The 110852-nt window shown below is 71.1% G+C and carries 106 protein-coding genes and 1 tRNA gene (1 of these 107 only partly in view); 69 read left to right on the forward strand and 38 right to left on the reverse strand.

Annotated elements, in window-relative coordinates; translation table 11 throughout:
• From JNB62_RS01440 to JNB62_RS01465, 6 genes are all read left to right on the forward strand, one after another.
• Positions 1 to 455: the 3' end of a LacI family DNA-binding transcriptional regulator gene (locus JNB62_RS01440; RefSeq protein ID WP_220299087.1), read on the forward strand. Its footprint begins 565 nt before the window's first position; 455 of the gene's 1020 nt are visible here — the last part of the coding sequence; the start codon falls outside the window, past its left edge; its stop codon occupies positions 453 to 455.
• A 185-nt stretch (positions 456 to 640) separates the two neighbouring features.
• Positions 641 to 1975: an ABC transporter substrate-binding protein gene (locus JNB62_RS01445; RefSeq protein ID WP_220299088.1), complete on the forward strand. Its 1335-nt coding sequence runs from the start codon at positions 641 to 643 to the stop codon at positions 1973 to 1975.
• A 68-nt stretch (positions 1976 to 2043) separates the two neighbouring features.
• Positions 2044 to 2985, forward strand: coding sequence for a carbohydrate ABC transporter permease (locus tag JNB62_RS01450; protein WP_220299089.1), 942 nt, complete (start codon positions 2044 to 2046; stop codon positions 2983 to 2985).
• Positions 2985 to 3938, forward strand: coding sequence for a carbohydrate ABC transporter permease (locus JNB62_RS01455; protein ID WP_220299090.1), 954 nt, complete (start codon positions 2985 to 2987; stop codon positions 3936 to 3938). The genes JNB62_RS01450 and JNB62_RS01455 overlap by 1 nt, the downstream gene beginning before the upstream one ends.
• Before the next feature lie 46 nt (positions 3939 to 3984).
• Complete coding sequence (gene arfA / locus JNB62_RS01460; RefSeq protein ID WP_220299091.1) at positions 3985 to 5496, forward strand: arabinosylfuranosidase ArfA; 1512 nt, start codon at positions 3985 to 3987, stop codon at positions 5494 to 5496.
• A complete protein-coding gene (locus JNB62_RS01465) occupies positions 5496 to 6527 on the forward strand; it encodes an arabinan endo-1,5-alpha-L-arabinosidase (RefSeq protein ID WP_220299092.1) in 1032 nt (343 codons plus the stop codon). Before arfA ends, JNB62_RS01465 begins: the two co-directional genes overlap by 1 nt.
• Positions 6528 to 6558: 31 nt before the next feature.
• On the opposite strand, the gene JNB62_RS01470 is transcribed toward JNB62_RS01465, so the two are convergent.
• Complete coding sequence (locus JNB62_RS01470) at positions 6559 to 6900, reverse strand: DUF7882 family protein (RefSeq protein ID WP_220299093.1); 342 nt, start codon at positions 6898 to 6900, stop codon at positions 6559 to 6561.
• Positions 6901 to 7069: 169 nt separating this feature from the next.
• Between JNB62_RS01470 and JNB62_RS01475 the strand changes: the two genes are divergently transcribed.
• Together JNB62_RS01475 and JNB62_RS01480 are read left to right on the forward strand one after the other, a co-directional pair.
• Complete coding sequence (locus JNB62_RS01475; RefSeq protein WP_220299094.1) at positions 7070 to 7291, forward strand: hypothetical protein; 222 nt, start codon at positions 7070 to 7072, stop codon at positions 7289 to 7291.
• Positions 7292 to 7326: 35 nt separating this feature from the next.
• A complete protein-coding gene (locus JNB62_RS01480) occupies positions 7327 to 7641 on the forward strand; it encodes a DUF7882 family protein (protein WP_220299095.1) in 315 nt (104 codons plus the stop codon).
• Between the two features lie 10 nt (positions 7642 to 7651).
• Here the strand turns inward: JNB62_RS01480 and JNB62_RS01485 are convergent, their stop codons facing one another.
• The 3 genes from JNB62_RS01485 to JNB62_RS01495 form a co-directional block, all read right to left on the reverse strand.
• Complete coding sequence (locus JNB62_RS01485; protein ID WP_220299096.1) at positions 7652 to 8209, reverse strand: FHA domain-containing protein; 558 nt, start codon at positions 8207 to 8209, stop codon at positions 7652 to 7654.
• Between the two features lie 82 nt (positions 8210 to 8291).
• Complete coding sequence (locus tag JNB62_RS01490) at positions 8292 to 8693, reverse strand: hypothetical protein (protein WP_220299097.1); 402 nt, start codon at positions 8691 to 8693, stop codon at positions 8292 to 8294.
• 4 nt (positions 8694 to 8697) lie between these two features.
• Positions 8698 to 9486 carry a CDP-alcohol phosphatidyltransferase family protein gene (locus JNB62_RS01495; protein WP_220299098.1) on the reverse strand — a complete coding sequence of 263 codons (789 nt, stop codon included), beginning with the start codon at positions 9484 to 9486 and terminating at the stop codon, positions 8698 to 8700.
• A 74-nt stretch (positions 9487 to 9560) separates the two neighbouring features.
• Between JNB62_RS01495 and JNB62_RS01500 the strand changes: the two genes are divergently transcribed.
• From JNB62_RS01500 to JNB62_RS01535, 8 genes are read left to right on the forward strand one after another with little or no spacing between them, the layout of a single operon-like run.
• Positions 9561 to 10553 carry a zinc-dependent alcohol dehydrogenase gene (locus JNB62_RS01500; protein WP_220299099.1) on the forward strand — a complete coding sequence of 331 codons (993 nt, stop codon included), beginning with the start codon at positions 9561 to 9563 and terminating at the stop codon, positions 10551 to 10553.
• On the forward strand, positions 10550 to 10945 hold the full coding sequence (locus JNB62_RS01505; protein WP_220299100.1) for a 6-pyruvoyl trahydropterin synthase family protein: 396 nt from the start codon (positions 10550 to 10552) through the stop codon (positions 10943 to 10945). Before JNB62_RS01500 ends, JNB62_RS01505 begins: the two co-directional genes overlap by 4 nt.
• Complete coding sequence (locus JNB62_RS01510; protein WP_220299101.1) at positions 10942 to 12012, forward strand: glycosyltransferase family 4 protein; 1071 nt, start codon at positions 10942 to 10944, stop codon at positions 12010 to 12012. The genes JNB62_RS01505 and JNB62_RS01510 overlap by 4 nt, the downstream gene beginning before the upstream one ends.
• Positions 12009 to 12824 carry an SAM-dependent methyltransferase gene (locus tag JNB62_RS01515; RefSeq protein ID WP_220299102.1) on the forward strand — a complete coding sequence of 272 codons (816 nt, stop codon included), beginning with the start codon at positions 12009 to 12011 and terminating at the stop codon, positions 12822 to 12824. Before JNB62_RS01510 ends, JNB62_RS01515 begins: the two co-directional genes overlap by 4 nt.
• Positions 12812 to 13873 carry a lysylphosphatidylglycerol synthase transmembrane domain-containing protein gene (locus tag JNB62_RS01520; RefSeq protein WP_220299103.1) on the forward strand — a complete coding sequence of 354 codons (1062 nt, stop codon included), beginning with the start codon at positions 12812 to 12814 and terminating at the stop codon, positions 13871 to 13873. Before JNB62_RS01515 ends, JNB62_RS01520 begins: the two co-directional genes overlap by 13 nt.
• Positions 13866 to 14612: a RibD family protein gene (locus JNB62_RS01525; RefSeq protein WP_220299104.1), complete on the forward strand. Its 747-nt coding sequence runs from the start codon at positions 13866 to 13868 to the stop codon at positions 14610 to 14612. The genes JNB62_RS01520 and JNB62_RS01525 overlap by 8 nt, the downstream gene beginning before the upstream one ends.
• The gene (locus JNB62_RS01530; RefSeq protein WP_220299105.1) at positions 14609 to 16300 is read left to right on the forward strand and encodes a CDP-alcohol phosphatidyltransferase; all 1692 of its coding nucleotides are present in this window, start codon (positions 14609 to 14611) and stop codon (positions 16298 to 16300) included. Before JNB62_RS01525 ends, JNB62_RS01530 begins: the two co-directional genes overlap by 4 nt.
• A 29-nt stretch (positions 16301 to 16329) precedes the next feature.
• Positions 16330 to 16824 (forward strand): GNAT family N-acetyltransferase, encoded by a 495-nt coding sequence (locus JNB62_RS01535; protein ID WP_220299106.1) that lies wholly within the window; start codon positions 16330 to 16332, stop codon positions 16822 to 16824.
• A gap of 33 nt (positions 16825 to 16857) precedes the next feature.
• Here the strand turns inward: JNB62_RS01535 and JNB62_RS19110 are convergent, their stop codons facing one another.
• Complete coding sequence (locus JNB62_RS19110) at positions 16858 to 18240, reverse strand: alpha/beta fold hydrolase (protein WP_223230853.1); 1383 nt, start codon at positions 18238 to 18240, stop codon at positions 16858 to 16860.
• A 354-nt stretch (positions 18241 to 18594) separates the two neighbouring features.
• On the opposite strand from JNB62_RS19110, the gene JNB62_RS01545 reads away from it, so the two are divergent.
• The 6 genes from JNB62_RS01545 (at position 18595) to JNB62_RS01570 (ending at position 24601) form a co-directional block, all read left to right on the forward strand.
• Positions 18595 to 20811 carry a heavy metal translocating P-type ATPase gene (locus JNB62_RS01545; RefSeq protein WP_223230877.1) on the forward strand — a complete coding sequence of 739 codons (2217 nt, stop codon included), beginning with the start codon at positions 18595 to 18597 and terminating at the stop codon, positions 20809 to 20811.
• An 86-nt stretch (positions 20812 to 20897) separates the two neighbouring features.
• Positions 20898 to 21755: a DUF2510 domain-containing protein gene (locus JNB62_RS01550; RefSeq protein WP_220299107.1), complete on the forward strand. Its 858-nt coding sequence runs from the start codon at positions 20898 to 20900 to the stop codon at positions 21753 to 21755.
• Positions 21752 to 22558 (forward strand): sulfite exporter TauE/SafE family protein, encoded by an 807-nt coding sequence (locus tag JNB62_RS01555; RefSeq protein WP_220299108.1) that lies wholly within the window; start codon positions 21752 to 21754, stop codon positions 22556 to 22558. Before JNB62_RS01550 ends, JNB62_RS01555 begins: the two co-directional genes overlap by 4 nt.
• 43 nt (positions 22559 to 22601) lie before the next feature.
• Positions 22602 to 23051 carry an FAS1-like dehydratase domain-containing protein gene (locus tag JNB62_RS01560; RefSeq protein WP_220299109.1) on the forward strand — a complete coding sequence of 150 codons (450 nt, stop codon included), beginning with the start codon at positions 22602 to 22604 and terminating at the stop codon, positions 23049 to 23051.
• Entirely contained in the window at positions 23048 to 23461 is a 414-nt protein-coding gene (locus JNB62_RS01565; protein WP_220299110.1) for a MaoC/PaaZ C-terminal domain-containing protein, read from the forward strand. Before JNB62_RS01560 ends, JNB62_RS01565 begins: the two co-directional genes overlap by 4 nt.
• A 3-nt stretch (positions 23462 to 23464) precedes the next feature.
• Positions 23465 to 24601: a UDP-N-acetylmuramate dehydrogenase gene (locus JNB62_RS01570; RefSeq protein ID WP_220299111.1), complete on the forward strand. Its 1137-nt coding sequence runs from the start codon at positions 23465 to 23467 to the stop codon at positions 24599 to 24601.
• A gap of 610 nt (positions 24602 to 25211) precedes the next feature.
• Here the strand turns inward: JNB62_RS01570 and JNB62_RS01575 are convergent.
• The 4 genes from JNB62_RS01575 to aceB form a co-directional block, all read right to left on the reverse strand.
• Entirely contained in the window at positions 25212 to 25739 is a 528-nt protein-coding gene (locus JNB62_RS01575) for an endonuclease domain-containing protein (protein ID WP_220299112.1), read from the reverse strand.
• Between the two features lie 714 nt (positions 25740 to 26453).
• On the reverse strand, positions 26454 to 27656 hold the full coding sequence (locus JNB62_RS01580; protein WP_220299113.1) for a pyridoxal phosphate-dependent aminotransferase: 1203 nt from the start codon (positions 27654 to 27656) through the stop codon (positions 26454 to 26456).
• A 136-nt stretch (positions 27657 to 27792) separates the two neighbouring features.
• Positions 27793 to 29388: an isocitrate lyase gene (locus tag JNB62_RS01585; protein ID WP_220299114.1), complete on the reverse strand. Its 1596-nt coding sequence runs from the start codon at positions 29386 to 29388 to the stop codon at positions 27793 to 27795.
• A gap of 117 nt (positions 29389 to 29505) precedes the next feature.
• The gene (aceB, locus tag JNB62_RS01590) at positions 29506 to 31170 is read right to left on the reverse strand and encodes a malate synthase A (RefSeq protein ID WP_374449926.1); all 1665 of its coding nucleotides are present in this window, start codon (positions 31168 to 31170) and stop codon (positions 29506 to 29508) included.
• A gap of 203 nt (positions 31171 to 31373) precedes the next feature.
• On the opposite strand from aceB, the gene JNB62_RS01595 reads away from it, so the two are divergent.
• Positions 31374 to 32852, forward strand: coding sequence for a helix-turn-helix transcriptional regulator (locus JNB62_RS01595; protein WP_222855608.1), 1479 nt, complete (start codon positions 31374 to 31376; stop codon positions 32850 to 32852).
• 339 nt (positions 32853 to 33191) lie between these two features.
• On the opposite strand, the gene JNB62_RS01600 is transcribed toward JNB62_RS01595, so the two are convergent.
• Positions 33192 to 34730: a PucR family transcriptional regulator gene (locus tag JNB62_RS01600; protein WP_220299115.1), complete on the reverse strand. Its 1539-nt coding sequence runs from the start codon at positions 34728 to 34730 to the stop codon at positions 33192 to 33194.
• A gap of 91 nt (positions 34731 to 34821) precedes the next feature.
• Between JNB62_RS01600 and gabT the strand changes: the two genes are divergently transcribed.
• The 5 genes from gabT to JNB62_RS01625 all read left to right on the forward strand — a co-directional run bounded on the left by gabT (position 34822) and on the right by JNB62_RS01625 (position 41516).
• Positions 34822 to 36207, forward strand: coding sequence for a 4-aminobutyrate--2-oxoglutarate transaminase (gene gabT, locus JNB62_RS01605; protein WP_220299116.1), 1386 nt, complete (start codon positions 34822 to 34824; stop codon positions 36205 to 36207).
• Positions 36208 to 36312: 105 nt separating this feature from the next.
• Positions 36313 to 37674, forward strand: coding sequence for a flavin monoamine oxidase family protein (locus tag JNB62_RS01610; protein ID WP_220299117.1), 1362 nt, complete (start codon positions 36313 to 36315; stop codon positions 37672 to 37674).
• Positions 37671 to 38552 carry a universal stress protein gene (locus JNB62_RS01615; RefSeq protein ID WP_220299118.1) on the forward strand — a complete coding sequence of 294 codons (882 nt, stop codon included), beginning with the start codon at positions 37671 to 37673 and terminating at the stop codon, positions 38550 to 38552. The genes JNB62_RS01610 and JNB62_RS01615 overlap by 4 nt, the downstream gene beginning before the upstream one ends.
• A complete protein-coding gene (locus tag JNB62_RS01620; protein WP_220299119.1) occupies positions 38549 to 40114 on the forward strand; it encodes an APC family permease in 1566 nt (521 codons plus the stop codon). The genes JNB62_RS01615 and JNB62_RS01620 overlap by 4 nt, the downstream gene beginning before the upstream one ends.
• 40 nt (positions 40115 to 40154) lie before the next feature.
• Positions 40155 to 41516, forward strand: a complete 1362-nt coding sequence (locus JNB62_RS01625) for an NAD-dependent succinate-semialdehyde dehydrogenase (RefSeq protein WP_220299120.1) — start codon at positions 40155 to 40157, stop codon at positions 41514 to 41516.
• Between the two features lie 139 nt (positions 41517 to 41655).
• Here JNB62_RS01625 and JNB62_RS01630 read toward each other — a convergent pair whose 3' ends face one another.
• Positions 41656 to 42270 (reverse strand): hypothetical protein, encoded by a 615-nt coding sequence (locus tag JNB62_RS01630; protein WP_220299121.1) that lies wholly within the window; start codon positions 42268 to 42270, stop codon positions 41656 to 41658.
• A 63-nt stretch (positions 42271 to 42333) separates the two neighbouring features.
• Between JNB62_RS01630 and JNB62_RS01635 the strand changes: the two genes are divergently transcribed.
• Positions 42334 to 42771, forward strand: coding sequence for a pyridoxamine 5'-phosphate oxidase family protein (locus JNB62_RS01635; protein WP_220299122.1), 438 nt, complete (start codon positions 42334 to 42336; stop codon positions 42769 to 42771).
• 19 nt (positions 42772 to 42790) lie between these two features.
• Here the strand turns inward: JNB62_RS01635 and JNB62_RS01640 are convergent, their stop codons facing one another.
• Positions 42791 to 43393 (reverse strand): TetR/AcrR family transcriptional regulator, encoded by a 603-nt coding sequence (locus JNB62_RS01640; protein ID WP_220299123.1) that lies wholly within the window; start codon positions 43391 to 43393, stop codon positions 42791 to 42793.
• 64 nt (positions 43394 to 43457) lie between these two features.
• Between JNB62_RS01640 and JNB62_RS01645 the strand changes: the two genes are divergently transcribed.
• From JNB62_RS01645 to JNB62_RS01675, 7 genes are all read left to right on the forward strand, one after another.
• On the forward strand, positions 43458 to 44546 hold the full coding sequence (locus JNB62_RS01645; RefSeq protein ID WP_220299124.1) for an FAD-dependent monooxygenase: 1089 nt from the start codon (positions 43458 to 43460) through the stop codon (positions 44544 to 44546).
• A gap of 154 nt (positions 44547 to 44700) precedes the next feature.
• A tRNA-Trp gene (locus JNB62_RS01650) sits at positions 44701 to 44773 on the forward strand.
• A gap of 87 nt (positions 44774 to 44860) precedes the next feature.
• The gene (gene secE / locus JNB62_RS01655; RefSeq protein ID WP_141896567.1) at positions 44861 to 45133 is read left to right on the forward strand and encodes a preprotein translocase subunit SecE; all 273 of its coding nucleotides are present in this window, start codon (positions 44861 to 44863) and stop codon (positions 45131 to 45133) included.
• 82 nt (positions 45134 to 45215) lie between these two features.
• Entirely contained in the window at positions 45216 to 46337 is a 1122-nt protein-coding gene (nusG, locus tag JNB62_RS01660; protein ID WP_220299125.1) for a transcription termination/antitermination protein NusG, read from the forward strand.
• A 102-nt stretch (positions 46338 to 46439) separates the two neighbouring features.
• Positions 46440 to 46871, forward strand: a complete 432-nt coding sequence (gene rplK, locus JNB62_RS01665; protein ID WP_018172800.1) for a 50S ribosomal protein L11 — start codon at positions 46440 to 46442, stop codon at positions 46869 to 46871.
• A 14-nt stretch (positions 46872 to 46885) separates the two neighbouring features.
• Positions 46886 to 47578, forward strand: coding sequence for a 50S ribosomal protein L1 (gene rplA / locus JNB62_RS01670; RefSeq protein WP_018172799.1), 693 nt, complete (start codon positions 46886 to 46888; stop codon positions 47576 to 47578).
• A 123-nt stretch (positions 47579 to 47701) separates the two neighbouring features.
• Positions 47702 to 48748 carry an NAD(P)H-dependent flavin oxidoreductase gene (locus JNB62_RS01675; RefSeq protein WP_220299126.1) on the forward strand — a complete coding sequence of 349 codons (1047 nt, stop codon included), beginning with the start codon at positions 47702 to 47704 and terminating at the stop codon, positions 48746 to 48748.
• 4 nt (positions 48749 to 48752) lie between these two features.
• On the opposite strand, the gene JNB62_RS01680 is transcribed toward JNB62_RS01675, so the two are convergent.
• On the reverse strand, positions 48753 to 49028 hold the full coding sequence (locus tag JNB62_RS01680; protein ID WP_220299127.1) for an acylphosphatase: 276 nt from the start codon (positions 49026 to 49028) through the stop codon (positions 48753 to 48755).
• Positions 49029 to 49073: 45 nt separating this feature from the next.
• Here JNB62_RS01680 and JNB62_RS01685 point away from each other — a divergent pair, with 45 nt between their 5' ends.
• Positions 49074 to 49466 carry an iron chaperone gene (locus JNB62_RS01685; RefSeq protein WP_220299128.1) on the forward strand — a complete coding sequence of 131 codons (393 nt, stop codon included), beginning with the start codon at positions 49074 to 49076 and terminating at the stop codon, positions 49464 to 49466.
• 4 nt (positions 49467 to 49470) lie between these two features.
• Here JNB62_RS01685 and JNB62_RS01690 read toward each other — a convergent pair whose 3' ends face one another.
• On the reverse strand, positions 49471 to 50124 hold the full coding sequence (locus JNB62_RS01690) for a LysE/ArgO family amino acid transporter (protein WP_220299129.1): 654 nt from the start codon (positions 50122 to 50124) through the stop codon (positions 49471 to 49473).
• Positions 50125 to 50192: 68 nt separating this feature from the next.
• On the opposite strand from JNB62_RS01690, the gene JNB62_RS01695 reads away from it, so the two are divergent.
• On the forward strand, positions 50193 to 51107 hold the full coding sequence (locus JNB62_RS01695; protein ID WP_374449942.1) for a LysR family transcriptional regulator ArgP: 915 nt from the start codon (positions 50193 to 50195) through the stop codon (positions 51105 to 51107).
• 83 nt (positions 51108 to 51190) lie between these two features.
• Here the strand turns inward: JNB62_RS01695 and JNB62_RS01700 are convergent, their stop codons facing one another.
• The 4 genes from JNB62_RS01700 to JNB62_RS01715 all read right to left on the reverse strand — a co-directional run bounded on the left by JNB62_RS01700 (position 51191) and on the right by JNB62_RS01715 (position 56135).
• The gene (locus JNB62_RS01700; RefSeq protein WP_220299130.1) at positions 51191 to 52216 is read right to left on the reverse strand and encodes an NADP-dependent oxidoreductase; all 1026 of its coding nucleotides are present in this window, start codon (positions 52214 to 52216) and stop codon (positions 51191 to 51193) included.
• 139 nt (positions 52217 to 52355) lie between these two features.
• The gene (locus tag JNB62_RS01705; protein ID WP_220299131.1) at positions 52356 to 53531 is read right to left on the reverse strand and encodes an ROK family transcriptional regulator; all 1176 of its coding nucleotides are present in this window, start codon (positions 53529 to 53531) and stop codon (positions 52356 to 52358) included.
• A gap of 67 nt (positions 53532 to 53598) precedes the next feature.
• A complete protein-coding gene (locus JNB62_RS01710; protein WP_220299132.1) occupies positions 53599 to 54663 on the reverse strand; it encodes an ABC transporter permease in 1065 nt (354 codons plus the stop codon).
• Positions 54660 to 56135, reverse strand: a complete 1476-nt coding sequence (locus JNB62_RS01715; RefSeq protein ID WP_220299206.1) for a sugar ABC transporter ATP-binding protein — start codon at positions 56133 to 56135, stop codon at positions 54660 to 54662. The genes JNB62_RS01710 and JNB62_RS01715 overlap by 4 nt, the downstream gene beginning before the upstream one ends.
• A gap of 301 nt (positions 56136 to 56436) precedes the next feature.
• On the opposite strand from JNB62_RS01715, the gene JNB62_RS01720 reads away from it, so the two are divergent.
• The 3 genes from JNB62_RS01720 (at position 56437) to JNB62_RS01730 (ending at position 59764) form a co-directional block, all read left to right on the forward strand.
• Complete coding sequence (locus tag JNB62_RS01720; RefSeq protein WP_220299133.1) at positions 56437 to 57483, forward strand: substrate-binding domain-containing protein; 1047 nt, start codon at positions 56437 to 56439, stop codon at positions 57481 to 57483.
• Positions 57484 to 57580: 97 nt separating this feature from the next.
• Positions 57581 to 58726 (forward strand): Gfo/Idh/MocA family protein, encoded by a 1146-nt coding sequence (locus JNB62_RS01725; RefSeq protein WP_220299207.1) that lies wholly within the window; start codon positions 57581 to 57583, stop codon positions 58724 to 58726.
• Positions 58727 to 58759: 33 nt separating this feature from the next.
• Positions 58760 to 59764 (forward strand): sugar phosphate isomerase/epimerase family protein, encoded by a 1005-nt coding sequence (locus tag JNB62_RS01730; protein WP_220299134.1) that lies wholly within the window; start codon positions 58760 to 58762, stop codon positions 59762 to 59764.
• 50 nt (positions 59765 to 59814) lie between these two features.
• Here JNB62_RS01730 and JNB62_RS01735 read toward each other — a convergent pair whose 3' ends face one another.
• The 3 genes from JNB62_RS01735 to JNB62_RS01745 all read right to left on the reverse strand — a co-directional run bounded on the left by JNB62_RS01735 (position 59815) and on the right by JNB62_RS01745 (position 62921).
• Positions 59815 to 60282, reverse strand: a complete 468-nt coding sequence (locus tag JNB62_RS01735) for a MarR family winged helix-turn-helix transcriptional regulator (RefSeq protein WP_220299135.1) — start codon at positions 60280 to 60282, stop codon at positions 59815 to 59817.
• A gap of 11 nt (positions 60283 to 60293) precedes the next feature.
• Complete coding sequence (locus tag JNB62_RS01740) at positions 60294 to 62033, reverse strand: MDR family MFS transporter (RefSeq protein ID WP_220299136.1); 1740 nt, start codon at positions 62031 to 62033, stop codon at positions 60294 to 60296.
• Between the two features lie 195 nt (positions 62034 to 62228).
• Positions 62229 to 62921, reverse strand: a complete 693-nt coding sequence (locus JNB62_RS01745) for a YqaJ viral recombinase family protein (RefSeq protein WP_220299208.1) — start codon at positions 62919 to 62921, stop codon at positions 62229 to 62231.
• A gap of 94 nt (positions 62922 to 63015) precedes the next feature.
• Between JNB62_RS01745 and JNB62_RS01750 the strand changes: the two genes are divergently transcribed.
• The 8 genes from JNB62_RS01750 to JNB62_RS01785 all read left to right on the forward strand — a co-directional run bounded on the left by JNB62_RS01750 (position 63016) and on the right by JNB62_RS01785 (position 72313).
• On the forward strand, positions 63016 to 64221 hold the full coding sequence (locus JNB62_RS01750) for a hypothetical protein (RefSeq protein WP_220299137.1): 1206 nt from the start codon (positions 63016 to 63018) through the stop codon (positions 64219 to 64221).
• A gap of 394 nt (positions 64222 to 64615) precedes the next feature.
• Positions 64616 to 65104, forward strand: a complete 489-nt coding sequence (gene rplJ, locus JNB62_RS01755) for a 50S ribosomal protein L10 (protein WP_191169867.1) — start codon at positions 64616 to 64618, stop codon at positions 65102 to 65104.
• Positions 65105 to 65155: 51 nt separating this feature from the next.
• Complete coding sequence (gene rplL, locus JNB62_RS01760) at positions 65156 to 65539, forward strand: 50S ribosomal protein L7/L12 (protein WP_220299138.1); 384 nt, start codon at positions 65156 to 65158, stop codon at positions 65537 to 65539.
• A gap of 288 nt (positions 65540 to 65827) precedes the next feature.
• On the forward strand, positions 65828 to 66754 hold the full coding sequence (locus tag JNB62_RS01765; protein WP_220299139.1) for a carbohydrate ABC transporter permease: 927 nt from the start codon (positions 65828 to 65830) through the stop codon (positions 66752 to 66754).
• Positions 66741 to 67661 carry a carbohydrate ABC transporter permease gene (locus JNB62_RS01770; RefSeq protein WP_220299140.1) on the forward strand — a complete coding sequence of 307 codons (921 nt, stop codon included), beginning with the start codon at positions 66741 to 66743 and terminating at the stop codon, positions 67659 to 67661. Before JNB62_RS01765 ends, JNB62_RS01770 begins: the two co-directional genes overlap by 14 nt.
• Before the next feature lie 105 nt (positions 67662 to 67766).
• The gene (locus tag JNB62_RS01775; protein ID WP_220299141.1) at positions 67767 to 69110 is read left to right on the forward strand and encodes an ABC transporter substrate-binding protein; all 1344 of its coding nucleotides are present in this window, start codon (positions 67767 to 67769) and stop codon (positions 69108 to 69110) included.
• 240 nt (positions 69111 to 69350) lie between these two features.
• On the forward strand, positions 69351 to 71207 hold the full coding sequence (locus JNB62_RS01780; protein ID WP_220299142.1) for a DUF6807 family protein: 1857 nt from the start codon (positions 69351 to 69353) through the stop codon (positions 71205 to 71207).
• Entirely contained in the window at positions 71204 to 72313 is a 1110-nt protein-coding gene (locus JNB62_RS01785) for a Gfo/Idh/MocA family protein (RefSeq protein WP_220299143.1), read from the forward strand. Before JNB62_RS01780 ends, JNB62_RS01785 begins: the two co-directional genes overlap by 4 nt.
• A 21-nt stretch (positions 72314 to 72334) precedes the next feature.
• On the opposite strand, the gene JNB62_RS01790 is transcribed toward JNB62_RS01785, so the two are convergent.
• Complete coding sequence (locus JNB62_RS01790) at positions 72335 to 73372, reverse strand: LacI family DNA-binding transcriptional regulator (RefSeq protein WP_220299144.1); 1038 nt, start codon at positions 73370 to 73372, stop codon at positions 72335 to 72337.
• 244 nt (positions 73373 to 73616) lie between these two features.
• Between JNB62_RS01790 and JNB62_RS01795 the strand changes: the two genes are divergently transcribed.
• The 4 genes from JNB62_RS01795 (at position 73617) to JNB62_RS01810 (ending at position 79880) form a co-directional block, all read left to right on the forward strand.
• Positions 73617 to 74960, forward strand: coding sequence for an ABC transporter substrate-binding protein (locus JNB62_RS01795; protein ID WP_220299145.1), 1344 nt, complete (start codon positions 73617 to 73619; stop codon positions 74958 to 74960).
• A gap of 95 nt (positions 74961 to 75055) precedes the next feature.
• Positions 75056 to 76396 carry a carbohydrate ABC transporter permease gene (locus JNB62_RS01800; RefSeq protein ID WP_220299146.1) on the forward strand — a complete coding sequence of 447 codons (1341 nt, stop codon included), beginning with the start codon at positions 75056 to 75058 and terminating at the stop codon, positions 76394 to 76396.
• A complete protein-coding gene (locus JNB62_RS01805) occupies positions 76396 to 77373 on the forward strand; it encodes a carbohydrate ABC transporter permease (protein WP_220299147.1) in 978 nt (325 codons plus the stop codon). Before JNB62_RS01800 ends, JNB62_RS01805 begins: the two co-directional genes overlap by 1 nt.
• Positions 77374 to 77462: 89 nt before the next feature.
• Entirely contained in the window at positions 77463 to 79880 is a 2418-nt protein-coding gene (locus tag JNB62_RS01810) for an HAD-IC family P-type ATPase (RefSeq protein ID WP_220299148.1), read from the forward strand.
• Here the strand turns inward: JNB62_RS01810 and JNB62_RS01815 are convergent, their stop codons facing one another.
• From JNB62_RS01815 to JNB62_RS01825, 3 genes are read right to left on the reverse strand one after another with little or no spacing between them, the layout of a single operon-like run.
• Positions 79881 to 80339 (reverse strand): hypothetical protein, encoded by a 459-nt coding sequence (locus JNB62_RS01815; protein WP_220299149.1) that lies wholly within the window; start codon positions 80337 to 80339, stop codon positions 79881 to 79883. It lies immediately after the preceding gene.
• A 22-nt stretch (positions 80340 to 80361) separates the two neighbouring features.
• Positions 80362 to 81039, reverse strand: a complete 678-nt coding sequence (locus JNB62_RS01820; protein WP_220299150.1) for a DUF305 domain-containing protein — start codon at positions 81037 to 81039, stop codon at positions 80362 to 80364.
• Positions 81040 to 81043: 4 nt separating this feature from the next.
• Complete coding sequence (locus JNB62_RS01825; RefSeq protein ID WP_220299151.1) at positions 81044 to 81760, reverse strand: DUF3105 domain-containing protein; 717 nt, start codon at positions 81758 to 81760, stop codon at positions 81044 to 81046.
• Between the two features lie 211 nt (positions 81761 to 81971).
• Here JNB62_RS01825 and JNB62_RS01830 point away from each other — a divergent pair, with 211 nt between their 5' ends.
• Positions 81972 to 83333, forward strand: coding sequence for a multidrug effflux MFS transporter (locus JNB62_RS01830; protein WP_220299152.1), 1362 nt, complete (start codon positions 81972 to 81974; stop codon positions 83331 to 83333).
• 9 nt (positions 83334 to 83342) lie between these two features.
• On the opposite strand, the gene JNB62_RS01835 is transcribed toward JNB62_RS01830, so the two are convergent.
• On the reverse strand, positions 83343 to 83843 hold the full coding sequence (locus JNB62_RS01835; RefSeq protein ID WP_220299153.1) for a nitroreductase family deazaflavin-dependent oxidoreductase: 501 nt from the start codon (positions 83841 to 83843) through the stop codon (positions 83343 to 83345).
• Between the two features lie 66 nt (positions 83844 to 83909).
• Between JNB62_RS01835 and JNB62_RS01840 the strand changes: the two genes are divergently transcribed.
• From JNB62_RS01840 to JNB62_RS01850, 3 genes are read left to right on the forward strand one after another with little or no spacing between them, the layout of a single operon-like run.
• Complete coding sequence (locus JNB62_RS01840; protein ID WP_220299154.1) at positions 83910 to 84590, forward strand: phosphatase PAP2 family protein; 681 nt, start codon at positions 83910 to 83912, stop codon at positions 84588 to 84590.
• Positions 84591 to 84594: 4 nt separating this feature from the next.
• Positions 84595 to 86619, forward strand: a complete 2025-nt coding sequence (locus JNB62_RS01845) for a helicase HerA-like domain-containing protein (RefSeq protein ID WP_223230854.1) — start codon at positions 84595 to 84597, stop codon at positions 86617 to 86619.
• Between the two features lie 45 nt (positions 86620 to 86664).
• On the forward strand, positions 86665 to 87342 hold the full coding sequence (locus JNB62_RS01850; protein ID WP_220299155.1) for a DUF305 domain-containing protein: 678 nt from the start codon (positions 86665 to 86667) through the stop codon (positions 87340 to 87342).
• Positions 87343 to 87350: 8 nt separating this feature from the next.
• Here the strand turns inward: JNB62_RS01850 and JNB62_RS01855 are convergent, their stop codons facing one another.
• Positions 87351 to 88070, reverse strand: coding sequence for an IclR family transcriptional regulator (locus tag JNB62_RS01855; RefSeq protein WP_220299156.1), 720 nt, complete (start codon positions 88068 to 88070; stop codon positions 87351 to 87353).
• 23 nt (positions 88071 to 88093) lie between these two features.
• The gene (locus JNB62_RS01860; protein WP_220299157.1) at positions 88094 to 89533 is read right to left on the reverse strand and encodes an APC family permease; all 1440 of its coding nucleotides are present in this window, start codon (positions 89531 to 89533) and stop codon (positions 88094 to 88096) included.
• A 250-nt stretch (positions 89534 to 89783) separates the two neighbouring features.
• Between JNB62_RS01860 and JNB62_RS01865 the strand changes: the two genes are divergently transcribed.
• The 7 genes from JNB62_RS01865 (at position 89784) to JNB62_RS01895 (ending at position 97325) form a co-directional block, all read left to right on the forward strand.
• Complete coding sequence (locus JNB62_RS01865; protein ID WP_220299158.1) at positions 89784 to 90629, forward strand: hypothetical protein; 846 nt, start codon at positions 89784 to 89786, stop codon at positions 90627 to 90629.
• A 17-nt stretch (positions 90630 to 90646) separates the two neighbouring features.
• A complete protein-coding gene (locus JNB62_RS01870; RefSeq protein ID WP_220299159.1) occupies positions 90647 to 92533 on the forward strand; it encodes a copper amine oxidase in 1887 nt (628 codons plus the stop codon).
• 93 nt (positions 92534 to 92626) lie between these two features.
• The gene (locus JNB62_RS01875) at positions 92627 to 93325 is read left to right on the forward strand and encodes a DUF305 domain-containing protein (RefSeq protein WP_220299160.1); all 699 of its coding nucleotides are present in this window, start codon (positions 92627 to 92629) and stop codon (positions 93323 to 93325) included.
• A complete protein-coding gene (gene lepB, locus JNB62_RS01880; RefSeq protein WP_220299161.1) occupies positions 93322 to 93906 on the forward strand; it encodes a signal peptidase I in 585 nt (194 codons plus the stop codon). The genes JNB62_RS01875 and lepB overlap by 4 nt, the downstream gene beginning before the upstream one ends.
• A 47-nt stretch (positions 93907 to 93953) precedes the next feature.
• Complete coding sequence (locus JNB62_RS01885) at positions 93954 to 96326, forward strand: FdhF/YdeP family oxidoreductase (RefSeq protein WP_220299162.1); 2373 nt, start codon at positions 93954 to 93956, stop codon at positions 96324 to 96326.
• A gap of 82 nt (positions 96327 to 96408) precedes the next feature.
• Complete coding sequence (locus JNB62_RS01890) at positions 96409 to 96888, forward strand: MogA/MoaB family molybdenum cofactor biosynthesis protein (RefSeq protein WP_220299163.1); 480 nt, start codon at positions 96409 to 96411, stop codon at positions 96886 to 96888.
• Positions 96888 to 97325 carry a molybdenum cofactor biosynthesis protein MoaE gene (locus JNB62_RS01895; protein ID WP_220299164.1) on the forward strand — a complete coding sequence of 146 codons (438 nt, stop codon included), beginning with the start codon at positions 96888 to 96890 and terminating at the stop codon, positions 97323 to 97325. Before JNB62_RS01890 ends, JNB62_RS01895 begins: the two co-directional genes overlap by 1 nt.
• Positions 97326 to 97336: 11 nt before the next feature.
• Here the strand turns inward: JNB62_RS01895 and JNB62_RS01900 are convergent, their stop codons facing one another.
• Genes JNB62_RS01900 through JNB62_RS01925 form a run of 6 tightly spaced genes read right to left on the reverse strand, consistent with a single transcriptional unit; the run spans position 97337 to position 101306 of the window.
• Positions 97337 to 97570, reverse strand: coding sequence for a MoaD/ThiS family protein (locus JNB62_RS01900; RefSeq protein ID WP_220299165.1), 234 nt, complete (start codon positions 97568 to 97570; stop codon positions 97337 to 97339).
• Complete coding sequence (locus JNB62_RS01905; RefSeq protein WP_220299166.1) at positions 97570 to 97839, reverse strand: DUF6457 domain-containing protein; 270 nt, start codon at positions 97837 to 97839, stop codon at positions 97570 to 97572. Before JNB62_RS01905 ends, JNB62_RS01900 begins: the two co-directional genes overlap by 1 nt.
• Entirely contained in the window at positions 97836 to 98462 is a 627-nt protein-coding gene (gene mobA / locus JNB62_RS01910; protein WP_220299167.1) for a molybdenum cofactor guanylyltransferase, read from the reverse strand. The genes JNB62_RS01905 and mobA overlap by 4 nt, the downstream gene beginning before the upstream one ends.
• A complete protein-coding gene (gene moaC / locus JNB62_RS01915; protein WP_220299168.1) occupies positions 98459 to 98968 on the reverse strand; it encodes a cyclic pyranopterin monophosphate synthase MoaC in 510 nt (169 codons plus the stop codon). The genes mobA and moaC overlap by 4 nt, the downstream gene beginning before the upstream one ends.
• Positions 98965 to 100206, reverse strand: a complete 1242-nt coding sequence (locus JNB62_RS01920) for a molybdopterin molybdotransferase MoeA (RefSeq protein ID WP_220299169.1) — start codon at positions 100204 to 100206, stop codon at positions 98965 to 98967. The genes moaC and JNB62_RS01920 overlap by 4 nt, the downstream gene beginning before the upstream one ends.
• A complete protein-coding gene (locus tag JNB62_RS01925; protein WP_220299170.1) occupies positions 100203 to 101306 on the reverse strand; it encodes a HesA/MoeB/ThiF family protein in 1104 nt (367 codons plus the stop codon). Before JNB62_RS01925 ends, JNB62_RS01920 begins: the two co-directional genes overlap by 4 nt.
• Positions 101307 to 101515: 209 nt before the next feature.
• On the opposite strand from JNB62_RS01925, the gene JNB62_RS01930 reads away from it, so the two are divergent.
• The 5 genes from JNB62_RS01930 to JNB62_RS01950 all read left to right on the forward strand — a co-directional run bounded on the left by JNB62_RS01930 (position 101516) and on the right by JNB62_RS01950 (position 105313).
• Complete coding sequence (locus JNB62_RS01930; protein ID WP_220299171.1) at positions 101516 to 101908, forward strand: TOBE domain-containing protein; 393 nt, start codon at positions 101516 to 101518, stop codon at positions 101906 to 101908.
• Position 101909: 1 nt separating this feature from the next.
• On the forward strand, positions 101910 to 102707 hold the full coding sequence (gene modA / locus JNB62_RS01935; protein ID WP_220299172.1) for a molybdate ABC transporter substrate-binding protein: 798 nt from the start codon (positions 101910 to 101912) through the stop codon (positions 102705 to 102707).
• A complete protein-coding gene (locus JNB62_RS01940; protein ID WP_223230855.1) occupies positions 102704 to 103522 on the forward strand; it encodes an ABC transporter permease in 819 nt (272 codons plus the stop codon). The genes modA and JNB62_RS01940 overlap by 4 nt, the downstream gene beginning before the upstream one ends.
• On the forward strand, positions 103498 to 104589 hold the full coding sequence (locus tag JNB62_RS01945) for a sulfate/molybdate ABC transporter ATP-binding protein (protein ID WP_308291697.1): 1092 nt from the start codon (positions 103498 to 103500) through the stop codon (positions 104587 to 104589). The genes JNB62_RS01940 and JNB62_RS01945 overlap by 25 nt, the downstream gene beginning before the upstream one ends.
• 112 nt (positions 104590 to 104701) lie before the next feature.
• A complete protein-coding gene (locus JNB62_RS01950; RefSeq protein WP_220299173.1) occupies positions 104702 to 105313 on the forward strand; it encodes a GNAT family N-acetyltransferase in 612 nt (203 codons plus the stop codon).
• A gap of 20 nt (positions 105314 to 105333) precedes the next feature.
• Here JNB62_RS01950 and JNB62_RS01955 read toward each other — a convergent pair whose 3' ends face one another.
• From JNB62_RS01955 to cydB, 4 genes are read right to left on the reverse strand one after another with little or no spacing between them, the layout of a single operon-like run.
• Positions 105334 to 106275, reverse strand: a complete 942-nt coding sequence (locus tag JNB62_RS01955) for a capsular polysaccharide synthesis protein (protein ID WP_220299174.1) — start codon at positions 106273 to 106275, stop codon at positions 105334 to 105336.
• 28 nt (positions 106276 to 106303) lie between these two features.
• Positions 106304 to 107986 (reverse strand): thiol reductant ABC exporter subunit CydC, encoded by a 1683-nt coding sequence (gene cydC, locus JNB62_RS01960; protein WP_220299175.1) that lies wholly within the window; start codon positions 107984 to 107986, stop codon positions 106304 to 106306.
• A complete protein-coding gene (gene cydD / locus JNB62_RS01965) occupies positions 107983 to 109680 on the reverse strand; it encodes a thiol reductant ABC exporter subunit CydD (protein WP_220299176.1) in 1698 nt (565 codons plus the stop codon). Before cydD ends, cydC begins: the two co-directional genes overlap by 4 nt.
• Positions 109681 to 109738: 58 nt before the next feature.
• Positions 109739 to 110773 (reverse strand): cytochrome d ubiquinol oxidase subunit II, encoded by a 1035-nt coding sequence (gene cydB, locus JNB62_RS01970; RefSeq protein WP_220299177.1) that lies wholly within the window; start codon positions 110771 to 110773, stop codon positions 109739 to 109741.
• Positions 110774 to 110852: the final 79 nt, after the last annotated feature.

Genomic DNA, 110852 nt, shown 5'->3' on the forward strand with positions numbered 1-110852 from the left:
TGATCGGCTCGGCCGGTCTGCGTCTGCGCGGGTATCGGGAAGCCCTCGAGCGAGCCGGCATCCCATACGACGAGGACATCGTCGCGTACACGACGCTGTGGCACCGCACGAACGGCGCAGTTGCCATGAGGGAGCTGCTCCGGAGCGGCGTGGAGTTCGACGCTGTCTTCGCTCTCAACGACACGCTTGCTCTGGGCGCCATGCGGGCTCTCGAGGAGGCGGGGCTGCACGTGCCGCGCGACGTCTCAGTCGTCGGCTGGGATGACCTCGACGAGGCGCAGTTCTCGATCCCGTCACTGACGACGGTCGATCCCGGGAGGTCGTGGATCGCGCGCACTGCAGTACAGACGCTGCTGAAGCGCATCGCCGAGCCTCAGTCGGGTCACGCCGTGCGCCTGCAGCTGGCGGACTTCCGCATCGTGGAGCGCGAGTCCGCGCCAGCGCGCATCGCCTGACGTTCTTCTCCGCCGAATCCCGAATCGGCACTTGACACAATGGCTCGACGTCCAGCAGTATGCCTCTGGAACGTTAATCTTTAACGTTCCATAACGCGAGGCTCAGTGTGGCGCCCCACACCAGAACTGCTCGCATCCACTCCGAAGACACCGGTGTCCGCACCGCGAGAGGAAGCACACAGCCAATGAAGTCGAAGGTTCTTGCCGGGCTCGGCGTCGTCGCCGTCGCCGCGGCAGCACTCACGGGATGCTCGTCCAGCAGCGACGCCGCGGCATCCTGCACGAACAAGATCGAGAAGCCCGACGCCACGCAGGTCACCGTGTGGGCGTGGTACCCCGCGTTCGAAGACGTCGTCGACCTCTTCAACACGACGCACGACGACGTCCAGATCTGCTGGACCAACGCCGGCCAGGGCAACGACGAGTACACCAAGTTCTCGACCGCCATCGAGTCGGGCAGCGGAGCGCCCGACGTGATCATGCTCGAGGCAGAGGTGCTCTCGAGCTTCTCGATCCGCGACGCACTCGTCGACCTGTCGGAGTATGGCGCGAACGACGTCAAGGCCGACTACACCGAGGGTGCGTGGAAGGACGTCTCGTCCGGCAGTGCCGTGTACGCGATTCCCGTCGACGGCGGGCCCATGGGCATGCTCTACCGCAAAGACATCCTCGACAAGTACGGCATCACGCCGCCCACCACGTGGGCCGAGTTCGCGGACGCGGCCCAGAAGCTGAAGGATGCCGGTGCCCCCGGTGTGCTCGCTGACTTCCCGCCGAACGGCCGCGCGTACACGCAAGCCCTCTTCGCGCAGTCCGGCGCTGTGCCGTTCACGTACGACAGTGCCAAGCCGACGGACATCGGCATCGACGTCAACGACCAGGGCTCGAAGGACGTCCTCTCGTACTGGCAGAACCTGACCGACAAGGGTCTCGTGGCTGTCGACGAAGCGTTCACCGCCGACTACAACACGATGCTCGTCGACGGCACCTACGCCATCTACGTCGCCGCCGCGTGGGGTCCCGGGTACCTGCAGGGCCTAGAAGGCACGGACGACAACGCCCAGTGGCGTGCCGCGCCCGTTCCTCAGTGGGACACCGCCAACCCGGTCCAGATCAACTGGGGCGGCTCCACTTTCGCCGTCACGAGCCAGGCGAAGGACAAGGAGGCCTCGGCCACTGTCGCCAAGGAGATCTTCGGCACGGAGGACGCGTGGAAGATCGGCATCGAGAAGGCGGCACTGTTCCCGCTGTGGAAGCCCATCCTCGAGTCGGACTACTTCGCCGACCTGGAGTACCCGTTCTTCGGCGGGCAGCAGATCAACAAGGAGGTCTTCCTCCCCGCGGCCGCCGGCTACTCGGGCTTCACGTTCAGCCCGTTCCAGAACTACGCCTACGACCAGCTCCAGCAGGAAGTGACCGCCGTCGTCGTCGACAAGGAGAAGGACGCCGGGCAGGCGCTCGACGACCTCCAGGCGACGCTCGAGAAGTACGCGAAGGACCAGGGCTTCACCCTCGAGTGAGCCATCGGGCCGGCTCCCGACCGGAGCCGGCCCGACCTGCAATCCGCCTCCAAAGGAAGGGATCCGCCATGGCGACCAACGTCGTCGATACGCCGGCCAGAGCTCGGCGCGGACAGAGCGCGCACCGCCGCAGCGCCATCCATCGCCGCCAGAACATCGGCTGGCTCTTCATCACGCCGTTCCTCGTCATCTTCGCGGTGTTCCTCGTGTTCCCGCTCGTCTACGCGTTCGGCATGAGCCTGTTCAGCTCGACGCTGGCGACCGGCACGAAGTTCGTCGGTGTCGGCAACTACCTCAAGGCTTTCACCGACCCCCTCTTCCTCGCGGGACTCGGCCGGGTCGCACTGTTCGCGATCGTGATGATCCCGCTGCAGATGATCGTCGCGCTCATCGCGGCGCTGACGCTCGACACGCTCGCGACGTGGTTGGCGAAGACGTCGCGGCTGTTCATCTTCGCGCCCTACGCCATCCCGGTCGTCATCGGCGCGCTCATGTGGAGCTTCCTGTACAGCCCCCGATTCGGACCGGCCGGAACCATCTTCGACCTGTTCGGTCTGCCGGCGCCCGACTTCCTGTCGTCCGGCACGATCTTCTTCAGCCTGGTCAACATCGTCACGTGGCAGTGGTCGGGGTACTACATGATCGTCATCTACGCGGCCCTGCGTGCGATCGACCCCTCGATCTACGAGGCGGCGCGCATCGATGGCGCCAACGGCATGCAGATCGCCACGCGCATCAAGGTGCCCATGATCTCGTCGTCGATGGTCATGGTGCTCACCTTCGCCCTGATCGGCACGCTGCAGTTCTTCACCGAGCCGACGGTGCTCCGCAGCGTCGCCTCCGGCGCCCTGCCCGCCGACTACACCCCGAACATGTACGCCTTCGCACTGGCGTTCAGCTACAGCCAGTTCAACTACGCCTCGACGATCGCCTTCTCGCTTGCCATCGTCGTGTTCATCGGATCGTTCGGGTTCCTCTTCCTGACCCGCAGACAGAGCGGACTCAAGTGATGGCCGTCCTCCCCGCATCGCCCCTCGACACGCGCACGGTGTCGACGACCGAGCGCGTGCACCTCAGCCGCGAAGACAAGCGGCGCGCGCGTGAGGAGCGTCGCCGCGCCGCCGGCGGCCGCCGCATCGGGTCCCACGTGCTGCTGATCGTCATGGCGATCTACTTCATCGTCCCCATCTGGTGGCTCTTCGTCGCCTCGACCAAGAGCACCGGAAGCCTCTTCTCGAGCCCCGCCTTCTGGTTCGACGACCCCTCCGCGTTCTTCACCAACATCGCCGGGCTCTTCGAACACCAGGGCGGGATCTATTGGCGCTGGCTCGCGAACTCGTTCCTGTATGCGTTCAGTGCGGGCATCGGTGCGACGATCGTCGCGGTGCTCGCGGGATACGGCTTCGCCAAGTACCGCTTCCGCGGTCGCGGCGTCATGTTCGGCATGATCCTCGGCTCGGTGATGGTTCCCCTCACGGCGCTGGTGATCCCCACGTTCATGCTGCTGAGCCAGTACGGTCTCATCAACACGCCATGGGCCGTCATCCTGCCGTCCCTGCTGAACCCGTTCGGCGTGTACCTCATGCGGGTGTACACGCAGGATGCCGTGCCGGACGAGCTGCTCGAGGCGTCGCGCATCGACGGCGCAGGGGAGTGGCGCACCTTCGCGACGATCGTCGTGCCGCTTCTGCGGCCCGCGATCATCACGGTGCTGCTCCTTTCGATCGTGGGCACGTGGAACAACTTCTTCCTGCCCTTGGCCGTGCTGACCAATCCGGATCTCCTTCCCGTCACAGTGGGTCTCAACCGCTGGCTGGCTCTCTCCAACGCCGGCGCCGGGGGCGAGCAGGTGTGGAACCTCATCACGACCGGCGCCTTCATCTCGGTGCTGCCGCTCCTGCTCTCGTTCCTCTTTCTGCAGCGCTACTGGCAGGGCGGGCTGACCGTCGGCAGCGTCCGCTAACCCATCTCGCTCCTTCCTCCGTTCCCCACGAACAGAAAGCACACCCATGCCTTCCGCACGTCTCACCGTCGACCCACATTTCTCGATCGGCCCCATCCGGCGGCGACTCTTCGGGGGGTTCGTCGAGCACCTGGGCCGCCACGTCTATGACGGCATCTACGAGCCCGGGCATCCGACGGCCGACGACCGCGGCTTCCGCAATGACGTCGTCGACCTGGTCAAGGAGCTCGGTGTCTCGACGATCCGCTATCCCGGTGGCAACTTCGTCTCGGGGTTCCGCTGGGAAGACTCGGTCGGCCCGCGGGAGGAGCGCCCGCGCCGCCTCGACCTCGCGTGGCACTCCACCGAGACCAATGAGGTCGGGCTGCACGAGTTCTCGCACTGGCTCGACAAGGTCGGCAGCGATCTCATGATGGCCGTCAATCTCGGCACGCGCGGCACGCTCGAGGCGCTCGACCTTCTCGAGTACTCCAACATCCGCGGCGGAACCGCCCTCAGCGAGCAGCGTCGCGCGAACGGACGCGAGGAGCCGTTCGCCGTGGAGATGTGGTGCCTGGGCAACGAAATGGACGGACCGTGGCAGCTCGGTCACCGCTCGGCCGACGACTACGGCAAGATCGCGTCGCAGACGGCGAAGGCCATGCGTCAGATCGACCCGTCGCTCAAGCTCGTGGTGTGCGGATCCTCGTCGGCCCACATGCCGACCTTCGGCGAGTGGGAGCGCGTCGTGCTCGGACACACGTACGACGATGTCGACTACATCTCGTGCCACGCCTACTACGAGGAGCGTGGCGGTGACCTGGGCAGCTTCCTGGCGTCGGCGGTCGACATGGACGGGTTCATCGAGACCGTCGTCGCCACGGCAGACCATGTCGGTGCGGTGCGAGGCTCGTCGAAGAAGATCGACATCTCGTTCGACGAGTGGAACGTCTGGTACATCGATCGCTTCCACGGCGTGGACAAGATCGAGGGAATCGACAATTGGCCCGTCGCCCCGCGCCTGCTCGAGGACGTGTACTCCGTCGCCGACGCGGTCGTGTTCGGGAATCTCATGATCTCGCTCCTCAAGCACGCCGACCGCGTGACCAGTGCATCGCTCGCGCAGCTCGTCAACGTCATCGCGCCGATCATGACCGAACCCGGTGGGCCGGCGTGGCGGCAGACGACGTTCTTCCCCTTCGCGATCACGTCACGCCTCGCGCAGGGAGAGGCGCTGCAGCTCAAGCTCGACTCGCCGACATACGAGACGAAGGCCTACGGCGATGTGCCCCTCGTCGACGCCGTCGCGACGTTCGACCGCCAGACGGGGCGCGCGGCCGTGTTCCTCGTGAACCGCAGTCAGGACGAGGCCGTGACGATCACGGTCGACGTCGCGGCGCTCGGCGAGGTCTCCGTGCTGGAGAGCCACACCCTGTGGGATGACGACGTGTACGCGAAGAACACGCTCGAGGACCGGGAGCGCGTCGCGCCCCGGCCGAACGACTCCGTCTCGGTCGACACGCGTGAGCTGACCGTGACGCTTCCCCGGGTGTCGTGGACGGCCATTGCGCTCGGCTGATGACACCTGATCGGGGGGTGTCGCGGGCTCGCCGCACGGCGCGGGCGCGCGGCATCCGTCGTCTGCTGTCGGCCGTCGTCTTCGCGCTCACGCTCGCCACCCCGCTCGTGGCGTGCGCGCCGACCGGCGCGTGGCAGCTCACGGGCGACCTCGCGACGCACGACCCCGCCCTCGCCAGGGACGGCGACAAGTGGTTCGTCTACTCGACGGGCAACGGCACGGTCGCCGAGGGAAACATCCAAGTGCGCTCGTCCACGGACGGACACACGTGGAGGTATGCCGGAGAGGTCTGGGACGAGAAGCCGGCATGGCTGCGCGAGGAGGTGAAGGGCGTCGACAACCTGTGGGCGCCTGAGCTCGTCGAGCACGACGGCACGTGGTACCTCTACTACTCGGCCTCGACCTTCGGGAAGAACACCTCCGTCATCGCCCTGGCGACCAACACGACGCTCGACCCCGGTGACCCCGATTACGAATGGGTCGATCAAGGTGCGGTCATCGCGTCGACCACCGCCGACGACTTCAACGCCATCGACCCGGGCGTCGCGACGGACGATGCCGGTACGCCGTGGATGACGTTCGGCTCCTTCTGGAGCGGCATCCGCATGGTCGAGCTGGCGTGGCCGAGCGGGCTGCGCGTCGACGATGAGGAACCGCTGCGGATCGCCGACCGCCAGTCGCCACCCAACGCCGTGGAGGCGCCGTATCTCGTCGAGCACGACGGCGACTGGTTCCTCTTCGTGTCGTTCGACCTCTGCTGCCGCGGTGCGGACAGCACCTATCGCATCGCGGTCGGCCGGGCCGATGTTCCCACCGGGCCGTATCTCGACCGGGAGGGCGTGCCGCTCCTTGCAGGGGGTGGCTCGATCCTCCTCGAGGGCGACGGGTCGCGGGTGGGTCCGGGCGGCCAATCGGTCGCCGACGGCGTGCTGGCCTTCCACTGGTATGACGCCGACATGGGCGGCCAGTTCCGGCTCGGACTCGCGCCGCTCGAATGGGATGCGGAGGGGTGGCCCGTCGCCTCCTGGTGATCTCTGCGGACGGGCCCAGGGCCGATGCGGCTCAGGGCACGCTCTCGGTTCCCGCGGGCTCGGTGCCGATGCCCTGGTCGGCGGGCTCCGGCACGATGTGCAGGCCCTCCGGGGTGTTAGCGACCACCGCGAGGGCCTCGAGCCATGTGCGGTTCAGGGCCGGGCGGCGGCTGCCGGAGAACTCGAAGACGAGGGACGACCCGGGGTGCACCCAGATCGTGGTGCGGCCGTCGCCGGTGGACGGATCGTTGCGCCACGACAGCGGGAATGACTCGGAGCGCCGGAGCTTGTCGCTGATCACGACGACGAGGTGGGCGAGCGTGCGGTCGTCCACCTCGAGGCGGACGGAGCTTTCGTAGATCAACCGACCCATCGAGGGTGCACCTCCACACGCGCTCGGTGACGGGCGGCCGGGCGCATCAACCAATGTACAGACAGACCTGCACATGGGCTGTCAAGGCCCTCGCCGTCGCCGGAGCGCGGTCCCTAGCGTGGTGTCGCGGGGGAGATCCGACGACATCGACGAGCATCGTGGGGACGACATGAGCGATCTCGACAACCAGGGCTCGCTGCCCTCGTACGTGGAGCGCGACGCAGGTCGCTCGCCACGGGCGAAGGACGTCCCGGCCGAGCCGGAGGACGAGGAGCGGACAGAGGCCGACGAAGAGGCGCGCGGTCACCGACGCGAGGACGAGCCGGCCGCCGCGACGCCGTTCGAACCCTCGGCCGACGACGCGGACGGCGACGCGCTGCAGAAGCCATGACCGCGCAGCAGCGGGGAGGGGGTAGCGTCCCTCGTATGGGAACGCTGTACTACGGAGCGCAGGACATGCCGATCCGCATCGAGGATCGCGCGCTGGCCCACCTCAAGGTGGTGATCGCGACCAAGCTCCGCAGGAACGAGAGCTTCACCCTCTCTTGGCGACACGGCGAAGACGAGCCGGGCGGTCGCTCGACCATCTGGCTGCATCCGTCGATCCCGCTCATGTTCGTGTTCGACGATGCGGAGCCTCCCGAGCTCAGCCGCGCCTACATCGAGAAGCTCGCGCACTCGGCCAACACGTCGGGCGGCATCCTCCTCGTCGACGAGGTGCTCCCCGACGACGAGAGCTGAGCGCGCAGCGTCAGGCCCGGTCGGGCTTGATGTCGCGCGCCTCCCCGGTGTCTCCCGGGCTCGGTGCGGACTCGGGCGCCTCGTCGGTGGGCACCGTGCCCTCGCCGCGCTCTGTGTAGTCGGGGCGTGGCGGCTGAACGGGCTGGTCTTCGAGCTCGCCGCCCTCGCGGCCGCCGAACGGACGGCCGTGATCGGCGTACTCGTCGCGCTCGAAGGTGAAGCGCCAGTCGCCGAAGCGGAACTGCGCGCCCGAGCGCAGCATGATCGCCTCGGCGCCGTCGAGCGACTTCTGCGGCTCCGGCGTGGTGTTCGTCTCGGCGTCACCGTAGGTCAGCAGCAGGAACTCATCGCGGTCGTCATGGCGGATCTCGGCGTGGACGGGCTGGGCGCCCGCGACGCGCAGGTCGGCGTCCCCTCCGGAGCCGATCGTGAAGCGTTCGCCATCCAGGGGGAACTCGAAGCGCTCGGCACCCGAGACGATGAGCCGTGGGTTGCCGGCGCCCCATTCGCTGTGAGTGGTGGTGGGGACGTAACCGCCCGTGTCGGCGGCATCCACTTCTTCGGACATGGCGTTCGCCTCCTTCGTCTGCCCCCACGCTACGGCGCGAGCAGCGAGGCGGCGCGGGGCTTGAAGTGTCGGGCGAGCGGTGCTATCTCGCCGCGACGGGCTTCTGTCGCAGCACCATGACCGTGGTCACCGCGAGCAGCACGATGCCGATCGACTCGACGATCACGGTCTCGGGCACGAGCATGAAGTCCCACGTCTCGGTGATGCCGAACAGTCCCACCGTGAGCGCGAGGATCAGGGCGCCCAGGGTCGCGATCAGGAACAGCAGGCTCAGCACGGTCGCCACCTGCAGCAGGCGCCCCCGCAGGAACAGCAGGCCGAGCGCCAGCACGAGCGCCCCGACGGCATTGAGCACGAACATCACGCCGAGGATGCCGCCGACACCGTTGAACACGAGATACAGATGGATGCCGCCTGCCGCGAGGAGTGCGAGCGCACTGAGGATCAGCATGACCCTGAGCGCCGTGGTGGTCTGGGGCGCCATCGTCCTACCTGCTTTCGTCTCGAGCCCGGCCGGGATCGTGTGCCGGAGCGTTCTCGGGTGACACGAGACGCGGGCCCGTACGGTTCATCCGGACGAGCCAGAGGACATCGCGGCCGAACGACTCGACGAGCAGCGCGAGGGCGGTCCCCACGAGGACGGTGTTGGCGACCGCGGGCAGCAGCTGCGAGGCGACCACGGCGAGAGCGATGCCGCAGGCCGCCGTCACGACCTTGCGCCAGTACCGGTACGGCAGCGGGCGGGCGAAGAACGGCAGCACCCACGCGGCGGCGACGAACGCGTACCGCATGAGCCCGATCGACAGCACCCACCAGCCCAGGAACCTCGCGTCGTAGATGCTGAGCACGAGCAGCAGGAACGCGTCGACCTCCATGTCGAAGCGCCCGCCGAGCTCGCTCACGCTCGCCGTGCGCCGGGCGACGTATCCGTCGACGCCGTCCAGAGCCAGCGCGAAGGCCGCGATCGTCACCAGCAGAGCGGTGCTGCCTCCGCCGCCGAACGCCGCGACGACGAGGGCCGTCACGACTCCGACCAGCGCCGAGCGCGTGGCGGTGACGGCGTTGGCGGCGCCGAACCGCACCGTGCCGCGCCGGCGCAGCCCGAGCGACAGGAGCGTCGTCGAGACGACGAGGTAGGCGACGCCGCCGGCCCACGCGAGGGGCGTCAGCGGCGCGACGAGTCCGACGACGACGAGCATCGCGAAGCCCGCGGCCGCCCACCACCACGGGCGCGACCAGGCGGCCGGCGGCTGTGGGAACGGCTGAACTTTCGGCATGGGCGCTCCGTGTTCCCTTCATGGTCGTCACGAATGACACGACACGGAAGCCCTTTTCGGTTCATGCTGGAGGGGTGGATGCCGCAACGGCGTGGTGGACCGTCGGCCCGGGCTGGGGTGAGTTCCGGTCCGAGCCGCTGCCGAACCCTGGTGAGGGGGAGGCGCGGGTGCGCACGCTGTGGACCGGGATCAGCCGGGGAACGGAGTCGCACATCGCCCGGGGATCGGTGCCGGCTTCGGAGCGCGAGCGCATGCGGGCGCCCTTCCAAGGCGGCGACTTCCCGTTCCCCGTGAAGTACGGGTACCTCAACGTGGGGATCGTCGAGGAGGGGCCGCCCGCGCTGCGGGATCGCACGGTGTTCTCGCTGTTCCCGCACCAGTCCGGTTTCGTCGCCCCGGTCGACGCGCTCGTGCCCGTCCCGGAGGCGGTGCCCGCTCGTCGCGCCGCACTCGCGGGGGCGGTCGAGACCGCCGTCAACGTGCTGTGGGATGCCGCACCGGCCGTCGGAGACCGGGTCGTGGTCGTCGGTGCCGGGATGATCGGCTGCGCCGTCGCGCGTCTGGCCGCCGGCATCCCGGGATCCGACGTCGTGGTCGTCGACGTGGATGCGTCGAAGCGGGCTGTGGTGGAGGGCCTCGGCGCGCGGTTCGCGCTCGCCCCGGGCGGGGTGTCGGCCGTCGACGTGCCCGTGGCGGACGTCGTGATCGAGGCGAGCGGCCACGGCGCGGGGCTGCAGCTCGCTCTGCATCTCGCGCCGACCGACGGCGAGGTCGTGGTGGCGAGCTGGTACGGAGGCCGCACCGTGCCGCTGGAGCTCGGCGGGGACTTCCACTCGCGCCGGCTGACCATCCGGTCGAGCCAGGTGGGGGCCGTGGCGACGAACCGGCGCTCGCGCCGCACGACCCGCGAGCGGCTGGCGCTGGCGCTGGAGCTGCTCGTGGACCCGGCGTTCGACCTGCTGCTGGGGGCGACGTCGTCGTGGCGGCGGCTGCCTGAAATCACGGCTGCGCTCGCCGACGGCACCGCGGGCGAGCTGTGCGAGACGATCGACTGGAGCACGACATGACGTTCACCCTCACCGTGCGCGACCACCTGATGATCGCCCACAGTCTGCGCGGCGAGGTCTTCGGTCCCGCGCAGCGCCTGCACGGCGCGACGTATGTCGTCGACGCCGCCTTCCGCGCCGACCGTCTCGACGAGCACGGTGTCGTCGTCGACATCGGGAAGGCGTCCGACGAGGTGCGGGCGATCGTCGCCGCCCTGTCGTATCGCAACCTCGACGATGAGCCCGACCTGGCGGACGTCAACACGACGACGGAGCGGCTGTGCCAGGTCATCGGCGATCGCCTGGCCGCGCGCGTGCGTGACGGCGCCTTCGGCGACGCGCGGCTGACGGGCCTTGCGATCACGCTGCACGAGTCGCACATCGCGTGGGCGTCGTACGAGGTGCGGCTGTGACGGCGCCGTCGACGGCGCAGCGCCCGGGCGGCCGGGCGCGCACGGGGCAGCGCGCCGTGACGTTCCTCGTGCCCGACGGCGTCGACGACCCGGCCCGCGTCAGCGGCGGCAACGTCTACGACCTGCAGGTGCGCGACCGCCTCGACGCCCACGGGTGGTCGGCGACGACCGTGGCGGTGAAGGATGCCGGCGGTGTGGCATCCCTCGTCCGGCAGCTGCCCGACGACACGGTCCTGCTCGTCGACGGACTGGTCGCGGCCTGGGTTCCGGAGGAGCTCGCGGCGGCGGCCGGACGCCTGCGGCTCGTCGTGCTGGCGCACATGGTGGTGGCCGCATTCGCCGACGCGACGCCTGCGGAGGTCGACGCGGAACGCCGGGCGCTGGCCGCAGCGCACCGCGTCGTGGTGCCGAGCGCGTGGACGGCGAGCGAGTTCGTGCGCCGTGGACTCGTGGATGCCGGTCGCCTGAGCGTCGCCGCGCCCGGGGTGGCGGCATCCCTTCTCGATCCGGTGGTGGCGCACTCGGCGGACGCCGACGGGCACCTGCTGTGCGTCGGCGTCGTGGCGCCGCACAAGGGGCACGACGTGCTGCTCGCGGCGCTCGCCGCCCTGAGCGACCTGGAGTGGACGTGCGCGATCGTCGGGTCGACAGAGGTCGCGCCGGGGTTCGCGTCGACGGTGCGGCGCGCCGCCGCCGCCCTCGGGCGCCGCGTGAGGCTCACGGGGGTGCTCGGACGCGAAGCGCTCGCCGAGGAGTACGAACGCGCCGGACTGCTCGTGGCCCCCTCGCGGGTCGAGAGCGCGGGCATGGCCATCGGCGAGGCGCGAGCACGCGGCATCCCCGTCGTCGCGGCCGACACCGGGGGCATCCCCGAGACCGTCGCCGGAGGGGGCGCGATCCTCGTGCCGGTCGAGGACGCGGCGGCGCTCGCCGAGGCACTGCGCGCGTGGCTGACCGACGCGGCGCTGCGGCGCCGCCTTCGCGGCGAGGCGCGAGCGGCGCGCGCGGCCCTCCCGTCGTGGGACGACACGGCAGCTGCCGTGGCTGGAGCTCTGGAGTCGGCATGAGCGTGATCTCGACGGCGACCCCGACGTGGCTCGCGTTGCGCGCCGGAGCCGACGATGCCGCCCGCTCGGTCGAGCTGGCGGCGGCGTTCGCGGCGCTGATGCCGCCAGGACCCGTCGAGCTGCACGACCTGGGGGCGGGCACCGGCGGCATGACGCGGTGGCTCGCGCCGCGGCTCGGCGGACCGCAGTCGTGGGTGCTGCACGATGGGGACGCGATCATCCTGGACCAGCTCGAGCTGCGGTCGGCCGTCGACGATGCCGGTCGACCGCTCGCTGTGCGCACGGTGGTCGGGCACCTCGACGCGCTGCCGCCCGAGGCGTTCCGCGGTGCGGCCGGCGTGACGGCATCCGCCCTGCTCGACGTGGTCACGCGCGACGAGGCCGCCCGCATCGTCGCGGCGTGCGTGCACGCGGGCGCGCCCGCGCTGTTCGCGCTGTCGGTCACCGGCGAGGTCGCGCTCGACCCTCCGGACGCCGCCGATGGCGTGATCGCCCGCGCGTTCAACGAGCACCAGCGCCGCGACGCCGACGGCCGGCGGATGCTGGGGCCGGACGCCGTCGCGGTGCTCACGGGGCTGTTCGCCGAGGCCGGCTGGCACGTGCGCCGCGAGGCCAGCGCGTGGCAGCTGGCCGCCGCCGACGCAGAGCTGATCGAGGAGTGGCTCGACGGATGGGTGGGCGCGGCCGTGGCGCAGCAGCCTGAGCTGGGCGTCGAGGCGTCCGGCTACCTCGACCGCCGACGCGCACAGCTGGCTGACGGCACGCTGCGCGTCGTCGTCCACCACGAGGATGCGCTGGCATGGCCGCGCTGACGGCCACCGCCTTGCCCGCCGCCCGCCGGGTGGCGGGGCGACCGGCCGTGCGCACCGTCGTGCGCGTGGCCGCGGGCCTCGCCGTCGTCGCCGCGACGGCCCTCATCGTCGGGGTCGGCCCCTTCCTCCACGGGGTCACGGCGATCACGCCGGCCGCCGTCATCGCGGCGATCGGCCTCATCGCCGTGTCCACCGCCGCGGCCGCCTGGCGCTGGCGGGTCGTCGCCACCGGCTTCGGCATGCCGCTGCCGTGGCACGAGGCGTTCGGCGCGTACTACCGCTCGCAGTTCCTCAATGCCGTGCTGCCCGGCGGTGTCGTGGGCGACGTGCATCGCGCGTACGCGCACGGCCGCCCGCACGAACGGGTCGGCGGGGCCGCGCGTGCCGTCGCCGCCGAGCGCGTGTTCGGGCAGGTCGTGCAGTTCACCCTGACGGTCGCTGTGCTGCTGCCCCTCGCGGCGCACCAGTCCGCGTGGGGAGCGGCCTTCGCGCCGGTCGCGTGGGGCGCGGGCGGGCTCGCCGCCCTGGCGGCGCTGGGCGTGGGCGTCGCCGCGGTGCTGCCGCGGCCGCGCCGTGCGCTGCGACGTGAGTTCGGGATGCTGCGGCCCCTGCTCGTGCGTCCCGCAGCCGTCACGGCGATCGTGCTGTCGTCGACAGTTGTCGTCGCCGCGCACGTGGCCCTGTTCGTCGTGGCCGCGCTCGCCACCGGCGTGGACGCCGACCCCGGCGGACTCCTGGCGGCCGGGCTCGTCGTGCTGGCGGCATCCGCTCTGCCGATCAATGTCGGCGGATGGGGTCCGCGCGAGGCGGCCGCCGGCGCCGCGTTCGCCCTCGCGGGGTTCGGCGGCGCAGCCGGCGTCGCCACCTCGACCGCCTTCGGCGTGCTCGCGCTGCTGGCGGTGGCGCCGGGAGCGCTGGTGCTGCTCGTGGGCCGTTCGCGCGACACCAGCCCAGCGCTGACTTGGCGTAGATGTACGCGACACGCGAGCGTGTCGCGTACATCTACGCCAAGTCATCCCTCGGAGGGGGGTGCTGGGGCGGGTGGATAGACGGCCTTACGTCACCCTCAGCTGTGCGATGTCGATCGACGGCTACCTCGACAGCGCCGCGCCGCAGCGCCTCGCGATGTCGAACGCCGCCGACCTCGATCGCGTCGACGACGTGCGCGCACACAGCGACGCCATCATGGTCGGCGCGTCGACGGTTCGTCGCGACGACCCGCGACTGCTGGTGCGCGACACCGCGCGGCGGGCCCGGCGCGTCTCGCTCGGGCGGGCCGAGTCGCCCGCGAAGGTCACGGTCACCGCATCGGGCGACCTGTCCGCCGACGCCGCGTTCTTCACGACCGGAGAGTCCGCGCGCCTCGTGTACTGCCCCGCCGATCGTGCGCCGGCGCTGCGCGCTCGGCTCGGCGGGCTGGCCACGGTGGTGGGACTCGGCACCGGCGATTGCGTCACGATGGCCGAGCTGCTGGACGACCTCGGCGAGCAGCGGGGCATCCGGCGGCTCATGGTCGAGGGCGGCGGGCGCGTGCTGACGCAGTTCCTCGAGGCCGATCTCGTCGACGAGCTGCATCTCGTGGTCGCGCCGTTCTTCGTCGGCGAGGCCGACGCCCCCCGCGCCGTCGGCCCCGGCCGCTTCCCGTGGACCCCGTCGCGGCGCGCGCATCTGTTCGACACCCGGCAGATCGGCGATGTCGTGCTGCTGCGCTACGCCCTCTCGGGCCGCTGCGACCTCGGCCGGGATGCCGCCGGCGCGACCTCGCCGGAGGACGCACCGGGACCGTGAGCACGTCCGCACCCCGAGAACCCGGACACCGCGGCCGCCGCGTCGCCACGGCTCTCGCGATCGCGCTTCTGGTGGCCCTGCCGGCGCTGCCGGGCCTCGTCGTGTCAGACGCCACGCCGCTGCTGCGCATCCCCGTCGAATCGCTCGTCGTCGTGCTGCTGCTGGCGATCGTGCCGTGGCGGATGCCGCGCCTGGTGCTCGCTGCGGCGTTCGGCCTGTTCGTCACGCTGGCCCTCGTGCTCGCGGGCATCGATCGCGGCTACGAGGCCGCGCTCGGCATCCACTTCGTCCCTCTGGACTGGCCGCAGCTCGCCGACGCGTACGGCGTCGTGTCGGATGCGGTCGGGGAACCGCTCGCGAACCTGCTGGTCGCGGCGATCGTGCTCCCGGTCGCCGCATGCGCCGCCGGCCTCGCGTGGGCATCCCTGCGCGTGGCGAGGATCGTCCGAGGCTCCGCCGACGGCCGCGCGGTGCTTGCCGGCACCGTCGCGGTATGGGTGGCGGCTGCCGTCGTGGCGCCACCGCTGCGGACGACCGACCCGGTCGCGGCCGCGGCATCCGTCAGCTCGGTCGGAACGGCCGTCGCGCGGACGGTGACCGCGCTGCAGCAGCAGGAGGCCGTCGCCCGCGACATCGCCGACGACGCGTTCGCCGACGTGCCGGCCGGCCGCCTGCTCGACTCGCTGCGCGGCAAGGATGTCGTGGTCGTCTTCGTCGAGAGCTACGGCCGCGTCGCCCTCGAGGGCGACGGCATTGCAGACGGCGTGGGCCGGGTGCTCGACGACGGGGCAGCGGCGCTCGCCGCCGAGGGCTATGCGGCGCGCAGCGCGTGGCTCACCTCGCCCACGTTCGGCGGACGCAGCTGGCTCGCGCACGCCACGCTGCAGTCGGGTGTGTGGGTCGACACGCAGACCGCGTACGAACAGGTGGTGGCGAGCGACCGCCTCACGCTCACCCGCGCCTTCGCCGACGCGGGCTGGCACACCGTCGCCGACGTCCCGTCGAACACGCGCGTGTGGGACGAGGGCAGGTCGTTCTACGGCTACGACGCGCAGCTCGGTGCGAACGACGTCGGGTACCGGGGCCCGCGGTTCGGCTACGCACGCGTCCCCGATCAGTACACGCTGAAGCACTTCGCCGACACGCAGCTCTCCGGCGTCCACGGCCCGGTCATGGCCGAGATCGACCTCGTCTCGTCGCACACGCCGTGGGCGCCGCTGCCGCAGCTCGTGCCGTGGGACGAGGTCGGCGACGGCTCGGTGTACGACGCGCAGCCGGCGCAGAGCCAGGATGCGAGCACTGTGTGGCAGAACCCGCGCACCGTCCAGCGGTACTACGGCCTGTCGGTCGAGTACTCGCTCGGCGCGCTCGTGTCGTTCCTGCAGAACGTCGACGACCCCGATCTCGTCGTGCTGGTGCTCGGCGACCACCAACCGGCATCGATCGTGAGCGGGCAGGTCCCCACGGCCTCTGCACTCGCCGATGACGCGTCGAGCGGAGCCTCGGGCCGCGTGGGCGCAACCTCGCACGACGTCCCCGCGACGGTCATCTCCCGCGATCCGGCGGTGTTCGCCGCGATCGCCGACTGGGGCTGGCAGGACGGTCTGCGGCCTGGCGAGGAGGCTCCGGTGTGGCGGATGGACGAGCTGCGCGACCGGTTCTTCGCCGCCTTCGCCGCGGAGCGCTGAACCGGCGCCGCGGCTGGCAGGATGTCGGGATGACGTTCACCCTCCGCGCGCCCGTTCCCGCCGACGCCGAGGAGCTCGCGGCGCTGCACGTGTCGACGTGGCAGGAGACGTACACCGAGCTGCTGCCGGACGGCTACTTCGATGACGCGTTCCTCGACGGCCGGCGCCGCATGTGGACCCGCATGCTCGAAGAGCCGCGCGACGACCTCATCGTCCGGGTCGCCGAGGAGGACGGCCGCATCATCGGGTTCGCGGTCTCGGGGCGGCCCATCGGCCCGCATGCCGACGAGGCGCCGCGCGATCGTCACCTGTGGTCGTTGTATGTTGCTGCCGCACACCACGGCGGCGGAGCCGGGCAGGCGCTGATCGACGCGGTGCTCGGCGACGGGCCCGCCATGCTGTGGGTCGCGAAGGAGAACCCGCGGGCGATCGCGTTCTACCGCCGCAACGGGTTCGAGTTCGACGGGCTCGAGGTGATCGACGAGGGGGCGCCCTCGATCACCGACGCGCGCATGGTGCGCTGACGCGACGCTGCTGACGCCCCGCGTCGCTCTTCGTCACCCCACCTCGTCGGTGTCGTCCGTCCACGCGGCGAGGTCGACGCCGTGGTTGTCGGGTGACGCGAGAGTCCACCACTCCGGCACGTGCGCGTCGTCGGCCAGCCGCCCGCCGGCCTCCAGCGCCGCCGCGACGTAGGCCTCGACGCGGTCGCGTGGCACCGACACGTCGATGTGCGTGCGTCCGCGGCCGGCCTTCGGCGGGTCCATCGTCTGGAACCAGAGGTGCGGGCTGCGCCGCAGCGGATCGACGGCGTCGTCGGCGCCGAGGGGCTCGTACCCCAGAGCGGCGGTCCAGAACGGCCGCACGTGCGCGTCGGGACTCTGCACGACCGCGATGCCGAGCACGCGCAGCACCGAGGGATCGGGGACGAGCTCCAGGCGGCGCGCGGCGGCCGAGACCGCCGCGGCCAGCTCGACGTCGGCGGCGCTCACCGAGCCGCTGCGGTGACTGAACGTCCTGACGAAGACCCCCTCGGGGCGCAGGTCGATGTCGGGGAAGTGTCCCTGCTCTTCGGCGATCGCCACGACCTCGGCCACCAGGCGAGCGCCGTCGCCGAGCGACTCGGTGCGGAAGAAGGCGTGCGCTCCGCCGTACAGCACGCGCCAGTCCTCGACGCCGTCGGCGGCGTGGAACGCGCGGGAGCTGATGAACTCGATCTCGGGCTCGATCGTGCCGTCGCCGATCGGCGGCTGCGCGAGGATGATGCGAACCAGCTGCTGCGGCCGCGTGAGCATCGGCCAGTGGCCGGTGGGCAGGTCGACGTACGTCACGTCGCGGAACCGTGTGAACTCCTGCACGGGCTCTTCGCCGGCATCGATCCAGCCCTTGAGATCGGCCGTCGAGTACTCGGTCGAGACCGCCGTGACCGGGATGTCGTAGCGCCGCTCGTCGTGGAGCTGCTGGATGCCGGTCACGACGCCCGCCGGCGACGGCACCGCGAATGCCGCGAACGCCCCCTTGCCGCCCTCGCCCAGGTCGCGAAGGTCGGCCTCGTCGAACTCGCCCCAGTCGGGCAGCGGAAGCTCGCCGCCCTCGGGCTCGAACCCGCGCAGCAGGGGAGTGCCGTGCGCGGCCGGGAACCCGCCCACGAGGATCAGACGCGCGACCCGGTCGGGCCGGGCGTCGGCGGCGGCATAGACGATGCCCGCGCTCGCCGAGTGACCGACGAGCACGACCTGCTCGCCCGGCGCGGCATCGATCGCCTCGACGACGGCTGCGACATGGTCGGCCAGCGAGATGGTCGAGCGGTCGGCATCCACCGATCCCATGCCCGGCAGCGTGACGGGAACCGGTCTGTGCCCGGCTTCTTCCAGCGCGGGGGCGACCTCGTACCAGGCCCACCCGCCCATCCACAGACCTGCGACCAGGATGATGTCCATTTCGGCTCCTCCGGCGAATCGGGGACAGCGCCAGTGTGGCCCAGGGTGCCGACATCCGGAACCGATTCGCCCGGGCGGGAATACCGAACGAGTCGTCCGCATTGCTCTTGATACCCCTAGGGGGTATAACGGAATCATCCCTTCGATGAGGAGAACCTCGTGACCGACCCGCACCTCGACCATCACGACCACGGCGCCGCTCCGGCGCCGCAGCCGGGCGACGCCGCTCACGATCATGCCGGGCACGACCACTCGTCGCACGCCCACCATGGCGGAGGGGATGCCGCCACCGCCGCGCACGCGACGAGCGCCGCCCACGCCGACCACGGCCACGCGCCGCACGACCACGCCGCCATGACGATGGCGGGCCACGGCGCCCATGCCGGTCACGGCGCCCACGCAGGCCACGACGCCCACGCAGGCCACGACGCCCACGCGGGTCACGGCGCCCACGCAAGCCACGACGCCCACGCAGGCCACGACGCCCACGCAGGCCACGACGCCCACGCCGGCCACGACGCCCACGCCGGCCACGGCGCGCACGCGGGTCACGGCGGTCACGCCGGTCACGGCGGTCACGCCGGTCACGGCGCCGACCATGTCGCCCGGTTCCGCCGGCTGTTCTGGATCAACCTGATCCTCGCCGTGCCGGTCGTCGCGTTCTCGGGCATGTTCGCGATGGTCCTCGGCTACTCGCTGCCCGATGCGCCGTGGGTGCGCTGGGTCTCGCCGGTGATCGGCACCGTCATGTACCTGTGGGGCGGCTGGCCGTTCCTCACCGGCGCCGTGTCGGAGCTCCGCGCCCGCAAGCCCGGCATGATGCTGCTGATCGGACTGGCCATCACCGTGGCGTTCTTCGCATCGTGGGGAGCGAGCCTCGGTCGGCTGCACCACGAGCTCGAGTTCTGGTGGGAGCTCGCGCTCCTCATCGTGATCATGCTGCTGGGCCACTGGATCGAGATGCGCTCGCTCGCCCAGACGACGTCCGCCCTGGACTCGCTGGCCGCGCTGCTGCCCGACGAGGCCGAGCGGGTGACGGGATCCGGCGTCGAGACCGTGAGCCCGGCCGACCTGCGCGTCGGCGATGTCGTGGTGGTCCGCCCCGGAGGCAGCGTTCCCGCCGACGGCCGCATCGTCGACGGCGGCGCCGACATGGACGAGTCCATGGTGACCGGCGAGTCCCGCACCGTCGCGCGTACCGTCGGCGACCACGTGACGGCGGGAACCGTCGCCACGGACTCCGGACTGCGCGTCGAGGTCACCGCGACCGGCGACGACACGACGCTCGCCGGCATCCGCCGACTCGTCGCCGACGCGCAGAACTCGACGTCGCGCGCGCAGCGTCTGGCCGACCGTGCCGCGGGCTGGCTGTTCTGGTTCGCGCTCGGCGCGGCAGCGATCACCGCCGTCGTCTGGAGCGCGATCGGGATGCCGGACGAAGCGGTCATCCGGACCATCACGGTGCTCGTGATCGCGTGCCCCCACGCTCTGGGCCTCGCGATCCCGCTCGTCGTGTCGATCGCCACCGAGCGCGCGGCCCGTGGGGGCGTCCTCGTGAAGGACCGCCTCGCGCTGGAGAGCATGCGCACGATCGGCGCCGTCCTGTTCGACAAGACCGGCACGCTCACCAAGGGCGAGCCGACCGTCGTCGACATCGCGGCGACCGCCGACATCGACGCCGACGCCGTGCTCGCGCTCGCCGCATCCGCCGAGGCCGACAGCGAGCACCCGCTCGCCCGCGCCATCGTGCGGGCGGCCGAGGAGCGCGGCCTCGCGATCGCGCCTGTGACCGGCTTCCAGTCCTCGCCGGCGGTCGGCGTCACCGCGACCGTGGCCGGCGCAACGGTGCGGGTGGGCGGACCGCGCCTGCTCGACGAGGTCGGCGGCTCCGATATCGCGGCCGCCGAGGTCTGGCGTGAGCAGGGGTCGATCGTGCTGCACGTGGTGCGCGACGGCGAGGTGGTCGGCGGGCTCGCGCTGGCCGACGAGATCCGTCCCGAGTCCCGTGAGGCGGTCGAGGCGCTCCACACGCTCGGCATCGAGGTCGTCATGATCACGGGGGATGCCGAGCCCGTCGCCCGTTCGGTCGCCGAAGCCCTCGGCATCCGGCGCGTCTTCGCCGGCGTCCGCCCCGAAGACAAGGCCGCGAAGGTCGCGGAGCTGCAGGCCGAGGGACTCAAGGTCGCGATGGTCGGCGACGGCGTGAACGACGCCCCGGCCCTCGCCCGCGCCGACGTCGGCATCGCGATCGGGGCCGGCACCGATGTCGCCATCGGATCGGCCGGTGTCATCCTCGCCTCCAGCGACCCGCGGTCGGTGCTGTCGGTGATCGAGCTGTCGCGCGCGAGCTACCGCAAGATGACGCAGAACCTGTGGTGGGCCGCCGGCTACAACCTCATCTCGGTGCCCCTCGCGGCCGGCGTCCTCGCCCCCATCGGGTTCGTGCTGCCGATGTCGGTCGGCGCGATCCTCATGTCGCTGTCCACGGTGGTCGTCGCGCTCAACGCCCAGCTGCTGCGCCGCCTCGACCTTTCGCCTGAGGCGAGCGTGCGCGCGGTGCTCGACCGCTGACGCTTCGGACGAGTGGATGCCGGCGGCCGCGGCCGCCGGCATCCACTCGTCTCTTCGCGGCGGCGCGCCGGAGATAGGGTTTGAGCATGACGACGACTCCTCCCGGCTGGTACGACGACGGTCACGGCGCGATGCGCTGGTGGGACGGCGTCCAGTGGACGGAGCATGTCGCCCAGCCCGACCCGGTGCCGTCTCCGGCGCCCAGCGAGGCCGAGATCGTCGCCGCCCAGCTCGGGTTCGAGCAGCCGGCCGCGGCACCCGCCGATACGGCGGCGGCCGCCTCCCTCGCGCAGCAGCAGCCTGTCGCGCAGCCGCCGTACGGCGCCGCCCAGGCCGGGACGCCGCAGTACGCGCCCGCGCACTACCCCGCGGCGGACCCCGCCTACGCACAGCCCCCGTACCCGGGCGCCGCGCCGGGAGGCGCGTTCGCGGCCGCCACCGAGCCGCGCTCCTCGTCCAAGCTCTGGATCGTGTGGGTCGTGCTCGGCGTCGTGCTGCTGGGCATCGTCATCGCCGTCGCGGTCGTGGTGCCGCTGCTGATCCTCAACGCGACCTCGGGCGGCACCGCCGCGCAGACCGAGGACGAGAAGGTCGCCGTCGGCGCCGTGCAGACGTACGACCACGCGTGGCAGACCGGGGACTGCGACGAGCTCCTCGCTGTGACCACCGAGGAGTTCCGCGCCGCGAGCCAGTACGTCGACTGCGAGACGTTCGAGAGCGACGCCGCGAACTTCGACGACACGTTCGACGACTACGAGCTCGCGATCACCGACGTCGTATCCGACGGCGACGAGATCGAGGTCACCACGAGGGAGACCTACACCCTCCTCGTCGACGAGAACGGCGACCCCGCCGACCCGTCGTCGGGAGCGACCGTCTACCACTACACGCTGGTGCCGGACGGCGCCGTGTGGGTGATCGACGACCTGTACTACGACGAATGAGCGCGCCCGGCACCCAGCGCCCGCCGCACGACACGCGCTTCTACCTCACCTGCATCGGGATCGGCCTCGCGGCCGGTGTGCTGTCGGGTCTGTTCGGCGTCGGCGGCGGCACCGTCATCGTCCCCTTCCTGGTCATGTTCCTGCACTTCGACCAGCGCCTCGCGGCGGGCACCTCGCTCGCCGCGATCGTGCCGACGGCGGCCGTCGGCGTCGTCTCGTACGCGGTGACCGGCTCCGTCGCCTGGATCCCCGCTCTGCTGCTGGCCGTCGGCGCGGTGTTCGGAGCGCAGATCGGCACGTGGCTGCTGCCGCGTCTGTCGCTCACGGTGCTGCGATGGGCGTTCGTCGGGTTCCTGATCGCCGTCATCGTGAGTCTCTTCCTCGTCATCCCGTCGCGGGACGCCGAGCTGGTGCTCACCTGGGGGAGCGGAGCCGCACTGGTCGTCGTCGGTCTCGGGACCGGCATCCTCTCGGGTCTCATCGGCGTCGGCGGGGGCATCATCGTCGTCCCGGTGCTCATGGTGCTGTTCGGCACCAGCGACCTGGTGGCCAAGGGAACGTCGCTGCTCATGATGATCCCGGCCGCGGTGTCGGGCACGTTCGGCAACATCCGGCGCGGCAACGTCGACCTCGTCGCGGCGGGCGTCGTCGGCGTCGCCGCGTGCACCACCACCGCCCTCGGCGCCTGGATTGCGACGCTCGTCGACCCGTTCGTGGGCAACGTGCTGTTCGCCATCTACCTCGCCTTCATCGCCGTGCAGATGGCCCTGCGCGCCTGGCGCGGCCGCCGGCGCCCGGCCTGACCGGGCCGCCGGGGCGTCGCAGCCTGCTCGGTAGGATGGCAGGGTGCCAGTGAACCCCGAGCTCGTCGGCCGCGACTTCCCGCCGACCGCCACCTACCTCGTGGGTCGCGAGAAGGTGCGCGAGTTCGCGCGCGCCGTCTTCGCCGACGACCCGCAGCACACCGACCCGGCCGCCGCGCAGGCCCTCGGCTACGCCGACGTCGTCGCGCCGCCGACCTTCGCGATCGTCGTGACCGACGCCACGCTGCAGCAGCTGCTGTCGGAGCCCGACTCGGGGATCGTGCTGCAGAACGTGCTGCACGCCGAGCAGAAGTTCCGCTACTCGCGGCCGATCGTCGCGGGCGACAAGCTCACCGCGAAGCTGTCGGTCACCGGCATCCGGGCGATGGGCGCCGCCGCCATGGTGACGAGCGAGTCCGAGATCACCGACGCCGCGGGCGCGCACGTCGTCACCACGACGTCGGTCCTGCTCGTGGGGGAGGGCGAGGCATGAGCGCGCTGACCGGTCTGACCGTCGGCGACGTCGTCGCCGAGCGCACCGTCCACCTGACCCGCGAGTCGCTCGTGCGCTACGCGGGGGCGTCCGGGGACTTCAACCCGATCCACTACCGCGACGACGTCGCCGCCGCCGTCGGACTGCCGGGCGTGCTCGCACACGGCATGCTCACGATGGGCCTCGCCGTCGGCACGATCGAGTCGTGGCTCGGCGACACCGGTCGCATCCTCGAGTACGGCGTGCGCTTCACCAAGCCCGTCGTGGTCGATCCCGAGACCGGCGCCGACGTCACTGTCGTCGCCAAGGTCGGCGCCGTCGACGACGAGTCGGCGCGCATCGACCTCACCGTCTCGTTCGAGGGCGCCACGGTGCTCGTCAAGGCCCAGGTGCGGGTGCGGACCGTCTGACGCATGCCTGAAGCGACCCCCATCCCGCTCTCGCGGCTCACGACGCTGCGCACCGGCGGCATCCCCGAGCGCATGATCGACGCGCACACCACCGACGAGCTCGTCGAGGCGCTGCGCGACGTGTGGGCGTCCGGCGACGAATGGCTCGTCCTCGGCGGCGGCTCCAACCTGTTCGTCGGAGACGCCCCGTTCGAGGGGACCGTCGTGCGGGTGCTGACCCAGGGCATCGAGAGGATGCCGTCGCCCATCCCCGGCCGCGCACGCCTCCGCGTGCAGGCCGGCCACGACTGGGATGCGGTCGTCGCCTACGCCGTCGCCGAGGGCCTCGGCGGAATCGAGGCCATGTCGGGCATTCCCGGAACCGTGGGCGCCGCCCCCGTGCAGAACATCGGCGCGTACGGTCAGGAGATCGTGCAGACGCTCAGCGAGGTGGAACTGCTCGACGAGTCGACCGGCGACGTGTCGCTGGTGCCGGCGCCGGAGCTCGGCCTGGGATTCCGCACGTCCGTGCTCAAGCACCACTACGGCTCGGTGCCGGCGCGGCGCGCGGTCATCCTGTCTGTCACGCTCGATCTTCCCGAGGTGGGGGTCGGTCCCCGCCGCATCGCCGGCGACCAGCTCCGCACGGCGCTGCGGCTCGGACCGGCCGACGAGGTGACGCTGGAGTGGGTGCGTGACCGCATCCTCGAGACCCGCCGCAGCAAGGGCATGGTGCTCGATCCGGACGACCCCGACACGTACAGCGCCGGGTCGTTCTTCCAGAACGCCGTCGTGTCGGCATCCTTCGCGCGCACGCTTCCCGACGAGTGCCCGCGCTGGCCCGTGCACCCCGACCTCGACCCGGTTCTCGTGATCCCGCTGGAGAACTTCGACGGCAACGTGCCGACGCCGGCGGCGGTGGAGTCCGACGTCAAGGTCAGCGCCGGCTGGCTCATCGAGCACGCCGGCGTCCGCAAGGGCTTCAAGCTTCCGCGCTCGCGCGCCGGCCTGTCGACCAAGCACGCCCTCGCGCTGACGAACCGCGGCAGCGCCACCGCCGCCGAGCTCGCCGAGCTGGCGCGATTCATCCAGGGCCGGGTGCAGTCCGAGTTCGGCCTGATCCTGCAGCCCGAGCCCGTGCTGGTGAACGTCGAGCTCTGACCCTCACGCCGTTCCTTCACGTGCTCGATCAGTACGTCACGCTGTGTGGGCGTGAGGTTCGCCAGTGCAGCGACCACGGCCGCCATCGTCAGTGGTCGTCCTATGGGGTTCCCCTTCGTCGGTCCTCAGAGTGACGACGAACAGCGCCCGGCGATCTCGACAGCGAGAACCGGATGCCTCGGCCCCAGGCATCCGGTTCGTCAACCTCGCCATCCCCCTGGCTAACGTGACGACTCGCCACGATCGTCGCGGTGTCCGTGCGGTTCTTGGCGACTCGCGTGGGTGTCGGGTACGTCGTTGCGAGGTCGCCGGGCGTTCGGTACTCGTGGTCTCGGCGGGTCGCCCCGTTCGGCGCGGTGTCCGTGCGGTTCTTGGCGACTCGCGTGGGTGTCGGGTACGTCGTTGCGAGGTCGCCGGGCGTTCGGTACTCGTGGTCTCGGTGAGTCGCCCCGTTCGGCGCGGTGTCCGTGCGGTTCTTGGCGACTCGCGTGGGTGTCGGGTACGTCGTTGCGAGGTCGCCGGGCGTTCGGTACTCGTGGTCTTGGCGGGTCGCCATGTTCGGCGCGGTGTCCGTGCGGTTCTTGGCGACTCGTGGGCTTGAGCCGTCGGCTTACGCCGCGAGAAGGCGGCGGATGCGTGCCGCCAGAGCGGCGAGATCGTCGAAGTCCCGCCGCGTCACGACCGTCACCCGATAGCCGAGGGACTCGAGCTCTGCGCGGCGCACCTCGTCGCGGCTCCACTGGTCAGGGTCTCGGTGGTAGTCGCCGTAGTACTCGACCACGAGCTTCTGCGCCCGATAGAAGATGTCGACACGTGCGACGAACCGCGTTCCGTCGTAGATCGGGATGTTGCAGTCGGGTCGTGGAAGCCCCGCAAGCTCGAGCGCGCAGCGCAGCTCCGACTCCCGCGGCGATTCGGATGCATCCGTGCACAGGTCGAGTGCGCGACGACGATTCTCGGCGCCCGGAGCGTGGGGCGAGGCGCCATGAACCGCGATCAGTTCATCCTTCGTGCAGTGACGCCGTCGTCGCGAGATGAGGTGGTCCGTCACCGCGACGAACGCGGGCAGGTCGAGGTCTGCGGAGAGGTCCAGCCACGTCCGCGCCGCGCTCGTCGACCGCACCCCGTGTCGCGTCACGACATCGGCGAGGCCGACGCGCAGAGAGCGTCCGCGAATTCCTCGACCGCGCAGCCGGTTGCGAGGATGCGTCACCGCGATAGTGGGTCGACCGAAAGCATCGCGCCGAACCTGCGGAGGCAGCGGGAGCCCGAGAATCGCGGCGGCGGTAGGGCCGCACGCGAAGGCGTGCGGAGGCACGGTCCGCATGAGCAGGCCGAGTCGGGCGACATCGTCGAGGTCACGGACGGCGCGCGCTCCGCGGAAGGGCTTGCGGAGCCTCCGACTTCGGAGTTGCTGCTCGTCCAGCCCGGCATCTCGCCCCTCTGCGAGCGTGAAGGCGGGAATGAGGGCCTGAGGCAGCGGAGGGTTCGGCATTTCTCGATCGTTCCTGCCGGCTGATCGGTGTGACGTCGCCTCGGCTCGATCTGTGGGCAACCTCCTCAGAGTGCCGCGTGGGGAGGAGCGTCTCTCCGCATCGCCTCTCCCGCGTCCGGACGGTTCGCCACGTTCTGCGCGCCGGCCGCGGCGTTCGTGGCGACTCGCCAAGATCGTGCGGGCGCGGGGCCGGCGACAAGCGCGGGCCGTCCGGACGGTTCGCCACGTTCTGCGCGCCCGCCGCCGCGTTCGTGGCGACTCGCCACGAACTACCGGAGCCCGGCCCGAAAACGCCGTCAGCGAAGAGAGACGTGGATGCCTCGGGCCGAGGCATCCACGTCTCTGAAGGTCGGAGCGTCAGGAGGCGAACAGGCGCTGCAGGCGCTGCACACCCTCCAGGAGTGCGTCGTCGCCGAGGGCGTACGACAGGCGCAGGTAGCCGGACGGGCCGAAGGCCTCACCGGGGACCACGGCGACCTCTGCCTTGTCGAGGATGAGGTCGGCGAGCTCGAGCGAGGTCGTCGGGGTGACGCCCGCCCACTCGCGGCCGAGGAGGCCCCGCACGTCGGGGTAGGCGTAGAACGCTCCGAGCGGAGTGGGAACCTCGACGCCGTCGATCTTCGACAGCTCGGCGACGATCGTGCGGCGACGGCGGTCGAAGGCCTGACGCATCTGCTCGACCTCGTCCTGCGGGCCGGTGAGGGCCGCGATCGCGGCACGCTGGGCCACGTTGTTGACGTTCGAGCACAGGTGGGACTGCAGGTTGCCGGCGATCTTGATGGCGTCCTTGGGGCCGAGCATCCAGCCCAGGCGCCATCCGGTCATGGCGTACGTCTTGGCGACGCCGTTGACGAGGATCGTCTGGTCGGCAGCGGCAGGCACGGCCTCGACGATCGAGACGGCCTTGGTCCCTTCGTAGACGAGGTTCTGGTAGATCTCGTCCGAGATGATCCAGATGCCGTGCTCGACGGCCCACTCGCCGATGGCCTTCGTCTCTTCGAGTGTGTACACCGAACCGGTCGGGTTCGAGGGCGACACGAAGACGAGCGCGACGGTGCGGTCGGTGCGTGCGGCCTCGAGCTGCTCGACGGTGACCTTGTAGTCCTGGTCGGCGCCGGCGAAGACCTCGACGGGCGTGCCGTCGGCGAGGGCGATCGCCTCGGGATAGGTCGTCCAGTACGGCGCCGGCAGCAGCACCTCGTCGCCCGGGTTCACGACGGTCTGGAAGGCCTGGTACACGGCCTGCTTGCCGCCGTTGGTGACGATGACCTGCGACGGGTCGATCTCGAGGCCCGAGTCGCGCAGCGTCTTGGCTGCGATCGCCTCGCGCAGCGCGGGAAGGCCGGCGGCCGGCGTGTAGCGGAAGTTCGCCGGGTTCTGCAGCGCCTCGGCTGCGGCATCCACGATGAACTGGGGTGTCGCGAAGTCGGGCTCGCCGGCCGCGTACGAGATGACGGGGCGGCCTGCGGCCTGCAGCGCCTTCGCCTTGGCATCGACCTTGAGGGTCGCGGACTCGGCGATGGCGGAGAGTTTGCGGGAGAGCGGTGCGCGTTCGGTCACGCCTCGAGCGTAGTCCGCGAGCGGCCGCGGGTCAGCCGCCGATCGGGCGGCGGTGGCCCGCGACGAACACGAAGAACAGTGGATGCCGCCACCCGGCCGGGTGGCGGCATCCACTGTCGCACTCGTGGCGCGTGACTCAGCCGAACTGGTTCATCGTGTTGTGCTGGCCTCCCGCCTTGAGGGCGGCCTCGCCGGCGAAGTACTCCTTGTGGTTGTCGCCGATGTCGCTGCCGGCCATGTTCTGGTGCTTGACCGTGGCGATGCCCTCGCGGATCTCGCGGCGCTGCACCCCCTTGACGTAGGCGAGCATGCCCTCGTCGCCGAAGTACCCCTTGGCGAGGTCATCCGTCGACAGGGCCGCCGTGTGGTACGTCGGCAGCGTGATGAGGTGGTGGAAGATGCCGGCGCGCGCGGAGCCGTCGCGCTGGAACGTGCGGATCTTCTCGTCGGCCAGGCGCGCCAGCTCGGTGTCGTCGTACGCGACGCTCATGAGGTCGCCGCGGTCGTACGCCGACACATCCGCGCCCTGCGCGGCGAGCTGGTCGTACGCCTGCTGGCGGAAGTTGAGCGTCCAGTTGAACGACGGGCTGTTGTTGTAGACGAGCTTGGCGTTCGGGATCTCGGCGCGGATGGCATCCACCATCCCGGCGATCTGCTCGACGTGCGGCTTCTCGGTCTCGATCCACAGCAGGTCGGCGCCGTTGCGCAGCGAGGTGATGCAGTCCAGCACCACGCGCGCCTCGCCGGTCCCGGGGCGGAACTGGTACAGGTTGCTGGGCAGGCGCTTCGGGCGCAGCAGCCTGCCGTCGCGCTTGATGACGACGTCGCCGTTGCCGAGATCGGCGTCCGAGATCTCTTCCGCGTCGAGGAACGAGTTGTACTGGTCGCCGAGATCGCCCGGCTCGCGCGTCACGGCGAGCTTCTGCGTGAGGCCGGCGCCGAGCGAGTCGGTGCGAGCCACGATGATGCCGTTGTCGATGCCGAGCTCGAGGAACGCGTAGCGGACGGCGTTGAGCTTGGCGATGAAGTCCTCGTGCGGGACCGTGACCTTGCCGTCCTGGTGGCCGCACTGCTTCTCGTCCGACACCTGGTTCTCGATCTGGATGGCGCAGGCGCCCGCCTCGATCATCTTCTTGGCGAGCAGGTACGTCGCCTCGGGGTTGCCGAAGCCCGCGTCGATGTCGGCGATGATCGGCACCACGTGGGTCTCGTGGTTGTCGATCTGCGACTGGATGAACTCGGCCGCGGTCTCGTCGCCTGCGGCGCGCGCGTCGTCGAGCTTCGTGAACAGCAGGTCGAGCTCACGCGCGTCGGCCTGGCGCAGGAACGTGTAGAGCTCCTCGATGAGCGCCGGCACCGCTGTCTTCTCGTGCATCGACTGGTCGGGGAGCGGCCCGAACTCCGAGCGCAGTGCGGCGACCATCCAGCCCGACAAGTAGAGGTACCGCTTGTTCGTGGACTTCAGGTGCTTCTTGATCGAGATGAGCTTCTGCTGCCCGATGAAGCCGTGCCACACGCCGAGCGACTGCGTGTAGACCGACGAGTCGGCGTCGTACTCCGCCATGTCGCGGCGCATGATGTCGGCCGTGTACTGCGCGATCTCGAGCCCCGTGCGGAACCGGTTCTGGGCGCGCATGCGGGCAACCGACTCGGGGTCGATGGCATCCCATGTCGATCCGTGCTGCTCTTTGAGCGCCCGGATGGCCTCGATGTCGTCGTTGTAGGTGGTCATGGTCGTCTCCTCCGGAGTGGGGTGTTCGTGTCCCGAAAAGTGGCCCTCATGTCCCGATCTCCACCGCGTGGGAGGTCCTTTGCGGCGGAAATCGGGACATGGATGACGGATGCCGCGTCACTCGGCCTGGGTCAGGTAGCGGTTGTAGGCGGGCAGCGTCAGGAACGCCGGGAACTCCTGACCCAGCGCGACCTCGCGGAAGATCTCGGCCGCGTCGTCGAACCGGTCGCCGTCGCGGCGCTCGGCCTCGCCGAGCACCTGCGAGATGAGGTCCTCGATGTAGTCGCGCGTGATCGGCGTGCCGTCGTCGGTCGTCTGGTCCTGGTGGATCCACTGCCACACCTGCGACCGCGAGATCTCGGCGGTCGCGGCATCCTCCATGAGGTTGTCGATCGCGACGGCGCCGAGCCCGCGCAGCCACGCCTCGAGGTACCGGATCGCGACCGACACGTTGGCGTGGACGCCGGCCGCCGTGATCGGACGCCCGATGTGCACGTCGATAAGATCGGCCGCGGTCACCGACACCTCGGGGCGCTGACGCTCGAGCTGGTTCGGGCGGTCGCCCAGCACGGCGTCGAACTCGGCGCGCGCGGTGGGGATCAGATCGGGGTGGGCCACCCACGTGCCGTCGAAGCCGTCGCCGGCCTCGCGCTTCTTGTCGGCGGCGACCTTCTCGAACGCGCGCGCCGTCACCTCGGAATCGCGGCGGTTCGGGATGAAGGCGCTCATGCCGCCGATCGCGAAGGCGCCGCGCCTGTGGCACGTCTGCACGAGCAGCTCGGTGTACGCCCGCATGAACGGCACCGTCATCGTCACCTCGCTGCGGTCGGGCAGCACGAACCGGGCGCCGCGGCCGCGGTAGTTCTTGATGATCGAGAAGATGTAGTCCCAGCGTCCGGCGTTCAGGCCCGCGACGTGGTCGCGCAGCTCGTAGAGGATCTCTTCCATCTCGAACGCGGCCGGCAGCGTCTCGATCAGCACGGTGGCGCGGATGGTGCCGTGCGGGATGCCGACGTACTGCTCGCTGAACGAGAACACGTCGTCCCACAGCTTCGCCTCTTCGCTGGACTCCAGCTTGGCGAGGTAGAAGTACGGGCCGCGGCCGTTCGCGATGAGGCGCTGCGCGTTGTGGAAGAAGTACAGCCCGAAGTCCACGAGCGACCCCGACGCGGCGAGCGTGCGGCCCGTTCGGTCGGTGAAGCGCAGGTGCGCCTCGGGCAGGTGCCAGCCGCGCGGTCGCATCACGATCGTGGGCGTCTCGGTCGCGGTGACCTCGTAGCGCTTGCCCTCGGGGCTCGTGTACTGCAGCTCGCCGCGGATGGCGTCGCGCAGTGACAGCTGGCCCTCGATGACGTTCTTCCAGGTCGGGCTGGTGGCGTCCTCCTGGTCGGCGAGCCACACCTTCGCGCCGGAGTTGAGCGCGTTGATCGTCATCTTGGGGTCGGTCGGGCCGGTGATCTCGACACGGCGGTCCTCGAGTCCGGGCCCGGCGCCGGCGACCTGCCAGTCGGCGTCCTCACGGATGTGGCGCGTGTCGTCGCGGAACTGCGGGTCGTGGCCGTTGCCGATCTCGAACCGGCGGCGCATGCGGTCGGCGAGCCGGTCGTGGCGCCGCGCGCCGAAGCGCTGGTGCAGCTCGATGAGGAACGTGATCGCCTCCGGCGTCAGGATCTCGTCGTAGCGGGGGCCGAGGCGGCCGGCGATCTCGAGCGTCGGCTGGTGGGTGTGGGTGGGGATCGGTCCGGTGCGGGTACGCATCGGGGCGGCGGTCGCAGGTGTCATGTCCCTGCCTTCCTGTGTGCGGGTGCGGTGTTGGGGGAGGGATGCCGCCACCCGGCGTGTGGGCCGGGTCCGGCATCCCGTGATCCGCGTTCTGGATCGATCGGTTGTGCGTGAGTCCACTATCCGGTGAAGATCCAGGCGTTGAACGACGAAAACCGCTGTGAACTTTTCTGAGATTTCTGTTTTCGTGACAGAATCGGCCCATGACGACGCTGACGACCACCGATCGCCGCGCAGAAGAACCCGACGATGGAGAGGTGGACCCCCTCACCATCGGCCGGCGCATCCGGCAGCTGCGCACCGACCGCGGTATGACGCTCGAAGAGCTCGCGACCGCCGTGGAACGCGCGCCCAGCCAGCTGTCGATGATCGAGAACGGCCGCCGCGAGCCGAAGCTCTCGCTACTGCGGGCGATCGCCCGAGCGCTGGGTTCGTCGATCGAGGCGATCCTCGAGTCCGAGCCGCTCGACGAGCGCGCGACGCTGGAGATCTCACTCGAGCGCGCGATGCGGGGGCAGACGTTCCAGGCGCTCGGGATCCCGCCGTTCCGCATCGGCAAGACGGTGCCGACGGAGGCCCTCAAGGCGATGATCGCGCTGCAGGGCGAGATCGAGCGGCTGCGCGACGAGCGTGCGGCGACGCCGGAAGAGGCGCGCCGCGCCAACGTGGCGCTGCGCAGGCTCATGCGCACGCAGAACAATTACTTCCCCGAACTCGAGGAGCAGGCCCGCCGCATCCTCGACGCCGTGGACCACCCCGGCGGGCCCCTCACCCAGCGCACGGCATCCGACATCGCCGCGCACCTGGGGTTCACGCTGCACTACGTGCCCGACCTGCCGCAGACGACGCGGTCGGTCGCCGACATCAAGAACGGGCGCCTCTACCTGTCGAGCCGCCTCACCGCGAAAGGCGACCCGCGCACGGCCGTGCTGCAGGCGCTGTCGAGCCGCATCCTCGGGCACCGCGAGCCCACGTCGTACGCGGACTTCCTGCGCCAGCGCGTCGAGACGAACTACCTGACGGGAGCCCTGCTGATCCCCGAGGCGCACGCCGTGCCGTTCCTGCAGGACGCCAAGAACGACCGCGCGATCTCGATCGAAGACCTCCGCGATGCCTACTCGGTCTCGTACGAGACCGCGGCGCACCGTTTCACGAACCTGGCCACCGTGCACCTGGGGCTGCCGGTGCACTTCCTCAAGGTGCACGAGTCGGGCGTCATCACGAAGGTCTACGAGAACGACGACGTCAACTTCCCGACCGACCGCCTCGGCTCGATCGAGGGGCAGATGTGCTGCCGCAAGTGGACCTCGCGCGTCGTGTTCGACGTCGACGACCACTTCAACCCGTACTACCAGTACACCGACACCGGAAACGGCACCTACTGGTGCACGGCCCGCGTCGAGATGTCGAGCGAGGGCGCCCACTCCGTGTCGGTCGGCGTGCGCTTCGACGACACCAAGTGGTTCCTCGGCCGTGACACCCCGAACCGCGGCGTCTCGAAGCACTCCGTCGAGGTGTGCTGCCGCCGCGCTCCCGCAGAGCTCGAGTCCGCGTGGCGGGAGCAGGCCTGGCCCAACGTCCGCACGCCGCGCACGCTGCTCGCGACGCTGCCGACCGGGTCCTTCCCCGGCGTCGACACGACCGACCTGTACGAGTTCCTCGAGGCCCACGCGCCGCGCTGAGCCACCGGTCGCTCTCGCGGCTCCGAAGATCGGAGATCGCCGGGCTTTCGGGATGCCGGCGGCCGTGGCATCCCGAAACCACGCAGCTGTCCGTACTCCGGAGCCGCGGCGGCGCGGGCTTCGTGCTCCTCCCTCCCTGGCGGCGTCCGAATATCGGACCATCCGCTCGTTTCCGGGGCGCCCGGGCGAAATGCTCCGGAAAACGCGTGATTCTCCGAATTCCGGAGCGCCGTCGGCGTCACGCCGCGCCGAGCTCGGCGAGCGCTTCCCCGGCCTCATCGAGGCGCTGCTGACCGACTGAGCTGCGCGCGAGGCGCCGCCACCGCCGACGAAGCGCGGTCAGGCGTCCAGCGCGCGCAGCGCGGCCCACAGCTCGGCGCGGGTCGCGAACGACGACAGGTCGCGGCCGAGCACGCGCTCGACCAGCGCCAGCCGCGTGCGCACGGTGTGGCGGTGCACGCCGAGCGCCTGGGCCGTGGCCTCGTGCGAGCAGTCCTCGTCGAGCCAGACCTGCAGCGTCTCGAGCAGGTGCGTGCCCTGCGCCGCGTCGTGGTCGTACAGCGGGGCGAGCTCAGCGCGGGCGAGCGAGCGCGCCTCGTCGGTGAACGCGGACAGCACCCCGGCACGCGACACGTCGGCGAACGCCGTGATCGCGCCGAACCCGCGGTCGCGCGCGACACGCGCCTGGCCCACGGCGGCCGCGAAGCCGTCGTAGCCGGCGGGGTCCGACAGGCCGATGCGCAGCTCGAACCGCGCGGCGAGGTCGCGCAGCGCCGAGAGCTCGCCGGCGGGAACGACGAGCACGAGGCCGTCGTCGGTGCGTCCGAAGAACAGCGCGCCGCGCCGCTCGTCGGCCCACAGCTCCAGCAGCTCGGCGATGCCGTCCACGCGTGCGGAGGCGGCATCCGTCAGTCCCACCGTGACCGGCGCCGGCGGGAGCGGACCCCACAGCTCCCGCGAAGTGCGCCGCGCGAGCGCCGGATCGCCGGCCAGCAGCGACTGCACGAGCCCTGCGCGCAGCGCGCTGCGCGCCCGCACGAGGCCCTGCTGCTGCTCCAGCGCGAGGCCCGCCATGGCGATGACCGACGTCACGACCACCCGTCCCTCCTGGTCGAGGTCGCCGGCCGCGATCGCGATCACACCGCGCAGGTGGCCGCCGCGGCCGAGCGTCTGCAGCGTGAACGGGGTGTCGCCGATGCGCAGCGACGAGCCGGCCCGTGCGCCGCGGTGCAGGACGGCCGTCACCTCGCGCTGCAGCGCGATCGCCGTCTCGGGATCGAGGCCGCCGACGGGATGCTCGCGCGCCGGCTCTCCGGCGGCGTCGAACATGCCCACCCACGTGTCGAGCTGCTTGGCGAGCTCGGCGACCGTGGCCCCGAGGCCGTCGGGGCGCAGGGCTGCGAGGGCGATCGCCCGCTGTGCAGCGAGTGCCCAGCTGCGCCGCGCGTACGCCTCTGCGGCGATCGCCTCGGCGTTGGCCCTGGCCACCGCGATGAAAGGTGTGCGGTACGGAACCTCGAACAGCGGCATCCGCTCGTCCCGGCACGCGTCGACGAGAGCAGGCGGGATGCCGTCACGCACGACCTCTGTGCCGAACCCGAGGCCGACCACCCCGCGGGCCGCCAGACGGTGCACGTACGCGCGGTACACGTCCGGCGCGTCAGCCGCGTCGGAGGATCCGTCGGGGAACTGCGTGCCCGTCGTCAGCAGCACGAGCCCTTCCGAGAGGAAGGGCGTCGGATCGGCGAGGTCGGAGCTGTGCACCCACCGGATCGCGCGGTCGAGGGCCGCCGCGTCGACGTCGTCGACCGCCAGCGAGAGCTGCAGGTCGCGACGTGCCAGCAGCGCGCGCAGCGTGGGGGCGTCGTCGGCGTCCATGACCCCGAGTGTACGGGTCGTACATCGCACCCGACAGAATGTACGCGGCGGCGGGTGCGGCCCGTGTGAGCGCCGACATACGCTCCCCAGCATGAGCAGCGCAGCCGACACCCTCATCGCCACGCCCCTGGGCGGACCCACCCTGCCGCAGGAGCGCCGCCTCGTCACCAGCATCCCCGGTCCTCGTTCGCAGGAACTGCTGGATCGCAAGGCCGACGCCGTCGCCGCGGGCGTCGGGCACACCGCGCCCGTGCACGCCGTGGCCGCGGGCGGCGGGGTCATCGTCGACGCCGACGGCAACTCGCTCATCGACCTCGGGTCGGGCATCGCGGTCACCACGATCGGCAACGCGCACCCCAAGGTCGTCAAGGCCGTGCAGGAGCAGGTCGCGCAGTTCACCCACACGTGCTTCATGATCTCGCCGTACGACTCGTACGTGACGGTCGCCGAGGCGCTCAACCGCATCACGCCGGGCGACCACGCGAAGAAGAGCGCGCTGTTCAACTCGGGCGCCGAGGCGGTCGAGAACGCCGTCAAGATCGCCCGCAAGTACACCGGCAAGCAGGCCGTCGTCGCGTTCGACCACGGCTACCATGGTCGCACCAACCTGACGATGGCCCTCACCGCCAAGGCGATGCCCTACAAGAGCGGCTTCGGCCCGTTCGCGTCGGAGATCTACCGCGCGCCGCTGTCGTACCCGTACCGCGACGGCCTCGACGGGGGACTGGCCGCCAAGAAGGCCATCTCGATGATCGAGAAGCAGGTCGGCGCCGACAACCTCGCCGCGGTCATCATCGAGCCCATCCAGGGCGAGGGCGGCTTCATCGTCCCGGCCGACGGGTTCCTCCCTGCGATCGTGGACTGGTGCCGCGCCAACGACGTGGTGTTCATCGCCGACGAGATCCAGACCGGCTTCGCGCGCACCGGACGCATGTTCGCCAGCGAGGTCTTCGGCATCGTGCCCGACCTCATCACGACGGCCAAGGGCATCGCGGGCGGTCTGCCGCTCGCGGCCGTGACGGGCCGCGCCGAGATCATGGATGCCTCGCACTCGGGCGGCCTGGGCGGCACCTACGGCGGCAACCCCATCGCGTGCGCGGCAGCCGTCGCGGCGATCGACGTGTTCGAGAACGACGGCATGATCGAGCGCGCCGGCGAGATCGAGACGATCCTGAAGGGCCGCCTGCAGCAGCTGCAGGCCGACGACCCCCGCGTGGGCGACGTCCGCGGCCACGGCGCGATGATCGCCGCCGAGTTCGTCGACCCGGCGACCGGGGAGCCGGATGCCGCGCTCACCGCCGCCGTCGCGAAGGCGTCCATCGCACAGGGCGTCGTCGTGCTCACGTGCGGCACCTACGGGAACGTGATCCGTTTCCTGCCGCCCCTCTCGATCACCGACGACCTGCTCCACGAGGGCCTGGACGTCGTCGCTGCCGCGCTGGCCTCGATCGAGCCGCAGCGCCAGGCCGACAACTGATCCGGGATGCCGCGACCGCCGCAGCGCGGCGGTCGCGGCATCCATCCGCCCACGCAGAATCCGCACGAGCGCGCCGGGCAGGCGCGCCCCGACAAAGGAGTCCGAATGACCGAGCTCACCCGCGACGTCGTGATCATCGGCGCCGGCGCCGCCGGAACCACCGCCGCCAACGAACTGAAGAAGGCCGGCCTGTCGGTCGTCGTGCTCGAGGCGCGCGACCGCGTGGGCGGACGCCTGTGGACCGACGTCATCGACGGTGCGATGCTCGAGATCGGCGGCCAGTGGGTCTCGCCCGACCAGGACGCCCTGAAGGAGACGATCGCCGAGCTCGGCCTGGAGACCTACAGCCGCTACCGCGAGGGCGACAGCGTCTACGTCGGCCCCGACGGGACGCTCCACCGCTTCACCGGCGAGATGTTCCCCGTGGCGCCCGAGACCGAGAAGGCGATCGCCGAGATCACCGAGCGCCTGGACGCGATGGTCGCCGAGATCGACCCCGACCGTCCGTGGGAGCATCCGAACGCCGCCGAGTGGGACGCCATCACGTGGGACGCCTGGCTGCGCTCGCAGACCGACGACGACGAGGCCGTGCGCAACCTCGCGTTCGCGACCGGCTCGGCGATGCTCACCAAGCCGACGCACGCGTTCTCGCTGCTGCAGTCGCTGCTGATGGCGGCGTCGGCCGGCTCGTACTCGAACCTCGTCGACGCGGACTTCATCCTCGACAGGCGCGTCGTGGGCGGACTGCAGCAGGTGCCGATCCTGCTTGCCGAGCGCCTCGGCGAGGACGTCCTGCTCGGCCACGCGGTGCGCACGCTCGAGTGGTCGGACGACGGCGTCGTCGCCCACGCGGACGGCGACCTGCGGGTCAACGCGCGCTACGCGATCCTGGCCCACGCGCCGGTGCTGTACGACCGGATCTCGTTCGTGCCGGCTCTGCCGCGCCGCCAGCACCAGCTGCACCAGCACCTGTCGATGGGCTTCGTCATCAAGGTGCACGCCGTGTACGACCGCCCGTTCTGGCGCGAGCAGGGGCTGTCGGGGACCGCCTTCAGCCCTTACGAGCTCTCGCACGAGGCGTACGACAACACCAACCACGGCGACGAGCGCGGCACCCTCGTCGGCTTCGTCAGCGACCAGAACGCCGACGACCTCTTCACGCTGTCGGCCGAGGAGCGCAAGGAGCGCATCCTCGAGTCGCTGTCGCACTACTACGGCCCCGAGGCCAAGAACCCGATCGTGTACTACGAGAGCGACTGGGGCTCTGAGGAGTGGACGCGCGGCGCCTACGCCGCGAGCTTCGACATGGGCGGCCTGCACCGCTACGGCGCCGACCTGCGCACCGCTGTCGGCCCCATCCATTTCGCGTGCAGCGACATGGCCGGTGCCGGCTACCAGCACGTCGACGGCGCCATCCGCATGGGCCGCTTCGCCGCGGCCAACGTCCTCGAAGCGGCACGACGGTGACCGCCCCGATCGTCGTCGGGTACACCGCCACCGACGCGGGAGCGGATGCCGTCGCCCTCGGCGCGCGCCTGGCCGCGGCCGTGGGCGCCGAGCTCGACCTCGTGCTCGTGCTGCCCGGTGAGGACCGCAGCGTCATCACGCCGCCCGATGCGAGCTACGACCGCTACCTGCAGGGTCAGGCCGAGACGTGGCTCGCCGAGGCGGCGGAGACGATTCCGGATGCCGTCACGTCGCGGTCGCACGTCCGGTTCGCCGACTCCTTCGCCGAAGGCCTGGTGGCCGCCGCGCACGAGCTTGCGGCATCCCTCATCGTCGTCGGGGCCGCCAACGGCGGACTGCGCGGCCGTCACCGCCTCGGGACGGTCGCAAACGAGCTGCTGCACTCGTCGGACGTCCCCGTGGCGCTCGCGCCGGAGGGGTCGCGTCGCATGGAGGCGACCGGCATCTCGCGGGTGACCGCGGCGATCGGCACCAGGCCGGGTGCCGAGGCGCTGCTCGACGCGAGCATCGCGCTCGCGGTCGCGTCCGGCGCCGAGCTGCGCCTGCTGTCGCTCGTGTCTGTCGACCTGCCCGCCAGCGTCGACACCGGCGTCATCCGCATCGCCGGCGCCGCCCACGCCGACGACGTGCTCGGCAAGGCGCTCGACGCCCTGCCCGACGGCGTCCAGGCCGACGTCGTCGTCGCCCGCGGCGACAGCATCGAGGACGCTGTCGCCCACCTCGGGTGGGAGCCCGGCGAGATCGCCGTCGTCGGCTCCAGCCGCCTGGCCCAGCCCCGGCGCCTGTTCCTCGGCTCGACCGCGGCGAAGATGCTGCACGAGCTTCCCGTACCGATGGTCGTCGTGCCCCGCACGCGCCAGGAAGGCGCGTCACGATGAGCGCTCACGACACCGGCGCCGCGGCGCCGCTCGCCCCCGCCACCGGCGCCGACGCCGGCGGCCTGTCGAAGAAGGGCCTCAGCGCCGGCGCCGTAGGCGTCCTCGGCGCCGTCGTCATCGGCATCTCGACGATCGCGCCGGCGTACACCCTGACCGCGTCGCTCGGCCCGACAGTCGCTGTCGTCGGCACGCAGGTGCCGGCGATCATCCTCGTCGGCTTCATCCCGATGCTGCTGACGGCGTTCGGCTACCGCGAGCTCAACCGCGCGATGCCCGACTCGGGGACGTCCTTCACGTGGGGCGTGCGCGCTTTCGGTCCGTGGATCGGCTGGATGACGGGCTGGGGCCTCATCGCCGCCACCGTCATCGTGCTGTCGAACCTCGCGGGCATCGCCGTGGAGTTCCTGTTCCTGCTGATCGCCCAGCTGACCGGCAACCCCGACATCGCCGAGCTGGCCTTCAACCCGATCATCAACGTGGTCGTGTGCCTGCTGTTCATGCTGGGCGCGACGCTCATCTCGTACCGCGACATGCAGACCACGCAGAAGTTCCAGTACGTGCTGGTCGGCTTCCAGGTCGTCGTGCTCGTGCTCTTCGCGGTCGTCGCGATCGTCAAGGCGGTCGACGGCGAGGCGCCCGACCCGACCGCGTTCTCGTGGTCGTGGTTCAACCCGTTCGAGGTGTCGTCGTTCAGCGCCTTCGCCGCCGGGCTGTCGCTGTCGATCTTCATCTTCTGGGGCTGGGACGTCGTCCTGACCATGAACGAAGAGACGAAGAACCCCGCCAAAACCCCGGGTCGCGCGGCCATGGTCACGGTCGTCGTCGTGGTCTCGCTGTACCTCCTGCTCTCGATCGGCCTCATCATGTTCGCCGGCGTCGGCTCGGAGGGCCTGGGCCTTGCCAACGAAGAGATCTCGGCCAACGTGTTCTTCGCGCTGTCCGACCCGATCCTCGGGCCGCTGGCCTTCCTGGTGTCGCTCGCGGTGCTGTCGAGCTCGGCCGCGTCGCTGCAGTCCACCGCCGTCGGTCCGGCGCGCACGCTCCTCGCGATGGGCCACTACGGTGCGCTCCCGCAGAAGTTCGCCAAGGTGAGCCCGCGGTTCTTCACCCCGGGCTACGCCACCGTCGTGTCGGCGATCGTCGCGTCGGTGTTCTACGCCGTCATGCGCATCGTCAGCGAGAACGTCCTGACCGACACGATCCTGTCGCTCGGCATGATGATCTGCTTCTACTACGGCCTGACGGCGTTCGCGTGCGTGTGGTACTTCCGCAAGCAGTGGTTCGACTCGGCGCGGAGCTTCTTCTTCACGTTCCTGTTCCCGCTGGTCGGCGGCGCGATCCTCGCGGTGCTGTTCGTCACGACCCTCATCGACTCGATGGACCCGGCCTACGGCAGCGGGTCGAGCATCGGCGGCGTCGGGCTCGTCTTCGTGCTCGGCGTCGGCATCATCGTCGTCGGCATCGTCATCATGATCTGGCAGGCGATCAAGCGTCCGGCGTTCTTCCGCGGTGAGACACTCGGTATCGACGCGCCCGAAAGCCTTCGACGCACCCGCCGCTGACCGGCAGACTGACCCCATCCCTTCGATCGGAGAAGCACCCATGAGCGACTACGCCGTCGTCAACCCGGCCACGGGCGAGACCCTGGCCACGTATCCGACCATCACCGACGAGGCCCTCGAAGCCGCGATCGCGGGGGCGGATGCCGCCTACCGCACGTGGCGGACGACCTCGGTCGACGAGCGCGCGGCCCGTATCCGCAAGGTGGCCGACCTGCATCGCGAGCGCCGCGACGAGCTCGCCGAGATCATCGTGCGCGAGATGGGCAAGCCGCTGCAGGCGGCACTGGGCGAGGTCGACTTCGCCGCCGACATCACGCAGTACTACGCCGACCACGCCGACCGCATCACCGGCGACCAGCCGCTGGAGATCGACGGCGAGGGCACCGCGGTGATCCGCCGCACGCCGCTGGGCGTGCTGCTGGGAATCATGCCGTGGAACTTCCCGTACTACCAGGTCGCCCGCTTCGCGGCGCCGAACCTGGTGGTGGGGAACACGATCCTGCTCAAGCACGCGCCGCAGTGCCCCGAGTCGGCCGCGGCCATCGAGAAGATCTACGCGGACGCCGGACTCGGCGCCGAATACACCAACATCTACGCGACGAACGATCAGGCGGCCACGGTGATCGCCGACCGCCGCGTGCAGGGCGTGTCGGTGACGGGGTCCGAGCGTGCGGGCGCCGCCGTCGCCGAGATCGCGGGGCGCAACCTCAAGAAGGTGGCGCTCGAGCTCGGCGGGTCCGACCCGTTCATCCTGCTGTCGACGGACGACCTCGACGCCACCGTCGAGGCTGCCGTCGCGGCGCGCCTCGACAACAACGGGCAGTCCTGCAACGCCGCCAAGCGCTTCATCGTGGTCGAGGGGCTGTACGACGCGTTCCTCGAGAAGTTCACGGCCGCCATGGCCGGTGCGAAGGTCGGCGACCCGTTCGCCGACGACACGGTCCTCGGTCCGCTCTCGTCGCTGACCGCGGCGGAGCGCCTCGCCGCGCAGGTCGACAACGCGGTCGCGCAGGGCGCGACGCTCGTGGCCGGCGGCGAGCGCGACGGCGCCTACTACCCGGGCACCGTGCTCACCGGCGTGACGAGCGACATGGACGCGTACCGCGAGGAGTTCTTCGGCCCCGTGGGCGTCGTCTACAAGGTCGCGGACGAGGACGAGGCGGTGGCCCTCGCGAACGACACGAGCTTCGGGCTCGGCTCGTACGTGTTCACGACCGACGAGGAGCAGGCCCAGCGCATCGCCGACAAGATCGACGCCGGCATGGTCTACGTCAACGTCGTGCTGGCCGACGAGCCCGCGCTGCCCTTCGGCGGCGTGAAGCGTTCCGGCACGGCCCGCGAGATGGGGTTCCTGGCCGCCGACGAGTTCGTCAACAAGAAGCTCATCCGCGTCGGCGCCTGACGCGGCCGCCCTCGGTCGCCGAGCGAGCGAGGTGCGAGCGAGACGAGACGCGGCGACGCACGGGAGCCCTCGTGCGACGCCGCGTTTCATCTTCGCGTGGGGGAGCGTGCTCCGCTCGACGACCGGGAGGTGAGGGTGTTCAGAGGCGGACGCGGGCCTCGATGAGCGCCTCGTCGGCCCACTGGACCTGCTGAGGAGTGCCCCATCGCACTGCGGCGTCGCGCGCCGCCTCGAACGCCGTGACCGCCTCGGCGATCCGCCCCGCGTCCAGGAGCCGCCACCCGGTGTTGTTGTGCAGGGCGACGCGCCAGCGCAGCGTGCGCGGGTCCTCGACCGCGTCGAGGGTCGCGTGGGCGGCATCCGTCCACGCGTCGGCCTGCTCGGCGTCGGCGATCGCGAGCATGTGCAGCGCGTCGACCCGCAGGAACACGAGGTCGGGTCGGGATGCCGCATCCACCGCCGCCGTGAAGTAGGGGATCGCCGCGTCGGGGGCGCCGGCAGAGTTGCGCACACGGCCCCGCTCGAGCGCCGCCCGCGCGGCCACCGCGTCGTCGTCGATCGGGACGGCGTCCAGTGCCGCGTCCGCCTCGGCGAAGCGCTCCTGCAGACCGAGGGCGCGTGCCACCTGGGTGTGCAGCTCGGCACGGACGCCGGCATCCCGCTCGCTCTCGGCGGCACGCCGAAGCCGCACCTCGGAGCCGGCGGGATCGGAGAAGTCCCACAGCTCGTCGAGCCGCGCCTGCGACAGAGTCATGCCGGAATGGTAGACCGTCACCCGGGGGTGTCGGGCAGAGCGGACACGGGCGAGGATGGGGGCATGACAGACACACAGGACCCCGTCGTCGCGCTCTCGGACGAGCAGTGCTGGGAGCGCCTGCGCCGGCAGGAGCTCGGGCGCCTCGTGACCCGCGTGGGCGACGTGCTCGACATCTTTCCCGTGAACTACGTCGTCGACGGCGAGAGCGTGCTGTTCCGCACCGCGCAGGGCAGCAAGCTCTTCGAGCTGACCGTGAACGACGAGGTGCTGTTCGAGGTCGACGACCACACCGACACCGACGCGTGGAGCGTGATCCTGCGTGGCCGCGCGCACCCGCTCGACCGCTCGGCGGACGTCGAGCGGGCCGACGGGCTGGGACTGCGGCCGTGGATCCCTACGCTCAAGTACACATATGTGCGGGTCGAGCCCACCGCCGTCTCGGGCCGGGCGTTCGAACGCACCCCGGAGCCTGACCGCTACGGCGCCCAACAGTACTGAGGCCTGCGGCCCGGGCGCGTCAGCCGCGCGGGGCGGTCCAGGGCGCCAGGGCGTCGCTGACCGCGTCGGCGAGCGCGCGCCGGCGTTCGTCCTCCGCAGCGTCGGCCAGCTCCCGCGAGACGACCCCGGCGGCCGCCGACGCCGCGCCTACGAACGCACCGACCAGGGCGGCTGCCTGAACGGCGGTGTACTGCTCGGGGTAGGCGCGGTGCAGGGCGGCACCGATGGACGCCTGCGCGTCGGCGAGGCGGCGCAGCGCGTGGCCGCGAACCGACGGCTCGCTCTCGATGAGCGCCGTGCGCAGCGCCGCGCGGTCGCCGAGCAGGTCGGTGGCCGCGATCTCGGCGCCGCGCAGCGCGCGCAGAAGCGCCGTGATCGGGTCCTCGTCGGTGCGCCGCTCGAGCGCCTCGACGGCAGCACGGACGCGCTCGTCGGCGTCGGGGAAGAGCAGGTCGTCCTTGGTGGGGAAGTACGTGAAGGCGGTGCGCGTCGACACACCCGCCTCGGCCGCGATGTCGGCGACAGTGGTCTCGGCGTATCCGCGCTCCTGGAACAGGCGATCGGCGGCCTCGACGAGCACTCGGCGCGTGCGCTCGCGCTTCTGTTCGCGAAGTCCGGTCATGCACGGCAGGGTAGCGCAAATCTGCAGATAGTGCAGAACTGCAGCCACTGCTAATCTGCAGTCCATGCAGAAATATCGGATCCTCATCGTCGGAGCCGGCATCGCGGGTGGGGCGGCGGGTGCCCTGCTCGGGCGGAGCGGGCACGACGTGACGCTCGTCGAGCGGAGCGCCGGCGTCCGCTCGAGCGGCAGCCCAGTCGACATCCGCGGCGGCGCGCTCGGCGTCGTGCGGGCCCTGGGTCTGGAGGCCGCCGCACGCGAGCGCGACACCGGAGCGCACGCGCTCGCGCTCCTGAAGCGCGACGGCCGGGCGTTCACCACGATCGGGATGCGGGCCGGTCCTGCCGACATCGAGATCGCCCGCGTCGACCTCGCCGCCATCCTCGCCGGCGCGGCGCGGGAGGTCGCCGATCTGCGGTTCGATGACACGTTCGAAGCGCTGAACCAGGACGCCGGCGGCGTCGACGTCCGCTTCGTCTCGGGCGCGCAGGTGCGGTACGACCTCGTGATCGGGGCCGACGGCCAGAACTCGGCGACCCGCCGGAGGCTCTGGGGAGCGGATGCCGCCGACCGGCGCGCGCCGGGACTGGCGATCGCTACGGCGCCATTGCCGCTGTCGATCGACGACCCCCGCATCGTCGAGATGTACAACGAGCCCGGCCTCTCGCTCACGGTGCATCCCGCCGGCGGTCGGCCCGGCGCCGCCTTCATCTTCCGTACCGACGCGTCACCGGCCGATCGCGGGGCGCAGGTCGCGCTGCTGCGTGACCTGTACGCGTCCATGGGATGGCGCGCAGCAGAGTTCCTCGCCGCGCTCGACGACGTGCCCGACCTCTACTTCGACCGCGTGCGCCGCGTGGCCGCGCGCTCGTGGGCCCGCGGGCGGGTGGGACTTCTCGGCGATGCGGCGTCGAGTCTGACGATCCTGGGCGAGGGGTCGAGCATGGCGCTCCTCGGCGCGCGGCAGCTCGATCAGTCGCTGCGCGACGCGCCAGACGCTCCGGCTGCGCTGGCCGCGTACGAGGCGCGCCACCGGCCCGTCGTCGAGCGGGCGCAGAGCGGAGCGGCGCTGGGTGCGGCTTTCCTGGTGCCGGCCGGAGCCGTGGGGCTCGGCATCCGCAACCTCGTCGCTCGGGCGATCCGACGCGTCTGAGGGGTGGCCCGGTTCGCGGGGCCCTCGGGCATGCCGTACACTGGATCATGCAGTTGAAGTCTGCATTCTTTCGCTGTGCCTGCCGGTCAGGAACAGCGCTCCCCGGTCGGACGACGGGGGAGGAGTGCGGGTTCGGCGAGACCCCCGGGTCTCTAGGGCGGTAGCTCAATTGGCAGAGCAGCGGTCTCCAAAACCGCAGGTTGCAGGTTCGATTCCTGTCCGCCCTGCGCTCAGCGCAACACCGGCCGGCCGGTGGTTGACAAACACAGTGTGCCGATCCGTGTCGGCTCACGGAAGGTAATCAGGTGGCATCGATGGTTCAGGACGAGCCGAAGGGCGAAGTCGTCCCCGCTGAGGGAACGACCGCGCCTCGCGAGAAGAAGCCCAACGTCTTCGCTCGCATCGCCCTGTTCATCCGTCAGGTCTTCGCCGAGCTCCGCAAGGTCGTCACGCCGACGCGCCAGGAGCTGCTGAAGTACACGGCGGTGGTGCTCGGCTTCGTCGTCGTGATGATGGCCCTCGTCTACGGCCTCGACGTGCTGTTCGTGTGGATCACGTCGAACGTCTTCGGAGTGCCCGGCGCCTGATCCCGAGCGCCCCGGCGCGAGCCAGGGGCATGACACGGGCGGACCGCAGGTCCGGCAGCGGACGGAACGGAAGAGAACTCACGTGACGGAAAGATATTCGGACGACGCGGATTGGGCGACGGCTGCCGAGCAGTCGTCCGAGGACGACGAGGCTCAGGAGGGCAACGTCCTCGCCGCTGAGGAGCGCTCGGTCGAGGCGGCCGAGCATCTCGCGATCCACGTGGTGGACGACGAGGACGACGACAGCTCCGACCTGGACGACATCGACATCGACGACCCGGAGGCTGACGCGATCGTGAACGACGCACTGAACCTGGACGAGGCGGCAGAGACCGAGGCCGCCGCCGAAGTGATCAACGACTCCATCGCCGAAGAGGTCGCCGAGCGCGAGGCCGAAGAGGCCTCGGAGGTCGCCCCCTACGACGGTCCCGACGTGAACGGCGACGAGGACGAGCCGGTCCTCGACGAGGACTTCGTGGCCGAGGTGGACGCCGCTGCCGCGGTCGTCGACGAGGTCGAGGCCGACGAAGAGGCCGGCGAGACCGGCCTCGACGAGACGGACCTCGACGAGACCGACGAGGACGAGGACCCGTACGAGGCGTTCCGCGCCGAGCTGCGCAGCCTCCCGGGCAAGTGGTACGTCATCCACTCCTACGCGGGTTTCGAGCGCAAGGTGAAGGCCAACATCGAGCAGCGCAAGTCGACGCTCGAGGTCGAGGAGGACATCTACCAGATCGAGGTCCCGATGGAGGACGTCGTCGAGATCAAGAACGGTCAGCGCAAGATGGTCACGCGCGTCCGGATCCCCGGCTACGTGCTCGTGCGCATGGAGCTCAACGAGGACACGTGGTCCGTCGTGCGTCACACGCCCGGCGTCACCGGCTTCGTCGGCAACGCGCACAACCCGACCCCGCTGCGCTTCGAAGAGGCCTTCAACATGCTGAAGAGCCTCGTCGAGGTCAAGGAGGTCGCCTCCGCGAAGGGCGGCGCCGCCAAGAAGGGCCAGCCTGCGGCCGCGCGCGTCATCGCCGAGGTCGACTTCGAGGTCGGCGAGACCATCACGATCAAGGAAGGGTCGTTCGCCGGCCTGCCCGGCACGATCAGCGAGATCAAGCCCGAGAGCGGCAAGCTCACGGTCCTCGTCTCGCTCTTCGAGCGCGAGACCCCGGTCGAGCTGTCGTTCGACCAGGTCACCAAGCTCTGACACAGACTTCCCGGGTATCGTCCCGGGGGAACCGCTGTCCGGAGATGCCGGACGTGCGGGAGAGCGGATGCGCCAGCATCCACTCGATGAAAGGAAACAAGAATGGCACCGAAGAAGAAGGTGACCGGCCTGATCAAGCTTCAGATCAACGCCGGTGCAGCCAACCCGGCGCCGCCGATCGGCCCCGCGCTCGGTCAGCATGGCGTCAACATCATGGAGTTCTGCAAGGCGTACAACGCCGCGACCGAGTCGCAGCGCGGCAACGTCATCCCCGTGGAGATCACCGTCTACGAGGACCGCAGCTTCACGTTCATCCTGAAGACCCCGCCGGCCGCTGAGCTCATCAAGAAGGCCGCGGGCGTCCAGAAGGGCTCGAAGACGCCTCACACGGTCAAGGTCGCCAAGCTCACCAAGGAGCAGGTGCGCCAGATCGCCGAGACGAAGATGCCCGACCTGAACGCGAACGACATCGAGGCCGCCTCGCTGATCATCGCCGGCACCGCCCGTTCCATGGGCATCACGGTCGAGGACTGAGGGGAATAACGACGATGGCTACCAAGTCCAAGGCCTTCCAGGCTGCTGCCGCCAAGATCGAGGCGGACAAGTTCTACACCCCGACCGAGGCTGTCGCCCTCGCGAAGGAGACCGGTTCGGCGAAGTTCGACTCGACCGTCGAGGTCGCGCTCAAGCTCTCGGTCGACCCCCGCAAGGCGGACCAGATGGTGCGCGGCACCGTCATCCTCCCGCACGGCACGGGCAAGACCGCCCGCGTCATCGTGTTCGCGACGGGTCCGGCCGCTGAGGCCGCGATCGCCGCGGGCGCGGACGAGGTCGGCGGCGCCGAGCTCATCGAGAAGGTCGCCGGCGGCTGGACCGCGTTCGACGCGGCCGTCTCGACGCCCGAGCTCATGGGCCAGGTCGGTCGTCTGGGTAAGGTGCTCGGCCCCCGCGGCCTCATGCCCAACCCCAAGACCGGCACCGTGACACCCAACCCGGCCAAGGCCGTGGAAGAGATCAAGGGCGGCAAGATCGAGTTCCGCGTCGACAAGCACGCCAACGTGCACTTCGTCGTCGGCAAGGCCTCGTTCTCGGCCGACCAGCTCGACGAGAACCTCAAGGCCGCGCTCGAAGAGATCGTGCGTCTGAAGCCGTCGAGCTCGAAGGGCCGTTACATCCAGAAGGGCGCCGTGTCGACCACGTTCGGCCCCGGCATCCCGCTGGACGTCAACGCGCTCGTCTGAGTTCGCAGCACACGCTGCACGAAGGCCCCCGCCGGTTCGCCGGCGGGGGCCTTCGTCGTCCCCGGCCTGCCCCGCGCGCGTCACACGGCCGCACGGCACGAGTCGCGGGAGTAGCGTCGAGGCATGGCAGGGGCGTTGCAGGAACTGTTCGGAATCGAGGCGCCGATCGTGCTCGGGCCCTTCGGCGGCTTGTCGTCGATCGAGCTCACCGCGACCGTGAGCGAGCAGGGCGGACTCGGCTCGTACGGTCTCTACGGCTACGACGCCGACCGCATCAGCGACACGATCGCGGCACTGCGCTCGGCCACCGGCAGGCCGTTCGCGGTGAACCTGTGGCTGCCCACGGGCGACGAGGTGGCACCCGGCGACGTCGACCTGGCACCGGCGCGGCAGGCGGTCGCGCCGCTGTACGAGGCGCTCGGGCTCGAGCCGCCGCAGCCGCCGCTGGAGTTCCTCCCCGACATCGCGTCGCAGCTGACGGCGGTGATGGATGCCGCACCCGCCGCGCTCAGCCTCGTCTACGGTGTTCCCGACCACCGGCTGGTCGACGCGGCCCACAGCCGCGGCATCCGCATCATCGGAACCGCCACCACGGTGGCCGAGGCGGTCGAGCTGGATGCCGCGGGAGTGGATGCCGTCGTCGCGACGGGCGCGGAGGCCGCCGGTCACCGCGTGTCGTTCCTGCAGCCCGCGGAGTCGTCGCTCGTCGGCACGTTCGCGCTCGTGCCCCAGGTGGTGGACGCCGTGCGCGTGCCTGTGATCGCAGCCGGCGGCATCGCCGATCGCCGCGGCGTCGCGGCGGCCTTCGCGCTGGGCGCCTCGGGCGTGCAGGTGGGCACGGCCTTCCTCCGCACGCGCCAGTCGGCGGCGACGGAGGCGCACCGGCAGGCCATCGCCGCGTCGGCCGACACCGGCACGGTGCTGACGCGGGCGATGAGCGGGCGCCTGGCGCGCGGCATCCCGAATCGCGCCATGCGCACGATCGAGACGTCGGGCGTGATCGCGCCGTTCCCGGCGCAGAACTGGCTCACCGGGCAGTTCCGGGCCGAGGCCACGCGCCGCGGCGACGGCGAACTGGTGTCGCTGTGGGCGGGACAGGCGGCCGGACTCGCGCCGAGCGACGACGCCGTCGAGGTATTCGCGGAGCTCGCGGCGGGGCTGCCGGCCTGACGCCTCACGCCGTCGGCAGCACCTCGAAGCCGCGCGCTCCCGTCGGCGAGGCCTCCGTCACGCGGGACGACGAGACCACGGCGCCCGGCGGCCCGTCGGCCATCCACGCGAGCACCTCGTCGACCTGGCCGGGCGTTCCTTCGATCTCGGCCTCCACGGAGCCGTCACGGCGATTGCGCACCCAGCCGGCGACACCGGCGTCGCGCGCGACCATGCGCATCGTGTACCGGTAGCCGACACCCTGCACCTCGCCGCCGACGATGACGTGCACGCGTCTCATGCGGCCATCTTGCCGCGCCACGTGCCCGCAGACCAGGATGCCGGTATGGGAACCGTCGACGAGTACCTCGAGAGCCTCGACCCCGCCGATCGCGCGGTCGTCTCGCACGTGTTCGACGTCGTGCGCGGCGCCGTGCCCGATGTCGAGCAGGGCAAGAGCTACGGCATGCCGGCGCTGCTCTACCGCGGCAAGGCGCTGATCTCGGTGATGCGCACGAAGAAGCACATCGGCGTGTACCCCTTCAGCGGGCGCGTGCCGGACGCCGTCGCGGCGGGACTGCCCGAGGGTGAGCGCGCGGCGTTCGAGCACGACGGTGTGGAATTCGAGAAGGGAACGATCCGGTTCCAGCCCGACGCACCGCTGCCCGACGACACCATCCGCGCCATCGTGGCCGCGCGGGTCGCCGAGATCGAGGATCCTTCGCTGCGCAAGGCCTGACGGCTCAGCCGGCGGTCGGCAGCACCAGCGAGACGCCCAGCGCGATCATGACGGCCGCGATCACCGCGTCGAGGATCCGCCAGGCGCGCGGCGTCGACAGCCACCGGCCGAGCAGCCGTGCGCCGAACGCGAGGCCGAAGAACCAGACCACGCTCGCCGTCATGGCCCCGAGGGCGAAGACCCAGCGGTCGGCGCCGTGCGTGTTCGCGACCGTGCCGAGCAGGAAGACGGTGTCGAGGTAGACGTGCGGGTTCAGCCACGTCAGCGCCAGGCACGTGAGCAGCACGGGCGCGAGGCGGGTCCGCGTCGCGACGCCGGAGGGACGGGTTGCGGATGCCGCCTCCGCCGGTTGCTCGCCGCCCAGTGCAGCGCCCGACGGCCGCCACGCGCGGCGGGCGGCCAGCAGGCCGTAGCCGACGAGGAACAGGGCGCCGGCCCAGCGCACGACCCCCACGAGCCACGGCACCGCCTGCAGCACGAGCCCGATGCCCGACACCCCGAGGGCGATGAGCACCGCGTCCGAGGCGGCGCAGACCGCCGCGACCGCCAGCACGTGCTCACGTCGCAGCCCCTGCCGCAGCACGAACAGGTTCTGCGCGCCGATGGCGATGATGAGCGAGAAGCCGAGGCCGAGGCCGGCGGCGAGAGGCGTGAGCACTCCTCGACGCTACGAGCCGCGGCATCCATCGTCCAGCTCATGATTCTTCAGTAGCATTAGCACCGCTTATGATGCGCATCCCGTTCGAGCTGGCAGAGACACTGGCCGTCGCCGTCGACGAGGGCACGCTCGACGCCGCCGCCCGGCGGCTGCATGTCACGCCGTCCGCGGTCAGCCAGCGCATCAAGTCGCTCGAAGAGCAGCTCGGGCGTCTGCTGCTGGTGCGGTCGAAGCCGGTGAGGGCCACGGAGGCCGGCACGGCGGTGATCCGGCTCGCGCGGCAGCTGGCGCTGCTCGAGCACGACGCCCTCGCAGAGCTCGGCGCCGACGCCGACGAGACGGTGCTCACGAGCGTGCCGCTGGCCGTGAACGCCGACTCACTGGCAACCTGGTTCCTCGAACCGCTCGCCCGGCTCGCGGTGCGGCATCCCGTCGTCTTCGACCTCCACCGCGACGACCAGGACTTCACGGCGGGCCTGCTGGAATCGGGCACCGTGATGGGCGCCGTCACATCGCGGGCGGCACCCGTGGCGGGCTGCCGCTCGTCGGTGCTCGGGGCGATGCGCTACGAGGCGGTCGCGACTCCCAGCTACGTCGAGCGTTGGCTGGACGGCGACCGCCGTGCGGCCCTCGGGCAGGCGCCGCTCGTGGACTTCGACCGGCGCGACGACCTGCAGAACGAGTGGCTCACCAGCCAGGGCGTCGATCCCGCCCTGCCGCCACGGCACTACGTGCCGGCGTCGAGCGACTTCGCCTCGGCTGTGCGGCTCGGACTCGGCTGGGCGATGCTTCCCCGCTTCCAGTCGCACGACGCGCTCGAGAGCGGCGAGCTCGTGCTGCTCGGCGGTCCGCCGTCGGACGTGGTGCTGCACTGGCAGCAGTGGAACCTGCGCTCGCCGCTGCTCGACGCGATCGCCGACGAGATCGTGGCCGAGGGACGCCGCGTGCTGGCGCCCGTCGCTGAATCGGTTCACTTGCGCTGAACGTACGGCGACACGCCGACGGCGCGTACATTCAGCGCAAGTGAACCGGGTCCTGCAGGTGCGGCTGGTCCGGGCGAAGCGCGTCAGCCGGCGGCGACCTGCAGCACGATCTTGCCGCGCGTGTGTCCGAGCTCGAGCTCGCGGTGCGCGGATGCCGCGTCGGCGAGGTCGAACACCCGGTCGATGTAGACCTGCACGGCGCCGGAGTCCAGCAGTCGGGCGATCGTCGCCAGCGCCCCGCCGTCGGGCACGACCTTGTACGACGTGGCGCGCACGCCGGCCTCGGCGGCCGCGTGGGCGTACCCGGGCCAGGACCCTGTCGGCACCACGACGTACAGCCCGCCCGGGCGCAGCACCTCGAGCGAGCGGGTGCCGGTGTCTCCGTGCACGTTTCCGACGAGGTCGATGACCACGTCGACGTCGGCCACGACCTCTTCGAACCGCGTCGTGGTGTGGTCGATCACGACAGCCGCGCCGAGCTCGCGCACCCACGAGGCGTTGCGGCCGGAGGCGGTCGCGGTCACGTGCGCGCCGAAGTACGCCGCGAACTGCACCGCGAAGTGGCCGACCCCGCCGCTGCCGGCATGGATCAGGATGCGCTGGCCCTCGTGCGCATGGGCGGTCTCGACCACGAGACCCCAGGCGGTCAGGGCGGCCAGCGGCACGCCGGCCGCCTCGACATGCGACAGCGCCGTGGGCTTGCGGGCGACCGACAGCGTCGGCACGACGACGTACTCGGCGTACGTGCCGCCGTTGCGCGGGAACGACGCCATGCCGAACACCGGCGTGCCCGGCGGGAGCGGATGCGCCTCGTACGGGCTCTTCACCACGACGCCGCTGAAGTCGAACCCGAGCGTCGCGGGGTACGCGCCGATCGCCCCCGAGAGTCCGGCGCCCGCGCGCGTCTTCGCGTCGATCGGGTTGATGCCCGCCGCGACGACGCGCACGAGCAGCTCGCTGAGCACCGGCGAGGGCACGGGAAGGGATGCCGCGCGCAGCGCGTCCGGTCCGCCCGGTGCCCGCACCACCATCGCCCGCATCTCAGCCGGCGGAGTGGCGACGGGCTCCAGCGGCGGCGCCGACGCCGATCGCAGCGACCTGATCCTCATCGCGGACTCCCTTCGCGGGCGTGCCGACGTCGGCACGGGACGTAACCCGGTGACCCCAGTCAACCGTGCGTTCGTCTCGCCCGTGTTACGCGGGCGCTACCTCTGCGCGAACGCCGGCCGCAGCGCGCGCCGGCGTCGGTCAGCGGAAGCCGCCGGCGAGAGCCTCCGGCGAGAGCACATGCTCGACCGCCAGCATGCTCGCCCCGATGACGGCCGCGCGGTCGGCCGTCGCGGACTGCACGATCGACAGATGCTCGGTGGCCAGCGGGATCGACCGCGAGTAGACGACCTCGCGCACGCCGGCGATGAGATGCTCGCCGACACGGGCCATCGATCCGCCGATGGCGATGACCGAGGGGTTCACGAGGCTCACGCACGTGGTGAGGACCTCGCCGATGTCGCGGCCGGCCTGGCGCACGGCCTGCACCGCCTCGATGTTGCCGCGCTCGACGAGGTCGACGACGTCGGAGCCGGTGTGGGCCTCGATGCCGGACTCCCGCAGCGTGCGGGCGATCGCCGGCCCCGAGGCGATCGCCTCGAGGCACCCGCGGTTGCCGCAGCGGCACGCGACGTCGGCGGCCCGGGCGACCTGCACGTGGCCGATGTCGCCGGCCACGCCCTGCGCACCGCGCTGCAGTGCTCCGCCCGAGATGAGCCCCGCGCCGATGCCGGTGGCGACCTTGACGAACATCAGATGCTCGACGCCGGGCCATGCCACAGACCGCTCGCCGAGCGCCATGATGTTCACGTCGTTGTCGACGAGCACCGGCACTTCGAGGTGCTGATTGAGCCAGCCGGGGATGTCGAACCGGTTCCATCCGGGCATGATCGGCGGATTGACCGGCTGTCCGGTCGAGTGCTCGACAGGACCGGGAACGCCGATGCCGATGGCGGCCACGTGCGAGCGGTCACGCCCGACGCGCTCGAGCAGCATCGTCGCGCCCTCGACCAGCCACGTGAGGACGGGGACCGGACCGAGCGCGATGTCGAGGGGCTCGGAGCGCTCGGCCAGGATGCTGCCGCTGAGGTCGGTCACGGCGACGGTCGCGTGCGAAGCGCCGACGTCCGCCGCGATGACGACCTTCGCCGCAGGGTTCAGCGCGAACTGAGACGGCGGGCGCCCACCGGTCGATGCCGCCTCGGCGACCGGCGTGATGAGCCCCATGCGCATCAGCTGGTCGACACGTGCGGCCACCGTGGACCGCGCCAGTCCGGTGGACTTCGCCAGTTCTGCCCGCGTGCGGGGCACACCGTCCCGCAGCAGCTGGAACAGCTCGTTCACGCCGGTCGAGGGGGTCGTCGTATCGCCGCTCATGTTAACCCCTCAGACTAGCTGCGGCCCGTCGATCTCCCGCGCCGGCCGGCGCGGGAGCGGGGGAGCGTCATGCGCCGCGACCGGTCGGCCTCGCGAAGCGCTGCTGCAGGAGCACGGCCACCACGATGATGACGCCCTTGACCACGGCCTGGATCGACGAGTTGAGGTTGTTCTGCACGAACACATTCGTGAGCGTCGTGAAGATCAGCACGCCGAATACGGTGCCGACGATCGTTCCGCGCCCGCCGGCGAGCAGGGTGCCGCCCACGACGACGGCGGCGATGGCATCGAGCTCGAGGAGGGTTCCGTGTGTCGACGTGCCGGCGGTGGTGCGCCCCAGGAACATCACGGCGGCGATGCCGGCGCACAGACCCGAGATCGCGTACAGCCACATCGTGTGCCGCTTGACGTTGATGCCCGCCAGACGCGCCGCTTCGCGGTTGCCGCCGATGGCGACGGTACGGCGTCCGAAGGTCGTGCGGTTGAGGACGACCCAGCCGAGCACGGCGACGATCGCGAAGATCCAGATGAGGATGTCGACCCCGATGAAGTCGAGGTTCATGAACTCGATGAAGTCGCGGTCCTTCACCTGCAGCGTGCGCCGTTCGGCCAGCACCTCGGCGAGGCCGCGGGCCGCGATCAGCATGGCGAGCGTCGCCATGAAGGCGACGACCTTGCCGTACGCGATGACGACGCCGTTGATGAGCCCGGCGGCGACGCCGACGAGCAGTGCGATCAGGATCATGAGGGACCAGTGGAGCTGATCGGCGAGGTCCTGGACGGCGGCGAGCGTCGCGACGACGGACGCCAGCCCCAGCACCGAGCCGACGGACAGGTCGATGCCGCCGGCGGTGATGATGAGGGTCATGCCGACAGCCACGACGCCGAGGATCGATGCCTGACGCAGGATGGTCAGGGTGTTGCTGATGCTCAGGAAGGTGTCGGGGGCCGTCACCGCCCCGACGATCACCAGCACGATCAGCGCGACCACCAGGCCCAGATTGCGCCCGACCGAGCCCGAGAGGACCCGCTGCATGCCGGTCTTCTGGTCGGTCCGGGGCGCTCCTGCGGGCGGAGGCGCGTCGGAGGCCGTGGGGACGACGTCGGCCCCGGGAGTCTGCTGCTCGCTCACGCGGCGGTTCCTTTCATGACGAGGTCGAGCACTCCGTGCTCGTCGATCTGGGAGGCGGGTCGGGTGTCGAGCAGGCGTCCGTCGGCGATGACGAGGACGGTGTCGGCGAGGCCGAGGACCTCTTCGATCTCGCTCGACACGATGACGATGGCGTTCCCCGCGGCGGCGAGGCGCCGGATCAGTGCGTAGATCTCGGCCCGCGCACCGACGTCGACACCTCGTGTGGGCTCGTCCAGCAGGAGCACCCGTGTGCCGTGGACGAGCCAGCGTGCCAGCAGGATCTTCTGCTGGTTGCCTCCCGACAGCGTGATCGTCTCGCGATCCGGGTCTGCCGGGCGCAGCTCCAGCGCATCGATCTGCTCCGCCGTGGCCTTGCGCTCCGCGCGCTCGTCCAGGAAGCCGGCCTTGGCGAACCGCGACATGGACGGCAGGGTGACGTTCACGAAGATGGGCTCGTCGAGCACCAGCCCCTGGCTCTTGCGCTCCTCCGGAGACAGCCCGACGCCGGCGCGCACGGCCGCGACGACCGAACCGCGGGGGAGCCGCGTGCCGCCGACGCGGACCGTGCCGGCGGTGGCGCGACGCGCGCCGTACACCGTCTCGAGGATCTCGGAGCGCCCCGATCCGACGAGACCGGCCAGGCCGACCACCTCGCCGGCGCGCACCGAGAACGAGACGTCCCGGAACGCCTCGGCCGCGGCGAGGCCCTCCACCTCCAGCACAACCGGCGCGTCGGCGGGGATCGGCACGGCGGGCGGGAACACGTTCTCGACCGACCGGCCGGTCATGAGGCGGATGAGCTCGGGTGTCGGGGTGTCGGCGACCGGCAGCCCGCTGGCCATCGACCTGCCGTCCTTCAGCACCGTGATCCGGTCGCCGATCTGGCGGATCTCTTCGAGCCGGTGGGTGATGTAGACGACGGCGATCCCTTCGGCGGTGAGCTCGCGGACCACGTGGAACAGGTTCTTGACCTCTTCGCCGTCGAGCACCGCCGACGGCTCGTCCATGATGATGAGCTTGATGTCGTGCGACAGGGCTCGCGCCATGCTCACGATCTGCTTTCCCGCCGCGCTCAGCTGACCCACCTCGGTATGGGGCGACATCCCGGCGTGACCGAGGCGCCTCAAGAGCTCCTTCGTGCGGCGGGCCGCCTCGGAGCGCTTCGTGAAGCCACCGCGTGACAGTTCGTGCCCGAGGAAGATGTTCTCGGCGATCGTGAGCCCGTCGACGACGTCGAGCTCCTGGTACATGGTCGCGATGCCGAGGTCGATGGCGGCCTCCGGAGTCGCGATCTCGACCGGTTCGCCGCGCCACGAGATGACGCCTTCGTCGGGTCGGTGCACGCCGGCCAGCGTCTTGATCAGCGTCGACTTGCCCGCGCCGTTCTGCCCCAGGATGCAGTGCACCTCCCCGGGGAGGATGTCGAGATCCACGCCCCGCAGGGCCGGCACGCCGGCGAACGACTTCGTCACGCCTCGGATGTCGAGTAATGCCGGAGGATGGTCATCTTTGATCACGCGATGAACATAACATGCCGAGACGCGCTGCCGCAGGCCCTCCTCGGAGGCCGGGTCTCGTCCCACGGAGCGCGCGTGGGGCTCCCTCCGCTGCGGATTCCCGGTGTCTGTGGACTTATGCCGGAGGAGCGACAAAAGCTGTCGGTGTGAACACCGCTTCTGCTACGGTGATGTTCGTCAGCGCGGACTCCTCGAGTGCGGGCATCCATCGCCAGGCGACGCGCTGTCACAGCTGCACCACATTCAAGGAGGAATCATGCGCTCACACCTGACAGCGCGCACACGACTGGTGCTGACAGGCACCGCCGTCGTGGCAGCGATCGGACTTCTCGCCGGATGCACCGGCTCCGGCGCAGACGAGGACGACATCGTCGATCAGGGCACCACGACCGAAGAGAATGCCGAGAGCGGCGACACCGTCGTCATCGGCTTCTCGGGGCCGGCCGCCGACCACGGCTGGCTCGGCGCCATCAACTCCGGCGCGCAGGCCGCCGCCGACAGCTTCGACGACGTCGAGCTGCGGGTGGCCGAGGGCACCGACGACCCGATCGCCCAGATCGCCGCCGTCGAGACGTTCGTCAACGACGGCGTCGACGCGATCGTTCTGCTGCCCTCGGACGGTGCCGCGCTCACCGAGGCGGCCATCGAGGCGATGGAGGCCGGCATCCCCGTCGTCAACGTCGACCGCGAGTTCTCGAGCCCGTTCGCCGCGCGGGCCACCGTGCTCGGCGACAACTACGGCATGGGCGTGAGCGCGGGGACGTACATCTGCGAGCAGCTCGATGGCAAGACCGACGCGGTCGTCGCCGAGATCGCCGGCATCGACTCGCTGCCGCTGACGCAGGACCGCTCGCAGGGCTTCGCTGACGCCCTCGAGGACTGCGGGCTTGAGGTGTCGGCCCGCGTCGCCGCCGACTTCACGGTCGCGGGCGGCGAGGAAGCGGCATCCCAGCTCCTCGCGGCCAACCCGAAGATCGACGCGATCTGGAACCACGACGACGACCAGGGTGTCGGCGTGCTCGCCGCGATCGACGCGGCCGGACGCGACGAGTTCTTCATGATGGGCGGTGCCGGAAGCCGCAGCGCCATGGAGGCCATCGAGGCAGACGACACCGTGCTCAAGGCGACGGTGATCTATCCGTCGACGCAGGCTGCTGACGGTGTGGCTCTCGCCCGCCTGATCGCGCAGGGCAAGACGATGGGCGACCTCATCACGCCCGGCATCCCGAACCGGATCGTGCTGGACGCGCCGGTCGTCACGAAGGAGAACGTCGACCAGTACATCGACCTGTCGTTCGAGTAGACCGACGTCGACCGCGGGGCGTCCGTTGCAGCGGACGCCCCGCGCCATCCCGTGACACAGAGAGGACACGGCGTTGACCGACACGCTGCGCGTCGCCATGATCGGCCACGGCTTCATGGGCGCCGCACATTCCCAGGGGTGGCGAGTCGCCCCGCGGTTCTTCGACCTGCCCCGTCGGCCCGAGATGGCCGTCGTCGTCGGCCGCAACCCGGACGCCGTCGAGGCCTCCGCCCGCAAATGGGGGTGGGAGGCGAGCGCCACCGACTGGCGTGAGGTCGTCGCGCGCGACGACATCGACGTCGTCGACATCGTGACGCCCGGCGACACGCACGCCGAGATCGCCGTCGCGGCGCTCGAGGCGGGCAAGCACGTGCTGTGCGAGAAGCCCCTCGCCAACACCGTCGATGAGGCCGAGGCGATGGACCGCGCCGCCGCGGCGGCGGCCGATCGCGGCATCCGCTCGATGGTCGGCTTCACGTACCGGCGCGTCCCTGCGGCCACGTTCGCGCGCGACCTGGTCGCCGCGGGACGCCTCGGTCAGATCCGCCAGGTGCGCGCCGAATACCTGCAGGACTGGCTGATGGATGCCGACGCCCCCCTCACGTGGCGCCTGGAGAAGGAGCACGCCGGGTCGGGTGCGCTCGGCGACATCGGCGCGCACGCCGTCGACCTCACGGAGTTCATCACGGGCGACCGCGTGGCCTCGGTGTCGGGCGTCATCGAGACCCTCGTCCACGAGCGGCCCCTGCTGGGCGAGGGGGTGGGCCTGTCGGGCACCGCGTCCGCCGAGCGCGGCCGGGTCACCGTCGACGACGTCGCACTCTTCACCGGCCGGCTGGAGTCCGGAGCGCTGGCCTCGTTCGAGGCGACGCGGTTCCGCACGGGCCGCAAGAACGCGCTGCGCATCGAGATCTCCGGCTCGAAGGGGGCACTGGCCTTCGACCTCGAACGGCTGAACGAGCTGGAGTTCTACGACGCGACCCTGCCCGCGCTGGAACAGGGGTTCCGGCGCATCCTGGTCACCGAGCACGACCATCCGTACCTGGCGCCCTGGTGGCCGCCCGGGCATATGCTCGGCTACGAGCACGGCTTCTCGCACCAGGTGCGTGACTTCGTCGCCGCGATCGACGAAGGCGTCGCCCCGCGTCCGTCGTTCGCCGACGGCCTGCACGTGCAGCGGGTGCTCGACGCGGTGGAGCGCAGCTCGGCCGCGGGAAGCGCCTGGACCTCCCTCGCCGGCTGAGCTCCGGCATCCCTTCGACGAAAGGTGCTCGCGATGACGCGACCGGTCACTCTGTTCACGGGCCAATGGGCCGACCTGCCCTTCGAGGAGGTGGCGCGGCTCGCGGGCGAATGGGGCTACGACGGGCTCGAGATCGCCTCGTGGGGCGACCACCTCGACGTCGCCCGCTGGGACGACGATGCGTACGTCCAGGGCCGGCTCGACATCCTCGAGCGCAACGGCCTCAAGGTCTTCACGATCTCGAACCACCTCGCGGGGCAGGCGGTGTGCGACGATCCGATCGACCAGCGCCACCGCGACATGCTGAACGACCGCGTGTGGGGCGATGGCGACCCCGAGGGCGTCCGTCAGCGCGCGGCCGAAGAGCTGAAGCTCACCGCGCGCATGGCGGCCCGGCTCGGCGCGAAGACGGTGACCGGCTTCACCGGTTCATCGATCTGGAAGGCCGTGGCGATGTTCCCGCCGGCGTCGGACGCCTTCATCGACGCCGGGTACCAGGACTTCGCCGACCGCTTCCACCCCATCCTCGACGTGTTCGACGAGGTCGGCGTGCGCTTCGCCCACGAGGTGCATCCCTCCGAGATCGCCTACGACTACTGGACCACGAAGCGCACGCTCGACGCGATCGGTCACCGTGAGGCCTTCGGGCTGAACTGGGATCCGTCGCACATGATCTGGCAGGACCTCGACCCGGTCGGCTTCCTGTGGGACTTCCAGGACCGCATCTACCACGTGCACTGCAAAGACACGAAGAAGCGGCTCAACGGGCGCAGCGGGCGCCTGTCGTCGCATCTGCCGTGGGCCGATCCGCGGCGCGGGTGGGACTTCATCTCGACCGGGCACGGCGACGTGCCGTGGGAGGACGCATTCCGCGTGCTCAACGCCATCGGCTACGACGGCCCGCTGTCGGTGGAGTGGGAGGACGCCGGCATGGACCGCCTGGTCGGGGCTCCCGAGGCGCTGGAGTTCGTGCGGCGACTGTCGACGTACCGGCCGTCGGCCGCCGCGTTCGACGCGGCGTTCTCGAACCAGGGCTGACGCCGGAGCACGTGATGTCGCGCTGAGCCGGTCGGTGCGCGCCGGCCGGCTCAGTCCGCGCGAGGGCGCTCGCCCGCCGTCAGGGCGTGCAGCAGCCGCGTGAGGTTGAGGATGTCGTGGACCGGCCATTCGTCCACGGCGTCCACCAGCAGGCTCTCCTGCGGAGCACGGGCGGCCGCGAGCTGCTCCAGCCCCAGGGGCGTCGCCGACAGCAGGCTCGACCGGCCGTCGGCAGGGTCGGGTGTGCGCTGCACAAGGCCCAGGGCCTCCAGTTCGCGCACCGTGCGGCTGATCTGGCCCTTGTCGGCCATCAGGGCCTCCGCGAGCGCAGAGAGGGTGATGCCCTCGCGGCGCACGATGGTCGTGAAGACCTTGTACGCGCCCGGCAGCATTCCCGGGCTCACGCGGCTCGCGTTCTCGGCGATGATCCGCCGGAACCGGTTGATCAGCTCGCCGAACTCCGCCTCGAGGGCGCGCACCGCCTCGGTGCGCGCCGCTCGAGTGTCGTCGGAGGTCATCGTGATCGACATTATCGTCGACGGGATGCCTCGTCCGCCGCGTCGGCGACGGTCTCGGCCGCACGGTCGGCGCCGGGTGCGGCATCCACCGTCCGGTCGGTGTCGGTCGGCGCCAGCGTCTCCATGGCCTCGGCAGTCGACACCGTGGCGAGGTCGGCCTCGCTGGCCTGCACGCGCTCGCTCGTCGTCATGCGTGTGAGCGGCTTGTTCGGGAGGAACAGGATCGCGATGAGGCTGATGACGGCCAGCGGCACGGCGATGAGGAACGAGTGGGCGATGGCCTGGGCGTAGATGTCCTCGACGATCACGCGGATCGCCTCGGGCAGCGACGACACCTGGGGGATGGTGCCCGACTGGAGCTGCTCGCCGATGGCGGCGCCCTTCTGGCCGAGGGTCATGAGCGCGGCGACGACGTCGTCCTTGCGGTCGGTGAAGAGGTTCGTCGCCGACGTCGCGAGGGCCGCGCCCATCACCGAGACGCCGATCGTGCCGCCGAGGCTGCGGAAGAACGTGACGCCCGAGCTCGCGACACCGATCTCGGTGGGCTTGGCGGTGTTCTGCACGATGAGCACGAGGTTCTGCATCGTCATGCCGACGCCCGCGCCCAGCAGGAACATGTACACCGACACGAGCACGAAGTTCGTGTCGTAGTGGATGGTCGACAGCAGGTACGAGCCGGCGATCAGCAGCACACCGCCGACGATGAGGTAGGGCTTCCAGTGCCCCGTGCGCGTCACGAGGCCGCCGATCACGATCGACGCCAGCAGCAGGCCGGCGATCATCGGGATCGTCAGCAGACCTGCCTCGGTCGGCGTCGCGCCGCGCGCCAGCTGCATGTACTGGCTGAGGAACACCGAGGTGCCGAACATGGCGATGCCGATCGAGATCGACGCGACGACCGCGAGGGTGAACGTGCGGTTCTTGAACATCGTGAGGGGCACGAGCGGCTCCTTCGAGCGCAGCTCGACGACCACGAACAGGATCGCCGCGACGAGCGCCCCGCCGACCATGAGGATGGTCTCGGTGCTCCACCAGTCGTAGTCCTTGCCGGCGTTGGTCACCCAGATGAGCAGAAGCGAGACCGCGACCGACAGCAGCACGATCCCGAAGTAGTCGATGCGCGCCTTCGTCTTGGGGCGCGGCGGAAGGTGCAGCGTACGCTGCTGGATGATGAGCGCCGCCACCGCGAACGGCAGCGCGATGAAGAAGTTCCAGCGCCAGTCGATCGTGTCGGTGATGAAGCCGCCGAGGAGCGGACCGCCGACGGTCGCGACGGCCATGACCGCGCCGAACAGGCCCATGTACCGGCCGCGCTCGCGCGGGCTGATGATGTCGGCCATGATGACCTGGCTGAGCGCCGCGAGACCGCCCGCGCCGATGCCCTGGACGGCGCGGAACGCGATCAGCGTGCCGGTGTCCTGCGAGAACCCGGCCGCGGCCGTGGCGAGCACGAAGATGACGATCGCGAGCTGGATGAGCAGCTTGCGGTTGAAGAGGTCGGCGAGCTTGCCCCAGATCGGGGTCGAGATCGCCGTGGTGAGCAGCGTCGCCGTGACGACCCAGGTGAAGGCTGCCTGGTCGCCGCCGAGGTCGTGGACGATGACGGGGAGCGAGGTCGACACGACGGTGGACGCGAGCATCGACACGAACATGCCGAGCAGCAGGCCGGTGAGGGCCTGGAGCACGTGACGGTGCCGGCGCTTCTCGTCGGCAGTGGCGACGGATGCCGTCGCCGGGGTGGACGTGGCCATAGGGCTCCTTCGTGACGAAGAGGGAAGGGGACTGCGGCGACGGTGGCGCAAGAAGTGCTTGACGAATGTCAACAGTTGAGAAACGTCAACGATACGCCCATGGTTGACATGTGTCAACCATCGCTTCGGACCTCATCGCAGAGGGGCGATGGGATGCCGGCGGCCGCGGTGTGCGGCCTGTCACATCGGGGCGGGTCAGTCGGCCAGCGCCAGGGCGCGGAACGGCTCGCGAGGGGGAGCGGGCGGCCGAGGCATCCCCTCGCCACGCTGGCGGGAGCGCATCGTGCGCTCGTACAGCTCGTCGATGAGCGCGGTGGCCAGGCGCACCAGCTTCGCGATCTCGGCCTCGTCGCGGTCGACCCACGCGCAGCGCGGCTCGTCGCCGACGGGAACGAAGCCGTCGTGCTGCTCCCACGCGACGAGCGTGCGCTCGGCGCCGAGGACGTGCTGCTGCCACCACACCTGGCGCAGGTAGGAGCGGGGGATGCTGCGCCACGCCTTGTTCGTCGTCTTGATCTCGGCGAGCGTCACGCGCCCGGCCGCGTCGACGGCGATCCCGTCGGGGGTGGCCAGGTGCCGCTTCTCGATGACCGCGTGGAAGAGCGCGGACGACGGCTGGATGCCGTGCGTCGCCGCGACCCAGCCCGCGATCTCGGGCTCGCGCGCGCGCCCGTGGGCGGTGTAGGCGTTGCCCGAGAACCCCGATCCCATGAGCTTGGCGTCGGCTGCCCGTGCGATGGCCTTGTCGCTCGTGAGGGTGGCGACGTCGGTGGCCGTGATGCCCCGCGAACGCGCTCGCACCCACGCGACCCGGTCGCGCGAGTCCGCGACGATGCGGGCCGCGAGCTCCGGAGCGTGCGCCGCGAACGCGGGCACGGGCGCGGGCATCGGGGTCACCTTTCGAGGCTACGCCGCCGCGGGGACATCCGCCGCCGCGACGCGCGCGCCCCGCGCGCCCCGCGCGGCCAGCGCCCCAGCCTTTGTGTCGACGACGTGCGTCCTCGCCGACCACGCATGCTCTCGACGTCAAAGACATGCGTGCTCGACGAGGACGTGCGTCGTCGGCGGGGAGTGGCGGGCCCACGCCTGCGGCGAGGCATCGGTTCTCCACAGGACGCGGGATTTCCCGCTCTGGGGCGAGGTCTCCACAGACGCCCGGATGGCGCTGATCGCTGGGGGTGCGGGATGCCAGTGTTCCGGGATGCCGCGCCACGTCAGTATCGAACAGGCCAAGGCGGTCGTGCTCACGCGTGAACGACTCGACCGGGAGCGTTGGAAGGATCGTGAGATCGCCGCCGCTCTGGCCGATGGCACGCTGCTCCGGCTGCAGCGAAATCGCTACGTGCTCGACGCGGACTGGGCCGACCTCTGGCCCGAATCCCGCCATCGTGTGGAGGTGGCTGCCGTGTGCGGCGAGATGGGCGACGGCGGGGGTGTCATTGCGAGGGAATCCGCCGCAGTGATCTGGGATCTTCCCCTCTACCGGCACACGCCTGGGGCCGTGCATGTCGTCGCCCCACGCGGCCAGCACAGTCACAGCCGCGTGGGCCTGCAGCGCCACACCGAGGCGCTGCCCGAGGCCGACACCACCGTGCGCGGCGACATCCGCGTCACGACGCTCGAGCGCACTGTGCTCGACGTAGCCCGCACGCTGCCGCTCGAAGCGGCCGTCGCCGCTGCGGACGCAGCGTTGCGCCAGATCGCGTTCATCGGCGGACAGTACGACATCGACGCAGCTGAGGCCTGGCGCGAGGGAATGCGGGCGCGTGCAGCGCGGGCGACGGGATCACGCGGCGTTCGGCAGGCGATCGCCGTGATCGAGTTCGCCGACGGACGGGCGGAATCGCCGATCGAGAGCGTCGGGCGCGTACAGCTGTGGAGACTCGGGTTTGTTCGGGTGCGACTTCAAGTGCCCGTCGCTGGTCCCAACGGCAAGGACTTGCACGTCGATCTTGAGATCGAGGACGTCGAGAGCTTCCTCGAGATCGACGGGCGCTCCAAGTATGAGGACGAGGCGCTCCGGTCTGGGCGAACCATCGAGCAGGTCGTCCTCGACGAGAAGCGTCGTGAGGACTGGATCCGCGGGACGACGCAGAAGCGGGTCGTCCGTGCTGAGGAGGCGCACGTCGCCACGGCGGACGCGCTCCGTCGTCGCCTGGCCGCCTTCGGCATCCGGTCACCCCGCTGACACTCTTCCGTCGCGATTGCCGCGGCGAGAACGTGCGTCCTCGCCGAGCACGCATGTCGTCCGCGTCGATAACGTGAGTGTTCGGCGAGGACGTGCGTCGTCGACACCGGTTCACCGGGGTGTGGAGGGTGAGGGCGGGGGCGCCGATTTGGCGCGCGGGCGGGAGTCACGTACCCTTGAGGGAGCCGAAGACCGCCGGTCATCGTCGTGCGTGCGAACGCACGGGATCGAAGCACTGCAACCGCAGGGGCCCGCGCAGGTGTCACGATGATTCTCTTGAAGCTCCGTGCGCTTGCGCCGGAGCTTTTTCCTTTGCCTGCCGAGAGCTGATGAGCGGATGCCTCCGGCCGGCGCCCCGCCATCGCGGAGCGTCTCATCCACACAAGGAGTGACCATGGCGCAGAAGGATGCATCGGTCGCCGAGCTCACGAAGAACTTCGAGAACTCGAACGCCGTCCTGCTTACCGAGTACCGCGGTCTGACGGTTGCCCAGCTCAAGCAGCTGCGCAACAGCATCCGTCAGGACGCGGAATACGCCGTGGTGAAGAACACGCTGACCAAGATCGCCGCGAACAACGCGGGGATCACGGCGCTGGACGAGGACCTCAAGGGCCCCTCGGCCATCGCGTTCGTGCACGGCGACTTCGTCGCCACCGCGAAGGCTCTGCGTGACTTCGCCAAGGCCAACCCGCTTCTCGTGATCAAGGGTGGCGTTTTCGAGGGCAACGCCCTCAGCGCCGACGAGGTCAACAAGTACGCCTCGCTGGAGAGCCGTGAGGTTCTGCTGGCGAAGGCCGCGGGCATGATGAAGGCGACGATGGGCAAGGCTGCCGCCACCATCGACGCGCTTCGCGAAAAGCTGGAGACCGCCGAGGCCGCGTGAGCGACCCGTACGTCTTCCCCACACAAACCCCATTTATCTAGGAGATACATCATGGCGAAGCTCACCACTGAGGAGCTGCTCGAGCAGTTCGCAGGCCTGACCCTTGTCGAGCTCAGCGAGTTCGTGAAGGCGTTCGAGGAGAAGTTCGAGGTCACCGCTGCTGCTCCCGTCGCCGTTGCCGGCGCCGGTGGCGCGGGTGCCGAGGCCGCTGCCGAGGAGGAGAAGGACTCGTTCGACGTCATCCTCGAGGCTGCCGGCGACAAGAAGATCCAGGTCATCAAGACGGTCCGCGAGCTCACCTCGCTGGGCCTGGGCGAGGCCAAGGCGCTCGTCGACGGCGCTCCGAGCCCCGTCCTCGAGGGCGCGAACAAGGAGACGGCCGACAAGGCCAAGGCCGCCCTCGAAGAGGCCGGCGCGACGGTTACCCTCAAGTAATCTCGTTCCTTCCACGAAAGCCCCGGGTGCTCTCACCCGGGGCTTTCGTCATGCCCGGGCGGTCCGTACACGAGTGACCACTGATCGACTTCAGTAAGCCCTATCTCGCACCGAAGGCCGGCTTGCACCCCTGATTTCCCGGAAAGTCTTGCGTTCCGGCATCCACTCTGGCAAGAATGAGAAAGCGCATTCCAGAAAGCGCATTCTCGACTCTTCGACGACGATGAATCCGGAGGACGCGGTGACGACGACGCACCGTCCCGACAGCGGGCCGCACGGAGCCGCGACATGAGCGCGCTCGGCGAGCTCACCCGTCTCAAAGGCGCCAAGGCGGTCGGCAAGAAGCAGAACAAGGCGGCGTACCTGTTCCTCACGCCGTGGTTCGTGGGCCTCGCCCTCGTGACGATCGGCCCGATGATCGCCTCGTTCGCGCTCTCATTCACTCGGTACAACCTGCTGAGCCCGCCGAAGTTCAACGGCTTCGACAACTACGTGCGGATGTGGGAGGACGAGCGCCTGCACACCGCGCTGCAGGTGACCTTCACCTACGTGTTCGTGTCGGTGCCGCTGCAGCTGGCGGTCGCGCTGTTCCTCGCGATCGTGCTGGACCGCGGACTGCGCGGACTGGCCTTCTACCGATCGGCGTTCTACCTGCCGTCGCTGCTCGGTGCCAGCGTGGCGATCGCGATGCTGTGGCGCCAGATCTTCGGCGTCGACGGGCTCATCAACCAGGTGCTCGCGTGGTTCGGCATCGAGGGGCAGGGGTGGATCTCGAGCCCCGACACGGCGCTCGGCACGCTCATGATCCTGAACGTGTGGACCTTCGGGTCGCCCATGGTCATCTTCCTCGCCGGCCTCCGCCAGATCCCGTCGATGTACTACGAGGCCGCCGCCGTCGACGGCGCGACGCGGCGCCAGCAGCTCTTCCGCATCACGATCCCGCTGCTCACGCCGATCATCTTCTTCAACGCCGTGCTGCAGCTGATCGGAACGTTCCAGTCGTTCACGCAGGCCTACATCGTCTCGGGCGGCACCGGCGGGCCGGTCGACTCCACGCTCTTCTACACGCTGTACCTGTACCAGCAGGGCTTCTCGAACTTCAACATGGGCTACGCCTCGGCGATGGCCTGGCTCCTGCTCATCATCACCGCACTGCTGACCGTGGTCGCGTTCTGGTCCTCCAAGTTCTGGGTGTTCTACGATGACGAAAATTGATCCCGAGCCCCTCGTGGCCCTTCCCACCGAGACGGTCGTCACGGGCCGTCCGCCGGCGCGGCGCCAGCCGAACCCGTTCCGCAAGCCGCTGACGAGCATCATCCGGCACGCGCTGCTGATCGCACTGGCCGCGCTCATGCTCTACCCGGTGATCTGGATGGTCGTGAGCTCACTGCGGCCGAACGACGAGATCTTCCGCGAGCCGGGGATCGTCTTCGACAGCTTCGAGATCTCCAACTACACCGACGGCTGGACGGCGCTGCAGTACCCCTTCAACGTCTACCTGTGGAACTCGGCCGTGATCGTCGCCGGCTGCATCGCCGGCAATCTCATCTCGTGCTCGATGGCCGCCTACGCGTTCGCCCGGCTGGAGTTCACGGCCAAGCGGCTGTGGTTCGGCATCATGCTTCTGAGCATCATGCTCCCGATCCACGTGATCATCGTGCCGCAGTACATCCTGTTCTCTCAGCTGGGCTGGGTGAACACGTTCCTGCCGCTGATCGTGCCGAAGCTGCTGGCCGTGGACGCGTTCTTCGTCTTCTTGATGGTGCAGTTCATCCGCGGCATCCCGAAGGAGCTGGATGAGGCCGCGCGCATCGACGGCGCCGGCCACCCGCGCATCTTTCTGCAGGTGATCCTGCCGCTCATGACGCCGGCGCTCGCCACCACCGCGATCTTCACCTTCATCTGGACGTGGAACGACTTCTTCTCGCAGCTGGTGTTCCTCACCAAGCCCGAGCTGTACACCGTTCCGCTCGCGCTGCGCTCGTTCGAAGACGCCCAGAGCGTCACCAACTACGCCCAGATGTTCGCCATGAGCGTCGTCTCGCTCGTACCCATCTTCCTGATCTTCCTGTTCGGCCAGAAGTTCCTCATCAAGGGAATCGCGACGACCGGGATCAAGTGACATCCAGAGGCACTGGATGCCGCACACGCAGTTCGCGGGCCGCACGGTCCGTCCTCATCACACCGCACCACCCACACACCGACTCCGGTCGAAAGGATGCAAGACATGCGACGCAATCGAACCGCAGCCCGCTGGGCGCAGTTCGCCGCGTTCGGCGCAGCGACGACGCTCGCGCTGACCGCGTGCGCGAGCGGGACCCCCGCCGAAGAGCCCGACACCGGTCCGACCCTGTCGGACGAACCGGTCACCCTCACCTTCACGTGGTGGGGCAACGACGTCCGCCACGAGATCACGCAGCAGCTGATCGACGCCTTCGAGGCCGAGCACGACAACATCACCATCGAGCCGCAGTACACGGACTGGGCCGGATACTGGGACAAGCTCGCGACCACGGTGGCCGCCGGCGATGCGCCGGACATCATCCAGATGGACGAGAAGCAACTGTCGACGTACGCGGCCAACGGTGTGCTGCTCGACCTCGGCAGCCTCGGCGATCTGCTGCCGACCGGGGACTTCCCCGACTCGGTGCTGGGCACCGGCGCCCTCGACGGCACGCAGTACGGCATCCCGGTCGGGATCAACACGTACACCTACATGGCCAACACCGACCTCCTCGACAGCCTCGGCATCGACCTGCCGGACGACGAGACCTGGTCGTGGGACGACCTCAACGAGATCGCCGAAGAGGTCACCGAGAAGAGCGGCGGCGCGGTCGTCGGCTCGCAATCGTGGGGCTTCGAGGACGGCGGTCTCAACAACTGGCTGCGCCAGCACGGCGAGTCGCTGTACGCCGAAGACGGCTCGCCCGAGGTCGCCGCGAGCGAGAAGACCCTCGCGGCGTGGTGGCAGAACCTGCTCGACGTCACGGAGGCGGGCGGCACGCCCGACCCGTCGGCGACGATCGAACGCGAGTCGGCCGGTCTCGCCGAGTCGTTCACCGCGACCAACCAGTCCGCGTTCGGCCCGTGGTGGTCGAACCAGGTGGCGGCGCTGCGGTCGGCGAGCGGCCAGACGCTCGTGCCGCTCATGGTGCCCACCACCGACGAAGGCGAGAGCGCGTCGGCGTACTACAAGCCGTCGATGTTCTGGTCGGCCTCGGCGAAGACCGAGCATCCGGCGGAAGTCGCGCTGTTCCTCGACTTCCTGGCGAACAGCGAGGAGGCGGCCGACCTGCTGCTCGCCGAGCGCGGCGTGCCGGCGAACGAGAAGATCCGCGAGTACATCACGCCCAAGCTCGGCGAGGTCGACCAGGAGGTCGTCGCGTTCCTCGACGAGATCGAGCCGCGCGTCGGCGACGCGCCGCCGGCGACCCCGCCCGGCGGTGGGGCGATCGAGACGATCATCGACCAGCACACTCAGAAGGTGCTGTTCGGAGAGCTGACGCCCGCCGATGCCGCGAAGAGCTTCATCAAGGAGCTGCAGCAGGCGCTGGACGACGCCGCCATCTAGCCGGCGAGCGGGCCGCGTCGTCCCCCCCCGCGGCGCGGCCCGTCGCCCCCGGACCGCACGGGACCGGACCGATGTGATGAGGAGTCCGGTCCCGGGCGGCACCGTCCTGGCGCCCTCCCGGAACGACGCGTGCCGCGGCGGAGCCGCTGCCGAAAGTCCCCGTGCGGCATCCACCATCCGGCGCGCATGCGCCGCACCGTGCTCGCGCACGCCCATGATTGACGAAAGAGAGGATCCGCGTTGACCGAGGTCACGTCGCGCCCCATCACGATGGCGCAGGTCGCACAGTACGCCGGTGTGTCACAGGCGTCGGTGTCGCGCGTCCTCAACGGGGTCGCCACGGTCGACCCCGCGATCGTCGCCAAGGTGAACCGTGCCGTCGCCGCGCTGAACTACTCGCCGAGCGAAGCGGCGCGCAGCCTGGTGCGGGGGAGCAGCCACACGATCGCGCTGCTCGTGCCGGATCTCGAGAACCCGCTGTTCCAGGGTGTGCTCAAGGGGCTGACCGTCGCCGCGGCGCGTGACGGCTACCGCGTGCTGGTGGCAGACAGCGCCGAGGCTGTCGGCGTGGAGGCCGAGATCGCGAGTGAGGCGCGCAGCAAGTGCGACGCGCTCGTGCTCGTCTCACCCCGCATGCCCGACGCCGAGCTGCGCGACCTCATCCAGCGCACCACCCCGGTCGTCGTGGTGAACCGGCGCGTCGACGACACACCGGCGGCGCAGTTGTCGGTGGACTACGCGACCGCTGTCAAGGAGCTCGGCATCCACCTGCGCGGGTTCGGCCATCGGCGCATCGCGTACGTCGCCGGCCCGCCGCTCAGCTACGCCAACGAGCTGCGCGCGCAGGGCCTCGGCGAGCTCGCGAGGGAGTACCCCGACCTGGAGTTCCTCACGATCCCGGCCGGGTCGAGCATGGAGTCCGGCTACGACGCCGCCGACGCGGTGCTCGAGACCGGGGCGACCGCCGCCATCGCCTTCAACGACCTCGTCGCCCTCGGTCTGATGTCGCGGCTGCGCGAGGTCGGCGTGGAGGTGCCTGAACAACTGTCCATCGTCGGGATCGACGACATCCCGCAGTCCCGTTTCGCCGCCCCGCCGCTCACGACCATGTCGGTCCCGCGGATCGAGATCGGGCGGCAGGCCTGGAATCGCATGCGTCAAGCTCTGGACGGCGAGGACGCCGGCCACCCCCTGTTCTATCGTCCGGTCCTCGTGCCCCGTCGCAGCTCGGGCCCCGCCTCGCACGCCAGCGGCTGGGTCGGTCCCGCCCGCCCCGTGCTGCGGCTCGGGTCGACGGTCGTCGCCCAGTACGAAGAGGGCACGAGCGTCGACTCGGTGCTGTCGCCCCGGCCGTACCTCGACGCGGTCATCTCGCGCACCGGCACGCCGCTGACGGTCACCGAGCCGACCGACCACCCGCACCACCTGGGCGTCAGCCTCGCGATCGCAGACGTCAACGGCACGTCGTACTGGGGCGGGCGCACGTACGTGCGCGGCGAGGGCTCGATCATGGTGCCCAACCACGGCCGGCAGCGCCGCGACCGCCTGCACATCGACGGGCACGTGCTCGACGAGCGGCTCAGCTGGGTCGACGAGAACGGCACGACGCAGCTCGTCGAAGTGCGCGAGTTGCGTTCGGCCGAGCTCGAGAACGGCTGGGCGCTGCGCTGGCGCAGCCACCTCAAGGCGACGCTGGATGCCATCACCTTCGGCTCGCCCGCCACCAACGGCCGCGAGGGCGCGGGGTACGGCGGCATCTTCTGGCGCTTCGCCCCCGAGATCGCCCGCGTGTTCAGTCCCGCCGGCGACACCGAGCGCGAGGTCCACGGGGCGGCGACGGAGTGGCTGGCATTCACGTTCCCCGACCGCGGCACGACGGTCGTGCTGACGCAGGGGACCGAGCGGATGCCGTGGTTCGTACGGTTCGCCGAGTATCTGGGCGCGGGGCCCTCCGTCGCGTGGGACGAGCCGCGCACGATCCCCGAGGGCGGCGAGCTCGACCTCGAGCTGACGGCCTACGTGCTCGACGACGAGCTCGCGGACGCCTCCGCGGTGGAGGCCGCGCTGCCGCGGCTGCGCGCCGAGGCGGGCCTGTGACCGGCCGCCTGCGGGTCGGGATCGCCGGCGTTCACGGCCACGGGCGCTCGCACGTCGACGCGACGCTCGCCCGCGCGAAGGATCTCGAGCTCGTCGCGGTCGCCGATCCCCGCGGGGGCGGAGATGTGCCCGGCACCACTCGCGTCTTCGCGGACGCGGCGGCGATGCTCACGGAGGTCGAGCTCGACATCGCGATCCTCAGCACGCCCATCCCCACCCACACCGAGCTCGCCGCTCTGGGCCTCTCGCGGGGTGCGCACGTACTGCTCGAGAAGCCGCCCGTGCCATCGGTCGCCGATCATCGCAGGCTGCTGCGAGAAGTGGATGCCGCATCCCGGGCGGTGCAGGTCGGGTTCCAGTCGCTGGGCAGCGCCGGGGTGCCGGCCGCTGCAGAGGTCGCGGCATCCGGCACCATCGGCGAGGTGCTGCACTTCGGCGCCGTCGGGCTGTGGTCGCGGTCGGAGGAGTACTGGCGCCGCGCGCCGTGGGCGGGCCATCGCGTGATCGACGGACGCCTCGTCGCCGACGGTGTCGTGACCAACCCGCTGGCACATGCCGTGGCGACCGCGTTCGCCATCGCTGGTGCCACCGAGCCGGAGGACGTCGCCGAGGTGGACGCCGACCTGCGCCGCGCGAACGACATGGACACCGACGACACCTCGTCGCTCGTGGTGCGGCTGCGCGACGGCTCACGCCTGGCGGCCGGCCTCGCCGTGACGGCCACCGAACGTCACGAGCCGTACGTCCTGGTGCGCGGCACGCGCGGTCACCTCGTCTACCACTACACGCTCGACACGCTCCACATCTTCCGCGACGGGCGGGCGCTGCCGCGCACCTTCGAGTTCGCGCGGGTCGCGCTGCTGGACGACCTCGTGGCCCACATCAGGCAAGGGTCCGCCCTCGTGGCGCCCCTGTCGCGGACCGGCGCCTTCACGCGCGTGCTCGAGGCGGTGGTCACCGGACCGGCGCCGACGGCGCTGGACCCACGACTGGTGCGGGTGGCGGCATCCGAAGGCGAGACGTTCCGCACCGTCGAGGGCGTCGAGGACGCATGCGAGGCGGTGGCCTGGCAGGGGCGGACGTTCAGCGAGCTGGGCCTTCTCTGACCGACGGGGATCCGGCGGCGGTCAGCGACCGACCCCGATGATCGCCGACGCGTCGTCGTCGATCGCGGCGGTGGAGTTGCGCATCACGAGCGGAGACGGCTCGTACAGCCGGTGGATCGGCGTGTCGGGGTCGTCGATCTGACGCAGCAGCAGCTCGGCGGCCGCGCGGCCCTGCTGGTGCGGCCGCTGCTGCAGGGTGGTGAGCGAGAACATGTCGGCGTACGCGTGGTCGTCGATGCCGATCACGCTCAGTCGCTCGGGCACCCGGATGCCCAGCCGGCGCGCCGCGATGATCGCGCCGACCGCGACCTCGTCGCACACGCCGACGATCCCCGTCGGCCGCGTGCGACGGTCGCCGAGCAGCTCAACGGCCGCGCGGTAGCCGCCCGGCATGGCCACCTCGGACTGGACGTGACGGATGGATGCCTCGAGCCCGGCATCCCTCATCGCGGCGACGTAACCGTCGAACCGCAGCCCGTCGCCGAAGCTCGTGCGGTGGCCGTCGGGGTCGCCGCCGAGGAAGACGATGTCGCGGTGGCCGAGGCCGATCAGATGGTCGGTCGCGATGCGGGCCGCCGCCTCGTCGTCGATCGACACGGCGTTGGTGCCCACGTCGTACCCGCCGACGCTCACGACCGGCTTGCCGAAGGCCACGAGCCGCTCCATCTCGCGCGCGCTCGGCTCGATGCCGATCGCGATGAGCCCGTCGAACCTCTTGCGCGCGAGGAAGTGCTCGAACATCTCGCGGCGGGCTGCGGACTCGGGTGGCGCTCCGTAGAGCGCCAGGTCGTAGCGGCGCTGCAGCAGCGCGTCCTGGACGCCCTCCAGCACCTGTGCGAAGAACCAGCGGTCCAGCGACGGCATGACCACGCCGACCGTCTGCGTGCGGCCCGTCACCAGGCTGACCGCGCTCGTCGTGGGGACGTAGCCGAGGGCGGTCGCGGCATCCCTCACCCTCTCGCGCGTCGCCTGCGACACGTACCCGCCGCCGGTCAGCGCGCGCGAGGCCGTCGACTTCGACACGCCTGCCGCACGCGCCACGTCGGCGATGCCCGCCATCGGGTCCTCCTTGTACATCGGCGACGACCGCGTCGCGCGAGAATGTGGAACCGGTTCCGCGGGCAATCATGCCCGCATCGCCGGATCGATGCCACCCCGCACCGTCGGTTTACCGACTTGTGACTCACGGTCATTGTGCGCGTCCGGTGGCATCCCCTACCGTGAACATGGAATCGGTTCCCGATCTCGCACGTGCGGGGGGCGCTGAAGTGCCGCCCGCGGACTCGAAGAGGAGGCAGACACCATGACTGCACTGCGATCCCGCCGTCGACACGGCTTCATCGCACTGGGCTTGACCGCCGTCGCAGCGCTCGCGCTCGCCGGCTGCGCGGAGGGCGGCGACGGGGGTGACGCCGACGACGGCTCGCTGGAGGGCGAGGAGGTCCAGATCTCGGGCGGCATCACCGGCACCGAGGCGGATGCGCTCCAGAAGTCGTTCGACGCGTTCACCGAAGAGACCGGCATCAAGGTCGTGTACACCGGCGACAAGGGCTTCGAGGGCAACATCGTGACGAAAGTCGACGGTGGATCGGCCCCCGACATCGCGATCGTCCCGCAGCCGGGCCTCTTCCGCTCGCTCGTCGACACCGGCCAGGTGGTCGAGGCGAGCGACGAGGTCGAGGCGAACGTCGACAAGTACTGGTCATCTGCCTGGAAGGACATCGGCACCGTCGACGACGTGTTCTACGCCGCACCGATGCTGGCCAACCTCAAGGGCTACATCTACTACTCGCCCAAGAGCTTCCAGGAGTGGGGCGTCGAGATCCCTGAGACGTGGCAGGAGCTGCTGGATCTGACCAAGACGATCCAGGAGAAGACGGGCCAGCCGCCGTGGTGCGCCGGGTTCTCGTCCGAGGCCGCATCGGGGTGGCCCGGCACGGACTGGGTCGAAGACCTCGTGCTGCGTCAGTCCGGGGCGGACGTGTACGACAGCTGGGCGGAGGGCGACACCCCGTTCACCGACCCGGCCATCGAGTCGGCGTTCGACGAGGTCGCCAAGGTGCTGCTCGACCCGAAGTACGTCAACGCCGGCTTCGGCGACGTGCAGAGCATCAACTCCACCGCGTTCGGCGACCCGATCGCCGCGGCTGTCGCGAACGGCACGTGCGCGCTGACGCACCAGGCCTCGTTCCTCACCGCGAACTTCCTCGCGGTGCAGACGGCCGACGGAGCGACGCCCGACGTGGCCGAGGACGGCGACGTCTACGCGTTCCTGATGCCGGGCTTCGAGGGCGAGCCGTTCTCGGTCTCGGGTGGTGGCGAGCTCGTCACGGTGTTCTCGGACGACGCCGCCACGCAGAAGGTGGCGGAGTACATGTCGACGCCCGAGTGGGCGGACGCGCGCGTCTCGCTCGGCGGTGCGATCTCGGCCAACACCGGCGCCGACCCGTCGCTCGCGTCGAGCAAGTTCCTCACCGATGCGATGACCGTCCTTCAGGACCCCGACACGGTGTTCCGCTTCGACGCGTCCGACCTGATGCCGGCCACGGTCGGTTCGGGCTCCTTCTGGCGCGGCATGGTCGACTGGATCGACGGCAAGCCGACGCCGCAGGTGCTGGAAGACATCCAGGCAGGTTACGAGAACTGATGCAGGTCGTCTCGGCGCCGGTCCGCGCGCTCGCCGCGCGGACCGGCCGCCGAGGTGACGGCTGATCCGTCGAGGACGACGGAGGAAGGCGGACCATGTCCCAGACCACAGCCTCGGTGGAACAGGCAGACGCGAAACCCCCGCAGGATCCGGCGAAGCGCAAGCCGCCGTCACGCACGACCACACGCGTCGTCGTCGCGGTCGGCTTCATCCTGATCGCGGCGCTCGTGATCTTCCTGTTCCTCAGTCCGCCCGACCCTGACGCACGTCCGACGTCGCTGGGGTTCTCGTTCAACTCGTTCTTCCAGTGGATCGGCAACCTGGGCCCGATCGTCCAGATCCCGATCGTCCTGCTCGTCTTCGGCGTGGTCGTCGCGATCCTCCTGGTGCTGATCGAATACGCGCCGCGCAAAGGCACCGGGTACTTCTGGCTGCGGCTGATCTCGAGCTTCGCCATCCCGTTCATCGCCCTGATGATGCTGCGGCCGTACCAGAACGCCGTGCTCTACGTCGTGCCGATCGCCCTCATCGCGGGCGGCCTGCTCTTCTACGCCGACTACCGCGCGCGGGAAGGCGCCGGGTACCTGTACCAGCTGACGCTGTTCCTGGCGCCGGCTGCCATCCTCATCCTCGTCGGCCTCATCTACCCGACCATCTCGACCGTCATCCAGTCGTTCTTCGACAAGACCGGCGAGAACTTCGTCGGCATGGACAACTACGTGTGGGCGTTCACCAACCCCCAGGGGTTCTGGTCGATCATCAACACGCTGATCTGGGCGATCTTCGCACCGATCTTCTCGACGATCGTGGGGCTCGCGTACGCGGCCTTCATGGAGCGTGCGCGCGGAGATCGGATCCTCAAGATCCTCGTCTTCATCCCGTTCGCGATCGCGCCGGTCAGCATCAGCCTCATCTGGAAGTTCGTCTACGACTACCGGCAGGGCAACCAGATCGGCATCCTCAACGCCATCGTGGTGGCGTTCGGCGGCGAGCCGGTCCGCTGGCTCGACACCTGGCCGCTCGTGAACACGTTCTGCCTGCTCTTCGCATTCGTGTGGGCGCAGACCGGTTTCGCGATGGTCGTGCTGTCGGCGGCGATCAAGGCCGTGCCGGCGGAGCAGATGGAGGCTGCGCAGCTCGACGGCACCAACGCGTGGCAGCGGTTCATCAACGTCACCGTCCCCGGCATCCGCACCGCCATCGTCATCGTGCTCACCACGATCACGATCTCGGCGCTGAAGCTGTACGACATCGTCGCCGTGATGACGGGCGGCCGCTCGAACTCCACGGTGCTCGGGTTCGAGATGGTCAACCAGCAGCAGCGCTTCCAGAGCTATGGTCATGCGGCGGCGCTCGCCGTGCTGATCTTCGTGTTCGTCACGCCGCTGATCATCTACAACGTCAGACAGCTGCGCCTGCAGCGGGAGGTGCGATGATGACCGCCGTCGACGAGAAGGCCAGCCCGCAGTTCGACAAGTCGGCCGCGCGCAGGGTCGCGCGTGAGACGCGTCGCAACGAGGCGCAGGCTCAGAAGCGGATGACCTCGCCCGTGGCGACGGTGATCGCCATCGCGATCGCGTTCCTGTGGACGATCCCGACGCTGGGACTGCTGATCACGTCGTTCCGCCCCGGTGCGGACTCGGCGAGCACGGGATGGTGGACGGTCTTCACGAATCCCGACTTCACCCTCGGCAACTACCAGGACGCGCTGACCTCGGGCGGCACGGCGCTGACCCTCGGCCAGTCGTTCCTGAACTCTCTCGCGATCACCATCCCGGTGACCATCTTCGCCCTCGCGATCGCGTCGCTGGCCGCGTACGCGTTCGCGTGGATGGACTTCAAGGGACGCGGCGTGCTGTTCGTCGCGGTCTTCGCGCTGCAGATCGTGCCGATCCAGATGGCGCTGGTGCCGCTGCTCAGCCTGTTCTCGCGCGGCCTCGAGATCGGCGACGTCGCGGTGTTCCCGGGACTGGAGATGCGCGATGTCGACCACAGCTTCGCCACGATGTGGATCGCGCACGTCATCTTCGCGCTGCCGCTGGCGATCTTCCTGCTGTACAACTTCATCGCCGAGATCCCGTCCGACGTGATCGAGGCGGCGCGCGTGGACGGCGCGGGCCACGGGCAGATCTTCTTCCGGATCATCCTGCCGCTGGCGACGCCGGCGCTCGCGTCGTTCGCGATCCTCGAGTTCGTGTGGGTGTGGAACGACCTGCTGGTGGCGACGATCTTCGCACCGACGTCGTCGCTGCCGATGACACAGACGCTCAACTCGCTGTCGGGCTCGTGGGGCGACCGCTGGTACCTGGTGTCGGCGGGTGCGTTCCTCGTCCTGATCGTGCCGATGATCGTGTTCCTCGCGCTGCAGCGCTTCTTCGTGCGCGGCCTGATGGCGGGCGCGACGAAGGGCTGACGAGCTCGTGAGTGGATGCCTCGGCCCGGCGTACGACGCCGGGCCGAGGCATCCACTGCTCGAGGCGGGCCGCTCGCTAACCTGATCGCATGGACGCCTCCGCCGACGCCCCCGCGGCACCCGGCCTCGATCCGGGGCTGAGCGCCACGGACGTCGCCGAGCGCGTCGCGGCCGGGCGCACGAACGCCCACACGGCCGACACGAGCCGGAGCGTCTGGAACATCGTGCGGGCGAATGTCTTCACGCTGTTCAACGGCATCGTGTTCGCGTGCTTCTTCGTGCTGTTCCTGCTGGGCCGGTGGCAGGACGCGCTGTTCGGCATCGCGGCCTTCGCGAACTCGATCATCGGGTGCGTGCAGGAGTTCCGCGCCAAGGCGGCGCTCGACCGTCTCGCGCTGCTGAACGCGCCGCGCGCACGCGTGCGGCGCGAGAGGGACGAGGCCGAGCTCGCACCCGCGGAGGTCGTGATCGACGACGTCCTCGTGCTGCGCGCGGGCGACCAAGTGCCCGCCGATGCCGACGTCATCGAGAGCCGCGGCCTGCAGATCGACGAGTCCATGCTGACCGGCGAGTCCGACGCGGTCGACAAGGTGCCCGGCGACGAGGCGCTCTCGGGCTCGATCGTGGTCGCAGGCGAGGGCGCGGCACGGGTGACGCGAGTGGGAGCGGAGTCGTACGCGAACCGGTTCGCGGGCGAGGCCAAGCGCTTCTCGCTGGTGGCGTCCGAGGTGCGCAGCTCGGTCAACCGCGTGCTGAAGTGGATGAGCTGGATCATCGGCCCGGTCGGCCTGCTCGTGTGCAACGCGCAGATGATGGTGTTCGGCGGGTGGGCGGCCGCCTTCGAGAGCGGTGACTGGGTGCAGGCGATCGTGAACTCGATCGCCGCCATCACCGCGATGATCCCCCTCGGCCTCGTGCTGATGACCTCCATCGCGTTCGCCGTCGGCGCCGCCAAGCTGGCCTCGAAGCAGGTGCTCGTCAACGAGCTGCCCGCCGTCGAGGGTCTGGCGCGCGTGGACGTCATCTGCCTCGACAAGACGGGCACGCTGACGGCGGGCGAGATCGCCTTCGACTCGCTGCACACGCTGGGCGCCGGGAACGGTCATGAGGCCGCGCTGGGATGGTTCGGCGCCGCGCCGGATGCCAACGCCACGGCCCGCTGCCTGCGCGAGCCCTTCCCGGTGGCGCAGCCGCTGACGGCCGCGGCGTACATCCCCTTCTCGTCCGCCCGAAAGTGGAGCGCCGTCTCGTTCGCCGACGGCCCCGCGGGCTCGTGGGTGCTGGGCGCGCCCGAGATGGTGTTCGGGGATGCCGCGACCGACCCGTCCGGCGAGCTCGGGCGCGTGGTCACCGAGCTCGCGTCGACAGGGCGCCGCACGCTGGTCCTCGCACACGCCGGAGCCGCCCTCACCCCCGCGGACGTCGACGGCGAGCGTCTGCCCGACGATGTCCGTGCCGTCGCCGTCGTGACGTTCCAGGAGCGGATCCGGCCGGATGCCGCCCAGACCCTGGAGTACTTCGCAGCGCAGGGTGTCGGCATCCGCGTCATCTCTGGTGACAACCCGCGCACGGTCGCCGCGATCGCCCGCAGTGTCGGCGTCGACGTCGCGGAGGGCTTCGACGCGCGCCGGCTGCCCGACGACGACGCAGAGCTCGGCGAAGTGCTCGAGCGCAACCTCGTGTTCGGGCGCGTGACGCCGGAGCAGAAGAAGCGCATGGTGGTCGCACTGCAGCAGCGCGGCCACACGGTCGCGATGACGGGCGACGGGGTGAACGACGCCCTCGCCATCAAGACGGCCGACCTCGGCATCGCGATGAACTCCGGCGCCGCCGCCACGAAGGCGGTCGCGCGCATCGTGCTGCTCGACGGCCGCTTCTCGCACCTGCCCGAGGTCGTCGCCGAGGGGCGGCAGGTCATCGCCAACATCGAGCGCGTCTCGATGCTGTTCTTCACCAAGACGGCCTACGCGACAGGGCTCGCCGTGCTCTTCGGCGTGCTCGTGCTGCCGTTCCCGTTCCTGCCGCGCCAGCTGTCGATCACCGACGGCCTCACCATCGGCATCCCGGCGTTCTTCCTCGCGCTCCTGCCGAACACGCAGCGGTACGTCCCGGGCTTCCTGCGCCGCTCGCTCAGCTTCGCCATCCCGGCAGGAGCCGTCATCGCGATCTCGCTCACCCTGTACACCCTCGCGGCGACGGCCATCGGCATCGGCCAGCCCGAGCTGCGCACCGGGTCGACGATCATCCTCGCGATCGTGGGGATCTGGGTGCTGACCGTGCTCTCACGCCCCATCACGCGCCTGAAGGGCCTGATCATCGGCGCGATGTTCATCGGACTGGTCGGCGTCTTCACCATTCCGCTGGCGACCGAGTTCTTCCAGCTCGTCGATCCCGGCGAGGAGGCGGCGTGGCTCATCGTGCTGGTGACGGCGCTCACGATCGGAGCGATCGAGATCGTGCGGTTCTTCCACCGTCGCTTCGTCGCGCGGACGCTCGCGGCGGCGTGATCAGCCCGCGGCGGCGGTCCCGTCCGGAGGAGCGTCGACGGTCGAGCGTGCGAAGTGCCGCGATCCCGGCGGCGCCCACAGTGCCACGAGGATGAGCACCTCGATGATGACATCGAGCATCGAGCCCCAGTCCCAGCCGTCGGTCGTGGCGATCGTGAGCACGCTCAGCACGAGCAGGACTCCGAGGTAGACCGTCGCGAAGATGCGCGAGAGGCGGCTGCCACGGGCGAGCCCCGAGGCCATGCCGATCAGCAGCAGCCCGAACAGGATGATGGCGGCGCCCAGCAGCGACACGCGCAGCACCTCGGCCTCGGCGACGTCGTAGCGGCTCAGCAGCACCAGTACGCCGAGCGCCACGTTGGCGAACGCGCTGAGATACACGAGGACGACCGCGATCGTGACGATCACGGGGCGGCGCCGGCGGGCTCCCACATCGGGCACGGACGGGTCGGCGGTCACGCGACCACTGTAACGACCCGCTTCAGCCGGAGCACCCCAGGCGCTGCTGGATCGACGTCATCGCGTCGATCTCGGCCGTCTGCCCCGTCTTCATCGCCTGCGCGACCTCCCGCGCACGGGGGTCGCTGCCGAGTTCGAGCAGCGCGTCGGCCATCGGGATGGCGCCCTCGTGGTGACGGATCATCAGCGTGAGGAACTGGCAGTCCGCCGCCGTGCCGGTCGCCGCCTGCAGCGCGGCGATCTCGTCTGCCGACGCCATGCCCATGGCCGCGCGCGCCTCCTCGTCGGTCATCGGTGCGGACGACGCCTGACCGTGCTCGTGACCCGAGCCGCCGGCATCCATCCACTGCATCAGCGGGCCGCCGGCCTGGGGGAGACCCCACTGCACGAGCCAGTCGAACATCTCGCCCCGCTGCGCGGCCTGCGACGTGGCGATGTCGTACGAGAGCGCGCGCAGCTCTTCGTCGTCGGTCTTGCGGTAGATCTCCATCGCCAGCTCGATCGCCTGCGCGTGATGCGCCTGCATGTCGCGCGAGAACCCGGCTTCGGCCGAGTCCGTGCCGGGCGTCGCCGCGGCGCCCTGCGTGCCGAACATCGTGAACCGGCCGACGGCGAAGCCGAGCGCGCCGATGAGCACGAGCGACACGGCGATGACGATCCACCGCTGCGTGCGTCCGGTCGAGGGCGCCGCGTCGGTCATGGCGTCACTTCTTGCCGGGCGCGTCGAGTCCGCCGGTGCACAGTGCGTTCGGCTCGGGCGCGTTGGTGGAGTGCCAGTACGCCGTGATGAACTCCTTCAGGCGAGGGTCGTCGGCGGCATCGACCTTCAGCTGCGCGTTCCACGCGCTGATGGCGATCGGGGTGTCCATGCCTTCGTACGGCGACATCGTGGCGAAGGTCGACGGCATGAGCGCCTCGAGCGTCGCGATGTCATCGGCCGACACCTGCGCCGGGTCGTACGTGATCCAGACCGCGCCGTGCTCGAGGTCGTGGACGGCGTTCTCATTGGGCACCGGCTGCGTGTAGATGCCGCAGTTCAGCCAGATCGCGTTGTGGTCGCCGCCGGCGGGAGGCGTCTGCGGGTAGTCGACGGCGCCGTCGACGTGGGTCGCGGTGTTGTCGAACGTCTCGACGCCCTCGATGCCGCTGCCGTCGCCGTCGCCGCGCGCGTAGGTGGGTGCCGGGGCGGGGGCGAAGACGAAGGATGCCACGATCGCGGCGACCACGGCGACCGCCGCCGTCGCGCCGACGATCCACCACACGAGCTTGCTGCGGCGGCGCTTCGCCAGCTGCTTCTGGTACTCGGCGAGCTTCTCCTGACGCTTCTGCTCGCGCTGCTGCTTGACGCTGAGGTTGATCTGGGCCTGAGTGGCCGGGTTGCCGCTCGTACGCTTCTCGGCGGGGGTCGGGGTCGGGGTCATGGGCTCGATCTCGGCTCGGCCGCCGGGCGCGGGGCCCGCGGTGTCGGGTGCTGGACTGCCCTCATCCTATGCGGCCGAATGCAAGCGGGGGCTGGGAAGCCGCCGACAGGCCGGTCTTGCGGGCGGTTGCCGGGAATCCGCTATCCTGGGTTCTCGAATCGATTCGACCTTCCTGTCGCCTGATTCCCGCGCCCCGAAACGAAATACGCCGTTGCTCGATACCGCCTCCGTTCCCGTCCAGAAGCCCGAAGACCGACCCGCCGAGCCCCGGCCGACGCCCCGCCCCGACACGAGCACCGGCGCCATCCGCACTCTGGGCAGCAACCCGGCCACCGCGCCGATCGTGCTGCATCCGGGCGACTCGATCACGCATCGCCGCCGCGTCCTGTACATCGTGCTGCTCGGTGCGCTCACGGCGCTCGGGCCGTTCACGATCGACCTCTACCTGCCCGCCTTCCCCGTGCTGGAGGAGGACTTCCAGACCACGGCCGCGCTCATCCAGCTGACACTCACGGGCACCATGATCGGCTTCGCCCTCGGTCAGCTGGTCGTCGGGCCGCTGAGCGACAAGGTCGGACGCCGCATCCCGCTGCTCAGCGTCACCGCGCTGCACGTGCTCGCGAGCACGGCGGCCGCCCTCGCGCCGACGCTCGAGCTCCTGTCGGTCGCGCGCGTGCTGCAGGGCGCCGGCGCCGCTGCCGGCGGCGTCGTCGCGGCGGCGATCGTGCGAGACCTGTTCGGCGGCCGCCGCCTCGTCGTGATGCTGTCACGCCTCGCGCTGGTCTCGGGCGTCGCGCCCGTGCTCGCGCCGCTCGTCGGCTCGGCGCTGCTGGCGGTCATGCCGTGGCGTGGCATCTTCGTCGTACTCGCCGTGTACGGCGCGATCATGCTCGTGTCGGCCATCATCTTCCTGCCCGAGACGCTGCCCAAGGCGCGCCGCCGCGAGCGCGGCGCGACGACGGTCTGGCAGCGCTACCGCAGCGTGTTCAGCGACCGCGTCTTCATCGGCGTGCTGATCATCGGCGGCATGACGTTCTCGGGCATGTTCTCGTACCTGTCGAGCTCGTCCTTCCTGTTCCAGCAGACGTACGGCTTCGACGCGCAGCAGTACGGCATCCTGTTCGCCGTCAACTCGCTGGGCGTCGTCGTGGGCGTGCAGACCGCGTCGCGCCTGGCCGCGCGGTTCGGCCCGCAGTGGGTCATGGCGTGGTCGACGGCGGTGCTCGTGCTCGCGGCATCCGCCATCGTCGTCACCGACCAGCTGGGCTTCGGCCTGTGGGGCACGATCGTGCCGCTGTGGATCTTCATCGCCGCGTGTGGCTTCACGTTCCCGTGCGTGCAGGTGCTGGCCCTCGACCGCCACGGCAAGGCCGCGGGGACTGCGCAGTCGATCGTCGGCGCGACGAACTTCGGCGTGGCGGGCCTCGTGTCGCCGCTCGTGGGCTGGATCGCTCGGGATGCCGGCATCACGGCCACCACGATGGCCTCGGTCATGGTGGGCTGCGCCGTCGTGGGCGTGCTGTCGCTGTGGCTCATCGTGCGTCCCCGCACGGTGGAGCGCCTCGCGCCCTGACGCGTCGGGTCAGTCCCCGGAGGGACGCACCGGCTGCAGCCGGAACAGCCGCACCGTGCGGCCGGACTCGCGCTCGTAGTTGCGGTACCCCGGCCACTGCGCCTCGATCCGCGCCCACACGGCGTCGCGCTCGGCGTCGGGCACCACGGTCGCGTGCACCGGCAGACGGCGCCCCCGCACCGTGATCGCCGCGTCGGGGTGCGCGAGCAGGTTGGCTGTCCAGGCGGGATGCCGCGCCCCGGCGAAGTTCGTTCCGGCGACGATCGCACGCCCCCGGCCGTCGGGCGTGTACATCAGCGGCACGTCCCGCGGCTCGCCCGAGCGCGCCCCGACGGTGTGCAGGATCAGCGAGGGGACGAGGAGCGCGCTCACCTGCACGCGGCCGCCCGACAGCCACGCGACCGCACGCTCGACCGGGGGCAGCAGCACGGGTCCGAGGAATCGCCGGAACACGCGGGTGCGGGTCAGCGGCGCGATCAGCGTGCGCAGCACATCGACGACAGCGGTCATACCGACATCCTGACCGGTCGCTGTCAAGCCGGGCGGATGCCGCACCCGGACAGGCAGAATGGGGCGATGACGGACGTGCGACGCCGAGAGGCAAGCCCCCGGGTGGCGACGACCGTCGTGGTCCGGCTGGTCGTGGGCGGAGCGCTCACCCTCCTCTCGGTCGCGCTGGGATGGTGGATCCTCACCCGCGGTGTGGAGCCGTTCCCCGTCGATGACTGGTGGAACACCCTCCTCGCCGAGTGGTGGCATCCTGCCCTCGCCGGATTCTCGCGTGTCATGAACTGGGTCGGCGGCGGCTGGTTCGGCGTGCTCGCGGTGCCCATCGCCGCAGCCATCGGCCTCGTGCTGCTCAAGCGGCCGTGGGCGGCCGCGTACTTCCTCGCGGCCGAGGCGGTGTCGGCCGGCTTCGTCCAGGTGCTCAAGCACGCGTTCGGACGCGTGCGCCCCGAAGACATCCTCGTCATCTCGGACTACGGCTCGTACCCGTCCGGCCATGTCGCCAACGCGGCCACGATCGCCGTCGCCGCGTTCGTCATCTTCCCGCGCGCGTGGGTGGCCGTCGTGGGGGCGGTCTGGGTCGTGCTGATGGCCTTCAGCCGCACCTATCTGCATGCGCACTGGCTGTCCGACACCCTCGGCGGCGCCCTCATCGGCGCCGGTGCGGCCCTGCTCGTCGCCGCGGCTTTCGCCGTCCCGCTGGACCGTGAGCGAAGGAATGACTCGTCCCGGAACGCCTGGCTAGGCTGAGCGCATGTCAGCCGCGCCCGAAACGCCTGCGTCCGAGTCCACCGCCACCGACCCGTCCGTCGCGGCCGCCGAGGCGGAGCTGGCACGGCTCCGTGCCGAGGCAGAGGCCGCCGAGGCTCAGCTCAAGGCGGCGCAGGCGAAAGCCGCGCTGGCGGCCGCCGAGGCCGAGGCGGCGAAGGCCCGGGCCGGCGGCCCTTCGACAGGCTCGGGGACCGGAGCTCGGGCTGCCGAGCAGGAGACCCCGGCTGCCGAGCGGGAGGCGCCGGCTGCCGAGCCGGCGGCCGCTGAGCCTGTCGAAGCGCCCTTGCCGGCGGCTGCTGAGCCCGTCGAAGCGCCCGCGCCGCCGGCATCCCCCGCCCCTCCTGCCGAGCCGGCCGACGGCGCGCCGCTCGACGCCGACGAGGTGGCCGCGATCGTGAAGGGGTACACCTTCGAGGCGACGACGCTCGACCTCGGTGCCCTCGTCAACGGCGAGCCGGTGCCCGAGGCGCAGATCCGCATCCCGCTCGGCATGATGAACCGCCACGGCCTCGTGGCGGGCGCGACCGGCACCGGCAAGACCCGCACGCTGCAGGGGCTGGCCGAGCAGCTCGCGGCGAAGGGCGTGCCGGTGTTCGCCGCCGACATCAAGGGCGACCTGTCGGGCGTCGCGACACCGGGGGAGTCGAACGAGAAGCTGCTCGCGCGGACGCGCGCCATCGGCCAGGACTGGAAGCCCGAGGCGTCGGTCACCGAGTACTTCGCGCTCGGCGGCGTCGGCAAGGGCGTCCCGGTACGTGCGACTGTGTCGGGCTTCGGGCCGCTGCTGCTGAGCAAGGTGCTCGGCCTCAACGCCACGCAGGAGTCGAGCCTCGGCCTCGTGTTCCACTACGCCGACGCCAACGGCCTGGCGCTCGTCGACCTGTCGGATCTGCGGGCCGTGCTCACGCACCTCACGAGCGACGAGGGCAAGGCCGAGCTGAAGGAGCTCGGCGGCCTGTCTGCGGCGACGGCCGGCGTCATCCTGCGCGAGCTCATCACCTTCGCGGATGCCGGTGCCGACGTGTTCTTCGGCGAGCCCGAGTTCGCGGTCACGGACTTTCTGCGAACCGCTCCCGACGGCCGGGGCTTCATCAGCCTGCTCGAGGTGCCCGGTGTGATCGACAAGCCGGCGCTGTTCTCGACGTTCCTGATGTACCTGCTCGCCGAGCTGTTCGAGATCCTCCCCGAGGTGGGGGATGCCGACAAGCCGAAGCTCGTGTTCTTCTTCGACGAGGCGCACCTGCTGTTCAAGGACGCGTCGAAGGACTTCCTGGCGGCGATCACGCAGACGGTGCGGCTCATCCGCTCGAAGGGCGTCGGCGTGTTCTTCGTCACCCAGACGCCGAAGGACGTGCCGTCGGACGTGCTCGCGCAGCTCGGGTCGCGCGTGCAGCACGCGCTGCGGGCGTTCACGCCCGACGACGCCAAGGCGCTGCGCGCCACCGTCGGCACCTACCCGAAGTCGGGTTACGACCTGGAGCGCGTGCTGCAGGAGCTCGGCACCGGTGAGGCGATCGTCACCGTCATGAGCGAGAAGGGCGCCCCGACGCCCGTCGCGTGGACCCGGCTGCGCGCGCCGCAGGGGCTCATGTCGCCGACCCCGGACCCCGCCATCGAGGCCGCCGTGAAGGCGTCGCCGCTGCTGGCCAAGTACGGGACGCCGATCGACCGCGAATCGGCGCGCGAGATCCTCGCGGCCAAGATGAAGGCGGCCGACGACGCCGCGGCCGCCGAAGAGGCGGCCCTCGCCAAAGCGAAGGCCGACGCCGAGTACGCCAAGCAGAAGGCGGCCATCGACAAGCAGCAGGCCGCCGCCGACAAGGCCGCCGCCGCGGCCGAGAAGAAGGCGCAGCAGGAGTATGAGCGTCTGCTCAAGAAGACCGCGGGCACCACGCGCACGTCGCGCAGCTCGCAGAAGTCGCCCATCGAGCAGATCCTGAACTCCAAGTCGACGCAGACTATCCTCGGGGGAGTGATCCGCGGGATCTTCGGCACCGGCAGACGGTGAGTCCGCGAAGGCCCCGGATCGACCCCGGATCCGGAAGGCCTTCGCGTGCGCAGACCGAAGACCGTCGCCGTGCTCGCGGCGGCGATCGTGGCCGCCGTCGCCGGTGCGACGCTCGCGGTGCTCGGCGTCCCGCTGGGCGAGTCGTCGCCGGCGAAGGCCGTGCCCAGCGCACGACCGTCGCCGGACGGGCCGGGCGCGACGGCATCCAGTCCGTCCGCCGCGATCGACGACACGGTGACCGCCGACGACTACTGCTACGTCGAGGCGATGATCTACTACCGCGTCAAGGAGGAGGAGCTCGCGCAGACGCTGCTGCGCAAGGACGGCCTCTCGCCGGCGGCCGAGGCGTTCGCGAAGCGCGTGGTCGGCGACGACGTCGCCGAGCTCGACGACCTGCGGGAGTGGTACGTGTCGTGGGCGCCGGCGCGCCCGCTCGACCCGCCCACGGGGGGCCCCTGCGCCGGGCACGGCTCGGACCACGCGCAGATGCCGGGCATGCCGTCATGGTCGAGCGAGCAGGCGCTCGTCGACGCCGCGCCGCCCGATGCCGAGCGCCGCTATGCCGAGATCGTCCGCGCCCAGAACGCCGGCATGGTCGCTGTCGTGTCGCTGATCCTCGACGGCGATCCGCACCCTGATGTGCGCGCCTCGGCGGAGGCCGTGCTCGAGCGCGAGCAGGCCGACGGCCCGCTCATCGACGAGATCCTGCGCCAGACGCCGTAGCGGGCTCGTCACCACCCGCTGAGGGATCCCAGCGGGGCGAGCGCGCGCGCCGCCTCGCGCAGCGCGCCCACGTGCCGCGCGGCGACCGACAGGCCGGCGATCGAGGTCGACAGTGCCACGGCGCCCACCGGGCGGGCGTCGTCGTCGTGGATCGGCACGGCGAGGCACCCCCGGTCGGACCTCAGCAGCGCGACCTGCTCGGTGTAGCCGCGGACGGCGTACGCCTCGTGGATCGGGCGCAGGTCGGCGGCCGACACCTCCGTCCGCCAGGCCGGAGCGTGCGGCATCCGCCTGTCGGGATGTGCGACGAGCCACAGGTGCCCGATGGCTGATCGTGTCGGGTCGGCCAGCAGCGCGTCGCGGTCCGACAGCGGGCGTCCGGCATCCTCGTCGATCACCAGGAGCCCCGCGCGGTGGAAGGCGAACAGGTGGACCGCCTCACCTGTCTGGGCGCGCAGCCGGTCCACGACCTCGGCGTGGGGCGGGCGCGTGCGGGCGCCGACCACGGCAGCGAGCTCCAGGACCCGCGTGCCGAGGAGGAACCCCGAGAAGTCCGAGCGCCGCACCAGGTACTCGTCGCGCACGAGCGAGTTGACGACCCGGTACACCGTCGCGCGGGGCGCGCCGACCGCGCGGGCGATGTCGGCAGCGGACGCGCCGCGGTCGTCGCGCGCGACCTGCTCGAGGATCTCGAGCGCCAGTCCCAGGCCCTTCTCGGGCAGTCGCATGTCGCCCACGATGCCCGCTCCGCTCACGACCGTGCCGGCCCGTCGAGGCAGTCCGCATCGGTCGGCCAGTCGTGCACGCCGATGCGTGCGCCCACGCCGGGATGACGGGCGATGCGCGCACAGCCGGCGGCGACGACGGCGGCGAGGATGCCGGTCGCCCACAGCAGCCCCGGCAGGTTGTCGCGCACGGTGGCGGCCAGATAGAAGCACAGGATGCACAGCAGACCGGCCAACGGCACGATGCACAGCACGGCCCCGCGCACGGTCAGCTCGCCGATCCGCCGGAGGAACGCCGGCGCCGCGGCGCACACCAGTGCATACGCGAGCACGAATCCGAGGATCGACGCCGGCGAGGTGACGACGCGCATGTCTTGGCGGCTGCCGCCCCACGCCAGCACCGCCACCGGCACCGCGGTGACCGCGGCGGCGAGCATCGCGCCGGCCGCCGCGGGCACACCGCGTCGTGACACGCGGCCGAAGGCCGCGGGGAGCAGCCCTTCGCGACTCATCGCGAAGGCGATCCTCGTCGCCGCGTTGGTCATCGCGAGCGCGCACGCGAGGAACGAGAGCGCGACGATCAGGTCGGTCAGGCGCGAGAGCCCGGTGACGGCTGAGAGGGATGCCGCACCCGGGCGGTCCGCGACGATGGACAGCTGCGCCGCCGTCCCCACGAGCATGACGACACCGGTCGCGCCGACGCTCACCATGATCGCCCGAGGAACCGCGGCGAACGGGCGCCGCGTCTCGGGACCGAGTGCCGCACCGCTCTCGAAGCCGACGAAGCCGATCAGCGCGAAGGCGACGCCGGTGATGATGGCGTCGAGCGAGAAGTCGGTCGCGCGCGGGACGAGCAGCGCGACGTCCCACCGTGTGAGGCTGAGCGCGGCGATCGACAGTCCCAGCACCGTCACGACGGCGATCGCCTCGAGCACGAACAGGATGCGCGTCGACATGCGCAGCCCGCGCGCCACGACCACCGCGATGACCGCTCCGAAGCCCACGACGAGCGTCATCACGAGCCACGGTGGAGCCTCTTGTCCGCTCAGCAGGCTCGCGATGCGCGCCGAGCCCGATGAGAGGGTGTTGACGGCGACCGCCAGGTAGCCGATGCCGAGCGCGGCGCCGGCCAGCAGCCCGGCGTGCGGTCCGAGCCCGCGGGCGGCGAACGTGTACAGCGAGCCGGTGCTGGCGATGCGGCGCGCGAACATGCCGATCACGAGCGCGACCCCGACCACGAGGGTGATCGTGATGGCGATGTCGAGGAACGCGAACGAGCCGCTGCGGGCATAGGCGGCCGCGGGATGCACCAGGAGGACGCCCGCGGGGGCGGTGGCGGCGACCGACTGCGCGACGACGTCGACGGTGCGCGCGTGCCGGCGACGGAGGCCGGCGAAGGGCGAGCGGGCGCCGAGGTCGCTGCGCGGACGTGCCCGCTCGATCGCGTCGGCGAGTGCGGTGCTCATGCATCCTCCTCGCTGTCGGCGCTGTCGTCCTGCGACTGGCCGCGACGCTACACGCGCAGCGTTGCGCGGAACGTCGGTGCATGTTTCGCCTGTGTGTCGTGGTGCGAGACGCGTGCGCGCACACCGCGTCCGGTCGTCTCACGAGGATTTCGCTCGGCGTTCGCGACCACACACGGAGGCGAAATCGCGCCGGCGAAGAATCGCCCCGGACGCGGGTGCGAGCCGCGTCCTCGTCAGCGAAAGGACTCCCGTGACCGAACAACAGCTCACGCCGCAGGGGGACTCGCCGCCCCCTTCGCCGCGGCACCCCTCCACAAGAGCGCGCCTGCTCGCCCCCCGTGCGCTCGGCATCGGCTCCGCGGTCGCCGCCGCCGCGGCCGTCGTCGCCCTCGTGTTCGCGACGCAGACAGCCGTCCAGGCGACGTCGTCGCCCGAGACGACGGCATCCACTCCCATCGCCGCCGACAGCAGCGACGAGGACGCTCCCGAGAAGGCGGCGGACGTTCCGAAGCCGGCGACGGTCGCGGCCGCGTACGACGGGCTGACAGGAGCCGAGGTCGAGTACGTGCGCTTCGTCGGCGCTCAGGATGCCGCCTTCGCAGCCGGCAGGGACGTCTTCGGCGAACCCGGACTGCAGTTCCTCTCGACCGACGTCGCCGACCCCCAGGCGTACGCCGACGGGCACCGCCGTCTGCTGTCGCTCTACTACGACTACGCCACCAACGAGACGGTCAGCATGATCGTCGACGTCACCACCGGGACCGTCGAGGCCGTCGAGCGGGCGTCGGGCACGCAGCCCGCGCCGACCGACGCCGAGACCTCGTTGGCGTGGGAGCTGCTGCTGGACTCGGAGTCGGCTCAGCCGGTCATCGACGAGTTCGCATCGCTCACGGGCGGCTCGGTCCTCACGCCGACGTCCGCCGAGGTCCTTCTCACCGCGCATTCCTTCACGACGGATGCCGGAACCTTCGGCGCCGAGTCCTGCGGCGTCGACCGCTGCGTGCAGCTGCTCGCGCAGGTCGACGGCGGCGCCTTCCTCACCACCAGCACGTACGTCGTGAACCTCTCGACGCGTGCCGTCCTGTCCATCTCATGATCACGGAGACCCTCCCGATGAAACGAACCTCCCTCCGCCGGCTCCTCGGCGCAGGCACCGCGATGGCCCTGCTCGCGGGCGGCCTCGTGCTGTCCGCGCCCGTGGCCGCCTCGGCGCAGACCGTCACCGAGGCGTCCTGCTCCGGCGACTCGCTCGTCTCGAAGACGCTCGAAGCCGGCTCGAGCTGGCAGATGTGCTGGCGTCTCGACACCTACCGCGGCCTCGTGCTCGACAAGGTGGCGTACCAGCCGCGCGACGACGCCGCGCCGATCCTCGTGCTGGACTCGATCGCCCTCGCGCAGCTCAATGTGCCGTACGACACGGGCGCCACCGAGTACAACGACGTCACCACCTATCAGGTCGGCGGTCGCCGGCTGCAGGCGATCGCCGCCGTCGACTGCCCCGTCGGCGAGGTGCGCACCGCATGGGTCGACGCCACGCGCGGCGACATCCCGGCCGTCTGCATCGGCGAGGAGGACTCGGGTCTCGCGTACCGCTCGAACATCACGAACGACGCGCTGTACGCCGCGCAGGGCACCGACCTCGTGCTGCACACCGTGTCGCGCATCGGCTGGTACGAGTATCAGACCGAGTACCGCTTCCACGACGACGGCGAGATCTCGGTGCGTCTGGGCGCCACCGGCGACCTGTCGCCCAACGACTACGTCAACGTCGTGAACCAGGGCTGGCCGATCGCGCCGGGCCAGGAGGACTTCGCCGTCAACCACTACCACTCGGCGTTCTGGCGCGTGGACTTCGGCATCGACTCGGGTGCCAACCAGGTGGTCGAGAAATTCGCGACCACCCCCACGGGCGAGTACGGCACCACGGGCGACACCGGCCACACCGCGATCCTGGAGACCCAGCTCACTCAGATCAGAACCGAGACGAAGACCCTCGGGTCCAACCGCGAGGCGTACCGGGTCGTGAACCCCGACAGCCTCAACGCGGACGGTCACGCCCGGTCGTACGAGATCATCGTGCCGCGCGACCAGGCGTACAACCTCAACCCCGAGACCGACTTCGACATCGCCTTCACGTCGGCCAAGTCGGACGAGATCCACGCCAGCCACAACCTGATCCCGTCGAAGGCAGGTCAGATGGTCACCGACTACATCGCCGACGGCGAGACGCTCGACGACCCGGTGGCGTGGGTGAACGTCGGATTCCACCACATCAACCGCGACGAGGACCAGAGCCCCATGCCGATCCACTGGCAGGGCTTCACGCTCTATCCGCGTGACTTCGCCGCACAGAACCCCAACATCCCCGAGGGCCGCAAGTGGGTCAACGGAGACATGCGCGGGGTGCCGAACCCGAACATCACCCCGACGCCCACCGCGTCGCCCACGCCGACGCCCACGACCGAGCCGACGGGGGAGCCGACTCCGACGGCGACGCCGACGACGCCCGGTAACGGCAACGGGAACGGGAACGGGAACGGCAACGGAGGCGGCAACGGGAACGGGAACGGCACGACGCCCACCGCTGCGGTGACGTTCGGCCAGTCCGAGGTCGCTCCCGGAGCATCGCTGACGGCATCGGCGTCCGGCTTCGCGCCGGGCGAGACCGTGAGCGCCGTCATGCACTCCGACCCCGTCGACGTCGGCACCTTCGTCGCCGACGCCGAGGGCGACGTGGACGTCCAGTTCCTCGTGCCGTCGGACACGCCGGCCGGCGAGCACACGCTCGTGCTCACCGGGCAGACGTCGTCGGCCGTCGCGCAGGGCACGTTCACGGTGGCCTCCGCGTCGCCGTCCGCGATCCTCGGGGCCCTCGCCTCGACGGGGACGGACGCCAACCGCTGGGCGCTGTCGGGGCTCGTGCTCCTCGTCGCCGGAGCGGGTCTTGCGGGCGCATCGTGGTATCTGCGCCGTCAGCGGAGCGCCACGGCGCACGCCTGACCGTCCAGGGGGCGGCGCGCCACCCGTGCGTCGCCCCCTGGCGCATTCACACCGGGACCGCGAGACGCGGCATCCTCTCGGAAGGGACTCCCCATGCGCAGTCGCATCGCCCGACTCGGCGTCGTGCTGGCCCTGTCGACAGCGGCGCTCGGCGTGGCCGTGGCCGCGCTCGGCCTGACGACACCTCCGCCGTCGCAGCCGCAGGCGTCGGGCGTGCGGATGGATGCCGCGGCCGCGGGCTTTCCGACGGCCGAGGACCACTGCTACATCGAGGGCATGATCCCGCACCACGAGCAGGCGCTCGAGCTCAGCGGCCTCGTGCTCGACGCCGCGGGCGTCCGGGAGCGCACGCGGGCGCTGGCGGAGTTCATCGTCGCCGACCAGACCGCTGAGATCGAGACGATGCGCGCATGGCAGTCCGCCTGGCAGCAGGCCGTGCAGTCCGGGACGACGGCCGTCGGGCACGGCGGAGCCCACGCGGGCGGCCACGCAGAGGATGCGGGCGCGGCATCGCCGGCGACACCCACCGCGTGCGGCGATCACCCGCATGCGCAGATGAAGGGGATGGCGAGTCCGGCCCAGGTGGCGGCGCTGGATGCCGCCGAGGGAGCGGCGGCCGACCGGATGTTCCTCGAGTTGATGATCGCGCACCACGACGGCGCGCTCGAGATGGCGGAGGCGGCGGTGCGCGGCGGGTCCAACGCCTACGTGCGCACCTCCGCGAAGCACGTGCTCGTCGAGCAGGCACGCGAGATCACGGCGATGAGCGCGCTGCTCGCCGAGGCGCCGTGAGCAGCGCGGTGGCCACGGCTCTGCGTTCGGCGGCTGGAGGCGCCCCGGCGGTGCGACCGTCGGCGCCGCGCCGACGGCGCGCGGTCGCCGCGGCGGCGGCCGTCGTGATCCCCGCCGTCGCGGCTGCCCTCGCGCTCGCGGCCTTCGGTGTGGCGACCGTGCGCAACGACTCGATGGCGCCGACGCTCCGAGGCGGCGACCATCTGGTGTTCGATCGCTGGACCACCCCCGTCCGGGGTGACGTCGTGCTCCTCGTCGACCGCGAAGGATGGTCGGGCACCGCCGGAGCCACGCTCGTGAAGCGCGTCGTGGGCGTCGCCGGCGACGTCGTGGTGTGCTGCGAGGCGGGCAGCGGCCGGCTCCTCGTCAACGGCGTGCCCTCCGACGAGGCCTACGCGGGCGACAGCCGCCCCGGCGGCGACATCCCGTTCCGGGTCGAGGTGCCCGAAGGCGCCGTCTGGGTCATGGGCGACAACCGTGCCGCGTCCGCAGACTCGCGGCTCTCGCTGTCCGAACCGGGCCACGGCGCCGTGCCGCTGGAGGATCTGCGGGGAACGGCGAGGCTGTGGTGGAGCGGCTGAACCGCGATCCGTGCGCATCACGCGCGCGCCGCGGCTAGCCTTTCGATATGGCGACGAAGCCCCCGGCAGCCGACATCGACGAATCCCGCGTGCACGTGACGCGACCCAAGCAGGTCGCGGTGGGCGTGCCCGCCGTGCTGCACGCGCTGCAGATCGCCAACGAGCAGATGGGGGTCAGCCGGTCGGTGCAGACGCTGCTGCGCGTCAACCAGAAGGAAGGGTTCGACTGCCCGGGCTGCGCGTGGCCGGAGGAGGACAAGCGGCACATCGCCGAGTTCTGCGAGAACGGCGCCAAGGCCGTGGCCGAGGAGGCGACGCTGCGCCGCGTCGGCCCGGAGTTCTTCGCGGCGCACTCGATCGACGAGCTGCGGGCCCATGACGACTGGTGGCTCGGCCAGCAGGGCCGCCTGACTCAGCCGATGCTGCGCGAAGCGGGGGCGACGCATTACCGCCCGATCTCGTGGGACGACGCGCTGACACTCGTCGCCGACGAGCTGCGCGCCCTCGACGATCCGGACGAGGCGGTGTTCTACACGTCGGGGCGGACGTCGAACGAGGCGGCGTTCCTCTACCAGCTTCTCGTGCGGGGGATCGGCACGAACAACCTCCCCGACTGCTCGAACATGTGCCACGAGTCATCGGGCTCGGCCCTCACCGAGACGATCGGCATCGGGAAGGGCACCGTGTCGATCGACGACATCCACGAGGCCGACCTGATCATCGTCGCGGGCCAGAATCCGGGCACGAACCACCCGCGCATGCTGTCGGCGCTCGAGAAGGCCAAGCAGCGCGGGGCGACGATCATCGCCGTGAACCCGCTGCCCGAGGCCGGACTGATGCGCTTCGAGAACCCGCAGACGGTGCGCGGCGTCGTGCTCGGCGGCACTCCGCTCGCCGACGGCTTCGTGCAGATCCGCCTCGGCGGCGACCAGGCGCTGTTCCAGGCGATCGGCAAACATTTGCTCGAGGCCGAGGACGCGTCGACAGGCTCGGCGACCGGGGAGCGGGTGCTCGACCACGATTTCATCGCCGCGCACACCAGCGGCTTCGAGGCGTACCGCGATGCGATGAGGGATGCCTCGTGGCCCGAGCTCGTCGCCGCGACCGGCATCCCCGAAGACGCCCTGCGGCGCGTCGGCGAAGCCGTTCGCACCTCGAAGGCGACGATCGTGTGCTGGGCGATGGGGCTGACGCAGCACAAGCACTCCGTCGCGACGCTGCGCGACGTCGTCAACGTCCTGCTGCTGCGCGGCGACATCGGACGCCCCGGTGCCGGCGTGTGCCCGGTGCGTGGCCACTCCAATGTGCAGGGCGATCGCACCGTGGGCATCTACGAGAAGCCGTCGGAGGCGTTCCTCGCGGCGCTGGACCGCGAGTTCGCGTTCACCGCCCCTCGCGCGCACGGCTTCGACACCGTCGAGGCCATCCGCGCCATGCGCGACGGACGGGTGAGGGTCTTCGTCGGCATGGGCGGCAACTTCGTGTCGGCCACACCCGACACGGCGGTCGTCGAAGCGGGCATGGCGAACGTCGGACTCACGGTGCACGTGTCGACCAAGCTCAACCGCTCGCACGTCGTGACCGGGCGTCGGGCCCTGATCCTGCCGACGCTCGGCCGTACCGACCGCGACCGCCGCACGGCGCCCGACGGCACGGCGCGCGAGCAGCGCGTCACCGTCGAGGACTCGATGGGCGCCGTCCACGCCTCGCGCGGTCGGCTCGCGCCGCCCTCCGAAGACCTGCTCAGCGAGGTGGCGATCGTCGCACGGCTGTGCGCGCTCGTGTTCCGCGAGCGCGACGACCAGGCGCGGCCTCCCGGTGACGCCCCGCACGCCGACTGGGCGGCGCTCGAGGGGGACTACGCCCTCATCCGCCGGCACATCGAGCGTGTGATCCCGGGGTTCGACGACTACGAGCAGCGCATCGACAAGGGGCGGACGCTGCACCTTCCCAACGGTCCTCGCGACGCCCGCAGTTTCGCGACGCCGGACGGGCGCGCCCGGTTCACCGTCAACCCGCTCGAGTACCCGGTGATCCCGCCCGGGCGCCTGCTGCTGCAGACCCTCCGGTCGCACGACCAGTACAACACCACGATCTACGGCAAGGACGACCGGTATCGCGGCATCCACGGCGGGCGGCGCGTGGTGCTCGTGAACGCGCTCGACATCGAGGCGCTCGGCTTCGCCGAGGGCGAGGTCGTCGACCTGGTGTCGGAGTGGACGCGCCCCGACGGCGCGGTCGAGGAGCGTCGTGCCCCCGGATTCCGCATCGTGGCGTACTCCACTCCGCGAGGCAACGCCGCCGCCTACTACCCCGAGACCAACGTGCTCGTGCCGCTGGATTCGGTGGCCGACGTGTCGGGAACGCCGACGTCGAAGTCCGTGATCGTGCGGCTGGAGCGCCGCAGCGACGCCGGGTAGCGGCATCGACTCTTCCCGCGGTGGTGGTCGCGGAGGTGTGCCCGGTCGCCCGCCCCGTGCCGGCACCTTCTAGGCTGGGCACATGACCCGAGCCGCCGTCGTCACCGTGTCGGACCGGGCGGCCCACGGCGTCCGCGAGGACGCCAGCGGCCCCGTCGCGGTCGCCGCCCTGCGCGAGGCCGGCTTCTCGTGCGACGACGCCGTGGTCGTCCCCGACGGCGCCGACAGTGTCGAACGGGCCCTCACCGCACTGGTGGTCGCCGGCGTGCGGCTCGTGATCACGACGGGCGGCACCGGCGTGGCGCCGCGCGACCAGACCCCCGAGGGCACGGCACGGGTCGTGACGCGCGAGGTCCCCGGCATCGCCGAGGAGCTCCGCCGACGCGGCGCCGCCGAGAAGCCGGCGGGCATGCTCACCCGAGGCATCGCGGGTGTCGTCGATCCGCACGGCGTGCTGGTGGTGAACCTTCCCGGTTCGCCCGCCGCCGTGACCTCGGGCATGCCGGTGGTGCTGTCGGTCGCGCGCCATGTGATCGACCAGCTGGGAGGAGGGGACCACTGATGTCTGCCACCGGCGCCGTGCGCCTCGCGGCGATCAGCGCCGAGCCGCTCGACCTCGACGCGCACCTGCGCGCGGTGGACGACCCGCGGATGGGCGCCGTCACGACGTTCGTCGGGCGCGTGCGCGACCACGACCCGGATGCCGCCACCGCCGTCGTCGCCCTCGAGTACTCCGCGCACCCCGACGCCGAGGCGACGCTGGCGCAGCTCGCGACGACCGCCGCGGCGGACACGGGGGCGCTGGTCGCGGTCTCGCACCGGGTGGGCACCCTCGCCGTCGGCGACGCGGCCGTCGTGATCGCCGTCGCGTCGGCGCACCGCGCAGAGGCGTTCGAGGTGTGCCGCACGCTCATCGAGACGATCAAGACCGGCCTGCCGGTGTGGAAGCGTCAGCTCGAGACCGACGGCACCGCCACCTGGCTCGGCCTCGGCGGCTGACCGGCGCGGGCTCAGCCGCCGGCGAACGGCGGCAGCACGTCGACCAGGTCGTCGGCGCCCAGGGGCGTGTCGTCGTCGACGCGTGAGCCGCCGACGAGCACGGCACAGCGGGGGAGGATGCCGCCCAGACCCGGGTGGGCCGACGTGACGGCCGCGCGCAGCGCGCCGAGGGTGGTCTCGGAGCGGCGCTCGGTGTCGAGGCCGGCGGCCTCCTGTGCGGCGGCGAAGTAGCGGACGACGGCCACTACTGGTCCCAGCCCTCGGCGAGGTCGGCCACCTCGCGCAGCGCGGCGATGACCTGTGCCGGATCGGTGCCGGCGCGGCCGGCGGCGAGCCCGGCCGCGAAGGCACCGAGCGGGGCGGCGGGACGCGCGACGTTGTTCGCCACGACCTTCGTGAGGTCGAGCACGGCCGCGACAGGGACGTCCTCGGGCGACAGTCCCAGACGCTCGCGCAGGGCGGCGGCCCAGTCGTCGAGGGCCTCGGGCGGAAGGGTGCGGGGCTGCTCGCTCATGACGGCTCCTCGGTGTGCGGGCGGTGCGCGTCGGCCCGGGCGCGGGCCTCCTCCAGATCCTGCCACGTGTCGACGTCGCGGGTCAGTTCTCCGGGCACCGAGACCACGGTGATCGCCAGATCGTCGAGCAGGCCGCGCATCGAGGCATCGGCGCCTGCGTTCGGGAGAGTGGATGCCGCGGCCCGCAGCGCACGCGTGCGGTACACGCCGATCAGCCACTGCGGGCGGCTCGACGCGTCGCCCAGGCACAGTCCGTCGGTGTCGGAGGGGAGGAGCACGATGTCGTCCACGAGGCGCCGCACGGCGACGTCGGCCGAGGGGAGGTCGCATGCCAGCACGAGCGTCCACTCGGGATCGTCCACCGCCGGCCAGGACGCCAGCGCTGCCACGGTCGCCGCGGCGGGGCCGGAGAACGGCGGCTCCTCACGCACCCACGTGACAGGCAGGGTCTCATCGAGGACGGGCGCGACGACGGTGACGGGGCGTGCGCCGGCGTCGAGCGCGGCCTGCGCCGCGGTCGCCAGAAGGGTGCGCCCTCCCACGTCGAACAGCGGCTTCGCGGCACCGTCGACACGCGCGGCGCGCCCGCCCGCGAGCAGGATCGCCCCGAGCCGCGGCGTCACGACTGCGCTTCGCCCGGGCGCACCCAGTCGCCGCTCTTGCCGCCGGTCTTCGAGACGATGCGCACACCCTCGATCGAGGTGCCCTTGTCGAGCCCCTTCACCATGTCGACCACGGCCAGGGCCGCGACCGACACCGCGGTGAGCGCCTCCATCTCGACGCCGGTGCGGTCGGCGGTGCGCACGGTGGCCTCGACCGCCACCCCGTCGTCGTCGATCATCACGTCGACGGAGGCGCCGTGCACGCCGATGACGTGCGCGAGCGGCAGCAGCTCGGGGGTGCGCTTGGCTGCCTGGATGCCGGCGATCCGCGCCACCGCGAGCACGTCGCCCTTCGGCACCGCGCCGTCGCGCAGGGCGACGACCACGTGCGGGGCGCACCGGACGAATCCACGTGCGGTGGCCGACCGGACGGTCGGCTGCTTGAGCGTGACGTCGACCATCCGCGCGTGGCCGGCGGCGTCGAGGTGGGTGAACGTGGGCTCGGCGCCCGGCGCGTCGGTCGTCATGAGATCAGCATGACATCGACGAGGTCGCCCGCGGCGACGGCATCCACCTCCGCCGGGACGACGGCATACGCCTCGGCGCGGCCGAGCCCGCCCGCGAGGTGCGAGCCCCCGGACGTGGCGGGGCGCACGCGCCACGCCTGCGGGTCGGTGCGGTCGATCGTCGCGGGGAGGTACTGGCGACGGCCGGGCGGCGTGCGCCACGCCACGGCGGCCGGCAGCGACAGCACGCGCCGGTCGGCGGTGGTGCGGCCCTGCAGCCGCAGCAGCGCCGGCCGCACGAAGACCTCGAACGACACGGCGGCGCTCACCGGGTTGCCCGGCAGGCCGAACAGCAGCGCGCCCGAGGGCAGCCGCCCGAACCCCTGCGGCTTGCCCGGCTGCATCGCGAGCTTCGTGAACGCCATCGTCGCGGCCAGCGTGGTCTTGACCACCTCGTACGCGCCCGCGCTGACGCCGCCCGAGAACACCACGACGTCGGCCGCCCCGCCCTCGGGTGCGACGACCTCGGCGAGCAGCGCGTCGAGCAGCTCGGGTTCGTCGGGCACGCTGTCGCGCCGCACGACCACGGCCCCGGCCTCGGCCGCGAGCCCGGCCAGCAGCACGCCGTTGGACTCGGGGATCTGCCCGCGGCGCAGCGGATCGCCGGGCGCGACCAGCTCGGTGCCGGTCGAGATCACGGCGACGCGCGGAGGCCGCGTCACGACGACCTCTGCGACGCCGGCCGCCGCGGCGGCGGCCACCTGCAGCGGGCCGAGCGGGACGCCGGCAGGCAGCACCTCCGCGCCTCGCCGGGCGTCCTCGCCCGCGCGGCGGACGTGGGCGCCGACGGCGTGCGGCGCGCGCAGCACGCGCACGTCGCCCAGCGAGTCGACGAGTCCGCCCGCGGTGTCTTCGAACGGCACGATGGCGTCGGCGGCCGTCGGCACGGGCGCCCCCGTCATGATGCGGGCGGCCTCGCCCGGACCGAGGACGGGGTCGGCCTCGGTGCCGGCGGGCAGATCGGCGACGACCCTGAGCACGGCAGGGTGGGCCGGCGTGGCGGCATCCACATCCGCGAAGCGCACGGCGAAGCCGTCCATGGCGGAGTTGTCGAACACGGGGATGTCGACGGCGGCGCGCACGGGCTCGCGCAGCGTGCGGCCGTAGGCGTCGGGGAGTGCGACACGTTCGGCGGCGAGCGGCCGGGCCGCCGCCAGCACGTCGGCGAGGTGCTCCTCGACGGTGCGCAGTCCGCTCATGCGGGCGTCGTCTCGTGGGTCCACGCGTCGAGACCGCCCGAGAGGACGGACGCCTCGACCCCGGCCGCGCGCAGCGCCCGGGCGGCCTGCAGCGCGCGCATCCCCATCTGGCACACGACGACCACGTGTCCGGCCGTGATCCCGGCGGGGTGGGCCAGCACGTCTCCGAGGGGCATCAGCAGCGAACCCGCGATGACGCCGCGCGCCGTCTCGGCGGGTTCGCGCACATCGAGCAGCACGGCCCCGTCGCGCTGGGCGGCCAGCGCCTCGTCGGGGGTCAGCTGCGGAATCGGTGCCGCGTCCGCGGGTGCGGCGGGTGCCACGGCGACCGCGGCCGCGGGGCGCAGCGGCACCTCATCGGTGCGGCCGCGCAGTGCGTCGATCACGAGCACCCGTCCGTACAGCGGCTCGCCGACGCCGGTCACGAGCTTGATCGCCTCGGTCGCCAGCAGCGACCCGACCTGCAGGCACAGCGCCCCGAGCACGCCGACCTGGGCGCACGAGGGCGCGTCGGCGGCGGCATCCGGCGGATACAGGTCCGCGAGCCGCAGCGGCGCGGTCCCGGCGGGCGGTGCCGACCAGAACACGGTCGCCTGCGCGTGGAACTCCTGCACGACGCCCCATACGAGCGGCACGCCGAGGTCTTCGCAGGCGGCGGCGACGGCCGCGCGCGTGGGGAAGGTGTCGGTGCCGTCGATGACGACGTCGGCGCCCGCCAGCAGTTCGCGCGCGGTGTCGGGCGTGAGGAGCGCCTGCACCGGGCGCACGAGGGTCGTCGGCGACAGCTCGGCGGCGACGCGGACGGCCGAGTCGACCTTCGGCGCGCCGACGTCGGTCACGCGGTGCATCACCTGACGCTGCAGATTGGATGCCTCGACCCGGTCGTCGTCGATCACCGTCAGCGTGCCGACCCCGGCCGCGGCCAGCGCCAGCACGGCCGGCGAACCGAGCCCGCCGGCCCCGACCACGGCGATGTGCGCGGCGGCCAGGCGGCGCTGCGCCTCGTCGCCGAAGCCCGCGAGGACGCGATGCCGGGACGTGCGCGTGCGTTCGGCGTCGCCCAGCGCGGCGACCGGCTCCACGAGCGGGGGAAAGGCCATGTCCACAGGCTAGTCGCGCGAGCGCCCGCGGGCCCCAGGCGGCGCAACTCAGGGACGGCGCATGCCGACCCGAGGCGCCGCTGTCCCACTGCAACTCGGGACCCGTGTCGCAACGCGCGGAGGGAGAGAGCGGCGGCTTGGCCGGCAGGCACGCAGATGCGGTCTGAACAGGCGATGCGGACCGCAGATGCGGATGCTAGGTTGTCGCCGTGACGAGCTACAAGATCGCCGAGGCGGCTCGGCTCCTCGGCGTCAGCGACGACACCGTGCGGCGATGGGTGGACGCCGGTACGCTGCCGACGACCGGCGCCTCGCCCGTCGAGATCCCGGGTGAGGCTCTCGCGGCCCACGCGGTCGAGCTCGCCCGGACGCCCGGCGATCCCGCTGATGTGCTGTCCAGCGCGCGGAACCGGTTCGTCGGGCTCGTGACGCGCGTGCAGGCCGACGGCGTCATGGCGCAGGTCGACATCCAGGCGGGGCCGCATCGCGTGGTGTCGCTCATGTCGTCGGAGGCCGTGCGCGAGCTGGGCCTCGAACCCGGCTCGCTCGCCGTCGCCGTCGTGAAGGCCACCACCGTCATCGTCGAGACGCCGAAGGCCTGACGTGGGTCACGGAAGAACCCGGGCGATCGCGTTCGTCGCCCTGCTCGGCCTGGGGCTCACCGGATGCGCCGGCGCGGCGGGCGACCGGGGGCCGATCACCGCGCCGCCGAGTGACGAGGCCGTGCTCACGGGAGAGCTCACCGTCTACGCCGCGGCATCCCTCCACGGGGCGTTCGACGAGCTTGCCGCACAGTTCGAGCGGCGGCATCCGTCGCTCGACGTCCAGCCGATCACGTACGACGGCTCGTCGACGCTCGCCACGCAGATCGTCGAGGGCGCCCCCGCCGATGTCTTCGCGTCGGCCGATGAGAAGAACATGCGCACGGTCGTCGATGCGGGGCTGGCGAGCGAGCCCGAGCTGTTCGCGAGCAACACGCTCGTGCTCATCGTGCCGGCGGGCGACCCGGGCGGTGTGACCGGCCTCGGCGACCTGGCGGATCCCGCCCTGACCGTCGTTCTCTGCGCCGCCGCGGTGCCGTGCGGTGCGGCATCCACCACCCTCCTGGCGAACGCGGGGGTCACGGCGAGCGTCGACAGTTACGAGCAGAACGTCACCGCCGTGCTGACGAAGGTCGCGGCGGGCGAGGCCGACGCCGGACTGGTCTACGTGACGGATGCCGCCACGACCGACGAGGTCGAGAGCATCGCGGTCGAGGGCGCCGGCGCCGCCGTCAACCGCTACCCGATCGTCGCACTGGACGGTTCCGCGAACGCCGATGCCGCCGCCGCGTTCGTCGCCTTCGTGCGCGGCGATGAGGGGCGCAAGGTTCTCGCGTCGTTCGGCTTCGGGGCGCCATGACCGCCGCAGCGATGCGCGCCCAGCGCACGGGATTCGTACCGCGCACGCTCGCCGTGCCCGCCGTGGTCGGGCTGGCGCTGCTGATCCTGCCCCTGGGCGCTCTCGTGCTGCGCGTGGAGTGGTCGACGCTGTGGAGCGACGTGACGTCGCCGCAGGCGCTGTCGGCTCTGGGGCTCTCGCTGCTCACCGGGCTGATCGCGACAGTCGTGTGCGTCGTACTCGGGGTGCCGCTCGCCCTGCTCATCGCCCGCAGCGGCGACCGCGCCGCCGGGGCGCTGCGGGCGCTCGTGACGGTGCCCCTCGTCCTGCCGCCCATGGTCGGCGGCGTCGCGATGCTGTTCCTGTTCGGCCGGACGAGCTGGCTGGGCAGCGCGCTCGCCGAGTGGGGCATCCGCGTCCCCTTCACGACGACGGCGGTCGTGCTCGCCCAGGCGTTCGTGGCGCTGCCGTTCCTCGTGCTGGCGCTCGAGGGCTCGCTGCGGGCCACCGGCACGGGCTACGAGCAGGCCGCCGCCGGGCTGGGCGCGGGCCGGTGGACCATTCTCGCCCGCGTGACGCTGCCGCTCGCGGCGCCCGGCCTCGTCGCCGGCGTCGTGCTGTGCTTCGCCCGGGCGATCGGCGAGTTCGGGGCGACGGCTCTGTTCGCGGGCAACGCCCCGGGCGTGACGCAGACCATGCCGCTGGCGATCTACACCGCGTTCAACGGCGCCGGAGTGTCTCAGGGCACGGCCGTCGCGCTGTCGCTGCTGCTGCTCGTGACGGCGGTCGGCGTGCTGCTGCTCGTGCGGGCGTGGCGGGTCGAGACGCCGCGATGAGCGAGGTGGATGCCGTCACGCCGGGCGATCGCGCCGGTCTCGAGGCGCGGGTCGTCGTGCGTCGGGGAGGGTTCGTGCTCGATGCCTCGCTGCACGCTCGGGGCGGCGAGGTCGTCGCGCTCATGGGACCCAGCGGCGCCGGCAAGTCCACCCTGCTCGGGGTGCTCGCCGGGCTCACCGCGTTCGACGAGGGCGAGGTGCGGCTGGACGGACGCACGCTCGACGACGGACCGCGCCGGCGCACGGCGCCGTCCGAGCGCGGCGTCGTGCTGCTCGGTCAGGATCCGCGCCTGTTTCCGCATCTCACGGCGCTCGAGAACGTCGCGTTCGGACTGCGCGTGCGTGGCGCGACGCGGGCGGCAGCCGCCGACGGTGCGGCGGAATGGCTCCGGCGCGTCGGGCTGCAGGACCACGGCCGGCGGCGCCCCGCCAGGCTGTCGGGGGGTCAGCAGCAGCGCGTCGCGCTCGCACGCGCGCTCGCGACAGCGCCCGCCGCGATCCTCCTCGACGAGCCGCTCACGTCGCTCGACACCGAGACCGCGGCCGACGTGCGCGCGCTGCTGCACCGGCAGCTCGCCGCGACGCGCACGACCGCGCTCGTCGCCACACACGACGCCGTCGACGCGGTCGCCCTCGCATCGCACCTCGTGGTGCTCGAAGACGGGCGCGTCACGCAGTCCGGCCCCGTCCGCGACGTGCTGGCGTCGCCCGCGACGCGGTTCGCGGCGGCGGTCGCGGGCCTCAACCGCGTCGTCGGGCGAAGGGATGCCGCGGCCTGGCGCGCCGGGGGACTTGTGCTGGCGGCATCCACTCTTCAGACGGCCGGCGATGCTGCGGCGGTGTTCCGGCCCGGAGACGTGCGGATCCTCGGTCGCGCGCCGAGCGGCCCGGGGGAGTGGGAGGCGCGGATCGTGCGACTGGAGCAGACGCCGGCAGGTGTGCGCTTCCGCACCGCCGACCCCGATGTCGCCGTCGACCTGCCTGCGAGCCACGCCGCCGGCCTCGAGCCGGGCGCGACGCTCGCCCTCGCCGTCGATCCCGCGGTCGTGCGTTTCGTCGCCGTGTGAGCATCCGTTCCGGGTGTCGCGACACGCGGCATCGGCGCCCCTGCGCTCGCGTGTCGCGACACCTGAACCGACACCGGCGCCCCGGCTGACGGGGCGGCCCTAGACTCGCGGGGTGACCCGCATCCGCCCCTTCCGCCCCGGCGACGAGCCGGCGCTCTCCGACATCTGCCTGCTGACCGCCGACGCCGGTGTCGACGCCACGGGCCTGCTCGATGACGACGACCTCTGGGGCGAGATCTTCGTCCTGCCGTACGTGGCTCGGCATCCCGAGTTCGCGTTCGTGGTCGAGACCGACGACGGTCGCGTCGTCGGCTACATCGTCGGCGCGCCCGACTCGTCGGCGTTCGAGGACTGGTTCGAGCACGAGTGGTGGCCGCGGTTCCACGAGCGCTGGCCGAAGCCTGAGGGCGACCCGCTGCCGGTGAGCGCCTCTCGCCAGGACGGCATCGTCCGCTACGCCTACGCCCGGCACGGCGGGTCGCAGCCGTTCGGCGACGAGTACCCCGCTCACCTGCACATCGACCTGCTGCCCGAGACGCAGGGCCAGGGACTCGGCCGTCGCCTCGTCGAGACGCTCGAGCAGGCGCTGCGCGAGGCGGGTGTGCCGGGCCTGCACCTCGTCGCCTCCGCCGACAATGCGGGCGCCATCGCGTTCTACCCGCGCGTCGGCTTCGAGGCGCTGCCGTCGCCGGAGGGTGCGGCGGTCTTCGCCAAGCGGCTGTGACACCGCCCGGCCGCGGGTGTTCAGACGGTGAGCGGGCGGCCTGACACGAGCCGCTCGAGCACCGATCCCGTCGGCACGGCGTCGTACTTGTAGCTGAGCTTCTGCACGATCGACGTGCCCGCGACGAACCGCATGGCCTCGGCGTCCCACGGCTGCATCATGCCCAGCTGCAGCAGGTGCGCGGCGCCGGCCGACAGTGTGGGCGTCGCCAGCCACTGCCCGTGGAACTCCGGAACGAGGTCGTACAGCACCTCGAAGATCCGGTGGAACAGGAAGTAGTCCGGGATGCCGCCACCCGACTCCCACCATGCCTGCAATGTCAGCCGCTGCAGGCGGATGAGCGGCGTGCCCGACACCGCGGCGATGAACCAGTTGCCGATCTGGCGCCGCGTCCAGCGCGGGTAGAGGGCGCCCGCGGTGAGGAACGGCGCGACGGCCGCCGGCAGCGGCGCCGGCGCCCAGCAGGTCGCGTCGACCCAGATGCCGCCGAGCTCGTCGAGCACGCTGACGCGCACGAAGTCCGAGAAGTGCGCGGGGTGGTCCTTCTCGAGCGCCCGGGCGACGGCATCCGGGATCTCGACCAGCTCGCGCGCCGACGCGCCGTCGAGCACCGTGAGTGGCGTCGGCGAGCCGGCGTGCAGCCGTGTCATCTCGCCGACGCAGGCCTGCACGAGCGGCGGTGCGGTGTCGAGCGGTGCGTTCCAGAAGGTGTACAGCCGGAGTGCGTCGGGATCGACCCGGGCGCCGTCGCGCGCGGCGATCGCCTTGCCGTCGGCGCGCGTGCCCGGATCTGCCGGCAGTCCCGCCGCGGCCCGCAGCCCCGGAAGGCGGGGCCGCACGAAGTCGGTGAAGGTGCGATATGCGGCCACCGCGGCGACGGGGTCAACGCTGTCTCGGAACCTCGCGGTGCGTCTCAACTGCGCGTCGAGGCCTTCGAACGGGTTGCGGATGCCGTCGCTCACGGTCCGAGCCTAGGCCGCGGCCTGCGCGTCAGGCGCTGATCACGCGGCCGTCGTCGATACGGACGACCCGGTCGACGAGGTTCGCGGGCACGGCGACGTGCGAGATCAGCACGACGGCGCGATCCGGGGGCACGGCTCCGAGCAGATCCGTCAGCAGCCGGTCCGACGCCTCGGGGTCGACGCCCGCCGTCGGCTCGTCGAGCACCAGCACCGGGAAGCCTCGCAGCAGCGCCCGCGCGAGCGCGATGCGCTGCGCCTGCCCGCCCGACACGAGGGCGCCGCGCTCGCCGACGCGGGCGTCCAGGCCGCCGCGGCGGCGCACCCAGTCGTCGAGTCCGACGCGCGCGAGCACCGCTTCGAGCTCGGCGTCGGTGGCGCTGTCGCGGGCGAACAGGAGGTTCTGGCGGACGTCTTCGTCGAAGAGCATGGGATGCTGCTCGCACAGCCCCACGGTCAGCCGCACGTCGTCGGGGGCGAGGTCGTGCACCGATCGCCCGCCGAGGTCGTACGCGCCGTCGGTCTCGAGGAACCGGACGAGCGCGTGTGCCAGTGTCGTCTTGCCGGCGCCGCTCGATCCGACGACGAGCACGCGCTCGCCGGGCCGGACGGTCAGGTCCACGGCGTGCAGCGCGGCGTCTCCGATGCCGGGCCAGCGCACGTCCGCGCCACGCAGTCGGATGCCGTCGCCGAGCGCCGGCGCCTCGCCCGTGGCCGGCCGGGTCTCGGGAGCCAGCTCGACGGGCGGCGCCGTCGGGACGGCATCCGCGATCCGCTCCGCGGACGCCCGCACGCCGCGCCATGCGGAGGCCGCGAGCGGGACGGCCGAGAAGACCTCGAACACCGCCATCGGCACGAGCACCACGACCGCCAGTGCGGGACCGGTGAGGGCGCCGGAGGCCACGCCGGGCACGGCGGCGAGCACGGCCGCGATGGAGGCGGCGCCCGCCAGCAGCGAGACGAGGGCCGTGGTGCCGGCTTGCGCCCCCGCGCGCCGCACCACGGCACGGCGGAGTGCAGCGTCGGCGCTCGCGATGCGGTCGCGGCTCTGCGCCTCGGCTCCGTACGCCGCCAGCACGTCGAGGCTGCCGAGGTGGTCGAGCACGGCTTCGGCGAGCTCGGCGCGCAGCGGCGCGATGGCACGTTCGGCGCGTGCGCCCGACAGCCAGCCCCACAGGGTGGCGACGGCGGCCGCGACGAGAAGGCACGCGAGGAGGGTGAGCGCAGCGGGCCACCACACGACAGCGACGAGCACGACGGCACCCACGGCGACGAGTGCCGACGAGGCCAGCGGCTGCACCACGCGGAGCGGAAGGTTCTGCAGATCGTCGACGTCGTCGACCAGCGCGCCGAGCACAGAGCCCCGGCGCGTGCGCGCGAGCCCTTCGGGTGCGAGCGGGATCAGGCGGCGCACGAGGTCGGCGCGCGTCGAGGCGAGCTGCCGCAGCGCCGCGTCATGCCCCGTCAGTCGTTCCAGGTACCGGAACGCGGCACGCGAGATGGCGAAGAACCGCACCCCGACCACGGCGGCCGACAGGTACAGGACGGGCGGCTGCTCGCTCGCCCGCACGATCAGCCACGCGCTCACAGCGAGCAGCGCGACCGCCGACGCCTCCGACGCGAAACCGGCCGCCAGCGCCCACCAGAACCGCCGCGTCGGCGGCAGCGCGCCGCGCAGCACCGCGCCGGCGGATCCCGGGGTCGCCGCGCTCATGCGGGCACCTCGCTCGGCTCCAGGTGCACGACGGTGTCGGCGATCGCCCGTGCCGACGTGCGGTGCGAGATCAGCAGGACGGTCGCTCCCTCGTCGGCGAGTGAGCGGATGCCGCGCCACAGCCGCGCCTCGGTCTGCGCGTCCAGCGCGGAGCTCGGCTCGTCGAGCGCGACCACGGGTGCGAGGCCGCGAAGGTGCCGGTAGATCGCGCGCGCCACGGCGACGCGCTGCGCCTGACCGCCCGACAGTCCCGCCCCCTGCACGCCGAGTTCGAGAGCCGGGTCGAGCGCCTGCGCACACGCGAGGTCGAGCGCACGGCTGACCGCCGCGGTGTCGGGTGCGGGATCGCCGAGCGTGACGTTCCCGGCGATCGTGCCGGCGAGCAGACCCGGCTGCTGGCCGGCCCATGCGAGCCATTGCGACGGGGCGAGGGCGCGGACGTCGGCGCCGCCCAGCTCCGCCGTGCCGTCGAACGCCGCCGCGCCGCGCAGCGCGGCGAAGACGCTGGACTTGCCGGCGCCGCTGGGACCCTCGAGGAGGGTCACGGTGCCGGGACGGGCCGAGAACGACAGGGGCGGCAGCATCCCGCCGCCGCGGTGCACACGGAGGTCCCGCACGACGAGCCGCCCTTCGACAAGCTCTGGGACCGCAGGATGAGGCTCAGGGACCGGGGAATGTGAATCCGCGGAACCGGCAGCCGAGCCCTTCGAAGCGCGCGCGGCGTCGAGCACGGCGAACACGTCCTCCGTCGCGGCGACGCCCTCGGCCGCCGCGTGGAACTGCACGCCCACCTGCCGCAGCGGCAGGTAGGCCTCGGGCGCCAGCAGCAGCACGAACAGACCGACCGCGAGGGTGAGCGCGCCGTCGATGAGACGGAACCCGATCGACACCGCGACGATCGCCACGGAGATCGACGCCAGGAACTCCAGTGTGAAGCCCGACAGGAACGAGACCCGCAGCACGCGCATCGTCTCGCGGCGGTACTGGTCGGTGACGCGTTCGACGGATGCCGCGGCCCGGTGCTGACGGCCGAACACCTTGAGCGTCGACAGCCCCTGCACGGTGTCGGCGAAGCGTGACGCGAGGTGCTGCAGCGTCTGCCACTGGCGCTGCTGCACGGAGCGCGTCGCCAGGCCGATCAGCACCATGAAGACGGGGATGAGCGGCAGCGTGAGCAGCACCGTGAGACCGGAGATCCAGTCCTGCCACCACATCACGACGAGGATCAGCGGCGTCGCGACGACCGTCTGCACAAGCTGCGGCAGGTACCGGCCGAAGTACGCCTCGAGCGCGTCGAGCCCCCGCCCGGCCGTGATCGCCAGTGACGCGGAGCCGCGGGCCGCCAGCCATTCCGGGCCGAGCGCCCCGACCGCGGCGACGAGGGCCGAGCGCAGCTGCGTCTGCACGCGCGCGGCGGCACGCGCGGCCACGGCCTCGCGCGCCCACAGCAGCGCCGCGCGCACCGCGACCACGGCCGCGAGCCACCCGAGGGTGGGCGCGAGCTCTGCCACCGGCATCCCGTCGATCGCGGACGTGATCGCCCGCGTGAGCAGCCACGCGAAGGCGACGATCACGACGGTCTGCGCCAGCGCGATCGCCGCGATCGCCACGAAGAACCCCCGTGAGGCGCTCGCGTACCGCAGCAGGCGCGGATCGACGGGTGCCTGCGGCGACTCCGCGTCCGCCTTGGGCACCCTCTCCCGGCCCAGGCGTCTCGTCTCGCTTCGCTCGCTCAAAGACCGATGTGCTCCGTCAGTGGACGGGCGCCGCGGCGGCCGCCTCGATGTGCGAGCGCGTCACACGCTTGCGGAACACCCAGTACGTCCAGCCCTGGTACGCGAGCACGAGGGGAAGGAAGATGAGCGCCGCCCACGACATGATCGTCAGCGTGTAGTCGGTGCTCGACGCGTTCTCGATCGTGAGGCTGTATGCCGGGTCGGTGGTCGACGGCATGACGTACGGGAATAGCGCGAACCACACCGCCAGCACGGCCGTCACGATCGTCACCGCGCCGAATCCGAACGCCCAGCCCTCACGGCTGCGCGCGTTGGAGATCCACGACGCGATGAGCAGCACCGCGGCGACGGCGGCGAGCACCGTCGTGACGAGCGCGAAGTCGCGGCCCTGCGCGAAGGCCATGACGACCGTCCACACCAGGAACGCCGCCGCGACCACGATCGTGAGAAGGCCGGCGCGCGCGGCCAGCCTGCGGGCGTCGACCGCGACCTGGCCGTCGGTCTTGAGCGCCACGAAGTACACGCCGTGCGTGAAGAACAGCAGCAGCGTCGTGAGGCCGCCCAGGAGCCCGTAGGGGTTGAGCAGCGTCAGCAGCGACCCCGTGAACTCGTGTGCGGCATCGATCGGCACGCCCTGCACGATGTTGGCCACCGCGACGCCCCACAGGAACGCGGGCACGGCAGAGCCGACGACGATCATGGTGTCGAAGCCGCGCTTCCACCGCAGAGAGTCGCGCTGGTGGCGGTACTCGAACGACACCCCCCGCAGGATGAGCGCGAGCAGTATCAGCAGCAGCGCGAGGTAGAAGCCGCTGAACAGCGTTGCGTACCACTCCGGGAACGCGGCGAACAGGCAGGCGCCGGCGACGATGACCCAGGTCTCGTTGAGGTCCCACACCGGGCCGATGGTGTTGATGACCTGGCGGCGGCTGATGTCGTTCTTGCCGAGGAACGGCAGCGACATGCCGACGCCGAAGTCGAAGCCGTCGAGCACGAAGTAGCCGACGAACAGGAAGCCGACGATCCAGAACCAGAGGTAGGCGAGGTCCATTTCGATCTCCTAGTACACCGTCGAGCGGATGCCGGCGTCCGCGCTCTCGTCGCGGTCGGGGTCGACCGGGGCATCGGGG

The organism is Microbacterium jejuense (assembly GCF_019511665.1).
Classification (GTDB): domain Bacteria; phylum Actinomycetota; class Actinomycetes; order Actinomycetales; family Microbacteriaceae; genus Microbacterium; species Microbacterium jejuense_A.

Coding starts and splice junctions, on each gene's coding strand:
- JNB62_RS01795 (WP_220299145.1), top strand. CDS start 73,617: ATGACTGCACTGCGATCCCGCCGTCGACACGGCTTCATCGCACTGGGC.
- JNB62_RS01925 (WP_220299170.1), bottom strand. CDS start 101,306: ATGGCCTTTCCCCCGCTCGTGGAGCCGGTCGCCGCGCTGGGCGACGCC.
- JNB62_RS01515 (WP_220299102.1), top strand. CDS start 12,009: ATGAGCGTGATCTCGACGGCGACCCCGACGTGGCTCGCGTTGCGCGCC.
- aceB (WP_374449926.1), bottom strand. CDS start 31,170: ATGACACCTGCGACCGCCGCCCCGATGCGTACCCGCACCGGACCGATC.
- JNB62_RS01680 (WP_220299127.1), bottom strand. CDS start 49,028: ATGAGACGCGTGCACGTCATCGTCGGCGGCGAGGTGCAGGGTGTCGGC.
- JNB62_RS01770 (WP_220299140.1), top strand. CDS start 66,741: ATGACGAAAATTGATCCCGAGCCCCTCGTGGCCCTTCCCACCGAGACG.
- JNB62_RS01730 (WP_220299134.1), top strand. CDS start 58,760: ATGACGCGACCGGTCACTCTGTTCACGGGCCAATGGGCCGACCTGCCC.
- JNB62_RS01495 (WP_220299098.1), bottom strand. CDS start 9,486: ATGCCGAAAGTTCAGCCGTTCCCACAGCCGCCGGCCGCCTGGTCGCGC.
- JNB62_RS01600 (WP_220299115.1), bottom strand. CDS start 34,730: ATGGACGCCGACGACGCCCCCACGCTGCGCGCGCTGCTGGCACGTCGC.
- JNB62_RS01620 (WP_220299119.1), top strand. CDS start 38,549: ATGAGCGCTCACGACACCGGCGCCGCGGCGCCGCTCGCCCCCGCCACC.
- JNB62_RS01920 (WP_220299169.1), bottom strand. CDS start 100,206: ATGAGCGGACTGCGCACCGTCGAGGAGCACCTCGCCGACGTGCTGGCG.
- JNB62_RS01745 (WP_220299208.1), bottom strand. CDS start 62,921: ATGCCCGCGCCCGTGCCCGCGTTCGCGGCGCACGCTCCGGAGCTCGCG.
- JNB62_RS01800 (WP_220299146.1), top strand. CDS start 75,056: ATGTCCCAGACCACAGCCTCGGTGGAACAGGCAGACGCGAAACCCCCG.
- JNB62_RS01765 (WP_220299139.1), top strand. CDS start 65,828: ATGAGCGCGCTCGGCGAGCTCACCCGTCTCAAAGGCGCCAAGGCGGTC.
- JNB62_RS01885 (WP_220299162.1), top strand. CDS start 93,954: ATGGCGACGAAGCCCCCGGCAGCCGACATCGACGAATCCCGCGTGCAC.
- JNB62_RS01445 (WP_220299088.1), top strand. CDS start 641: ATGAAGTCGAAGGTTCTTGCCGGGCTCGGCGTCGTCGCCGTCGCCGCG.
- JNB62_RS01640 (WP_220299123.1), bottom strand. CDS start 43,393: ATGACCGGACTTCGCGAACAGAAGCGCGAGCGCACGCGCCGAGTGCTC.
- JNB62_RS01465 (WP_220299092.1), top strand. CDS start 5,496: ATGACACCTGATCGGGGGGTGTCGCGGGCTCGCCGCACGGCGCGGGCG.
- JNB62_RS01890 (WP_220299163.1), top strand. CDS start 96,409: ATGACCCGAGCCGCCGTCGTCACCGTGTCGGACCGGGCGGCCCACGGC.
- rplJ (WP_191169867.1), top strand. CDS start 64,616: ATGGCGCAGAAGGATGCATCGGTCGCCGAGCTCACGAAGAACTTCGAG.
- JNB62_RS01870 (WP_220299159.1), top strand. CDS start 90,647: ATGAAACGAACCTCCCTCCGCCGGCTCCTCGGCGCAGGCACCGCGATG.
- JNB62_RS01630 (WP_220299121.1), bottom strand. CDS start 42,270: ATGACTCTGTCGCAGGCGCGGCTCGACGAGCTGTGGGACTTCTCCGAT.
- JNB62_RS01555 (WP_220299108.1), top strand. CDS start 21,752: ATGAGCGCGCCCGGCACCCAGCGCCCGCCGCACGACACGCGCTTCTAC.
- JNB62_RS01645 (WP_220299124.1), top strand. CDS start 43,458: ATGCAGAAATATCGGATCCTCATCGTCGGAGCCGGCATCGCGGGTGGG.
- JNB62_RS01455 (WP_220299090.1), top strand. CDS start 2,985: ATGGCCGTCCTCCCCGCATCGCCCCTCGACACGCGCACGGTGTCGACG.
- JNB62_RS01635 (WP_220299122.1), top strand. CDS start 42,334: ATGACAGACACACAGGACCCCGTCGTCGCGCTCTCGGACGAGCAGTGC.
- cydB (WP_220299177.1), bottom strand. CDS start 110,773: ATGGACCTCGCCTACCTCTGGTTCTGGATCGTCGGCTTCCTGTTCGTC.
- rplK (WP_018172800.1), top strand. CDS start 46,440: ATGGCACCGAAGAAGAAGGTGACCGGCCTGATCAAGCTTCAGATCAAC.
- JNB62_RS01740 (WP_220299136.1), bottom strand. CDS start 62,033: ATGGCCACGTCCACCCCGGCGACGGCATCCGTCGCCACTGCCGACGAG.
- JNB62_RS01545 (WP_223230877.1), top strand. CDS start 18,595: ATGACGATGGCGGGCCACGGCGCCCATGCCGGTCACGGCGCCCACGCA.
- JNB62_RS01505 (WP_220299100.1), top strand. CDS start 10,550: ATGACGTTCACCCTCACCGTGCGCGACCACCTGATGATCGCCCACAGT.
- JNB62_RS01475 (WP_220299094.1), top strand. CDS start 7,070: ATGAGCGATCTCGACAACCAGGGCTCGCTGCCCTCGTACGTGGAGCGC.
- JNB62_RS01735 (WP_220299135.1), bottom strand. CDS start 60,282: ATGACCTCCGACGACACTCGAGCGGCGCGCACCGAGGCGGTGCGCGCC.
- JNB62_RS01835 (WP_220299153.1), bottom strand. CDS start 83,843: ATGACCGCTGTCGTCGATGTGCTGCGCACGCTGATCGCGCCGCTGACC.
- JNB62_RS01490 (WP_220299097.1), bottom strand. CDS start 8,693: ATGGCGCCCCAGACCACCACGGCGCTCAGGGTCATGCTGATCCTCAGT.
- JNB62_RS01480 (WP_220299095.1), top strand. CDS start 7,327: ATGGGAACGCTGTACTACGGAGCGCAGGACATGCCGATCCGCATCGAG.
- JNB62_RS01485 (WP_220299096.1), bottom strand. CDS start 8,209: ATGTCCGAAGAAGTGGATGCCGCCGACACGGGCGGTTACGTCCCCACC.
- rplA (WP_018172799.1), top strand. CDS start 46,886: ATGGCTACCAAGTCCAAGGCCTTCCAGGCTGCTGCCGCCAAGATCGAG.
- JNB62_RS01585 (WP_220299114.1), bottom strand. CDS start 29,388: ATGACCACCTACAACGACGACATCGAGGCCATCCGGGCGCTCAAAGAG.
- JNB62_RS01845 (WP_223230854.1), top strand. CDS start 84,595: ATGTCAGCCGCGCCCGAAACGCCTGCGTCCGAGTCCACCGCCACCGAC.
- JNB62_RS01790 (WP_220299144.1), bottom strand. CDS start 73,372: ATGGCGGGCATCGCCGACGTGGCGCGTGCGGCAGGCGTGTCGAAGTCG.
- JNB62_RS01905 (WP_220299166.1), bottom strand. CDS start 97,839: ATGAGCGAGCAGCCCCGCACCCTTCCGCCCGAGGCCCTCGACGACTGG.
- JNB62_RS01470 (WP_220299093.1), bottom strand. CDS start 6,900: ATGGGTCGGTTGATCTACGAAAGCTCCGTCCGCCTCGAGGTGGACGAC.
- JNB62_RS01625 (WP_220299120.1), top strand. CDS start 40,155: ATGAGCGACTACGCCGTCGTCAACCCGGCCACGGGCGAGACCCTGGCC.
- JNB62_RS01855 (WP_220299156.1), bottom strand. CDS start 88,070: ATGCGACTGCCCGAGAAGGGCCTGGGACTGGCGCTCGAGATCCTCGAG.
- JNB62_RS01895 (WP_220299164.1), top strand. CDS start 96,888: ATGTCTGCCACCGGCGCCGTGCGCCTCGCGGCGATCAGCGCCGAGCCG.
- JNB62_RS01610 (WP_220299117.1), top strand. CDS start 36,313: ATGACCGAGCTCACCCGCGACGTCGTGATCATCGGCGCCGGCGCCGCC.
- JNB62_RS01595 (WP_222855608.1), top strand. CDS start 31,374: ATGACGACGCTGACGACCACCGATCGCCGCGCAGAAGAACCCGACGAT.
- JNB62_RS01520 (WP_220299103.1), top strand. CDS start 12,812: ATGGCCGCGCTGACGGCCACCGCCTTGCCCGCCGCCCGCCGGGTGGCG.
- JNB62_RS01825 (WP_220299151.1), bottom strand. CDS start 81,760: ATGACCCCGACCCCGACCCCCGCCGAGAAGCGTACGAGCGGCAACCCG.
- JNB62_RS01700 (WP_220299130.1), bottom strand. CDS start 52,216: ATGAGGATCAGGTCGCTGCGATCGGCGTCGGCGCCGCCGCTGGAGCCC.
- JNB62_RS01695 (WP_374449942.1), top strand. CDS start 50,193: ATGATGCGCATCCCGTTCGAGCTGGCAGAGACACTGGCCGTCGCCGTC.
- moaC (WP_220299168.1), bottom strand. CDS start 98,968: ATGACGACCGACGCGCCGGGCGCCGAGCCCACGTTCACCCACCTCGAC.
- JNB62_RS01570 (WP_220299111.1), top strand. CDS start 23,465: ATGCCTGAAGCGACCCCCATCCCGCTCTCGCGGCTCACGACGCTGCGC.
- JNB62_RS01860 (WP_220299157.1), bottom strand. CDS start 89,533: ATGAGCACCGCACTCGCCGACGCGATCGAGCGGGCACGTCCGCGCAGC.
- cydC (WP_220299175.1), bottom strand. CDS start 107,986: ATGAGCGCGGCGACCCCGGGATCCGCCGGCGCGGTGCTGCGCGGCGCG.
- JNB62_RS01810 (WP_220299148.1), top strand. CDS start 77,463: ATGGACGCCTCCGCCGACGCCCCCGCGGCACCCGGCCTCGATCCGGGG.
- JNB62_RS01535 (WP_220299106.1), top strand. CDS start 16,330: ATGACGTTCACCCTCCGCGCGCCCGTTCCCGCCGACGCCGAGGAGCTC.
- JNB62_RS01565 (WP_220299110.1), top strand. CDS start 23,048: ATGAGCGCGCTGACCGGTCTGACCGTCGGCGACGTCGTCGCCGAGCGC.
- arfA (WP_220299091.1), top strand. CDS start 3,985: ATGCCTTCCGCACGTCTCACCGTCGACCCACATTTCTCGATCGGCCCC.
- JNB62_RS01450 (WP_220299089.1), top strand. CDS start 2,044: ATGGCGACCAACGTCGTCGATACGCCGGCCAGAGCTCGGCGCGGACAG.
- JNB62_RS01875 (WP_220299160.1), top strand. CDS start 92,627: ATGCGCAGTCGCATCGCCCGACTCGGCGTCGTGCTGGCCCTGTCGACA.
- JNB62_RS01725 (WP_220299207.1), top strand. CDS start 57,581: ATGATCGGCCACGGCTTCATGGGCGCCGCACATTCCCAGGGGTGGCGA.
- JNB62_RS01775 (WP_220299141.1), top strand. CDS start 67,767: ATGCGACGCAATCGAACCGCAGCCCGCTGGGCGCAGTTCGCCGCGTTC.
- JNB62_RS01685 (WP_220299128.1), top strand. CDS start 49,074: ATGGGAACCGTCGACGAGTACCTCGAGAGCCTCGACCCCGCCGATCGC.
- gabT (WP_220299116.1), top strand. CDS start 34,822: ATGAGCAGCGCAGCCGACACCCTCATCGCCACGCCCCTGGGCGGACCC.
- rplL (WP_220299138.1), top strand. CDS start 65,156: ATGGCGAAGCTCACCACTGAGGAGCTGCTCGAGCAGTTCGCAGGCCTG.
- JNB62_RS01940 (WP_223230855.1), top strand. CDS start 102,704: ATGACCGCCGCAGCGATGCGCGCCCAGCGCACGGGATTCGTACCGCGC.
- JNB62_RS01675 (WP_220299126.1), top strand. CDS start 47,702: ATGGCAGGGGCGTTGCAGGAACTGTTCGGAATCGAGGCGCCGATCGTG.
- JNB62_RS19110 (WP_223230853.1), bottom strand. CDS start 18,240: ATGGACATCATCCTGGTCGCAGGTCTGTGGATGGGCGGGTGGGCCTGG.
- JNB62_RS01705 (WP_220299131.1), bottom strand. CDS start 53,531: ATGAGCGGCGATACGACGACCCCCTCGACCGGCGTGAACGAGCTGTTC.
- JNB62_RS01805 (WP_220299147.1), top strand. CDS start 76,396: ATGACCGCCGTCGACGAGAAGGCCAGCCCGCAGTTCGACAAGTCGGCC.
- JNB62_RS01550 (WP_220299107.1), top strand. CDS start 20,898: ATGACGACGACTCCTCCCGGCTGGTACGACGACGGTCACGGCGCGATG.
- JNB62_RS01720 (WP_220299133.1), top strand. CDS start 56,437: ATGCGCTCACACCTGACAGCGCGCACACGACTGGTGCTGACAGGCACC.
- JNB62_RS01820 (WP_220299150.1), bottom strand. CDS start 81,039: ATGACCGACGCGGCGCCCTCGACCGGACGCACGCAGCGGTGGATCGTC.
- JNB62_RS01840 (WP_220299154.1), top strand. CDS start 83,910: ATGACGGACGTGCGACGCCGAGAGGCAAGCCCCCGGGTGGCGACGACC.
- secE (WP_141896567.1), top strand. CDS start 44,861: ATGGTTCAGGACGAGCCGAAGGGCGAAGTCGTCCCCGCTGAGGGAACG.